We start from the raw sequence: 111,917 nt of genomic DNA on the forward strand, positions 1-111,917 counted from the left end.
GAGACACGTCTGTTCTGTTTTTCTGAGCAAAAGTTAACTCATATAATCACACAAGGTATTGTAGGGATGACTCGAGAGAACGAGAAACAGAAAGCAGCAGCAGTGTGCGACAACTGCGGCACTGCACACGCGGTACGGCTGGGTCCTGACGGCGAAATACGGCCGATCGGGACGGGAAAGGGCCCCGCTTGCACGTGTGAGGAAGGTGACCTTCGGATCATGAGCAACGATTCGGACGTTCTCGAGGACGTGGATATGTGACTGAACTGGCTAGTTGGTGAGGGGGAAGTATTCGGAACGGTCGCTAACTGTGTGTTTCACAGCGAGCGGTCCCCCGTCGTCAAAAGCCGTACACGACGGGATTGATAACGTGTTCTCCGATAGCCCCTCTCTAAATTCTCGACGCGCTCTCTCCTCGTTCAGGAACGCCATTCCTCGAGACAGTAGTCGTCACAGAAATTGCTGTAGGCCGCCTCGCCGTCTTCGAGCGTCGTCACGACTCGTCTGTTCGTACTTTTTGCAATAGCGTCACCGCAGTTGTCACACTGTGGTCCGTCATCGTCGTCCGTCGAATCAGCCATTAGGTGATACGAGGGACGAAACGCACTTTAACCAACCTATGTCGTCGGTATTGGCCGTGACGACTGAAAACCCGAATTAAGGGTACTCATAACGGTAGAACCGGACGCGAGACGCCCCATCTCGATGATGAGATTGAGCGGGAGCGCTCGAGAACGTCACCGACTCGATACTGCATCGATCGGCGCTCACGCCTCGAGTCGAACCGTTTCCTCATTCAGCCGTTCCCTGCGGTAGCCGGTCTCCTGAGACCTGCCCGAATCGTTCTCTTCCGGTTACTCGCCGAGATTTAGACCTGCTCGGGGTCCACGTCGACGCCCTCGAACAGCGGATCGAGCTCGGCGTCGAGTTGGGCTTTGAGGTTCTCGAGTTCCCCCTCGGTGAGCGTCGCGGTCAGCGCGTCGGTCACCCCATCCGCGTACCGCTCGGCGTCGTCCGGCTCGAGATCGGTGTTCTGTAGTCGCTCCCCGACCCGCTGGACGAACGCGTCCCGGTCGTAGCCAGCAGCGTCGTGGTCGGCGTCTTCGATCACACCCGCGAGTTCGTCGGGGAGTTGCACCGCGACGTCTTCGGCTTCGCCGGCGGTGAGCGATTCGCCGAGCGTCTCGAGGACGGCGTCGGTCGCGACCCGCGCTCGATTGACCGTATCGACGTGGCTCGCCTCCTGGACCAGTTCGTAGAATTCGCTGTCTTGCATGGATTCGATTAGCCGAGGGAGTTGTATCGGAGTTGGGCTCTCACGTGCAAGCCGCTCGATTCGAGCGGCCGAAATCGATAGCTCGATCGAAGACGTGTCCGCTATCCGACCGACGAGCTATTTACTATCTCGGAGTCGGTATATTGGTACGTTATGGCACAGCAAGAAGTGCAACAGGAGCTGTCCGTCGATCAGTACACGCTCGGGCTGGTCGGGCCAGATCAGGAGTGGGCCGGAACCGTCGCCGACGGGGGAACGATTCACACGTACACGCCGCCGGGCTGTTGGGGGCCGATGATCACGCCCGATTTCCGAGGCGGCCACGAGGTCACGCGGCCGATCCGCGTCGAGGGAGCCTCGGTCGGCGACGCGATCGCCCTCCGCATTCGGGACGTGGAGGTCACGAGCATGGCGACGAGTACGGGGTCGATGGCCGAACGCGAAGACGCCTTCGGCGACGACCCGTTCGTCGACCACCGCTGTCCCGACTGCGGCACTGAGTGGCCCGAGAGCGTCGTCGAGGGAACCGGCGAGGACGCGATCAAGTGCGTCGAGTGCGGCGCGAACGCCTCTTCGTTCGGTTTCGAGTACGGTTACACCGTCGCGTTCGACGAGGATCACGAGGTCGGCATTACCCTCGACGGGGACGCCGCCCACGAACTCGCCGAAGACGCCGCGGCGGTGATGGACATCCCCGAAAACTCGAGACAACATCCAATCCTGCTGTACGAACCCGACGAGATGCCGGGCACGCTCGGTCGGCTTCGCCCCTTCGTCGGTAACGTCGGGACAACGCCGCCGGTGACGCTCCCCGATTCGCACAACGCGGGCGACTTCGGCCAGTTCCTCGTCGGAGCCGAACACGACTACGGCATCGAAACGCAGGACGACCTCGAGGCCCGAACCGACGGCCACATGGACGTGCCGGAGGTCCGCGCCGGCGCAACGTTGCTCTGTCCGGTCAAGGTCGACGGCGGCGGAGTCTACGTCGGGGACCTCCACGCCAATCAGGGGGACGGCGAACTCTCGCTCCACACCACCGACGTCAGCGGAACCGTGACGATGGACGTCGAGGTGATCGACGGCCTCGAGCTCGGCGGCCCGCTCCTCCTTCCGAACGAGGAAGACCTTCCGTTCATCAGCCGGCCCTACAGCGACGACGAGCGCGAGTCCGGCCGGGAACTCGCCGCCGAGCACGGCGTCGACCTCGAGGAAGACATGGGGCCGATTCAGGTGATCGGGAGCGGCGAGACGGTCAACGACGCGACTCAGAACGCCTTCGACCGGGCGACCGACCTCCTCGAGATGAGCGAGGGAGAAGTCCGTTCGCGCTGTACGTTCACCGGCGGGGTTCAGATCGGCCGGCTTCCCGGCGTCGTCCAGCTTGACTTGCTCGCGCCGATGGACGTGCTAGAAGAGCGCGGTATCGATCATCTCGTCCGCGAGCAGTACGACCTCTAGAACGACAGTTGCTCGTCCTCTCGAGTCTCGCCCAGTGCTGGAGGCGTCCGATCCGAGTAGTACTTTCGACCGATCGCTCGACTGTCGACCATGTTGAAAATCGCCTGTCGGGCTTCGGCGGGTGAATTGTAGGTTTCCGCAGACATCGCGCCCAGAAGCTCCTCGAGCGATTCAGAGCCGTCCGGCAGTTCGAGCGCGTACTCGCCGTACGTGTCGACGAGTTCGTCTTTCGTCGCGGGGTACCCGTGTTCGTCGAGTTTCGCCTCGAGTTCGCCGAATTCCACGCCGAGTTCGCGGGTAGGGCTGTATGAGTTGCTCATCGTATCGACCGCCCGGCCCTACGACGAGGAGGGATAAACAACCGCGGGGTGAGCATGACGGCACCTCGAGCTGGCGGCGCTTGCGCTAGCGATCGCAACGAACGACCGAAAAGCGACGGAGTCGTCTCGAGCCAACGTAATCGGTTCGGCGACGGTTCGATCGCGTCGTTTCGCTACCGGGGCGATCAGTCGGTCGGCTCGGCGGTTTCGGCGGACGCGTTCGATTGTGTGGTCGAATGCTGGTTCGCCGCGCTCGCGCTATCTGGCGTCGGGACGAACGCGAGGTACAGCATGAATCCGACGAACAGCGCCAGCGCGATGCTCGCGGCGGCCGTGATACCGATACTGGCATCGAACGAGACGATAGCTGGTGTCGCAGCAGCGAAACTCTCGAGGGACATAGTGTGGTGCTAGTCGATCGTTTGGAGTCGCGAAATATGAGCGTTACTTTTTCCGATTTCGAGCCGATACAATGTGAGTTGGTAGCATTTAGCAATCTCCGGGCGTTTCCGTCTCGAACGGACAAGAAACCAAATCCGAAGTGACGGAACTCGAGAAACCAGCGGTCCGGCCGAAATCCCGTCGAACAATCGACCCTCAGAGGCGGCTGACCGCACCGATCGCACTCGAGAGCGGCGGCGCGTCGAACAGGTCGAGGCCGGTGTAGGCGTTGGTCCCGGCACAGTAGAGATCCCGTGCGGTTTGGATCACGTCCTCCTCGAGCGGCTCCGGATCTCGCTCGCACAGGGACTTCCAGTCCGCGACGTCGCGGCGCTCGGCTTCGGCCTTCGCGTGTTTGACCGACTCGACCCACTCGGGCTGGGTGCGTTTGTGATACTGCCGAAGCACTTCCTTCGAGAGCTGCGTGCCTTCGTGGCTGAACCGGTTTTCGTCGAACGTGCCGACGACGTCGGCGACGCGAATCTCGCCGTCGAAGGTGAGACACTCGATCTTGCCGTCCTGGTGGGTCAACTCCGCGCTCTCCGCTTGCTCGGTGATGATCCCGTTGACCTCGCGGGCGACGGACTCGAGGTCCGAAATCGAGGTGTCGCCGGCGATATAATCGGCTTCTTCGCGCTCGAGGTACCGATCTCCTTCCTCGTACTTCGTCGAGAACTCGACGATCGGCTCCTCGAGGTCGACCGCTTCGTCGGGCCAGTTCTCGAAGGCCAGCCCGTGATCCGCTGGTTGGGTTCGCCGGCGGAGACTCGAGCCGATCGGGACCGTGTTTCGGAAGACGACCTCGAGGGGGATCAGGTAGTTCGAGCCCGCCTCGGCGTGGTAGGATTCGTAATCGTACTCCCGACCCTCGTTCGGGAGGTCCGGAACCTGCGTCAGATCGATCTCCATCACCCAGGGCGGACGCGAGGCGTCCTCGAGTTTCGTTACATTGCCGTCTTCGCCGACGCCGCGATAGTGCGTCGGGATGCCTTCGTTCTCGAGCAGTTCGAAGTTGAACGCGCCCATCGTACAGAGCGTCGCCCCCTTCTGTGGAATCGGATCGGGCATCTTGCCCCAATCGAACACCGAGTAGTCGTCGGTAAAGACGAACGCCCCGCGACCGAGCGAGTCTGCCGTCGCCTCCTCCTCGATGCGAAACTCCTTGACGCTCGTCATTCGTGACACCTCGCCGAGTGGCCCCCGCAGTTCATACTCGAGTTGCCGTGTCCCCATCGTAAGAAGGTTTCAGTATTATTCGCAGGGCCGGTCGTCGGTTCGCCGCTGAGCCGCGAGCGCCTCGAGGCGAACCCGCTCGTTTCAGCGCAACCGAATCTCCGAGGTAGCGGTGAGTTCGGACGCGTTCCACCACGTTTTTGGCGCTGTAACGGGTTCGTTGCCACGATGGAGCGACCGGTGACCGAGGCAGACCTCGCGTTCGAGCACGTTCCCGAAACCGACCAGTCGTTCGAGAACGCCCTCGAGAAGGCACGGAACGGGAACCGACTCACCGTCGACGACGGCATCGAGCTGTTGACGACGGGGACCGACGCCGAGGGGATCGACCAGCGACGAAAAGAGCGGGTCCTCGAGGCCGCGGATCGACGCCGAGCCGCGGTCGTCGGCGAGGAGGTCACGTTCGTCGCGAACCTGAACAACAATGTGACGACCGCGTGTAACGTCGGCTGTCTGTTCTGTAACTTCAAAGACGCCGCACACACCTTCGAATCCGATGCCGAAATGGAGAGCCAGGGCTTTACCAAGACTCCGGCCGAATCTCGCGAAATCGTCAGCGGTGCGGTCGATCGCGGCATCTACGAGGTCACCTCGGTCTCCGGTCTACACCCCGCGTTCGCGCTTGACGAGGAACACTTAGAGATCCTCGAGGCGACCGAGAACCGCAAGGAGGTCAACTACAAGTCGCCCGAACGGTACGAGACCGACCCCGGCACCTACGCCGAGCAGATGGCGGCGATGAGCGTCGACGACGTGCACGTTCACTCGATGACACCCGAGGAGGCCTACCACGCCCGTCGCGGTACCGATTGGTCCTACGAGGACGTTTACAGCCGTCTGCGAGACGCTGGACTCGACACCGTTCCCGGCACCGCGGCCGAAATCCTCGTCGAGGAGGTCCGGGAGGTGATCTGTCCCGGTAAGATCAGCACCGACGGCTGGCTCGAGGCGATGGAAGCCGCGGCCGAGGCCGGCCTCGGACTCACCTCGACGATCATGTACGGCCACGTCGAGAACGAGGCCCACCGGGTCATGCACTTAAAACGCGTTCGCGACCTCCAGGAGCGCGTCGACGGCGCGATCACCGAGTTCGTTCCCCTCTCCTTTATCCACCAGAACACGCCGCTTTACGAGCACGACGTCGTCGAAGGCGGCGCGAGTCAGGACGAGGACGAACTGATGATCGCCGTCTCGCGGCTCTTTCTCGACAACATCGACCACATTCAGTCCTCGTGGGTCAAGTACGGCGACCAGCAGGGGCTGAAGATGCTCTCCTGTGGCGCGGACGACTTCATGGGGACGATCCTCTCCGAGGAGATCACCAAACGCGCCGGTGGCGAGTACGGCGAGTTCCGCTCGATCGAGGACTACGTCGATCTCATCGCCTCGATCGGACGCGTTCCCGTCGAGCGCTCGACCGATTACGAAAAGCGCCGCGTCATCGACCCCGACGACCCGCCGTTCGGGCCACAACTCGGGCCGAAGGCGGACGGGACGCCACTGCTGGCTCGAGGGGACGAAACCGTTCCGGCCGACGACTGAGCTCGGTCCGCTCGCTCCGGGCTTCGACTTCTTTGGACGACGCCTTCAGTACGTGAAGCTGAGCACGTCGCCTTCTTCGATACCCCGCTCGGCGGTCCACTCGTAGTTGACCTCGAGGACGTACTGGCCGTAGCCCGGATAGCCCTGCTCGGAGCCGTCCTCGTCCGGGCCGGGCTGGGGCGCGTGGTGGATCCCCGTGATGACGCCCTCGCTGTCGGCGTAGACGATGTCGATCCCGAACGACATATCGGGCATGATGAATCGCAACTCCTGTTCCGAACTGTTGATGAAGATCATGCCCCGGTCCTCGGGCAATTCCTCGGTATCGCTGAGCCCGAGCGTTTGCAGCTCCGGCGTGTCGGCGATGGCCGCCGTCACTTCGCCGAGTTCCTCGCCGTCGGGGGTCGTCACGCTGACATCGGTTTCCTCGTAGTCGGCGTGGACCTCCGAGGACTCGTCGTCGCTCGAGTTGTCACTCTCGTCCGAATTGCTCGATCCTTCCCCGTCGTCTCCGTTCGAATCGTCGCCGTTCGGTTCCGAGTCGCCGGTCGGAGAATCGCTCTCGTCGCCGGATTCGGTACAGCCGGCGAGGGTGAGAAACCCGACGCTCGCGGTGAGCCCCGTCAGTACGGCCCGACGATCCGGAGTTGGTGAACGCGGCGGAGTCATTACAGTGTGTCCACGACCACAGACGGATTGATAAATATTCGTCGAGATTCACGAGAAGGTGTACGTTTCCGGTGGAACCTGCGGATTCGACTGGACTCGAGAACCCCGATACTCTCGAAAACCCTCCCCAAACCAGCGGCCGGCCCATCGCGAATCCGTTCTATCGAATACTGAACACTCATCGTTCGCATTCCGCTGTTAGGATTCCGTTTCGAGGTCGAACTCGACGCCGGTCAGCTCTTCGGAGACGTCCCACAGTCGCCGCGCAGCCTCCCGATCGTAGGACTGCTCGGCCGACCGCTGTCGTTCCGGCGTGCCGCGCATATTCATGAGCCCGCCGGGGCCGTAGTACTCTCCGCTTTGGACGTCGGTCGCGGTCGCCGCGTACAGCGTCGGAAGCGCCCCCTTCGCGGCGGACTGGGCGAACACGGCGTTCGAAACGTCCATCAGAACCTTTCGAGCCCACGAGCCGTCCATTTCGGGGCCTCGAGCCTGTAACGCCGTATCTGCGTAGCCCGGATGGACGCCGACGCTTAGCGCGTTCGAGGAAGTCGACTCGAGTCGACGGTCGAGTTCGTAGGCAAAGAACAGGTTCGCGAGTTTCGACTGGGCGTAAGCATCCCATCGGCTGTACTCGTCTTCGCCTTGCAGATCGTCGAAGTCGATCTCGCCCTGTTCGTGGACGCCGCTCGAGACGGTCACGATGCGAGCGTCTCTCGCGAGGCGGTCGAACAAGAGGGCCGTGAGCGCGAAGTGCCCGAGATGGTTGACGCCCAACTGCATCTCGAAGCCCTGGACCGTTTCCCGGCGCGGAATCGCCATTACGCCCGCGTTGTTCACGAGTGCGTCTATTGCATCATCGGACACGTCATCGAACCCTTGTGCGAACGCGCGAACCGACTCGAGGTCCGCGAGGTCCAGTTCCTCGACGACGAGTTCGCCGTCGGCGTCGGACTCGAGGTCGTCCCTGATCTCGTCGGCGGCCGCCTCGCCGCGGTCCACGCTTCGACAGGCCATGACGACCGTCGCGCCGCGGTCGGCGAGCACTCGAGTGGCTTCGAAGCCGATGCCGCTGTTCGCGCCGGTGACGACTACTGTTCGGCCCGACTGGTCGGGAACGTCGGACGCGGTCCAGCTCATACGCGTCGTACGGGCTACGGCCGTTTGATAACTCGGGTGGCGGTGGTCGTCGCCGACAATTCTCGATCGAAATCAACCGCCACCGAGACGGTCCAACCCACCGCAGTCCGCGTCCGTCCTGACGAGTCCCGCATCGAGCTCGTCGTCGAAGATGATGACTTGCAGCGTATTCGAGTTGCAATCGGTGAGATCTCGCCACGAGAGTTCGGCTTCCGACCGCGTTTCGTCGCCGTTCCCCTCGGCCGCGAGCGTGTACGTCCCCGCTCGAGAAAACTCCGCATCGTCGTACTCGGTGCCTTCGAGCGACTCGACGGCTCCGCTCTCGCCGACGTCCACGACGGCGTCGAATACGACTTCGCCGTCCCGGTCGACCCGGAGTGCAATTTGATGGGGCTCGTCGGTTGCGTTTCCGACCGATAGCTCGGCCGGCGTGTCCGCGCCCCGAAGTCGGTGGACCGACTCGGCACACCCCGAGAGCCCGACGAGAGCAGGAATTGTCGCCAGCCCGAGCAACTCGCGGCGATACATATTCAAGTAGCGAGAGCTGTTCGCAAAGTGTTTTGTGGTGAATACGCTCTCCTATCCATCGTCGACCCGGCTTACGCCTTGAGGTGCTTGATGCGTGCGTATCGACCGGCTCGCCAGCCCGCGACGAGCGCGACGATCGTTCCGACGACGGCGGCGAGAGCGAAGCCAACGACGTAGACCTCGAGCGGCGTCCGGAGCAGTTGCTCGAACCCGGCGAACTCGGTGACGATCTGGTTTACCCCCGCCACGAGCACCGGTGTAGAGAGGAGTCCGACGACGCCGCCGAGCAGTCCGATGACGAGTCCCTGTGCCCCGATCGTTCCCGCGAGGATCCACCTCGAGAGGCCGATCGCCCGGAGCGCCGCGAGCTCCTCGCGTTGCTGGGAGGCGACGAGCGCGAACAAGTTCACCGTGAGGATGACCCCGCCGACGATTGCCAACCCGACCAACGTGACGCCGCTGGCGAGAATGAGCGGACGTTCCTCGAGCATCGCTCCGATCTGTTCGTCGCTGGCACGAACGTCGTACTCGGGGTAGGCGTCGTCAAGGTCGGCCGCAACCTCCTGCCGGTCGGCGTCCTCCGCGGCGTCTGCGGTGACGAACGTCGCTCGATCCGTCCCCGTGGTTCCGGCGACGGCTAACAGGTCGGGGAGGGGAACGGCGGTCGATTCCGATCCGAGGTACTGCGAGTAGTACGAGGCCGTTCCGACGACGGTAAACTCGTATTCGGGAGCCGACTCCCTGCTCGTCCCGAGATAGACCGTGTCGCCGGGTTCGGCGTCGAGTCGGTGGGCGGTCTCCGGATCCAAAACCACTTCCTCGGTCGTAGGGTCGCCACTCGCCATCGCCTTTCGTGCGTCATCCGCGTCGGTTTCGTATCCGCCGCCCCGCTGGAAGTCGAACCCGGAGTGGGTTTCCGGAACGCCGACGGCCGACGTCCGCTCGAGATCCCCCGGGTCCGTCCCGATGTAGATCTCGTACATCGCAATCGGTGAGGCGGAACTCACGTCGTCGCGCTCCTCGAGTTCGGCCGTCACGCTATGTGCGCCGACGATCGGGTTTTCGGTGCCGCTGGCGGAGGGATCGACCGGGTCGCTCGAGAGCCAGATGCCCCGATTCGCGTTCTCGAGCCCGTCTTCGCCGACGTCGACGACGCCGACGCCGAGGCTCGCGAGCAAGGTTACCGAGAGAACGACGAGCGCAACGGCGAGGACGGCGAGTGCGGTCCGTCGGGGCGACCGGCGAATCTGAGCGACCGCGATGCCGACGACGGCTCTCGCTCGAGTAGGAACGTGTCGGAGGTTCGCCACCGCTCTCAACGCCGCCCCGAATCGCCGGATCATCGACCCACCTCGTCCAAGACGCTCGTCCTCGAGGCGATCAACAGCGGATACGGGACCGCGAGCAGTCCGGCGACGAGCGCGACGACGAGCGCGTACGGGATGAAGACGGGGTGGGCCATCGCGACGGTTCCCGACGCGACGGTCGCGCCGGCAACCGCGTTGACGGCGAAAATCCCGACGACGCCGAGACCGATTCCGAGAACTGCGCCACAGAGGGTTGCGACCACGGTCGAGGTGGCGACGACGGCCATTCGACCCGATAGCGGGACGCCGATCGTCTGGAGGATGGCGAGGGTTCGTCGATCTTGGTCGACGGCCATCCCCATCGTCGTCGCGACGAACGATGCACAGACCGTCACGCCGATGAGCAGTGCGATCGCGCCCGTCGCGAACGCCAATCCGTCGTCGAACAGCGCCGACGGATCGCCGCCTCGATTCGATTCGACCGTCGCATCCGGATACGCCTCGCCGGCTGCCGTCGCCGCCGCCTCGGAGTCGCCCCACACGAGCACGTTGTCGGCCAGTTTGTCGTCGCTCGCCCCCGAGAACGTCTGTAACTCGCTCAGGTGAACGAGCGCGATCGGCGCGTCGCTATCCTCGTAGGCGTCCGCGGAGTCGTCGATGTCCACAACGGTGAGCGACGGGACCTCCATATCTCCCTGTCCGCTCGAGACGGTCTGTTCGTCGCCTTCCGAGGCCTCGAGTTGGGTCGCCGCGGCGGGAGAAAGCACGAGCTGTCGCTGTGTCAGCCCGTCGTAGGACCCGTCGGCGTAGTGTTCATCACCGGACTCGAGGCTCTCCGTCGAGAGGCCCGCGACGGTTCGAGGTTCCTCGTCGGGGACGACGCCAACGAGCAGGATCGTTTCGGTGTCGCCGTCGCCGGTCTCGAATTTCGTCGGCTCGACGAGAACCGGTGACGCGTGGTCGACGCCCGCTTCCGAGCGGATCGCCGCCGCTCGCTCGTTCGTCTCGCCGAGTCGCGGGCTCTCGACGCCGTCTACGGCCGAGAGGCTTCCACTCCCTTCCGGCGCAATCTGAGCGTCGGCGTCGTTCTCGAGCATCGGACCGCCGTCGGCAAGCGCGAGCGCGATGCCGGTGATGCACAGAAGCAACGCGACGGTGAGCGCGACGACTGCGATCGAGGTCAGGATCCGACTCGAGTTAGTTCGGGTCGGTCGATTCCACAGCCTGGCAACCGAGACGCCCACGATTCCGCGCCAGCGGTGACTGCGCTTCCCTGCGGTGTCTCCCCTCAGGTTTCGTTCACCGATCCCGTTCCGTTCACCACTCTCGTTCCGCATTTCGTCGGAGTCGGCGGTCTCCGTTCGTTCGGCGTCATCGTTCATCCTCGACCACCGTCCCATCCCGGAGCGTCACCACTCGATCGGCGACGGCGAGCGTCGCCGCGTCGTGTGACGCGATGAGTACCGCTCGGTCGCGCCCGACATCGGTCAACAGCTCGAGGACGTCCGCGCCGGTTCCCGTATCGAGTTCGCCCGTCGGTTCGTCCGCGACGAGGATATCGGGATCCGTCGACAGCGCCCTGGCGATCGCGACGCGCTGACGTTCGCCGCCGCTGAGTTCGCCGGGACGGTGCGTGATCCGATCCTCGAGACCGACCTGACTCAACAACGTCGACGCCCGCTCGCGACGCGCCGATTTCGAAAGCCCCGCCTGCACGAGCGGTAAGGCGACATTTGCGCGTGCGGAAAGCGACGGGAGCAGGTGAAACCGCTGGAAGACGATACCGACGTGTCGTCGCCGCGCCTTCGTCCGTCCTCGGTCGGACAGCGACGTGAGGTCGGTTCCGAGCACGGAGACGGTTCCTTCGGTCGGCACGAGCAGTCCAGCGACCGCGTGCAGAATCGTCGACTTGCCGCTCCCGCTCGGTCCTTCGAGTCCGACGATAGTGCCTCGTTCCACGTCGACGGAGACCTCGCGAAGTGCGGTCACCGTTCGGTCCGAACCCGAGCGGAGTCGTCCGCCCGTCGAACCGTACTCGTGGCTGACCGCCTCGAGGCGAACGGCCGGTATCGCGTCGTCTTCGTCTGACGTCTCGGATCCCGCCGAACGCGAACGGTGGTGTGATCGATTGAGAAACCTCACGAAGTGTTCGGGAGAACGGCACGACGGCCCATTGTTTCAGTCCGGCTTCCCGCGGACAGGCGGTGGTTTCGAATCAACCGACCGTCAGAAATCCGCAATCTACTCGAACGCGTCGAGACAGGCTAACGCAGCGGCTCTTTCGACCGTTCCAGTTTTGAAACGGTCTCGATCGTCGTCGATCATCGCCGCGCCGGCATTCGCGGCGGGTTCTCGAGTCGGTGTCGAGCGCTGCGGGTCGTCGTTCGAAATCCTTGCAACGCGAAAGCTGATCGTACAGGTAGGAACCCGCGTCGCCGGCTATCGGTTTTGTGATAACTCCGGCGGTGGATGTATGGGTCGGTTACACGGACGAGGAGAAGCGGCCGGTCGGTTACGATGAGCCAACAGTCCGGACGACTCGAGTGGTCGGATCCGACGACGGAGAGATCCGGCGAACGTTCAGTGCGCGATGATCGTCACGGCGTTCCGGTACGAAGCACCGACCGGTAGCGCTCCCCCGCCTCGTCCGCCGCCTCGAGCGCGTCGCGAATCGGCGACGAGAGCCACGCCCCCTCGTCCGCCCCCTCGGCGAGTACGCCGTCGAATTCCGCCGTCCGAAGTTCCGGCTCGAGGAACCGCTCGTACACCGGGAGCCGCTCGCGGAGTGGAACGTCGGCTTCCGAGGCAATCTCCTCGAGTTCGCGCAGGGCGGGCCAGGCGTAGTCGGGGTTGATGTGGTCGTCCGTGATCGGCGACACCCCGCCCAGATCGTCGACGCCACAATCGATGAGGTCTCGCGCGGGTGCGAGGTTCGGCGGGACTTGCACGGAGATTTCCTCGGGTAACGCGACCCGCGCCATCGCCGTTACCCGCCGCATCGTCTCGAGATCCGGCGTGTTGCCCGACCAGCGTTCGTTGGTGGCGACGGGCTGGACGATCACCTCCTGAACGTGATCGTATCGTTCGTGCATCTCTCGAATGGCGAGCAGGCTTTCGGCTCGGTCTTCCCACGATTCGCCGATTCCGACGAGGATCCCCGTCGTGAACGCCATGTCGAGTTCGCCCGCCGTTTTGATCGTCCGCAGGCGTTGACCCGGGTTCTTCCGGCGCGGCCCCGCGTGGGCGTCGACCTCGGCAGTCGTCTCGAGCATCACGCCCATGCTCGCGTTCACGTCCGCGACCGCTTCCATCTGCTCGCGCGTCTGGTCGCCCGGATTCGAGTGCGGGAGCAGTCCCTCCTCGAGGGCGACCTCGCAGGCGTCTCGAAGGTACGTGTGGATCGAGTCGTGGCCCCACTCCGCGAGCTGGTCGTGAATCTCCGTGTAGCGCTCGTCCGGGTCGTCTCCGAACGTAAACAGCGCTTCCGTACAGCCGGCGTCGGCCCCGGTTTTGCAGATGTCTCGGACTTCCTCGAGCGAGAGGATCGAGGCGTTCCCGGGGCCGTCGAAGTAGGTACAGTACGTACAGGTGTACCGACACGCCGTCGTTAACGGGATAAATACGTTCCGAGCGAAGCTGAGTTCCGGCGCTGGCTCGACGTCTTCGGCGGTCACGGCACACAGTCGATCGATCGCGTCGTCGTCGATCGACAGCGAAATTCCATAGTCGGTCGCGCCGGGGATCATCCTACGTTCGACTGTCTTCGCTCGGCACATAAGGGCTTCACTTCGAGGCAATTCGTCGTGCGCGACTCGTCGTTCGTGGAACCGCTTTATCAGCGTTCGGCGGAGCGAACGACCTCGAGGCGTCCCTCTCGAGAATCGAGTTCGAAGCCGAACTCACGGAGGCACTCGGGCGTGTTCCCCGTTCCGTGAACGAGCACTTCCACCAGATCCGCCGGTTCGTCAACGTCGGTTCCCAGCCGGAACGAATCCACCGTCTCGAGAGTGGCATCGATCTCCTCGGCAATCCGGCGGTGATCGAGGAAGGAACCGCCGTGGTAGTCGACCCGAAACTCTGGGTGACGGACCACCAGCGCGTTCGTCCCGACGCCCCGGCCCGGTGCGATCACGACATCGTCATCGGGTTCGAAGAATTCTTCCAGCGCGGCGGGCGTCGTCAGCGCCAGATCGGCCATGACGACGGCGACGGTCTCACCCTCGCCGGCTCGGTCCGATCCCGTCCGTACCCGTGATTCCAACACCGCGTTGACCGCCTCCGTCAACGGTCGCTCGTCGACGATCACCGACGCGTCGATCTCGAGTGGTTCCGTCGAGAGTACCGTCGGCTCGTGGCCCGCCGCTCGAACCGCCTCGAGCACGTCCTCGAGCATGACTCGAGCGAGCGTCGAGCGTTCCGCCGGAGAAAGAACCGGCTCGAGGCGCGTTTTGGGCGCGTCCGGAGCGTACGGAACGACGACGTGCATCTGTCGATTTTTGGTCGTACCTGCTCAAAAATACGTCGAACCCACTGGAATCCGATTTTGATCAGCACCGACGCGATCACCCTCGATCACGTCGATAGAAAGCGCAGCGTTCGGTTCCGGACGGGCACCGTCCCCCCGGGCGGTACCCGCCGAGATTCACTGGCGGGGCGATTCCGAGCCAGCGTGCCGTCCTCGGCGCGTCGCCACGTCGGCGTGGCGAGTCGCCTAAAACAGCGGCTCGAGTTCGTCCTCGTCGTCTTCGACGAGTTCCTCGAGGTTTTCTTCGCTTTCTTCTTGGATATCGTCCATGTTGTCCTGTGCCTCGATGGCGACCTGCTGGAGGCGCTTGATTCGGGGCACGTTCGTCACGCCCGAGAGCAAGATCGCCGCGGAGACTTCCGGTTCGTTTCGCGGGAAGTCACCGCCGCGAACCTCCATGCTGCCGGTCTCCTCCTCGAGCCACTTCCGCCCGCGTTCGATGCCCTTCCGGTTCAAATACTCCGAGGGACCGGAGAGAACGAGCAACGCGCGCTCGGTTCCTTCGATCTCACAGGGTAGCGTGAGTCGACCGAGCGCCGCTTTTCGAACGAGGCTCGTGATTCGGTTCGTCGTGTTTGCGGCGTCGAGGCCGTCGCCGCCGCCGTCGCCGCCGGTAAATCTCGAGAGCAGGCCGCCGCTCGTGTTGAGTTCGACCTCCTCTGAGGCATAGCCGACGGTCGAGACGCCGCCGCCGGAGAGCGTGTTAATGATCTCCGAGGAGTCGACGACGCTCTCTGCGACTTCTTGGCCGTCGCCGACTTCGCCAGCGCCGAAGAGGACGCCAAAGCGCCTGACGATCTCTTCGTTGATCTGGTCGTATCCGCCTTCGACCGATTCGCCGGTCTGTCGCCACGAGTCGTTATCGAAGACCAGCAGGTTGTCGACTTCGCGAACGAACGTCTGGAACGATCGTGCGGCGTTGAGGGTGTAGATACCCCCTTCGTCCGTTCCCGGTAGCACACCGAGACCGTAGACCGGAATGGTGTAGATCCGTTTGAGGTGTTTCGCCAGGACTGGGGCACCGCCGGAACCGGTTCCGCCGCCCATTCCCGAGACGACCAAGAACGCGTCGACCTCGTGGGTCGGAATTGCATCGATCGCGTTCTGGACCTCGTCGATGTCTTCCTCGGCGATTTCCGCGCCGAGCTCGTTGTCTGCACCCACGCCGTGGCCCTTTACTCGGGCCTGGCCGATGAGTACTCGATTCTCCTCTGGTATTCGGTCCAATCCGATGAGATCCGCTTTCGCAGAGTTAACAGCGATCGCCGCACGGACGATTCCGCTGTTGGTTTGATCGTCGTATTCGAGGAATCGATCGACGATCTTGCCACCGGCCTGTCCGAATCCGATCATCGCCAGCTTCATATTTGGTTAGGGGGCTCCGTGGATTGAAATCAGAGCAATCAGGGATATAAAGCTTGTGTTGGTGTGAGTTTCACGAATTCGAACTATTTCAGAGAATCGCAAGAGGGGAGCAGGGTTCACTGTGGTTATTGCAAAGATAAAACAGTTTCACCACCGCTTCTCCCGAATGTTTATATTAATCTTTGGGCAGCATAGTGTGTTAACAAACCACATGCAGACGTAACGAAATCCGTTCGAACGCGGTTACGAAACTGATGCAGACCGGGTCGTCTCCGCCGGTTCGAGCCCCAAATACGTCGATAGCCTCGAGAGTTCGTCTTCGTCGACCCCGAAGGCCGAAATATCGTTTTCCGAAACGGTGTTGTCGATCTCGAGCGCTCGAGCCTGGTCCGGGCCGAACGGGACGAACGATACGGGACCGATCGCCGATAACCCGACCTTCGCCAGCGCCGTCGGGATCGGGAGCACGGTAACGGATTTGTCGTCGGCTTCGTAGGCGAGTTTCGTCACCTCCTCGAGGGTGAGCACCTCCGGGCCGCCGATTTCGTACAGCTTTCCGACGTGCTGGTCGTCCTCGACGGCGTCGGCCAGCATCGGAACGAGGTCACCGACCCAGATAGGCTGGAACGGCGTCTTCCCGCCGCCGGGTAGCCCGGTCACGTACGGCGTCGTCAGCGTCTTCGTGAATTCGACGAACTCCGCACCGTCGCCGAAGACGACCGAGGGCCGGAAGATGGTCCACTCGAGAGTTGATTCCCGGATGACCTCCTCGGCTCGGCCCTTGGTCCGGAGATAGGCCGTCTCCGCGTGGGGATGGGCGTCGAGCGCGCTCATCTGGACGAACCGGTCGGTATCTCCAACCTCCGCGGCGCGGACGAGGTTTCGCGTGCCCTCGAGGTGGACCTCCTCGTGACTCGTGTCGTCGCCGGGCTGGAACAGCGGCGAGAGGGCAACGAGGTTAACGACAGCGTCGTGTTCGGCGACGGTATCCGCGATCGAATCGGAGGCGCTGACGTCGCCCATCGCGATATCGACCCCTTCGGGGAGCGAGTCGTCGTCCGGTCGCCGCGACAGTGCGGTTACGTCGTGGCCGCGATTCGCGAGTTCTTCGCACAGGTTCGTTCCGATGAAGCCGGTTCCGCCGGCGACGAGGACGTTCATGCGTGATATGTGGGCTCGAATGAATAAATAACTGGGCCCGACGTGGGTCGAAATCGAGCGGTTCTCGACAGATTGTTGTACTCACCGCCGCGAACTCCGGACATGCTCGTCACGCTCGAGGGATTGGACGGAAGCGGGAAATCGACCGTCTGGGAGGCCCTCCACGACGTCTACCCCGACGCGACGTTCACCACGGAGCCGACATCCGGCCCGACGGGGTCGTGGTACGGCGACGCCGTCTACCGCTCGATCGAGGACGAGGACGCGGACTCGCTCGCGGAACTGTTTCTCTACACGGCCGACCACGCGGATCACCTCTCGCGGATCGTCGAACCGGCCCTCGAGAACGGCGAACTCGTGATCTCGGATCGGTACTCGGATTCCCGATACGCCTACCAGGGAGCGACCCTCGAGGGCGAAATCACTCGCCCCCTCGAGTACATCATCGGCATTCACCGCGCGTTTTCGATCGATCCCGACCTGACGATCTATCTGGATATCGATCCCGAAACCGCCGCGGCTCGCGCCGGTTCGACGAACAAGTTCGAGCACGCCGAGTATCTCGAGTCGGTCCGAGAGAACTACGAGCGACTCATCGACCAAAACCCGAACCGGTTCGTCCGAATCGACGCAACCCAGTCGCCGGAAGTGGTTCTCGAACAGGTCGAGAACGTTCTCGAGGAAGCGCTCGAAGGGTAACTCGAGGAACAAGCGGAGTATCGCCACAAAGTGCTATGGCCGAGAGTGGCGAGGTCCGCAGGACCTCGAAGCGGAGCGGCGCAGCCGCGACGCGCGACTCGAGCACTGCGAGAGTCGCACGACCCGGGGAAGGGCAGGCGGCACACACCTTTTAGAGCCGCGAGTGAGCCCGCAGGGCGACCGAGCGGGCTGACGACTGACTCGGAGTGAGTACAACGAACGGAGAGAAAGGAGGAATGCTTTTCATCAAAGTTTTACCGAGTGACGGCACGCTGTGCGGCGACGCCGCCAGCGTGCCAGAACGCAGCGTAAAAGTTTGGTGTGGGAGTTCGTCTCTAATCCATCCCGATGTACGTTTTCGTGTCGGCGACGCCCTCGAGGCTCTGGACGTCCGAGGAGGCCGTCCGTAAGACGTCGTAGACTTCGGGCACGTCGACCTCGACGATGATATCGTAGGCACCGGCGACGATGTGGGCGTCCTCGACTTGCTCTAACCCTCGGATTTGGGTGAGCAGCCCCTCGGATTTTCCGGCGGCCGTCTTCACCATGATGAAGGCGTGGACCATTGGTCGGTGGTGTGGTACTCCCTGGCATGACTAAAGCTTTTGCCCGAATTGGATCAAGCGATTCGCTAACGCAGGGCAAACTTATTCACGGGGGCGAGCGTACCCCAGTCCATGCGGTTCGTGATAATCGGGGCTGGACGGGTCGGCTTGCGTACCGCCCGCGTACTGGGCGAGGAAGGCCACGAGGTGACGCTGATCGAACGAGACGAAGCCACGGCCAGGCGAGCCCGCAATCAGGGATTTACCGTCATCGACGGCGACGGCTCCCAGGAGTCGCTCCTCGAGCAGGCGGGCGTCGAGGACGCCGACGCGGTCGGCGCGCTGACCGGCGACCTGAACGTCAACTTCTCGGCCTGTCTGATCGCCGACCACTACGGCTGTCGCACCATCCTCCGGATCGACGAGGAGTATCGCGAGCGGATCTACCGGAAGTACGCCGACGTCGTCGACGAGGTGATCTACCCCGAACGCCTCGGCGCGATGGGTGCGAAAAACGCCCTCCTGGGCGGGACGATTCGAGCCATCGCCGACATCGCACAGCACCTGCAGGTCGTCGAACTGACCGTCACGAAGGAGTCCCCGATCAACGGTTACACGATCAGCGAACTGCAACTGCCCGCGGACTCGACCGTCCTCGCGTTCGGCAAGACCGACGGCGACCTCGAGATTCCGACGGCCGACGAATCGCTCGAGGTGGGCGATCGGCTGGTCGTGCTCGCGGATTTCGCGGTGCTGAGCGACGTTCGCCAGATCGTCGTCGGCGAGACTCGAGGCCGGTCGGAGGCGGAGCAGGGTGCGGATATCGAGGTTGGAACGACGGTCGAAGACACGGATGCGAACCCCGGAGGTGCCAACTGATGGTTACAGCATTTATCATGGTCAAAGCGAACACGGGCGAGGCGGATCGACTGCGAGATAACATCGAAACGATCGAGGGCGTCGACTCCGCTCACATCGTCGCTGGCGATGTCGATATCATCGCGAAAGCCAGGGTCGAGACACCCGCGGCGGTCAAGGAGATCGCAGCAACCCAGATTCAGGGAATCAACGGCGTCGAGGATACGCAGACGTATATTGCGATGGACTAAGAGACGAACTTCGAACTTTTGCGCTGTCGTTCGAGAGAGCGAAGCTCTCTCGTGATCAAGCGAACCCTTCGGGTTCGCGGACCTCGCGGGATCTTCGATCCCGCTTAGTGACGAAAGACGCACAGGCGTCTTTCGAACCACGGTCTACCGCGTTCCGGCCAGCGATTTGCTGGCCGGAACGCGATGTCCCTCGGCAAAATCCTCAAAAGAGCGCTTGCGCTCTTTTGGACTGGGCGATTCCTCCGGAATCGCTTGCAGTCGGGCGGCAGCGCCGCCCGACGACCTCGCGGGAGCTTCGCTCCCGCTTAGCTTCGATGAAAAGCACCGGAAGACGTTCCAGCTCACTCCGTTCGCGGGCTGCGACTTCCGAGCCTTCGTTCGTTTCACTCACGAAGACACTCCTCCCTCCCCGCCGCTCACTGCGTTCGCTCTCGGTCAGTCGTCGGCCCGCTCGGTCGCAGAGCGACCTCGCGGCACAGTAGGTTGTGAACCGCCTGCCCTTCCCCGCTGAGCGAACGCGACGCGTTCGCGATGTCGTCGGGCGGCAATGCCGTCCGACTGCTCGAGGGACCACCGGTCCCTCGCAGCTCGGAAGAGCGCGCTCTTCCGTAGAGTCGTGCGACTCTCGCAATACTCGAGGCGTGCGTCGCGGCGTCGCCGCTCCGCTTCGAGGTCCGCAGGACCTCGCAACTCCCGGCCACAGCACGTTGCAGTATACTCTCGACTACAGCACTTCACGATAGTGTCCTCGGGAGATGATGAATTACCGCAATTACATCGGCATGCCGCCACTCTCTCCGTTCCCGTCCGCTGCCTGCTGTCCCTGACTCTGTGCGTTCTCGAGCAACGCCGCCGCTTCCCCCTCGTATTCGTAGCCCGGGACGATCCCCTGAGCGTAGGTCCCTTCGACGTACTCGATCAACGTTTTGGCGTCTTCGACACCCTCACCGGCATCCCAGGCGACGTACTCGAGGATCACGCGGACTTCGTCCGAATCGCGCTCGAGCGTCGGCGATTCGTGGGTGCTCGTGTGGGCGAGCGAGAAGGTATCTTGCAGTCTGCGCTCGAGGGTTTCGAACCATCCGTCTTCGACGACCTGGTCGACGGAATGGTCGGCGTCGTCGACGACGGCGGCCGAGAGCGTGGGAACTGAGATCGTGACGTGGAACTCCCCGTCGCGTTTCCCCTTCCCCTCCTCGGCCGTGATGAACGTCTCGAAGACGGTCGTTTCGAGTTCGTACCCGTCTCCATCGTCTCGAGGCGTAAACGCGTCGTGAGACTCGAGTTCGCGCTCGACGGCGGGTGGCTGGTCGGTCATTATCCTGACGAACGGGCGTGGCGAAAAAGGGTGTTACGCTGTGGTGGGTGCTTGGGAACCGCTCCGTGCGTGACAGTGCAACGATCCCGACCGTTTCGGATCGTTTTGAACTGTTTCGGACGAGAAGGGACGGATTTCTCCAACCGAACGCGATCCATAACTACAACCGATGTTGTCATCTGTCGGTGGCATGAGTCTTGATAGATACGAAGCGGAACGTCGTCGATTCGCCCGATTGCTCGGTATCGACGACGAAGTCGGCTCCGGACTGCCGATCGGCTCGAGAGCCGAAACCGAGTCGAAGGATGTCGATACCTCCGTTTCAAAACCGGGATGGAACGCCGATTGAACTAGGAGAGCGCTCGCTCCTCGAGGTACGTTCCGAGCGCGGTCGCGACTTCTTCGAAGTCTTTGACAGTGAGGCCGTCCGTGGTGGCGAGGAATCCCTCCCGCTCGTTGGTCACGCGAATAAGAAACCCGTTGTCGAAGACGCGGATCGTGTAGTTGTAGTCGCCGAGTTCCGACCCCTCGTAGGCGGTTTGGGCGGTCTTGAACCCCCGCCACTCGTGGCCGATAAACGTCGAGAGATCCGCATCCCGCTCGAGGTCCTCGCGAAGGTACAGCTGCTCGAAGTCGTCCTTCGTGAAGTAGGTGACCGAGCGCAAGCTATCGCCGATGGCTGTCCGAGCAGTCGTTACGATCTGGTTCGACGTGTCGGACGTGAGTAGCCCTGTGGCCATATGGAAAGGCTGGTTCTCCGTGACCTTAATGACGGTGGCTTTCCGCGAGCGCTGGGACGTGGGACGTTCCCTCGGATGCATTACGCTGAACGGCTCAGACCTGGTCGATCGCCTGCTCGAGGTCCGCGATCACGTCCTCGACGTCTTCGATCCCGACCGAGAGCCGTACGAGGTCGTCCGTGGTGCCGCTCGCCAGCTTCTCCTCCTCGGAGAGTTGCTGGTGGGTCGTACTCGCCGGGTGGATGATCAACGTCTTCGCGTCGCCGACGTTCGCCAGCAGGCTGGCGAGATCGACCTCGTTGCAGACGGTTTCGGCCGCGTCGTAGCCATCCTCGAGGCCGAAGGTGATCATTCCCCCATAGCCCCCTTCGAGGTATTTGCTGGCGTTTTCGTGCGTCTCGTGGCTCTCGAGTCCCGGATAGTTGACCCACGAAATCTTCTCGTGGTCCTCGAGATACTCGGCGACGACCTGGGCGTTCTCGGAGTGTTTCTCCATGCGAAGCGGCAGCGACTCGAGCTTTTGGAGGGTGACCCAGGCGTCGAACGGCGACTGCTGGTTGCCCAGATCTCGGAGCCCCCGGGTTCTGGCGGCGATCGCGAACGCCTGCTCGCCGAACGTCTCGTGGAAGTTGATCCCGTGGTAGGCCGGATTCGGTTCGGTGAGTTCCGGGTAATCGCCCTCGTCCCAGGGGAAACTGCCGCCGTCGACGAGCACGCCGCCGACCGTCGAGCCGGCTCCGGTGAGCCACTTCGTCGTCGAGTTCCAGACCAGATCCGCGCCGTGCTCGAGGGGACGACAGAGATGCGGCGTCGCGAAGGTGTTGTCGACGAACAGCGGCACGTCGTTCTCGTGGGCGATCTCCGCGACGCGTTCGATATCGGGCGTCACGAGCGCCGGATTGCCGATCGTCTCGAGGTGGACGAACGCGGTGTCGTCGTCGATCGCCTCCTCGTAGGCCTCGTAATCGAGCGTGTCGACAAACTTCGTCTCGATGCCGCGCTTTGCGACCGTGTGCGTGAGATAGGTGTAGGTGCCGCCGTACAGCGCCGACGCGGAGACGATGTTGTCGCCGACCTCGGCGAGGATAAAGGTCGCAAGGTCGAACGATGCCATTCCGGATGCGGTCGCGAGCGCCCCGACGCCGCCCTCGAGAGTCGCGATGCGCTCCTCTAACATCGCGTTCGTCGGGTTCATGATCCGCGAGTAGATGTTGCCGAACTCCTCTAACCCGAACAGGTTTGCGGCGTGTTCGGTGTCGTCGAAGACGTAGGAAGTCGTCTGATAGATCGGCGGCGCTCTGGCCCCGGTCGTCGGGTCTGGCTCCTGCCCTGCGTGAACGCTGTTCGTCGCAAACCGGTGGTCGTTGGTATCTTCTCCCATGTGAGCCAGTTCTCGCAGTAGAAAGGAAAACGTTGCCGTACATTTTGCGAGTCGGGAGATCCGGAGCACGATGAACCTAGTCCCGAGCCGAAACCGGCAATCCGCCCCCGGAGTAATTGCTTCTCGTCTCGCACGACCACCGTCGGTAATCCGCGACGTCGATCAGTCCACGATTACAGTCCGAGGCCCGAGAGCGCGAAAATAGCCGCGAGCGGATCTCTCATTAGTACCAAGAGGACTCCCGCCGCGACGACGACGATCGTCCAGACGATCATAATGTACGTTGTTTCACGGGTAAACGCCTCGTCTTCTTCCGCCATCATCGAATCCTGACTGCTCATACGAAGCGATTTAGACGCTGCTACTATAATATTACGTGTGATTCGTACACCCTGATGAATGTTCCCACGGCCCCTTTTCACGCGGAATCCGTCGATCGGAGCGACTTTCATCGCCCGGTTCCAGCCACTCGAGCATGGAAACGACCCGCCACTTCACGGTGACCGTCTACGTGGTCAACGACGGTGCGACCGCGCTCCACCAGCACGAACGGATCGGGAAGCGGATCCCGCCCGGCGGACACATCGACCGGGACGAACTCCCACACGAGGCCGCGGTCCGGGAATGCCTTGAGGAGACCGGCCTCGAGCCGTCGATCTGTCGAACACAGGACCCGCTCGAGGGCGGCTCGGGCCGAAGCCTTCCACAGCCCCGTCGGCAGATGCTCTACGACGTCAACGTCCACGACGGAACCGTCGGCCACCAGCACATCGATCACGTCTTTTTCGCCAGCGTCTCGAGTCGGGAGATCGAACCGGGACCGAACGAAGCCGACGCCGACGCCTGGGACTGGTACACTCGCAAAGAGCTTCGAGGGAGCGACCTCGAGGAAGACGTTATCGAGATCGGCTGTGCGGCGATCGGTGCGGTGGATACGTCGCGCGAATCGACCCGACGTTAACTCGACCATGGGCTGAATCGACCCGGCGATAACTCGCTGGTTCGAATCGACCGAGAAAACCGCTACCGCCCTACTCGAGTAAGTTCTCGCCGGTCATCTCCGGCGGCTGATCGATTCCGATCAGCTCGAGCATCGTCGGGGCGACATCCGCGAGGGTGCCGCCCTCGCGAACCGTCCGTCCGCCGTCGCTTCCGTCGGGGCCGACGTAGACGAACGGCACGAGATTGTACGTGTGGGCCGTGTGCGGCCGTTCTTCGGTTCCCATATCGTCGGCGTTGCCGTGATCGGCGGTGACGAGAACGTGCGCGCCGTGGTCCTCAAGGGTCTCGACGAGTCGACCGAGTTCGGTGTCGACGGCCTCGACGGCTTCGACGGCGGCACGGTAGTCGCCGGTGTGTCCGACCATGTCGGGATTGGCGTAGTTGAGCACGAGCACGTCGGGGTCCTCGCTCTCGATCGTCTCGATCGCCGTGTCGGTCACTTCCGGCGCGCTCATCTCCGGTTGCAGGTCGTACGTCGGCACGTCCGGACTCTCGACGATCTCTCGGTGCTCGCCGTCGAACTCCACCTCCCGACCGCCGTTTAAGAAGTAGGTGACGTGGGCGTACTTTTCGGATTCGGCCACGCGAAGCTGCGTTTTGTCCGCGTCGGCGAGCACCTCGCCCAGCACCTGTTCGGGCTGGTTCGGCGGAAACGCGATCGGCTGGTCGAACGTCTCGTCGTACTCGGTCATCGTGACCAATTCGATTTCCGGTGGGTTCGTTTCGAACTCCCACTCGGGTCGAACGTCGGCGAGCAGCCGAGTGAGCTGTCGAGCGCGATCGGATCGGAAGTTGAACCAGACGACCGAATCACCGTCCTCGAGCGCCGGCTCGCCGGAAATGAGTGTTGGGTCGACGAACTCGTCCGTTTCGGCCCGGTCGTAGGACGCCTCGACGGCCTCGACCGCCGAGTCGGCCTCGTAGTCGGCTTCCCGGGAAACGATCGCGTCGTAGGCGCGTTTCGTCCGCTCCCAGTTCTGGTCTCGGTCCATCGCGTAATATCGACCGGTGACCGTCGCCACGTCACCCGTTCCCTGAGTGTCGATCACGTCCTCGAGCGCCGCGAGGTACCCTTTCCCGCCGGTCGGGGAGGTGTCGCGGCCGTCGGTGATCGCGTGGGTAACCGCCTCGACGTCTCGATCAGAGGCGAGTTCGATCAGCGAGTGGAGGTGTTCCTGGTCCGAGTGAACTCCGCCGTCGCTGACGAGCCCGAGAAAATGTACGCGTCCGTCATTGTCGCGAGCGTGATCGAAGGCTGCATTGATCGCGTCGTTCTCGCGAAACGAGCCGTCGTCGATGGCGTCGGATATCCGGGTGTACTCCTGGTAGACGACCCGGCCGGCACCGATGTTGAGGTGTCCGACTTCGCTGTTTCCCATCTGGCCGTCGGGTAGCCCGACGCGCCGTCCGGCGACCTCGAGGCTCCCCGTCGCTCCCGTTCTCGAGAGTCGATCGAACACGGGCGTGTGGGCCGCCTCGACTGCGTTTCTCCCGCCGTCGTCATCACCGAGTCCCCAGCCGTCGAGGACGATCAGTGCCGCGTTCATGTGCGAGTGGAACGGGTCCCGCCGTATCTAGCTGTCGTTCACTGCGAAGATGGCGAAAAATCGCCGACACGCCAAATATGTCTGCCTTCTTTTATTCGTGTTCGTACCTCGCTCCGCAGTCACCACAGACGGTCCCCTGCCCGGGCTTGCTCCGCTGAGCGAACACCGCCCCGCAGTCGTCACAGATCATGAAGAGGCGATGCTCGGGTGAAACGCCCGCCTCGAACTCCATGTGGACCCAGGCGTCGGGGTTTTCCTCGTCGCGGATCGTTACTCCGTTTTCGGATTGGTGCCAGTTGATCGCCGGTGACTCCGGATCGGCGTTCCGAATTCCTCGCTTGGACATCGGGTATACGAGTCATCCACGCCCATTCATATACGTTTTCTGATAATTATTTACCCGGTCTCGAGTGAACCGCTCGAGCGGGGCCGAGGTCGTCGAGCGCGTCGGACCGATCGCGGGATTTTTGCGGGTGGGGTCGGTGGGGTCGGTCATGACGCTCGATCCGGTCCACTTCGACGGCATCGCGCGGCTCGCGCGGCGGATCGATCACGGTGCCGACGAGCGGGACCACCGGGAGTTCGCCGAGACCGTCTGGGAATCGTTTCTAGATCCGCTTTCCTTCGACGGCCGAACGATCCTCGAGCCGGTCGACGAGGTTCGCAAGCAACTCGTCGACTGCGAGGACGTGGCACTCCGCGATCGACCGTTTCCGACCCAGCACGGTCTCGACGCGGGGACGATCAACCCGACGACGTTCAAAAACGGGCTCGTCATCGATATCGCACAGGCCGCGATGAGCGCGACGCCCAGTGATCTCGACCTCCACCGCTCTCGGACCGTCGTCGCGACGGTTCACTCCAACGACGAGACCGCTCGAGTCGACGACCGATGGGACAAGTTCGACGGTGGCTACAGCCGCTCTCGAGCGGTGAAGGTGCCGCCGCTTCCCCGGTTTGCAGAGGGGGTCGTCCACGCGCTCGCACTGTATCTCGCCGAGAGCGAACACGCCCGCGAACACGCCCCGACGGTCTCCGATTTGCTCGTCCTCGACGGCCCGCTGTACCCCCGCGGACTGCTTCGCTGGGCCGACCAACACCCCGACCTCGCGGATTTCCTGCTCGAGGATCCCCGTCCGACGACGGTGCTCGAGAACTACGTGCGACTGGTCGAGACCTTCGTCGAGCGCGAGGTTCCGCTGATGGGATTCGTCAAGAATCCCGCGACGCGCGTGATAACGCGGACGCTCAAGCAGAAGAAACGAAAAGAGGGAGATGTTGGACTCGACGTTCCCTGGGCCGACGACTCCGCGATGTTCACCCGGATTCTCGAGCGCGGCGAGTACGTCGACGACGTCGAGGGCGATCGCTGGGAGCGAGACACGACCTCGTTGACCTACACCAACTGGTTCCGTTCTCGAGGCGGCGTCGATCGGCCGTTGTCGGTCGACGGCGACGCGCTCGGCGTCGAGCGCGAACTGCCGCTCGAGAACTACGAGGTGACGTTCTTCGTCCTCTACGATCCGCGGGACGATCTGGTCTATCGCGTCGAAGCTCCCTACGCGTTCACTCGAGATCCGGAGATTCGAGAACGGCTGACGATGCAAGTCCTCCAGGACGTGGCCATCGCTCACGGGCCGCCGACGATCATCGACAAGGCGGACGAACTCGCCAGAATTAGCAACACGGAAAAACAGTCGCTTCGAGAGAGTTTGGAGGATAGTTTCGACACGGTCCAGGATCGGACGTACGACGACCATCGTTGGGGAGAAGACCTCGTTTGAACACTTTCGACTCGAATAACGTTTGCATATATGCACCAATATAGCTCATTCGAGTAGATGATAGTCGAACAGTAGAAACCTATTAGTTGGTGCTTTCGCAGTGTGTGATCATGGCCAGACAGTCACCGAACGGTAATAATCACAAAAAACGGATAGACGGCGTCGATAACGACGGTGTCGTCGATAGCACGCGCCGCCGATTCCTCGGCGCGACCGCAGGGGCCTCCCTCGCCGGGCTCGTTCCGGTCAGTGCGACCACCACCGTCGGAGCCGAGGAAGCCGATGAGACCGTAACGATCGTCCACGACACGCACTTTCACGGCCGGTTTCAGGACGCCGAGGAGGCCGAACTGAACATCGCACGCTACTATACCGTCGTCCAGGATGTTCTCGAGGACGAAGACAACGCGCTGTTTTTCGGAAACGGCGACGATATCGCGCCGTCGATGCTCGGCCTCGAGTACGAGGGCGAACACATGATCGAGGCGCTCAACTACATGGATATCGACGCTAACGGGGTCGGAAACCACGAGTACGACTTCGGCGCGGACGTCGCGACCGACCGGTTCGAGGAGAGCGAGTTCCCCTGGGTCGTCGCGAACTTGCTCGACGAGGAGGGCGACGCCGTCCCGGGGACCGAACGCTGGATCACGATAGAGGAAGGGGACCTGACGATCGGCGTCTTCGGGCTCGTCTCGGAGACCTTCCACTCGCTGACGGACTATCCCGAGGAGTGGGAGGTGTTAGGCTACGTCGAAGGATCGCAGGAAGCGGTCGACGCGCTTCGCGACGAAGGCGCGGACATCGTCGTTCTGGCGTCGCACGTCTCGACGGGGGTCCACTACACGCTCGCGTCCGAAGTCGACGGCCTCGACGCCATCGTCGGCTCACACTCCGGCGTCGTCCTCGAGGAACCCGCTCTCGAGGACGGAACGATCATCAGCGAGTTCGGGGACGAGTTCGACCACGTCGGCTCGATCACGCTCGACGCGGACGGCGACCTCGTCGACTGGCAGCGAACCGACTTGCTTCCCGAGGAGTTCGATCCCGCTCCGGAGGTCGACGAGTACGACGAGATCAGCGCTCGCAACCTCGCGGATATCGCCGAAGACGAGTACCTCGCCGACCTGACCGAGGAATGGACCGAAGATCTCGAAGACGAACTCGGGCAGACGGCCTTCGAGAGCGAGGTCGAACTCAACGCGACGTTCGACAACTACGCGATCGAGACAAACTGGGGGAACCTGATGACCGACGCGATGCGGACCGTCGGCGAAACCGACGATATCGAGGTCGACATCGCCGCCCAGAACGGCGGCGGCATTCGCGGCGATTCCACCTACGGCCCCGGCGAAATTCCGGGGACGGCCGTCATGGATACCCTTCCGTTCCCCAACGCGATCGAAGTTCTCGAGGTAACCGGCCAACAGGTCGTCGACTATCTCGAGGAGGAAATTCGACCGCTACCGGACCAGGACTTCGGCGCACAACCCGCGATTCAGGTTTCGGGCGTCTCCTATGAATGGTCCGGACACGAGGACGACGTCTGGGTGGACAACGTCTTCGTCGGCGGCGAACCTGTCGACGAAGACGAGACGTACCATCTCGCACACAACGATTACACGGTCGGTAACTCGCCGACGCTTTCGGAGGCCGAAGTGCTTCTCGAAACTGGCCAGTTCCAGGGCCCGCACGTGTTAGCGGAACTCGAGGACGAAGACGAGCCGGTCGCCCCCGAGCGGGAGAATCGAATGATCCGCGTCGACGAGGAAGTCGATTCGGCGACCGTCGAGGAGGGCGACGAGGAGATCACGCTCACCGTAGACGTGCCGGACGGGGCCGACGAAATCGACGAGGATTCGTTCCGCGTCGCGATTCGGACGGGTGCGGACGTTGATGCCGAATCTGCGAGCGGTGATGGAGACACGATCGATGTGACGTTCGAGGAAGCCGCGCTGGTCGACCTGCTCGAGGACGTCGACGAGCCGGTTGCCAGACTGTTCGGAAGCTACGAGCCGGACCAGGGCTACTGGGACTACGGCTTCGACGTGCCGAGCTCGGACGGGTACGATCACTTCAAACTCAAAGCGGACGTGAGCGCTTCCGCGGTGCTCGGCGAAGAGCCCGACGACGGCTCGAACGACGATTCCGACGCGGACGACGACGGAACCCCAGGATTCGGCCCGGCCGCTGCGCTGACTGGCGGTGCCGGTGGCGCGTACCTCTACGCTCGAAACCGATCGAACGGCGGCGACGAATCCGGTGACGAGCACGAACTCGAGGGCGAAGCCGACAAGCCGATCGACGGCTAAAATCAGGTGCGACTGACCGGCGGAATCGAGCGACTACCGATACCGCCGGCAACAAGCACACGAACTCGCGGACCCAACGAACGCACATCTCCCGATAGGACATGGTAGACGAACGCACGTTTCTTGATACGACATGGTAGACGAACGCACGTTTCTTGATACGACATGGTAGCAGAATCTGAACGCACTCGAGTTGAACGCGCCGTTCGTGCCCTGATGGCACTGCTGGTCGTCCTCACCGCGGCGGGAGTCGCCGTCGGCGCGGTCGCCGCAGCGGATCAACTCGCGGTCATCACGCCCTCACCGCACAGCGTCGACGCCGAACCCGGCGAGGAGTTCACCGTCGACGTTACCATGGTGACCGACGGCGGCCACGGCGGCGAGGGCGTCGAATCGGTCGATCTGGTCGCCCAGTACCATCCGGAGTACCTCGAGATAACCGATATTGAACCGGGTCCGTGGCTCGAGCAAGACGAGGAAACTGACGTCCACGACGAAGAAACGCTGGCTCATCCGGAGGGAACGGCGATCCTCGAGCAGTGGCGAGAGCCCGCCGCGGGCGGAGCAACCGGTAACGAGAGACTCGCGACGGTCACCGTCGAGGTCGCCGACGACGCGCCGCCCGGCGAGGCGAACGTCAACTTCGAGGAAACAAGCGTAAACCTCGAGCGGTCCTATCCGATGCCGATCCACGACCAGAACGTCTCCGTGATTATCGACGGCGAAGACGAGCCCGTCGAGTCGTTCGATCATCCGGAGCCGGACCCCGACGAACTCGAGGATCACCAAAATGGGGGGCAAGACGAGTCTGGCGAGGACGAGAGCGACACGGCTGAGGGCTCAGGTGACACCGACGATTCCGTGCCGGGCTTCGACGGGGTTACGCTGATCGCAACCGCGATAACTGGTCTCGTTGCCGTCTTCCTACTGGCTCGAGACCGAGGATAGAACGAGTCAGATCTCGGTTTCGGGTTCGCTCTTTTCGACCTCGAGTTCGACGTCGCTCGCGGTAACGCCGATCCGAGCGAACTGCGTTCGGACGTGTTCTTTGGCTGCTTCGACGGCCTGATCTCGGGTGTCGAATCCGCGGGGCATCGGCGACTCGAAGGCGACGTTGACCTCTCGATCGTTGATGAGTTGGGTCGTTCCACCGCTGTCGACCTCGTAGAATTCGTCACAGACCCAAACGTACGCGGCGTCTTCGTTCGGTGCACCGCGGAAGGATGGTGCCTGTTCGCCGCGCTCGTAGAGCGTTCCCGTCAGTTCGGTACCGCCTGCGCGACCGCGTACCATCAACATGAACCGTTCTACGGCACGAAGATGCAAAAAGGCGTGGAGTTGCGGACACTGACGCCGGTGTCTCTCCGACATCACTAACGCCGGTGTCCTCCGATATCACTACGGTCTCAGTTTACTCGCGGTTTCCGACCGAGTAACTGTCCCGTCCGCGCAAGTGCCGTGTAACGTGCCCGCTACGCCTTCGGTACCCGAACTCGTTCCCGAACCAGAGGAACTCTCGAATGCACGCCCCAAATCCTTTTGGAAATGAGCTTATACCGGTTGGACGGGTGTTTCGTTATAATGAGCTCGGACGCCCACTTCGGCGGCGACAGCAGACGAACTTCGTTGTCGAACATTCCGGCGAAGTGTTACGACGTTCTCCGGCACCCACGACGCCTTCGTATCCTCGAAATTCTAGGTGCCACTAACAGAGAGGTGTCGCTTACTGAACTGGCGAACGAGATCCGCGCTCGAGACGGGTCTGACGAACCGAACGAATTGTCCGACAGGCAGCTCCGGACAAGTCTCGCTCACAATCATCTCCCGAAGATGGCAGACCACGGCGTTATCAACTGGGACGGCGAGGTTGCGTCGGTTGGGGAAGACGCACCGATCCCGCCGATAAACGTCGCGGCGCTCCTCGAGACGTGTTCGAGCACGGACGAGAACCTCCTCGAAACGGTCGTTCATCCGGTCCGAATGCCGACCCTACGGTTGCTCGAGCAACAGGGTCGAGCGTGTTCGATCGACGTTCTCGCAGAACAGTTGGCGGCGCTTGAAGTCGGCTCCCTCTCGGATAGCCAGACGGCAAAAATCGCCCTTCACCACTCGCACCTCCCCGCACTGGCAGATATCGACCTCCTCGAATACGAAGACGGATGGGTGAAGACGAACAAGCGGTCGATCCCGACGATGCACTGATACCGGCCCTCGTCCTCGAGTCTGCTTCCAGCGACCTGCTCTCCTGTCATCCCTTATTTTCGATGTCCCGAGTGTCGCCCTCGAAGGCGGCGAGTGTGAGCTGCGGATCCCTCGATCCCTGCCGGTCGGGGAGAGTGACGACCGTCTCGGTATTTCTTTGAAGGATGAATAAGATATCGTGTATATGAGCGATCTGGGCGATTTCACCGAACACACCGTCGACGACGGGGGCGCGGAGTCCGCCGGGACGGCCGATGCAGACGACACCCCCTCGAGCGCCGAGGGATCGGCACAGACGAGTCCCGATGGAACCGACGACGACTTCGAGGTAACGTCCGTCGACCCTCGAGGCGAAGACGTCGGCATCGGAACCGTCTGCGTCTCGCAGGGCCTTCGAATCGCCGAGGACGAAGACGAGACGAGACTGCGGGCGTACATCACCCAGGGGAACCGCTCCGATATCAGGATCGGAACGTACCTGCTCGCGCCCTATCCCGAGGAGGTGGGAGGTGCTCCCGGATCGGCGACGGCCGCGGGTGACGGTCGGGCCGGTGCGAACGCGGCCGAAGAAACGCTGTTCTGTCGTATTACCGGTCTCGAATACGCCCAGCAGTACCACGCCGACGACGCGACGGAGATCCACGCACGACGAGCCATGCGCCGCGACGACATCGACGAAGCCGACTTCAAGTTTATCGCGTCGCTCGAGCCCGTCGCCGTGTTGTACGAGGATGGTGAGGACCTCAAACGGCGGATGACCGATCGCGTGCCGAAACCCCAGACGGTGATCCGGACGGCCGACGATACCGAGGAAATCAAGACGGGACTGAAGATTCCCGAGGACGGCGTCTTCCTGGGGCATCTCTCCGTCGGCGGCGAGAAGGTCCGGACGGCCGCGTCCCCGCCGACCATCGATTACCCGCTCAAGGACGACTACGAGGCGGGCGACCCGCTGGTCTTTCGCCACTCGCTGGTCGCCGGCGGAACTGGTTCCGGGAAGACTCACGCCGCGAAGAACGTCCTCCGGCAGTACCTCGCCGAGGAGCGAACGTATCCGATGGCGGACGGCCGTGAGGTCCAGCCCGCAATCGTCCAGTTCGATCCCCAAGACGAGTACGCTCAGATGCATGACGACAACCCCGATCTCGACGACGACTTCGCGCGGCGACTCGAGCGCGAGGGCGTCGCGTACGGCGGGATCGAGGAGACGACGGCGTTCGTTCCGAAGGTCGGCGATTCCTCGTACGCGGCGGGACACCACCGCGCCGAACAGGTCGAGTTCACGATTCCGTTCTCGATGGTCCACGAGAACCCGTGGCTCGTCGCGGGCAGCGGGCTCAACGACAACCAGTACGGCGCGCTGACGAGTGTCTTGCTCCCGCGGTTCAGGGATCAGTACGGTCCCGACGGAACCTACCGGGAATTCACGACGTTCCTCGACGATCCGGCGCTTCGAGAGGAGTTAGACGAGTCCGGTCGAGTCCACGAGGCGACCTTCGACGCAGTCCGCCGGCGCGTGCTCGGCTTCGGCCACGTCTTCGATCAGGACGCCCGGCCGATCACCGACCTGATCCACGAGTTCGTCCGTCCAGGGGGGCTCTCCGTGGTCCCGACGTACCACATCAGCGACTCAAGGGCGACCGAAGCTATCGTGCTCGCGCTCTCGAGTCTGGTCATCGACCAGAAGCTCTCGAACGATCCGGACTACGAGCGAATCAAGGAGACGCCGCTGATCTTGGGGATGGACGAGGCACACAACTTCCTCACCGACGCCGACAGCGTGCAAGCGGGGAAGGTCATCCGGAAGTTCACCGAAGCGGCGAAGCAGGGTCGAAAGGAGCGTCTGGGGCTCTTTCTCATCACGCAAGATCCACAGGATATCGACGACGCGGTTTTCAAGCAGATCAACACGACCGTCGTCCTCAACTTAGGCGACGAGGACGCCATCAAGAGCGTGAACATCCCGAGCAATCTCGAGTCGAAAGTACCCTACATGGAGAAGGGGCAGATGGTCGTCTACTCGCCCGACAACTCCGAACCCGTGGAGCTAATCGGCCTCTCGAAGTGTCTCACGAGACACGGGCGGGATTGACGGGACACGTGCGGGATTGACGGTGCGCCCGACTGCTCGAGGCGTCCGATCGGAGCGACTGAACGAAAAGATCGACCGAGGGGAAGTTTTCAGCAGAAGTTCTGCGTGGCGAACACCTGATCGTCGTCAGTGATGTGGATGCCGATGCCTTGGTTCTCCCAGTGGTCGGCGAGGAGGTTCTGCTGGTGACCCTGTGAATTCATCCACTGTTCGGCGATACCGTAGCCGAGTTCTTGCTCGTCTTCGTAGTGGACGAGATCCCCGTCACCCGTGTTGACCGGCGTGTCGTACCACGTTTGTGCGATGTTCTCGCCGCCGACGTATCCGTTCACGCTGCACTCGTATCCCGCATCCTCGTACCTGTCGGTGAACGCGTTTCCGTCCGGATCATCGTGGGAGAAGTAGCCGCGCTCGGCCATATCCTCGCTGTGTGCCTGGGCGATATCGCGAAGTTCGGTGTCGAACTCGAGTTCGTCGGCGCCGTCTGCAGTGCGTTCCTCGTTCACCGCTTCGTGAACGGACAGCTCGACGGCCGTTATATTGATTTCGCCGGTTTCGTCGATACTGGTCTCGCTCGCGTCGCTCGTGGTCGTACTCGAGGCGGATACCGCGGCTCCGGCACCGATCAGACTCAGGACGAGCATCGTTGTGACTGCCGTGATAACTACCGATCGTGTGAATCGTTTCATCCACATCGTCCCTTCACGTTGTTCGTAATAATAATAGCGAATACAAATTATAAAAAGATAATCACGAAGTTTGATGAGCGGTGCCGACGGCCGTCGCTCGTCGTACTATCGAGACTCGAACCGCGAAGCGCTGAAAATAGAACCGCTGGCTCGAAACGACGGCACTATCGCGGGGTCAACCAGCGACCGACTAGCTCGGTCCCAGGAGCGTTCGCTCGAAAAATCCCGCAATCTCACTCGCGATTTCGTCGTGTTTTCCGAGAAAGAAGTGATCGCCGGATAGCGCGACGGACTCGTCGCCGCGCTCGTTCGCACACTCGACGATCTGATCCCACTCGACGGTCGTATCTCGCTCACCGTACAGTACCTGAACGGGTAGTTGCGCTCCCTCGAGTCCCTCGAGCGCGTCGAGGTCGTCCGCAAGTTGTGCCGTCGGGGCGAGAACTGCGACGCCGTCGCACTCGGCGTCCGAGGCGGCGATCAACGCCAACGTCGCGCCGAAGCTGTATCCGAAGACGCCGACCCGGTCGTAGCGCTCGTTCGCCCAACGAATCACGTTTCGGACGTCCTCACGCTCGCCGTATCCCTCGTCCCAGGAGCCGTAATCGAACCGAAGGCACGCGATATCGGCCTCGAGCAACACCTCGCTCACCGCGACGAGCCGCTGGTCGCTCCGGGAGCCGCCGTGTTGTGGATGCGGCGGACAGGCCACGACGATCGCGTTCGGTTCGTTTCGGTGCGCTTGCTCACGGCCGACATCGGGTTCCTCGAGAGTGCCCCGAACGTCGCGAGCGCCGGGAATCAGGACGGTCGTCTCGTCGGTCATGGACTCGAGTAGTCGCTCGTCGGTAATCAAACCGCCAGATGGCCGCTTGCGGACCCGGAACCGATCGTGAACGGGACGAGGCTGAACCGCTCTCTACGGCCGAATTCTCGGCCGTCACAACCGGGGGTTCACGGCGGTATCTGCGGGCGGCTGGCTGTTTCGCGCCGCACAGACTGTTATCAAAGTGATGTTTTTAAGGGTGACGAGCGATAGCTAGTGAGTATGGGCATCCTCTCTCGGACCTCTTACGTCATCCGGTCGAAAGTCAACTCGCTCCTCAACCGGGCCGAGGACCCGACGCAGACGCTCGATTACTCCTACGAGCAGATGCGCGACCAGCTCCAGGACGTCAAACGTGGCATCGCCGACCTGACGACACAGAAAAAGCGCCTCGAGATGCAAAAGCGCCGACTCGAGGATAACGTCGAGAAACACAACGAGCAGGCCCGAACCGCGGTCCAGCAGGACCGCGAAGACCTCGCTCGACGCGCCCTCGAGAAGAAGAAGACGAAGATGAACCAGATCGAGGATCTCGAGCGCCAGGTTTCGGAACTCCAGAACCAACAGGATCGTCTCATCGACCAGAAAGACGAACTCCAGAACCGCATCGAGGAGTTCCGAACGAAAAAGGAGACGATGAAAGCCCGTTACGAGGCCGCCGAGGCGAGCTCGACGGTTTCGGAAGCGATGACGGCAACCGGCGACGAGTTCGAGGATGTCGGCCGAGCGATCGAGCGCGCCGAAGAACAAACCGAAGATATGGAGGCTCGGTCCGCCGCGATGGACGAACTCCACGAGTCGGGTGCCTTCGACGACGTGCTTTCGGATAAGGACAACATCGACCGAGAACTCGAGGAGCTCTCGACAGATAGCGGCGTCGAGGCGGAACTCGAGACGCTCAAGTCCGACGTCGGCGGCGGCGAGTCCGAACCCGAACCGGAACCCGACGCGGATCTCGAAGCCGACGTCGACGAGGAAGAGATCGAAGATCTCGAGGCGGAGGTTCCGGACGAGGAAGTCGAAGCCGAGCTCGCGGAGCTTCAGGACGAAGAAAACTAGGCGTCCGGAGCGAGCGAGCTGTTTTCTGTCTCGAGAGACTGTTGATCACGCGTCCGATAGGGAACCCGGTGATAGCACGTAGCCTGTTGTCTAGAACGCGGCGAACGGCGCTGTTATCCTTTTGTCCGCTATTTACCACCCTTGATACCGATATCCGAGCACTCGAGTGAATCGCTTTCCTCAGCATCCAGTTTTCGCGCGTCTCTCTGATCTCGGTAGGTCAACTGACCAATCCGGCCGTATGTTTATCAATGCGATTGGCATATCCTGAGTTGATGAGTCTTCGGGACGACTTAAGCGCGGGAGTCAACGTCGTGTTGCATTTCGTTCTTCTCGGTGGCATGGCCTGGGCGTCGGGACAACCGTTTCTCTTTCCCAGTCTCGGTCCCTCTGCATACCTGCTCGCAACCGGGGAACAGCCTCGAGCGGAGGGTGCCTACCACGTGATCGGCGGCCACGCCGTCGCGGCGGTCTGTGGACTGATCGCGTATCTGTTGCTCGCCGACGGGTTGATCGTCGTCGACGCCTTCGAGCAGGGTGAACCCTTCTCGAGCGAGGTCGGCAGGCTCGCACTCAGCGGGATCATCGCGATGGTGTTGACGACGATCGGGATGCTCTGGACCGATACGAACCATCCGGCCGCCTGCGCGACGACGCTGATCGTCGCTCTCGGACTCATGGCGACGGTTATCGAAGTCGTCGTCATCGTCCTCGCCGTTGCGATCCTCGTCGGATTTCACGATATCGTCGTCGATCGAATCCAGAATATCTACGGCGTCGAACCGGAAGATCCGCGATAGCTTCCTTCGTTTTCAGCGGGGTCGAAACCACTTTTAGCGGAGGCGCAACTGCGACGATTGCGCGTAGTGTATCGACCGTGTCTCTCCTTGGGGCCGATGGAGGCGGACTTGCTGGCCGATCTCCTTCCTTTCGTTCAAAACTCACACTCCCTATTCTCGTCGAGGGACTTGAAAAATGAGATCGACTCTCCAGTTCCAATGATTGCAGTTACGACCGCAGGTTCTGCGAACTCGGGAGTGAGCTCGGTCTCTTCCCACTCTCCCGTGTCGACTCGAACTTTCAACGCGAATGCCCCCTCCGAAGACGGGAGGTCTGAAGCCGTTATTTGTAGGGAGCTGTCCCCTTCTTCGTTGTTTGTAGCGAGTTCGGTTTCTTCTTCGTATCGGACGGCGTCGCCTTCTGTAATACGGATTTGTACTTCGTGGCTCGTCGTTCCCTCGTTGAACACTCTCGCTTCGCAAAACTGGATTTCCTCCTCGGATTCACCGACCGCATCGAAACACCCACTACTCGTACCGAGCGCCCCGACGGCGGACAATTGGAGGATCGATCGTCGAGATCGGCGCGTCACGCTGACACATTTGTATAAATTCACATAAGGTTTCTGTTCGTGCTCTTCTCGCGCGTTCCGATCAACGAAAATACCGCTCTACAGCACCGGGACGGTGTGAGCCGTTCGAAACGATAGCTCGCTCCTCGACTCACGCTGGCGTTCCGAGCGCAACGATGTCGTAGTCTGCGATATCCTCGGGTGACTCGAGGATGACGACCTGAAACTCCCACTCGGAACCGCCGCTGAGGTCGCCGGTGGTGTCGAGATACCGGTCGATCTGGGTGCCGTTTTCGTCGTAAACGCGAACGCGAACTTCCACGAGTTGGATTCGGTCGGTTCCTGTATTTTCGACGGTCCCCTGTACGGTCGAGCCGAGATAGCCGTCCTCGAGGACGAACTCGTGATCGCCGATCGCGATTCCCTCGAGCGGCGTCACCCCTTCCGTGATCTCCTGTTCGGCGACGCTTTCGGCTGCGGTCATCTCTTCGGCGGTCCGGTCTTCCCCGTCGATGTCGCCGACGTCGCCGGCTTCGTAATCCGGTTCGTCACCGATATCGATGCCGTTACAGCCGGCGAGGATCGCGACGGTCGCGGCCCCGCTCGCGGCGAGAACGCGACGCCGACTCGGGAGGGTCGAAGGCATCAGAACGCTGGCCTTCGCCCGTCCGTCGGAGGCGCCTTTCGCTCTTTCCCCGCGCGACGGGTCGCCTTGCGATCCATGACTCGTCGAGCAAACCGGCCGTCTCGCGGGTGCCGTCTGTACACAGTAGTTCCGAAGCACCGAAAGCGATCACCGTAACCGTTCATACCCGGATCGACACCGCGAACGCATTTGAGTGTAAGCCCTGAATGAAACGACCTTCGAAGGGTCTCCGCGTTCTCGAGTCACCTCGCCGCGATATCAGGTAGAAAATCGATCCGTTGGATCCGGATCCGGGAGGGCCCAACACGAGAGACGAGCTGTGGCTCACTCTTAGCGTGGGCTACCTGTTCAGTGGAACGCTCGCTGATATGCAACGCCGACCATTATTGTCGGCCAGAACGACAGTATCTCTATGGGGTCTTCCGAGACGGACGAGACGCTCGAGTCTTACGGGGCCGAAGTCGAGGATCGAGCGAGTTCCGTGACGCGGTTCCAGGAGTGGGTTTTGGTCGAGGGAGACCGACTGTTCATCACGTTCGCGCTTTCGGTCGCCACGTTCATCCTCTTTCTCGTGTTGAACGAGATCGGATTCATCTCGTTCGCGAACGACGACTCGGTGACCCGACTTGCTGGCGGGATGATCGCGGGGACGTTCTCGCTCGTTACGCTGGTCGTGTCGATCAATCAGTTGATCCTCTCCCAGGAGTTCGCGACGGCCGGAGAGGCCCGCGGACAACTCGACGGTGTCATGGATTTTCGCCGCGACGTCGAGGAGCAGACGGGTGTTCCGGCGAGCCCCGCAGCGCCGACGCGGGTGCTCGAGTTGATCGTCGAAGCGATCTATCACCGTGCGGGAGAACTCGCCGAGGCCGTCGACGACCACGAGGATAGCGAGTTCAAAGAGCAGGTCAACCAGTACGTAAACAGCGTTCAGGAGCGGACCGACCGAGTCGACGAGACGCTCGAGTCGACGTCGTTCGGGACGTTCAAAGCGGTTTCCGCGTCGATCCGGTACAACAACGCCTGGCAGGTGTACGTCGCGAGACACCTTCGCGGGAAGTACGCCGAGGAGCTGTCGGACGAGCAACTCGAGGCGTTCGACGACCTAATCGGGACGCTTCAGCTCTTCGACGTCGCACAAGAGCACTTCAAGACGACCTACCTCCAGCGGGAACTCACCAGGTTTTCGCAGTTGACGATCTACTCGGGCGTTCCCGCGATTCTGTCGGCGATCACTATCGGGCTCGTCTACGCCGATTTCGGGGGCGCGAGCGTCAGCATCGTCTATCTCCCGATCGTCGTGAGCGCACTCATCGCGATCGTCGTCTCGCCGCTCGCGCTGCTCGTCTCCTACATCCTCCGCACCGCAACCGTGACGCGCAGGACGGCGTCGGTCGGCCCGATGTTACCGCAGAAGGATCCCAATGCTGGTCCGTTCGAGGTGTCCTACGGAGAGGACGACGAATGATCTACACAGTCCAATGAGTAGCGACGAGGCGATCGACGAGGAGGTGGCCCAAAGCGACCTCGTCCACGAACGGCTTCGCGAATCGCCGGTCAAACGTTGGGTCATCCTCGACGGGAATCGGTACGTACTCACGGCGTTGTTCGCCGCCGTCGTCTTCCTCGTCTGTGCGACCATCGGATTCGCCGGATACATCCCCGTCACTGACCCGGCGACCGCCACGACCCTCGTCGCGGCCATCGTCGGCGGGACGCTCCCGTTCATCACGATCGTCCTCGCGATCAACCAGCTTGTCCTCTCCCAAGAGTTGGGCTGGCCGGGCGACCTCGAGGAGCGCTTCGCCGAGATGGCGTCGTTTCGTCGGGATGTCGAGGAACTGACCGGAACGACGGTCAGCCCGGCCGCGCCGGCGGATTTCCTCCAACTCGTCGTAGAGTCCGTCGTCGATCGTGCACAAACACTGGAATCGACCACAGAGCGCGTCGACGACCCGGAACTCGAGACGCTCCTCGAGGCGTTCGCCGACGCGGTCACCAGCGAAGGAGAGATCGTTATCGACGCGCTCGAGGGTGCCGACTTCGGCACGTTCGATGCCCTTTCCTCGGTCCTCGGCCACTTCAACGGGGCGCACCTCTACGCGGCCCGCACGATCCGAGAGGAACACGGTTCGGACTTCCCCGAGGAGGCCGTCGATACGCTGTCCGTCCTCGTCGAGTTGTTCGGACACCTCGCCGTCGCCAGACAATCGTTCAAGACGCTGTACATGCAACACGAACTCGCGCACCTCTCGAAACTCCTGTTGGTCGTCGGGTTCCCGACGCTTCTCGGCGGCGGCATTTTCATGATGACCTACGGGTCGATCATCGAGGCCGTCGGCGATCCAACCCTCCTCGTTCTTCTCGTTAGCATCGTCGTTACCGTCGTCTTCCTCCCGTTTATCGTCCTGCTGGTCTACACGTTCCGAATCGCCTCGATCGCGAGTCGAACCGCCGACTTCGGCCCGTTCGTCCCGCGCGTCGACTTCGAAGAATAGGTGACGGCTCCGAACTGCCGTCGACTTCCGGCCGCGGTATTTTCCCTCCCGCTCCTGTCGATCCGTTCGATTCGATGGGGGATTCGGATTCGACCGATGACGGTACCGACGGGAACGACCACTACGGGAGACCGAGCGGCGTCCGAATGTACCTGTTGCTCCGTCTGGACCGCCGGCTATTCACAGCGGCCGTGCTGTCGATCGTCTTCCTCGTTCTCGCGATCACGAGTCAGCTCGGCCTGTCGCCGTTGCGCCAGATCGTTTCGAATCAGGACGGCCTCGAGTTCCTTTTTTCGGCGTTTATCGGCGCGATCATCACCGGCACGTCGATCGTCGTCACGATCAACCAGCTCGTGTTATCCCAGGAACTGGGTGCGGTCGGCGACCAGCGCGAGCGGATGGGCAAATCGATCGAGTTCCGCGAAGACGTCGAGGACGCGATCGACGAGCAGGCGAGCCCACCCGATCCGTCCGCGTTTCTGTACGATCTCATGGACGGTACCCAGGAGCGGGCGAACGGGATCGCCTCGGCGGTCGAACGCGACCACGGCGAGGACGTCCGAACGGCGGTCGAGGAATACGTCGACGGAATTACCGAGATCGCGAACGCGACGAAAGACACCCTCGAGAACGCCGAGTTCGGTACGTTCGAAGTGATTTGGTACGCGCTCACGTTCGATTACTCCCGAAAGATATACGAGGGGCGACAGCTCCGGGCCGATTACGAGGACGACCTCTCCTCGGAAGCGAGCGAGGCCATCGACGACACGATCGAGGTGATGAAGTTCTTCGGTCCGGCTCGAGAGCACTTCAAGACGCTGTACTTCCAGTGGGAGCTCATCAACCTCTCGCGGGCGCTGCTGTACATTTCGGTTCCCGCGTTGGCCGTGATGGCGATCATGATCATGTACGTCGACGCGAACGCGCTTCCGGGGACGACCCTTGGCATCGATAATTTGGTCTGGCTAACAAGCGCGGGATTCGTCGTCGGAATCGCTCCCTTCGTCGTCTTCACGGTCTACATTCTTCGGATCGCCTCCGTCGCGAAGCGGACCCTCGCGATGGGGCCGTTCATCCTTCGGGAGTCCGAGCGCAGTGACGACTGATCGCGGTCCGTCGGTGAGACGGACCATCAGGAGCGGTGATCAGTATTTATTTCCACACCGTTGTGTACTACTCGAGTACACCGATGAGCGACGAGGGTTCGCAGCCGGGCGATACGATGGCCGAGCGAAGCGTCGAATCGACGTGGAAACACGAACTCCTGTTGAACGCCAACCGGTGGCTCGTTACCGCCGGTCTCATGGTGTTCGTGTTCGTCGGGCTGCTGGCCGCGAGCCAGATCAGCCCCGTTTCGCTCCGATCTCTACTCGAGACGAAAGAACCCGTCCACACGCTGTTTCAGGGACTCACAACTGCTTTGATTACCGGCGTCACGCTCGTCGTCTCGATCAATTCGCTCGTCCTCTCCCAGGAACTCGGCGCGGTCGAGGACCAGCGCGAGCGGTTAGACGGCGCGATGGAGTTTCGAGAGGACGTCGAGTCGTCGATCGATGCGCCGGTGAGTCCGCCGGAGCCGTCGTCGTTTCTGCAAGCGATCATCGCCGCCTCCGAAGAACGGGCACGGGACTTTCGGAGCGCCGTCTCCGACAGCCGCGACGAGGAGTTCATCGATCGCGTCGACGGCTTCACCGAGAACCTGACGACTCACGCTGACACGATCCGCGACGACCTCGAGAACGCCCAGTTCGGCACCTACTCCGTCGTGAAATCGGCGCTGGATTACAACTACTCGTGGAAGATCTTTCGCGCCCGGCGAATCGAACAGTCCCACGCCGACTCGTTCACCGACGAGGCCCGCGACGCCTACGACGAACTGCTCGAGTCGCTGAAACTGTTCGGACTCGCTCGAGAGCACTTCAAGACGCTTTACTTCCAGTGGGAACTTATCAACCTCTCGCGAGCGATGATGTACGTCGCGGTTCCCGCCCTGATCGTCACGGCCTCGATGATCCTCTTTTTCGACGCGAACGCAGCGACCGGGACTCTCCTCGGTATCGACGCGCTCGTCTGGATCGTCGCCGCCACGACGACCGTCGCGGTCACGCCGTTCTTGATCCTGGTCTCGTTCGTCGTGCGGATCGCAACCATGGCCAAGCGAACGCTCGCGATCGGCCCGTTCATCCTCCGGGAGTCCGGCCGCGGCGAGGATATCGACTGGGAGTGAGTCGCAAGTCGATCTGTGGATCAAATACCGTTTCTTGCAGGAGCAGGGACCAGCTTTAGTTGAATCTTGAGTGTCGTTCGCTACCGTGACTTGTACAACTCGTAACACGACCGGGATCGAGTCCGCGGAACCGAAGCGCGCCGATCACGGCGGGAGATATCGATGAAAGCGCTCGTCTGGCACGACGAAAAGGACGTTCGCGTCGACGAGGTTCCGAAACCCGAAATAGCCAATCCGACCGACGCGATCATCGAGATCACGGCTACCGCAATCTGCGGATCCGACCTTCACCTCTACAACGGGTACATGCCCGGAATGCGCGAAGGCGACGTGCTCGGCCACGAGCCGATGGGCGAAGTCGTCGAGGTTGGAAGCGAGGTCGACCGACTCGAGGTCGGCGACCGCGTGGTCGTCCCCTTCACGATCAGTTGCGGTTCGTGCTGGTTCTGCGGCGAGGACCTGTATTCGCTCTGTGACAACACGAACCCGAACGCCGAGCTGATCAGCAAGACGATGGGCCATTCGCCGGCCGGCCTCCTCGGATTCTCACACATGTTAGGCGGCTACGCGGGTGGACAGGCGGAGTTCCTGCGGGTCCCTCACGCCGACGTCGGTCCGATCAAAGTCGACTCCGATATCCCGGACGAGGAAGTTCTCTTCCTCTCGGATATCTTTCCGACGGGATACATGGCCGCCGAAAACGCCCAGATCGAAGACGGCGACACGGTCGCGGTCTGGGGCTGTGGCCCGGTCGGCCAGTTCGCCATCCAGAGCGCCTGGATGTTCGGCGCGAATCAGGTGATCGCGATCGATCGCATCCCCGAGCGCCTCGAGATGGCGAACAGTCACGGCGATGCGGAGACCCTCAACTTCGAGCACGAAGACGTCTACGACCGGCTGATGGCGATGACCGGCGGCCGAGGACCGGATCGGTGTATCGACGCAGTCGGTTCGGAAGCCCACGGCACGGGATTGGCCGGCGTGACCGATCAGGTCAAGCAGGACATGCACCTCGAGGACGACCGCCCGCACGTCCTGCGCGAGGCGATCAAGTGCTGTCGAAAGGGCGGCACGCTCTCGGTTCCCGGCGTCTACATGGGACAGTCGGACAACGTCCCGTTCGGTCCGCTCATGAACAAGGCGATAACGGTGAAGTCGGGACAGACCCACGTCCAGCGATACCTCGATCCGCTCATGGAGAAGATCGAAGACGGCGAGATCGACCCCTCGTTCGTCATCAGCCATCAGGTCGGCCTCGAGGACGGCCCGGAGATGTACGAGACGTTCAACAACAAGGAAGACGACTGTATCAAGGTGGTTATGACTCCTTGAAGGCCTCTTATCGGACTCTCTGTTACTAATCTAGCCACCCTCGCAACTCGTCGGGCATCACGTCAGGAAGTTCGCTCTCGGGTAAGGCGTCCCACTCGAGACGGTCCTCGCCCGGCTCTGCGTCCGTGCCGAACCCATTTTCTGCCGGCGAATCCCGTTCTCGGTATTCGCCCGGCGGCGCGTCGTGGGCGTAGACCCCCTCGGGGTGGTCGACCGTCCAGACGTGCATCATGCAGGGGGTCTGGCAGGGGAGTCGGAGCGAACGGTCGCTCGAGTCGCCCTCGTAGACCTGCTGGTAGAACCACCACGCGAATCGCCCCGGGAGTCCGGCGTGGTAGTGCCACGGCGAACAGCGGGTTTCGTCGCCCGGGTGGTCGTGGTGGTGATCGTCCTCGCCGTCCTCTTCGCCGTGATCTCCGTGGTCGTGATCGTCTTCGGCATCTCCGTGGTGGTCGTCGGCGTCTCCGTGGCCGTGGTCGTCGTGATCCCCGTGTTCGTGGCCGTCATCTCCGTCGTGGTGATCATCGTGTCGGTCGTAGTCCCCCTGTTCGTAGTCCTCGTCACCATCCTCACCGTCTCCGTCCACCTCGTAGACCGCCGGCGGCGGATCGATCGGTTCGCCGTCGCTGGTCGCGATGAACATCACGCCGATCGATCGCCACGAGTCGTTGTCGACGAGAACGGATTCGGGCCGCTCGGGATCCAAGACGTTATCGTCGCCGATGTACTCCGGACTCAGCCAGTGGGACCAACCGTCGTCGTCGCTCGAGAGCGTGTCGAAGTAGGGCTTGAACCCGGCCTCGAGCAACGCGTTCGCGTCGGGGTATTCGTTCTCGAGCGTTTCTTCGACGGCCTCGCGGAGCGTTTCGGTTTCGGGATGGTCGTCGGCACAGTCCTCCATACTCGCCCCGTCGCAGTGGCCCATGCTCGGTTCGGTCGTCGCGTCGGGACACCGATCCGAGAACCAGTCGGTCGTCGTGTTCTGGGAGGATCTTGCAGCGCCCGTGGTAGAGAGCGCGAGCGCGCTCCCGGTCGCCGTTAACATCGTCCGTCGGAGGATCCTTGAGGTGTCGTCGTCGCGCATGTTATCGTGACAACCACACCGGCGGTTGTAAACCTCAGTTCAGGCGATTTGGACGGTCTGAAAATATGAAAGACGACTAGCGATCGCGGTGCTATCGGCGAACAATGGTCTGGTCTGGCTAAAACCGAATCTGGGACGGGAACGAGGCTCGTGATTACGCTTCCTCGATAACGAGTTCGGCCTCAAGCGGCGCGGTTCGTTCGAAGAGCCGGTCACCACCGAACGTTCGGACCGCGGCGGTCCCCGACCGCAACCGATCGTAGGAGGGGCCGAATTCGTAGGTTTCGGACACCGATTCGGTCGGCTCGAGCGTGGTCGACTTCTCGACCTCGACGACGCCGGGATCGGTTTGCTCGATTGGATAATTACTCACCCCCTCAACTCACACGGGCGTCTCTTCACAGAGGGTTCTTGACGGGTCAATTCCGACTGTGCTTTCTATGGATAGCATGGTCGACAAGGCCCCTACTGAGTATCAGACGGACGGAAAAGATATTACTCCTCACAAGAACTATTTTGTATGGAACAGAACATCATCGAACGGAACTTCGTTGTGAGTTTTCTCCTCGGCTTAGGCGTCATCATGATGATGGCATTTGTCGGAGAACGGCTTGCAATTAGTCTGTTAGAATACGGTGTTCCATACGGAGAATGGATTGGTGTCGGTATCGGAGCAATTGCTGTCTTTATCGCATTTGCAGCGGTGTACACTCGCTTCGATTCAGTCTACGGAAATTGACTGTAACTATCTCTCGTTCGGTTTAGCACCTGTACTGAGAGGTGTGTGCCTCCTAAGACATGGTGAAACGAAACGCGGCGATCTGATCACTACAGGTGCTAGTTGAACGATGTGAATGCTGTCACAGTATATGTGACTGTAGTCACTTCTCGTTCTCGTGAGATGTGAATTCGATGAAAGCCCTCAGCCCGCTCGCGGCCGCTCTGCTGGATATCCTCACTGCGTTCGGATAGTGCCAGCAGAGCGACTCCTCGCCGACGCGAGCCCGCTTCGCCCTTTCAATCCGCCTGAAGACGTTCCTGCTCGCTTCGCTGCGCGGGCTGCGACTTCCGAGCCCACACTCGCTTCGCTCGCGTGGACACCAGGCTCAGCTATTGCCTGCCTTTCCCCGGGTCGCACAGCCCGCACTGAGGCGCGGGCACGAGCTCCCGGCCACCGCGGCGGCGGGTGGGATTGAAAGGGGCTGGTCCGGTCGGGGAGTCTGGGGGCCGCTAGCACCGCAGGTGAGCGAAGCGAACCGAGGAGCGCACGCCGCCAGACGACTCGAGCGGGCCAGGGGCTTTCGAGCTGTTCATCGCAGCACCGTTGTCCCCCATTTACCAATCTCAAGCACATCGAAAATTGACAATTCCTGAAGCCAGACGATACCTGCACAGCCTGTACTTGCCGTTCGTCGAGTAATCGTGGAGAGAGTGTGCGACCTATTTGATTACAACCTTTTCCCCATATGGTGGGAAGTGAGAATTCCCATGGGTAGTCTCACTTCCCACCTGAAAACCACATAGCGATTTTGCTCCCAATCAGCTATCCAGGTCTTCAGCTACGAAGCGACAGTAAATCGTCTTCCAATGGTAGCTGACTACTAATGCGTGGCTGTGTATGAACATCTGAATGGGTATAGCCACCATGGAATAGGCGTCGCCAACGCAATTGATCGCCCTTCAATATGCGTCGAGACTGAAAGCAGTCCTTTGTATACGCGGGGGTAGTTAGATCTGTAGGTGAATATCTAACTAACGCTGCCTCTACTACCTTGCAACCGTGCACGAGATAGGTCTCCTGCGAGTGAACGGCGAGCGGGTTGCACACTACGAATAAGCCAGAGCGCCGAGATATTATACAGTTGTATAGAGTACGTATAGCTATGAGCACCGATAGACACTCTGTGCCGGTATCGCTCCCGACTGAGTTGGTGAAAGAACTCGATTCACTCGTCAAGGACGGCGTGTTTAGTTCACGGTCCGAAGCCCTCCGATATGGTGCCCGCCTCATCGTTCGCGAAGAACGACAAGCACGACTCCACGACCAAACCGACGCTGAGGCGCGTGCGGACGTCAAAGAGCGCTTGGAGCGAAAGCGTGTATCTTGATACCGACCCCGTCCTTGCACTTCTGAAAACCGATGACTGGCTAGCAAGCACGGTCGACCTCGAGGCGATCGACGCACCAAAGACATCGGTCCCAATAGCGATTGAAGTGCAGTACGTGATGGAAGACACCTGGAGCAACGAACAGCTCTCGAATAGCCACAGCAAGATTGCGAACGAAGGAATCGAACTCGTCCCGTTGACCGTCGATATGATGGACGCCGCTGGAGAGTTGCGACGGACTTATGACCGGCTCAATGTCTTCGACGCGGTCCATCTTGGGACTGCCTACACGCTTGAGGAACCGATCGTATCGACCGACACGCTCTATCCTGAGATCGACGAAGTCGGACACGTCGATCCGCGCGACCTCGATTGACATCCCAACCGAAGGTGTCATAGAACGATTTGCAGAGTATTCTTTCATCTCACTTGGACTGAGCTACCCGTTCGAATGGAATGCTATGGATTCTGTCAACTATCTATAAATTTGGCTGAGTCGTGTCGAATACGGAGAGCGAGTCTTGCACGCACGAAAGGGGAGATTCAGCCGCTTTTTATCGAAAGATCTCGCCCATCCCAGCCGTGATAAGTAGGTTACCTAGTCAGCTTTATCCAAGCTTAACGATGATAGTATGGCCTGTAATTGTTCGTCCGACCATTCACTTCTTTCTGGAATCTGCCTTCCAACAAACTTTGTTGGCATATCTATAACCTCAAAATTTTCTCGACACCCCGGTTTCAAATACTCACTCGTACTAATTCTACCCAAATGGGCCTGTGCCCAACCTTCTCCTATTTGCACAGCGTATCCTGACTCATAGACTATAATTTTCCAATCGCTTTCGCTCTCAAGATGGAAGGAGTCATTTGTCCGATAAAGTCCAAAACCTCCTCCTTCGCCACGAGGCCCAAAAATCAGATCGAAATCCAATATCGAGTCCTTGGCTTCGGGATCTACATCTGTAAAATAGACCTTTTGAACACGGATCGGTTGATCTGACTGTGTTCGTTCCTGTGAGGTGCTCTCGCCTATATTTAAGAAATCGAACAATCCCATAGTCAACATATCTGACTCAAGTCTATTAAATCTCAGAGAACGCTGTCTTTACACCGGTACCCTACTCTACTGCATAGAACCTCTATATTCAGCAAGCGACGTTTAACAGATCCCAGATAAACCGATAGACACTCCGGTGACGTCTCGCCCTGTACTCCTCACCAGTTTCACTCTCAGTGTGAAAATAACGGAATTGTCCCCCCTCTCTACTGGTACTGGCGAACCACGTAGCGACGACCTGCAACTCGAGGAATCATCAAACAATCTCGGTACTCGAGCAACCTAATTACTCGAGCAAATCACCCCGAACCTGACAGCCACAGGGGTAGGCGTTGTGGTACTCTGGAACGAGCTGGACGACGGTGGATACCGGACAGCCACAGTGGGGACATTCGGGGTGGGAGAACGGCTCCTCGTCGGTTACCCGAACGCCGAGATTCGTCACGACCAGCGGGACGCCCCGAACCTCGAGGCGGACTTGGACCGAGCGGCCGCCGGAGTCGAGTAGTCGGGCGAGCGCTTCGGGGTCGAACTCGCTTGCGAGCTGGTAGGAATCTCGAGGGATGCCTTCTTTCTCGAGGGTTCGGACGATGTCGACGACCAGATCGTCCGTCGCGACGGTCATCGCTCGTACCTCTTCCGGCGTCTGTGACCTGCTATCTGTGGTTTGGGACCGACGGCTGGCACTAGTTGACTTCGATTCGTCTGTCGGACGGGATGTTTAAGCCCGCGGAGAAGCAATCCAATCATGGCAACCATCCGTTACCGGATTGGAAGCCACGTCTCGGGTGCTATGACCACCCGGGGCATTTCAATACGAACGCCCCCATGTCGCGGAGTGTGTGGCTTCCATTTGACATCACGCCCTGTAGTGTCATATAATTACTGTTTTCGAGAGGGAATACTGTCTCTCGAGGAGGGAACGTACGGATGTATCGACCTTCTGTCACACGGGTCACTGCTGGACTCGAGAATACTTCTGACGCTGGCTCGAGAACACGACCGACACTAGCTTGAGAACGCCACTAATGTTAACTCAGGAATAATACTGACGCTGGCAACAAGGATTTCCACGTCCTCCCCAGCCGATTCGTTCGCTGTCCGCGACGCTCCGCGTCGCGTTTGCTCACTCATCCCTCGCACAAGTTCCACTCGCGGATCGCTAATCGCGACCCGCGAGTGAGCGCGCGCCACCGCATGTGCGTGGCTGGTGGGGTGTGAGACCCCCTCGAGTTGCGCTGAACATTCGTCGGATTGGTATCGCAGAACGACAAAACTATTCAGTTACCCCGTCGCCTCAGTTGTGAACGAATTCACATGTATGGCTGCTCACCTGGATAACTGATCTCGCCTTGCACGGGTGGCGAGGCAGTGATCGAACTCAGTACTCTCTAATCACCAACACGTGGAAGGCAAAGCCCTAATACACTGTCCATAGAATATGTATTAGGATGTCTGCTGACGATCACGTTGCGGCCCCGCCAAACCCTGAAGAACCGTTTAACGACCTCCTCACATACGCAGAGTTACTGAACACGCCTCGGCTCGCTCGGTTGTACATTCACATTCTCCGGAACGGCCCGGTGACGATCGAAGCGATCAAAGACGCTCTCGAGATGGCTCATTCGACGACGTACAAGTACGTCGGGCATCTCGAGGAAATGGAGGTTTTGACGCGACACGACGAGAATCCAACGACGGTGACCGTCGTTCCGATCCGCCTTCGAATCGACACGGACGATGGAGCGGTGACTGCGACACCGGCACTCATCGATGCGATCGGGCGACAGACCGATACTGAAGATATCCGCGTGTTCGTCGAGCGACAGGGGGTCCCAAAACTCGCTGCGGCGTTGCACTACGCGCGTCGAATCGAGGACGGAGAACTCACACAGCGGACTGCATCGAACAAACTCGATGTCCATCCTTCCGAGGGGATGACTGTCTTTACCGCACTTCGGGATGTCGTTGAAGCGGCTGAAACGTACGATCCGTATCTTACGCAACCTGAGTAATATACAGGGCCCGAATGTCGCACGTGGTTATTCGTCTTTAGCTAAGACTCACACCTCGGTTGCGTAGCGGTAGCGAGCGTCTCTTGTAACACTGGGCGTTGCTGGTGGATCTTCTGTGCGTCGTCGATCAGTCGGTCGAGCAGCGGTGGCGGCGAATAGCCGAGATATTCGCCAAGTTCGTGGAGGATGAGCTGGGCGTGCGACCGGAAGGTCGCCGCCCAGCGTTCCGGCGGAAACACGATCTCATCGTCCGCCTGTTCGGTGACCAGATCGAGCAATTCACGACTCACGAGCAGTGACAACAACGCTGCGTACAGCAGAATTTCGACAATATGCTTCTTTGTCGTGTCGAACTCGTCCAGTTCGTACTGCGTCTTCAACTCACGGAATAGCAACTCCACCTCCCACCGACACCGATAGACCGTCCCTAGATCCGACGGCAGGAACTCTTCTCTCGGGAGATTCGTGATGTACAGGTGGTAGTCGTCGGCGTCCTCTTTGCGGACGCCGACGACGCGAAACCGCTTCGTATCGCGTGACTGCGTTCCTCCGTACGGTCTTCGGTCGAACTCGGCTTCGACTTCCACGTCGATGTACTCGCGGTGCAGATCATCCACAACATCGTGGATCTGCTCACCTTCCAAGGGAATGGCGCGGCCGCGCCATTCCCGTAATTCCTCCGTTACGACCGGATTTGCGCTCTCTTTCAGCCGACTCACGAAGTAGCCGTCGTTCTCATCGATCAACGCGAAGCGGCGGTACTTGAAGTAGGCTCGGTCGAACAGAACGAGCCGATCTTCGAGCCACGATCCTGTGTTAAACAACGTGCTGTCGTGCGTTTTCTCGTCAGTCACGTCGAGACGTTCTATCGTCTGCTCAGTGGCATTGTGGAGCAGGTGGAGCTTCGCTCCAGCCTGCTCCTCCTTGCGAGCTTCGTACTCATCGGCAAGGAACTCGTGCAACCGCAGGACGGTTCCATCAGCGATCATCACGTCCCTGAATCGGTCGATATCGGCGTCAACAGTGTCAGGGACAGCGACCTCGTCGAGGCCACGCTCGACGAGGTCGCGGAAGTACTCTGCGAGAGACGGCGTCAACCGGTGATAGAAGCCGCCGGGAGAGATCGTCTCGTCGCCTGTCGAGTTGTAGCTGCGTCTGAAGCCAGCGAGTGTTCGGCTTTCGCCTGCGGCGAAGCCGAACACGAATGCCCAGACGAAGGCGGGAATCTGGAGCTTGCGGTCACGTTCGACCACGCCGAGTTCCTCGGCGTGCTCTTCGAGGAACTCGGAGGGAAACAATGTAGTGAGCCGACGCATAATCCGAGATGAGGAGGCTTCGTTGTGCACACTCGTCGCCTCCTCATTCCTCTCGAAAAGATGCCTCGATAAGCCGCCGCTGTCACGTGGTTTCTCGCTTAGCTAAAGACGGATAGTCGCACGTGGTTCTGGTCGATTTGCGAAGGTGATGATCGGTAAGTACAGTCTGCTCATATAGCGATCCCGTTGAATGAAGACTACGTCTTTTTACAGCTTTCTGTAGCACACCATCTCATGGTAGCGACAAATCAAATCCTCTCCGTTTTCATCATCTTTGCCCTCGCACTCCTCGTGATTCGGATTGGGGCGATTGCACTTCGAATGACTGGTCTCTCACCGGACGTGGCCACATTTCAGGCGGCATCGGCATTTTCGGGAGCGGGGTACACGACCGAAGAGGCGGAGTTTACGGTCTCGGAGCCAAGCAGACGAACAATTGTCATCTGGCTCATCCGACTCGGAAGTATCGGCGTTGTGAGTGCGTTCGCGTCGCTCCTTCTGTCGTTCATCAACGCCGAGGGCGAGAACATTCTTACCCTCCTCTACGTTATTGGTGGCGTTGTCGGGATTATTCTTCTCGCTCGTAGCCAACTATTGAATCGAACATTGACGCCGGTTATCGAATGGGCACTTGACCAGACGACGGATCTCACCATCCAAGATTACACGCAGGTACTCGGTCTTCAGAGTGAATATCGCGTCGCCGAAGTTGAGATCAACGAAGACGAATGGCTGGCAAATGATACAGTCAGAGAATTGAACCTCTCTGACGAAGGGGTGATCCTGCTCGGGATCGAGCGAAATGATGACTATATCGGTGCCCCCGATTCTGATACAGAGATTCAACCGGGAGATACCGTTACCCTCTATGGGAAAGAAGATCGATTACAGGAACTCGCAGACCGAGACGAAGGGGACGTTAAAGCGCACAATGAGGCGCGTAACGAACACGAAAATATCCTCTCTGAACAAGAACGAGTCATCGATCAGTAAGCACGTATAGTGACCGCACCAAGGTTCCAATTGACTGTACTACTGATATACAGTGTCTCGAGTATCGAGATTCAGTACTCGAAGTTCGTTTGTGATCCAATCGATACCACGTCCTCCCCAACCGATTCACTCGCTCGCAAGCTCACTCGCTCATCCCTCACACGGGTTTCACTCGCGGGTCGCGATCAGCGATCCGCGAGTGAGCGCGCGCCACCGCATGTGCTTGGCTGGTGAGGTACGATAACCGAGAGTTGTGCTGACGTTCGTCAGGTAGGTGTAGCGAGGGGACCGAACTGCGCTTTGCTTCCTTCTCTCTCAGTTCCTAACCGCACCGGTTCCCGGCCGCTCGAGCCCCGCCAAATCGATCTCCCCGCCAGGCATCGGGACGCCGTCGTAGGGATCCTCGGCGAGCAGGAGCGAGCCGTCGAGGTCGGCGTAGTCGAGCAGTGGCGCGAGGTGGGCGGCCGCCGCGAGCGAGGCGTTCGATTCGGTCATACAGCCACACATCACCTCGAGGCCCTGGGCTCGAGCGGTGTGAATCACCCGAATCGCCTCGCAGAGCCCGCCACATTTCGCGAGCTTCAGGTTCACGATGTCACAACGGTCGGCGATCTTCGGCACGTCGGAACTGACGAGACAGGATTCGTCGGCGGCGATCGGGAGTCTCGAGCGCTCGGAGACGTACTTCAACCCCTCCGGATTCTCGGCGGGGACGGGCTGTTCGACGAACTCGAGGCCGTAGGGTGCGAGCCGGTCGATCGTCTCGACGGCTTCTTTGGGGGTCCAGGCTTCGTTCGCGTCGACGAACAGCCGCGCCTTCGGGGCCGCCTCGCGGACCGTCCGAACGATCTCCTCGTCACGATCTGTTCCGAGTTTGACTTTCAGCGTGCCGAACCCTCGCTCTCTGGCCGCTTCGGTCTTCTCGCGCATCGTCTGCGTGTCGTCGATCCCGATCGTGTAGGAACTCTCGAGCGTCGCCGTCGGATCGAGTCCCCAGTAGCGATACAGCGGAATCTCGAGACGCTTCGTTACCAGATCGTGGAGCGCGACGCTAACCGCGGTTCTCGCGGAGGGGTTCCCTCGAATGGACTCTCGCATCCGGCGTTCGATTCGCTCGAGTTGATGGGGATCACCGACCTCCTCGACGATCTCGAGAAGGTCCGGAAGGACCGCTTCCACGGTTCCCGCCGTTTCGCCGTAGTGTCTCGTGGGAGCCGCGCCGCCGACGCCGACGGTGCCGTCGCCGTCTTCGATCCGAACGAAGACGACCTCGGTTTCGGTCGCCGTTCCGCGAGCGATCGAAAAGGGCTGCTCGAGGGGAAGCGTTCGGCGCTCGATTTCGGTTTGAAATTCGCTCATAGTATCGCCTCGAGGACCGTCTCCGCGTCGAATCGAAGCACGTCCGTCGCGGGTGCACCGAGCGCGTCCTCGTAGACCTCTAGCTCCCGGCGAGCGTCCTCGTCATCTTCGATTCCGGACGTATCGAGCGCGCCCGCGACGACGGACGCCTCGTTGACGGGTGCCGCGAGGTCCTCGTAGAGGTCGACGTACGTCGAAATCGACGACAGGGAGAACGAGTCGTACCCGTGGATGGCCTCCCGACCGGCGTCGTGACAGAGCACGAGTTCGTCGGGCATCGCGCCGTGAAGGATGCCACAGGTTACGGCGGAGTAGGCGGGGTGAACGATCGATCCCTGGCCTTCGACGAAGAGGTAGTCGTGTTCGTCACCCTTCTCTGTGATCATCTCCTCGACGGCCCCCGCGGTGAAGTCGCTGACGACGCGATCGATGGGATTCCCCCAGCCTTCGATCATGATCCCGGTTTGTCCGGTCGGGATCACGGCGGCGTCGTGTCCCGCCTCGCGGGCGGTGCGTGCGAGTTCCATCGAGACCGTCATCTTGCCGACCGAGCAGTCGGTCCCGACCGTCAGCACGATTTCGGCGTCGACATCGGCCGCGACGCCCTCGCTCACCGTCAGATCGGCGGGCGGCTTGCGAACGTCCCAGATGTCGCAGTCGTTTTCGGCCGCAAGCGCCGCGAACTCCTCGTCGTCCTCGAGGAAGTAGTGCAACCCGGAGATCACGTCACAGCCTCGATCGAGGGCGTTCCGAACGTCGTCGCGCCAGCTTTCGTCGAACTCGCCGCCGATCGGCGAGATGCCGATCACCAGCGCGTCGATCGATTCGTCGATGTCGCCCATCTGCGAGACGATCGGCGCGTCCTGTACGTCCGGAACGAAGTCGGCGACTCGAGCGCCCGCGTTTTCGCGGTCGAGAACCGCCACGGCGTCGTCGTCGCTGTACCGAAGGATGCCGAGCGCGGTTTTCGCTCGTTCGGGGAACTTCTCGTGGGCGAGAATCGCAATGCGCATACGGGGATCATGGCGAAGCGGCCACTTAATCGTGGACCTCGCGGCGAACCAGCCGCCGGAAGCCGTCTCGGAACGCGGTGGTGGAAGTTAGAACACGCCCAGCTCGGTCGTCCAGAACGATCGATGTGCGTCTTCGAGTGCGGATTTTGGCTCGCCGGTCGCGTCGACGGCGGCCGTCGCGTCCGGCTCGAAGTTCCCCTCGTCGGCGAGCGTTTCGACGACGCCGCGTTGCCCGGCGAGATAGAGCCGGTCGGTGTCGAACTCGGCGAGCGCCCGGTGGCAGCGCCCGAGGTGGTCGTCGATCTGATCGTCGCGGATTCGCTCGAATCGAGCCTGCGAGAAGCCGCCTTTCGAGTGGCTCCCTTTCACGTCGCTTTCGAAGCCGCGGTAGTCGACCCGCTCGCCGTCCTCGTAGACGCCGAGAGCGAACAGGTCCGCTCTGACCAGCGCGAGCGCGTAGCTCCCGGTCGGCAGGAACCACTCGCGCTCGAGTTTGAACCGATCGCTCCAGGTCGGTTCGGGGCTCGACTCCGGGATCACGGGGGGCTCGAGTCGAACCGAGACGAGTCCGGCGTCGTCGAAACAGACGAGACACGGATCGGCGTCGGTTAACAGGGATGCTCGCTCGCCGATCACGTCTTCGACGACCTGATAGCGTTCCGCGTCACTCCTGTCGGTTTGCTCGCGTTGTGGGTCGAAAAACACCGTACACGCGCCTTCCGGTCCCGTTCGAACGGACGTGAGCCGGCCGAACACCTCTTCGAGTCGCGCGCCGCGAAGCTGTTCGCGACGCCTGAACTCGAACTCGTCGTCCGTTCCGTCCTCGTCGACGCGCTCGAGTTCGCCCTCCAGTTGGGCGATTCGATCCTCGAGCCGATTCTGACGTTCTTCGGCCTCTTGTTTGGCGGTAACGGCGTCCGCCTTCCGCTCGGATTCGGCCTCGTAGCGCTTTCGTAGTCGCTCGGCTTCCTCCTCGAGTTCTTCGATTCGCTCCTTTAACGACGCGCGGCCGAGCAACTGGTCGATCATCGAGAAAAAGCGCGGACCGGGGCCACTTTTAGGTTCCGGCGTTGGGGTGGTCGTCGGCCGAACCCGTTGGTGACCAGCCACCCGCGTACTCGAGCAGCTGTTGTGCGCGCTCTCTGCGCGCGAGGAACACTTCCCGTAGCGAGGGCGGATTCCTGATCCGGGTCCCCTCGAGGACAGATTCGGGGACCGCGAGCGTGTTTTCGGGCACGCCGTCGTCGCCGTGGACCGCGAAGTGACCCGACTCGAGTTTCATCACGAGCGGCGTATCGAGTCGTTCGATACCCTCTCCGGTTGTGTACACTGCGTCGTTGATTCGTTCGTGCTGGGAGCTTTGCATGAACGCGCGGTCTTCGTTCGTCGGCGTAACGTATAGCCGTCCGAGATAATAGCTCCGCGAGAACACCTCGAACATGGTAGCTAATAACACGGTGTGCGTGCTGATAACAGTTCTGCAGATACAGTTATCCCGAGCGCTTTTGTATCGAACACGGAACCAATCGCTCGATTCGGCCGATCTACTCCGACCAGTTGTTCAGCGTTATACGGAACGAGAGACGCTACTGTGGTCCGAAAAACGTTGTTCGTTTGACTGATTCCCAACGAATTACACACAGCGCATTTTAAACGCTCAAACCGAATCTGAGCGGCGAATGCATTCGACTAAACGGTCAGAACGAAGGTTTACCTTTTTACGAAGTTCGTCCGGAGAATGACTCAATGACTGGCACTCGTGGTGTCGCTATCGTGGTACTGATCGCCGTCGCCGGTCTCGCGATCGCACCGCTTGCAACTGCTGGATTCTCGGATTCGCTCGCCGAATCAGCCGGAGGGGTCGTCATCGATGGGGACGGTGACGCAGGCGAGGACCCTGTCGAGGACGATGCGAACCACGGTGAGAACGAGGACGAGGACGGCTCCGAGTCAGCGGCCGACAACGGTTCCTCACCGGGAACGAACGTTACCGAGTTTATGGAATCAAGTGCGGCGGAGACCGAGACAACCGTCGAAACCGGCTTGTTCAACGCTAGCTACAACAATGCTGACGACGAGTCACGGGAAACTATCGTGACCGACCGCGCCGAGACGATCGAAGACCGAATAGCGGATCTCGAGGACGAAAAGAACGAACTCAAAGCGAACGAGGACGAGATGAGTTCGGCCGCGTACAATGCTCGAATGACGCGGCTCACGGTCCAGATTAGTTCCCTCGAGAACTCGATCGAGGCGGTCGAACACCGTGCGGGTGATCTCGGCTTGAACATGAGCGGTCTCGACAAACTTCGCTCGAGTGCCGACGATCTCACGGGGCCGAGCGTTGTAGAAACCGCGACGAATCTCGTCAGTGTCGACATGCCTTCCAGTTTTTCGGATGGGGTTCGGGACCAGGTCAACGAATCGGTGCCGTCGCCTGATCTTGGGGACGTGAGTTCGCCGAACGTGACCGGCGACTCGGGACTGCCGACCGACGGGCTTTCGACTCCGAATATGACCGACGATACGCTGCCCAATACCACTAGCTCGGAACTCGAACCTGACGACGGCGAAATAGACGAACTCGTCGGGAACAACAGCATCGGTACTGATGAACTCGAGGACGAACGAGTGACACTCGACGAAGCCGGAGACAACGAGAGCGTGATCGATGAAACCGTTCTCGACGAGGCCGGAGATAATGAGAGCGCGATCGATGAAACCGTTCTCGACGAAGCCGGAGACAACGAGAGCGCGATCGATGAAACCGTTCTCGACGAGGATGAAGAGGACGAGAGCGCACTTGACGATAGCGTTCTTACTGAGGGCGAGGACAACGAGAGCGTGATCAACGAGACCGTCTTTGACGTGCATAATGGCAGCTGAAACGCGACGGCAGTACTCAACTAGCGCTGATTGGTGTCGCTACTGTCGAGTTGACACGCCGCGTTGAAACGCTCGGCGAGAGCAGACACGCTTTTCAGCGACCATCGTCTAGGCTCACTCGATGGACTCCGCCGCGTTGCTCGATTTGCTGGGGAACGAAAACCGGAGACGGATCCTTCGGCTCCTGGCCCGCAAACCGTGCTACGTTACCGAGATATCGGATTACCTCGGTGTGAGTCCCAAGGCGGTCATCGACCATCTCCGGAAATTAGAAGAGGCCGGACTGGTCGAGAGCCGGGTTGACGACCAACGCCGGAAATACTTCCATATCGCTCGAAACGTTCGCCTCGAGGTGAACGTCTCGCCGTACGGATTCGCAAGTAAGAGCGCGTATCCGGCGAACAACAGCGTCGATATCACTTCTTGCCGGCATCTCTCGGTCGACGTCTCCTCCGGTGATGGTGACGAACTCGAGGAACTGTTGGGGACGCTCGAACGCCTCGAACGCCTCGAGAACGAGCTCTCGCTCGCCCAGCGCTGGGTGCAGGGTCAACTCTGTGAGACGCTCGACGACATCTCGGAGGTCGTCGGAACGGGCCCCGAGAGCCGGATTTATGCGGACCTCCTTGCAAGTGTCCGCGGCGAGCCAAAGTCGGTTTCGGAGCTTGCGGCGGACATCGACGCACACCGGGAGGTCGTTACGGGGTTACTCGAGAAGATGGCCGACAAGGGAGTCGTTCAGCGTACGGAGCGCGGTTGGAAGCTAACGACCGACGGTCGCTAATCGAAGTCACACAAAGCGAAACGACGACGAACTCGGCGAGTTGCTCCCGATCGACGGATACCTTTCCACTCAGTTGTCTCTGATGGGTTTGTGGGAGGCTGATCCCGATATTCCCCGCCACGCTTTCTTCGGCTCTCTTCGCTCACCTGTAGTGCTATCCGCACGCAGACCTGCCGACCACGACGGTTCCTCTCCATCCCATCCACAGGTCCTCGCCCTCCCCAACCGCGGCGGTTCACTTCGTTCGCGGGTCGTTCCACTCACGGTTCTTTTCAATCACCGTTCGCTGTCGAGACCCGGCTTCGCCGTGTCTCGCTCCCCGCTCACCGTTCGAGGGCTTCACTCTGTTCAGCCCTCGTATTCACCGCCACCCTCACGCGGTTCGGTGCGCCTCCAGCGGCGCACCAGCGCGCGCCACCGCAGATCGCTAGGGCCGGGAGCGCGTGTCCTCGGAGAGGACCGCGCGACCCGGGGAAGGGCAGGCCTGCATTGCGGGTTGCTGTACTGTTGGACCGCCAGCGGGCTGAGGGCCTTCGTCATCAGGAGGTGTCCCCTCGAGTGAGAACGAGAAGGGGTACGTCCGTTCTCGCGGGTACGTCCGCTCTCGCGGGTACGTCCGTTCTCGCGGCCGTCTCCGTTCGGTCAGCAGCTCAATCGACGTCTCGAGCTAGTCCGTTCTTGAGGTCGCGGCCGAAGTAGTAGCCCCCGAGGCAGGCGAGCGCGCCGGTGGTCGTGCCGACGGCGAGCATGTTTCCGGTCGAACCGAGCATCGCGAACAGCGTGAAGTTGAACATCGCGGCGACGATGCCGACGGAGACGCCCGCCGCGGTCATCTCGAGGTAGCGTCGTTTCGACGTGACTAGTCCGATCAAAAACGCCGCGCCGAATATGCCGATCATCCGGCCGGCAAACGGAATAACGGTGTTTCCGGCGAACAGCCCTGCCCCGATGACCATGATGAGAGCGAAGTACGCCTTCGGCGAGAAGTACTGAGTCGGGGAGAGCCGCGGGAGCGAGAACAGCGACGTCACCGACGAAAGGCGAGATCCGTTCGAGTCCGGTGTAGGCTCGGCGCTGGCCTCGGATTCCGCGTCATCCGCGCCGAACGACGGCATCCACGACCTCGAGTCGGACGCCTCGTCCTCAAGTGACGGTTCCGGTTCGAACCCGTCAGCTCCTGCTGACCGCTCGTCGGCGTGAGTGCTCGAGTTTGACGAACCGGACGAGTCCGAAAGGAGGCTTTCGGTCTCTTCTAAGAGTTCGTCGGTGGACTTTGGCTCCCGGCTCGTCGTCACCTCGTCCGAGCGATCGCTCATGGTCGAGTCCAGGCCGGCCGACACCATGGGCCTTTCCCTGCACGTTCGTCGCGATGGGTTGGTTACCGCTGTGTCGCTTTCTCGACCGACTCGAGCGGGCGGAAAATGGTAACGTTGCAATATTAAAACTAGATATAGAAATAATAACTTTACACAATACACTTAATCTGGTTGCCATGGAGCTCACACGACGAACGGCTCTCAAAACCGGTGCCGGTGCACTGATCGTTGCAACGACGGCTGGCTACGCAACTGCCCAAACAGACGAAGGAGAGGCGACGCTCGAGTTGCTCGCCGAAGAGAACGTCGACCACCAGCACGCGTGTCTTCACGGTGACTTCGACGAACGAACGCCGCTCGAGGCCGGCGAGCTAGACGAGGGTTCGCCAACCGTCGACGACACGCACGTCATCTGGGAGGTGGCCTACGAGGGCGATCAGCGGTACGTGGTATTCGACGCGGACGCTCACTTCGCCGACGGCCCGTTCGTCTTTTACACCGCCGACGGTTCGGTGACAGCTATCGAAGGAACCGAACTCGAGCGTGGGCCCGTCGACGACGAAGAGCACTGCGATTCCCTCGAGGAATACGTCGAAATAGAACCCGAAGACGGACGCATCGCACTCGAGCTCGTCGCGGACCTCTCAGAGGAGGACGAGCCGGAAGATGAGGACGAAGCCGACGACGAAGACGAGCCGGAAGATGAGGACGAAGCCGACGACGAAGACGAGCCGGAAGATGAGGACGAAGCCGACGACGAAGACGAGCCGGAAGATGAGGACGAAGCTGACGACGAAGACGAGCCGGACGACGAGGGTGAAGAGGATGACGAAGACGGAGATGACGAGGAGGATGATGAAGACGGAGACGACGCAGATGATGAAGAGGGCGACGAAGATGGAGACGAGACAGACGATGAGGAGGACGCTGAAGACGGCGTAGACGATGACGAAGATGGAGACGACGAAGCGGAGGACGAGCCGGAAGATGAAGACGAATCCGAAGACGAGGACGAAGCCCTCGAGCTTTCGGTTTCCGGACCGAACGAGATTTCGATCGGCGAATCAGCGCAGTTCCACGCGACCGTGAGAAATCGGGGCGGCGCCAGCGCTGAACCCACCGTTACCCTCGAGGTCGGAAGTGCCACCGCCTCGACGACGGTCGACCTCGATGCGGGTGGCTGTCGTGCGGCGTGGCTCTGTGTCGACGGAGCCGACCTTCCTGCGGGGACACACGATTGGTCCGTTACGTCCGGTAGCGAGGTCACGACTGGGATGCTTACCGTCACTGAATCGAGCGAATAACCGAGGCGTCAATCGGGGGCCGAACCGCGTTCTTTGCCAGCCCGCTATTTTTCACGTTCCACGATGTGTACTAACCCGATGGACGTGGACCTGATCGCGCTCGGAATCCTCGCGATCGCAGCCGCCATCGGTGTCGGATACGCCGCTCGATACCTGTATCCGCGTCTCGACGCACCCAGAGAGTCGCTAACGTCGCTTCGATTTCTCACCGCGCTCATCGTCGGCGTCCTTCTCGCACTCGGACTCGGGCTGATCCTCGTGGGCGTGCTGGTCTGATCTCGATTCGGCCCGGCTGAGTATCGTCGCAACCGTGACCGCGCCGGGTCCGAAAGGGTGGCTTCAAGTCCGACCGTCTGCAAGCAACGGATATGAACCCAGGCGATCGCATCCGAGTCGATTCGGACGACCGCACGTACGAAGGCGTGTTGCTCCCCTCGAGCACGGACGACCACCTCGTCGTCAAACTCGAGGGCGGGTACAACGTCGGTATCGACCGCGACGGAACCGAGATCGACGTCCTCGCGCAAGACGTCTACGAGATCGGCGGGACTCAGGACGACGACGGTGAGGAGTCGACGGTCGAGTTCGACGACGACCTGCCGACGATTTCGCTCATCTCGACCGGCGGGACCATCGCCTCGACGGTCGACTACCGAACGGGTGCAGTGACGGCCCAGTTCGACGCCGAGGACGTCCTCCGGGCGGTGCCGGACCTCGCTGGCAGGGCCAACTACCGCGGCCGCGTCGTCGCGAACATCCTCTCGGAAAACATGGAGCCGCCGATCTGGCAGGAACTCGCACAGGCGGTCCACGACGAGATCGAGGCCGGTGCCGACGGCGTCGTCGTCATGCACGGCACCGACACGATGCAGTACTCCGCGTCGGCGCTCTCGTTCATGCTCGAGACGCCCGTCCCGATCGTCTTCACCGGCAGCCAGCGCTCGGCGGACCGGCCGTCCTCGGACAACGTGATGAACGCCGTCTCGGCCGTCGAAGCGGCCAAAAGCGACTGCGCGGAGGTGCTGGTCTGCATGCACGCGAACGAATCGGACACGACCTGCGCGCTGCATCGCGGAACCCGCGTCCGCAAGAACCACACCTCTCGGCGCGACGCGTTCGAAACCGTCGGCGCGGAGCCGCTCGGAACCGTCGACTACGAGAGTGAGGATGTCTCGTTCCACAGGGACTACCAGGAACGCGACGCTGTCGACCTCGAGCTTTCCCCCGAACTCGAGACCGATGTCGAACTGGTGAAGTTCACGCCCGGTATGGACCCCGCCTTCCTCGAGATCGCCGAGGGCTCCGCGGGACTGATCATCGAGGGGACGGGACTGGGCCACGTCCACACCGATCACATCCCGAAGATCGAGGAACTTATCGACGACGGCACGACGGTCGTCATGACCAGCCAGTGTCTCGAGGGGCGGGTCTGTGACCGCGTCTACGATACCGGCCGCGACCTGCTCGAGGCGGGCGTGCTCGAGGGCGAGGACACCCTGCCGGGCACCGCGAAGGTCAAGCTGATGTGGGCGCTCGAGAACAGCGGAGACGTCGAGGAAGCGATGGGAACGTCGCTCGCGGGCGAAATACAGGATCGATCGACCCCCTGGGAGTGAGATTGATGGGTGAATCCTCGAACGACGCGGCCGGAAATGCCAGCGACGAGGTCGAAATCCGTTGCGCGACCCACGACGATTACGACGACGTGGTGGCGTTCACGGGAACGATCTGGGAGGACCGCGGCGGCGACTACATTCCCGAGATCTACCACGACTGGCTCGAGGACGACGACGAGTCGGGCAAAAAGACCTTCCTCGCCGAAATCGACGGCGATGTCGCCGGCATCCTTCAGAGCGTCATGCTCTCTCCCGAGGAGGCCTGGTTCCAGGGCATGCGCGTTAATCCCGACTACCAGCGCCAGGGCGTCAGCCAGCGGTTGAACGAGGCCAGTTTCGAGTGGGCTCGAGAGCAGGGTGCCACCATCGGTCGCGTGATGGTCTTTTCCTGGAACTCGCCGTCGCTCGGTGCGGCCCGAAAGAGCGATTTGGAGCCGATCACGGAGTTCCGCTTTGCCACCCCGGAACCCGACGAGGGCGCCTCCGGCCCGCTCTCGGTCTCGAGCGATCCCGCGGACGCGTGGCGGTTCTGGGTCGGAAGCGACGCGCGCGACCACCTCCGCGGACTAGGGCTGGCGACCGAGGAAAGCTGGGCGTTGCGGGAACTCACGCGCGAGGACTTCTCGACGTTCGCCGACGAAACGGCGTTGTTCGTCGTGGAAGGCGACGGAGCCGACGCCGACTCGACGGCGCGCGAGCGGAGGGGCGCCTGCGGGGCGGCCTACCGAACGCGAACCATAGAGCGGACTGCCGACGACGGCGATGAGACGACAATCGCCGAGTACGGCGTCGGTGCCTGGGCCGATGTCGACGCGGCGCGGTCGCTGTTCGCAGCGATCTCTCGAGACGCCGCTTCGCTCGGGGCCGACGGGACTCGAGTTGTGATCCCCGAAACGGTTGAGTACGTCAGCGACGCCTCCTACGCGGGTGCTGGCGTGGCCGACGAACCGGATTTCGTTCTCGGGATCGACTTGACCGGAACGAACGAGTGAAGAATTTGTCCGTCTCCGATCGATGGTCATTGGTTTGGCCGCGTTCGCGGATGTGACATCCTCAAAACCACCCGCTCAAATCAGTTAAACGAGCGAGCGGAATCGATTCGTTAGACTCCCTCTGGCTCTCCGCTACCCGCCGCTTACGGGCGGAAACAGCGCCAGTTCGTCGTCCGCTTGCACTTCGGTCTCGAGTCCCTCCTCCTGTGTCAGGACGTTCGTTCCGTTCCGCAGGATGTTGATCTGCGAGCGCAACTCGCCGCCTTCGATCACTCGATCCTCGAGCGCCGGCCGGTCCTCGAGGAGGGCCTCGAGAGCGTCCTCGACCGTCGCGTCGTCCTCGACGTCGACGGATACGTGTTTGTCTCCCGCCAGTTCGGCGAGGTCGGCGAACAGCTTCCAATTCATGGTCGGGCGTATCAGCGCCTCGGGCAAGTAGCTACCGCTCTCCGAGTACATCGTTGACGAGTGGTCTTCCTCGAGCCGCCGGTCGTCGGTGGCGACTGGGTTCCACGCCGAACACAGAGGCTTGTTTGACGGCGATCGAACGAAGAGGCTTATTTGACGGCGCTCGAACGAAGAGGCTTATTTGACAGCGCACCCGACCGGCTGTATGGTCGGCCAGCGCCTGCTTGAGCGGCTCCCGAACAACTGGAAGCGGCTGGTGACGACGCGGGTAGCCGTCGGACTGGCGCTGGTGGTGGCGTTGCTGTCGGTCGTCACCGGCGTTGCGGCGATCAGTCAGGAGACCGTCTCCGAGGGACCACTCGTCGGTATCGTCCCGGTAGTCGTCCAGGAGACGGTCGGCTTTACGGGTGCGCTTACGGGCTTTCTGATGGTCGGTAGCGCACTTGCCCTTCGCCGCGGACTGCGAGCTGGCTGGTACGCGACGGTGATCCTCCTCCCCGTGACAGCGATTCAGGGATTGCTCCAAGTAAGCGAATACTCCTATCCGCTCGTCGCCCTCTCCGTTATTACGATGCCGTTCTTGCTCGCCAGCCGCAAGCGCTTCGATAAGAAACTCTCGTTGAACACGACGCAGTTGGCCGCCGGTGGCGCACTCGTCGGCGTGCAGGCCTACGGAACGTTCGGCGCCTACGCGCTGCGGGAGAGCTTCGACGGAATCGACGATCTCCTCGACGCCTTCTACTTCACGCTGATCACCTCGAGCACCGTCGGATACGGCGATATCGGGCCGGAAACCCAACAGGCAATCTTGTTTACGATGTCCGTCGTCGTCCTCGGCGTGGCTAGCTTCGGTATCGCGATCGGTGCCCTCGTGGGCCCGGCGATCCAGTCTCGAATCTCGAAAACACTCGGAAAAATGACCGACTCACAGATCGAACTCATCGACCAGCACGTGCTCGTGCTCGGCTACGGCGAACTGACCGAACCGATCGTCGACGAACTCTCGACCAGCAATCAATCGTTCGCCGTCGTCACGGCAAACACCGACGCGGCCGAACAGCTCTCCAGTCGCGAGATTCCGGTCATCGTCGACGACCCCAGCGACGAAGAACCCCTCGAACAGGCCCACATCGAACGGGCGCGGGCTATCGTCGTCGCGACGAATACGGACGCCGAGGACGCCCTGACGATCCTCACGGCGCGACAACTCGCACCCGAAACGCCGATCATCTCCGCCGCGACGGACCGGGAAAACATCCCGAAACTCGAGCGAGCCGGCGCGGACACGGTCATCAGCCCCGCTTTGCTGGGCGGGCACCTCCTCGTTAGGTCCGCACTGGGCAGCGACGATTCGGAACTGATCGAGCAGATCGTCGGCGACGAATAGCTCCTCCGGTAGGTAGACGACGATCCATTCGTTCTCGGGAGGTTATCTTCCACGACGGATCGATATCTTGGGACCGCTCGAGTGAATCCGCTCAGTCGTTTGTTCTCTCTCAGACGACGAGCAGTTCGTCGACGACGACTAACAGCACAAACCCGACGATGAACGCGCTCGTCGCGGCGTCGGCGTAGCCGTGGCCGTGCGAGGAGGGAATCATCTCGCGGAAGACGACCGCCATCATCGCGCCGGCCGCGAAACCGGCCGCAACGGGAAAGACGCCCGTCGCTATCACGACGAGAACGTATCCAAAAATAGCGGCCCCGACCTGCGGAACGAGCCCCGATAGCGTCGTGTACAGGAACACTCGCGCGTTCGAGACGTTCGTCTCCCCGAACGGTACTGCGAAGGCGAACCCGTCCGGAATGTTCTGGAGTCCGATAACGACTGCGAGCAAGGATGCGACGTCTTGAAGCCCGGATGCGAATGCGACGCCGATCGCCAGCCCCTCCGGCGCGTTGTGAAGAACGATCGCGGCCCCGATCAACAGCGGCCGTCGAACGCTAGAATCCGGATCCGCTGGTGCGGCGCCTCCCTCCTGGTGCCACCCCATATACCGCGCGTGAAGGTGTGGAATGATCCGGTTCCCGGCTAACAGTACCAACCCGCCAAGAACCACGCCGGCTACGACCGCTCCGAGTCCACCCTCGTCCATCCCGGGGATGATCAACCCGAACACGCTCGCGCCGATCATAATTCCCGCGGCGAGACCGAGAGCGGCGTCGTACACTCGGTGGGTGACCGTCGTACGGAAGAATACCGGAAGTGCCCCGAGCCCGGTCACCGCGCCGGCGATACTCGTTACGACGAGCATCGTCACGAACTCGTTCATACAGTTTACAGCCAACCACCGTCCCTGAATAGCTATGTCTAGATGGCGTATTGCTATGCTCGAACTGTTCGCTGTTCCAGAGGTGCCCTCTCGTCCCTACTCGTCCCTAACCCTCTCGCCCCTATTCGGAGGGACCCTCTCGTCCTATTCTGGAGCATCCTCGAGGATTTCGACGCCGCTCGAGGCGCCGATTCGTTCGGCACCGACCTCGATCATGGCCATCGCGTCGTCGTAACTTCCGATGCCGCCGCTGGCTTTGACGGGCAGGTACTCGCTCATGAGTTCGACGTCGCCGACCGTCGCGCCGCCGCTCACGGTTTCACCGTTCGCACGTTGTTTCTCCGAAACAACGCTTTCTGCGAAACCGGTCGACGTCTTGACCATCGCGGCGTCCGCATCCGCGGCCGCCTGACAGGCCTCGTGTTTCTGCTCGTCGCTCAACAGCGCCGTCTCGATGATCACCTTCACGGGAATCGGGACGGCAGCGACGAGTTCCTCGAGTTCGCTCGTGACGGCCTCGAACTCGCCGGATTTGAGCCGACCGATATTGATCACGACGTCGAGTTCGTCCGCGCCGGCCTTCCACGCCAGGACGCCTTCCCGCCGTTTCGTGTCGTGATCGTTCTGCCCGTGGGGAAAGCCGATGACGGTCGCGAGGGTGACGTCGGGTGCGTATTCGGTCGCCTCCTCGAGATAGTACGGCGGGATACAGGCGTTCATGCCGTGAGCCGAAGCGTCGTCGAGGACGGCTTCGATATCCGCGGGGGTCGTCTCGGGGCCGAGAACGGTGTGGTCGATCAAGGGTGCGAGTTCGTGACGGTCCATACTGGGGTCGAACGACCGAGAGGTGAAAAACCCGCCCGGTTCCGTTCATCGCTCGAAGAAGTCGCCTAATGAGTTGAGCGCAAGTCGACGGATCGAACCCGTCTCCTCGAGGATCGGAAACGGTTAGTCGCTGGCACGTACCAGTTGCCGTATATGGTGTTCCCAGAGGGATTCGCCGTTCCGCCGCTGGAATTTCTGGTGCCGCTCTTGCTCGCCCTCGGCGGCGTCCTCGCGCTTTTGTGGGTGAACAGTCCGGCCGTAACCGACCGGACGGTGATCGCGTTCGCACCGTGGATGGTGCTCGGCTCGACGCTGCACGTGCTCTATCAGGTCGAGGCGATCCCCGAACCGATCGACGTCCTCTTCGGCGCACCGACCGTCTACGTTACGACGGCCACTCTCGCAGGGTTCGTGTGGGTTGGTTCGATATACCTCCAGCAGGCCGACATGCAACAGTCGGTCGAGACGCCACTCGGTGTCGTCGGCGCGATCCTCTTCCTCGCCGCCGCAAGCTACGCGATCAACACGGGTTTGGAAGCCGGGACGATCGACGCGTTCTGGCCCGCGGTCTCGGTTGTCCTCTCGGTCGTTCTGACCGCACTCGCCTGGATCGGACTCGAGCGCTGGGCGAGCGAGACCGCCACGGTAACGAGCCTGACCGGCGTCCTCGTCGTCTTCGGCCACGCGCTCGACGGCGTCTCGACCGCCATCGGCTACGACCTCCTCGGTGCGAGCGAGGAGGTTCCCGCCTCACAGTTAATTCTTCACGCTGGCGAAGCGCTTCCGACGTACGATATTCTCGGCGCTGGCTGGCTGTTCGTCGTCGTGAAGGTCGCGCTCGCGATGGCCGTTGTCGGCCTGTTCAAAGAGTACGTCCGCGATGCGCCGCGGCAGGCTCGGCTCCTGCTCGCTTTCATCGCCGCCGTCGGACTCGGCCCCGGCGTTCACAACGTGTTGCTCTTTACGATCGCGTAGCTGATTCGCGACGAGTTCTCCTTGCAGTCGCTCTCGAGGTCCCCTCACCGCTCCTCAAGTTCCCGCTCTCGCCGAACCCGCAGAACGGAATCGTTTTTCTCTCCCCGGTCCGTTTGCCGAGTCGTGAATGGTCAGGGTGCTCACCGCCGGTCACGTCAACTGGGACGTGACCCTCCGCGTCGATAGATTTCCCGAACCCGACGGCGAGGCGTCGATCCGATCCCAACGGCAGTCGGGCGGTGGAAGTGCGGCCAACGTCGCGACCGCGTTGGCCGAACTCGAGGTCGAAACGGGCCTCATCGGGAGCGTCGGCGACGACGAGAACGGGTTGTTAGCCAAACGCGACCTCGAGAACGCGGGCGTCTCACTCGACGGACTCCGAATCGTCGAGGACGCCAAGACGTCCGTCAAGTACCTTCTCGTCACCGAATCGGGGGCGGTATCGGTGCTCGGAAACGACGGGATCAACGAAGCCGTCGGTCCGGACGACATCGATCCTGACCGAATTGGATCGACGGATCACGTCCACCTCACAGGGCAACGACCCGAGACGGCCGCCGAGATCGCACGAGTTGCAACGCGTTCGGGATCGACCGTGAGCTTCGACCCGGGCCGTCGTCTCGGCGACCGGGAGTACGCCGAAACCCTCGCCCTCGCCGATATTATCTTCGCCAACGACCGGGAGATCGATGCGATGGTCGACGCCGACATCACGGACTTTACCGAAGGAACGATCGTCGCTAAGCACGGCGAAAACGGCGGCGAGGTCCACACGCCGTCGGAATCGTTCGTTCACGACGGGTTCGAGATCGATTCCGTCGATACGAGCGGGGCGGGTGACGCGTTCGCCGCCGGCTTCATCTCCTCGAGCCTTCGGGAGGACAACGCCGAAGTCGCACTCGAGTACGCGAACGCCTGCGGAGCGCTCGCTGCGAGCCACAAAGGGCCGCGAAGCGTTCCGACTATCGACGCAGTCGACGCCTTTCTCGAATCGCGAAGGTGACCAATACGGATATATAAATAGTCGTGAAAGATTCGGATCCAGCACCTGCTGAAGTTCTCATCCGGTGTTGTCTGACGGTAGCTATATACCCAACGCCGTTGCCCGTTTGAATAGGAAGTCACGATCCCGTGACTGAGAGACATGATGAAAGGTACCCCCTGGACGTCTGCACCCGGTGACAACCGCACGCACGTCCAATACGACCGACGCGAAGATGAGCCGCCAAGCGTCGCCGTTGCAACAGCACTCGCATCGTTTCACGGCGAGGATGTAACCGCTGGTAGCACACAACTGTACCAGTATATCGACCCCGATGCGCTCGATGCCCTCTTCGGAAACACCGTTAGCGGGACCGATCGAGCGGGCGGAAACGTGCGTTTCGAGGTCGACAGCGCGACCGTCGTCGTCCGACCCGAACGGATCCACGTCTACGCCGAAAACTGATCCCCGAACCACCTCGAGACCGCTCGAGGTTCCGGCCGTCCAGGCGGCGTTTGTCGTTGCCACCGGCGTTTGTCGTTGCCATCGACTTACCGTTGCACCTCTGCATCTATCGACATTCCCTCTACCAGGACACGTCGATCTCTCTCTTTTTCGACGTTCATCGCTCGCACGTATCCGCTCCATCCTTCCTCGAGGCGAACTGGAGAAGGTTTTTCTCGCCGCCCGCGGAACCGGTGCGTATGGCGACACAACCGCATCTACTGGTTGATGAAGGAGATCTCACGGACATCGCATTGATCCCCGGCGATCCGGGTCGCGTCGATCGAATCGCGAGCCACTGCGACGAGTCCGAGACCATCGCACAGAACCGCGAGTACAAGGTCGTCAACGCGACCTATAACGGCAGAGAGCTGACGATCTGTTCGACCGGGATCGGCTGCCCCTCCGCCGCCATCGCCGTCGAGGAACTGGCGAACGTCGGCGTCGAAACGTTCGTCCGCGTCGGAACGACCGGGGCGCTCCAGTCCGATATCGAGATCGGCGACATGATCGTCGCGACCGGCGCGGCGAAAAACGAAGGAACGAGCAAACGGTACGAGGCCGTCGAGTACCCCGCCGTTCCGGACTACGACGTGCTCTCGGGACTCGTCGACGCCGCCGAGGCGAACGACGAAGACGTTCACGTCGGTCCGATCGCGAGCGACGACGCCTACTACGCCGAGACCGACGAGCACGTCGCCGACTGGGAGGATGCGGGACTCCTCTCGGTCGAGATGGAAGCCGCCGCAGTCTTCTCGCTGGCCCGCCGCAAGGGACTGCGCGCGGGCGCTATCTGTACCGTCGACGGCAACCTCGTCGAGGGAACGCAGAAAGGAACCGACACCGAGGACGACGAACTGCCCGAGAAAGCGAAGAACAACGTCGGCCGAGCGATCGACATCACGCTCGAGGCCGCGACTGAACTCTAAGTTACCCGGCCCTCTTATCGAATGTAACCCACGCCTCGCCGGTCCAATCGATTGGTCTGCGGTGGCGCGCGCTGCGTCGCGGCGAACGGAGCGAGGCGTGAACGGAGAAGGCCTCGAGAAGCGAACGGTGACTATCAGGAATCGTGAGCCGCTGCGAGCCGCGGCGCGATGATGCGCGAGGTCTTCGGTCACTCCGTGACCGAACGGCTTGGAAGTCGTGAAGCGGCTTCCAGTGGATGAGCGAGGGGAGCGCGACGCTACGCGTCGCGAAACAGCGAACGGGGAAGTCGTTCGAAACGGCCCGTTTCGTGACTGAGCGAATCTTCGATTCGCGATGTCCGCGAACGGGACGCGTTCGCTTGACGACGAGAGACCGACGGTTTCTCGAACCACCGTGAGCTGAGAACGAGCGAATCGGTTGGGGAGGATATGGTCCTCATCGTGGCTCGTGCGAGCAGGACCGCTCGCAGCGACGATCAAAACGCCCGGCTCTGTTGAAAACTTTCAAACCTGACAATAACGGTGTGCTGAATACAAAGCGCGAATGTAGCAAACGGCAACTCCCGCCCGTTGACACGGGAACCGTCCATCCTATCGAGTGACCATCAGCAAATCGGTATCGTCTATTTTTCGCCTCGCCCGTAGTGTTCGCTGAAAATAGTTAGGGATGTTACTCTCCTGGTGGCTCGATGGCACCGAGTTGCATCAGGAGGCCCATCACGTCGTTTTGGGCCCACGACTCGACGAACTGCCCGTCCTCGATTCGGTGGATGTGGTGGCCTTCTACCACGGCCTCCCCCGTCGCTTCGACCCCCATGAATCCGCCTTCGTGGGTCCCGGTAGCCCGGTCTCGTCTGACCACCATGTCGCCCTCGGCGATCAGATCCTCGACCCCACAATTGATATCCGGAACTGCGGATCGAAGCGTCATGACGTATTCCTTGACCTCCTCCGGGCCCTGAATCGGCTCGGGGAGGGAAGAATTGTACTCAACATAATCATCTGCAAAGAGTTCATCAATGAGGTCTAGGTTCCCCTCGCTAATGACCTCTTGTGCGAAGGTGCGGGCCATCTCCTTGTTTTCGGCTTCCGTTGTCGACGGGCTTCCAGGCGGGTCGATGGCACCGACCTGCAGGAACGCCCCGAACAGGTCAGGGAGGCCGGTCACTTCGACCAATTCTCCGTCGTCGAACCGGTAGCTTCCGAACCATCTTACCTCGACCGAGGTTCCGGTGGGTTCGATCCCCATCAGTTCGCCTTTGTGGGTGCCCCCGAACGTGCAATTCGCCATCACCGTGTCGCTTTCGGCGACGACATCGTGGGCTTCGAAGGACAAGTCCGGAAATCCCGCTCGGATCATCCGGAGATTGTCCTTGTACGCCTCCCGCCCGTGGACGGTCCCGACCGGCTCGGGACCATGGAATACAACGTCCTCGGCGATGGTGCCGTCAAGTACATCAATGTTGCCACCGTCCCAAACGTCGTAGACCTGGTGTGCGGCTCGTTTATTCGCTTCTCGTTGGTCTTGTGTCTGTGACATGTATTGGCTCCTCGAGGGCTGAAGATTGACCGGGTTACCAAGTGCTCGCTCAGTGAACCCTCGGTTATCGCGGACCTGGTTGGGGTCAGCTTGGGTCTCCATACCCCTCATTGTCAATCCTCAACTACCATTCGACGGACTCCGGAATAAATGTTATTTGAATGATGTTTCAATCGGATTTTCGATAGAACGAATCTTCAATAAGATATACTACGTGTTGGGGTATGGGCTGACGATCTACTGGGGTCCACACCCGAACTCAACACGGCACTTGATCGTAGTGACGGACGGTGGGGTTTTTGACCCGTGCTAGTCAATAACACATATGGGAGAATCGCCCCGCAAAGATGCGAGCCAACCGGAAACAGCCGCCACAACCGAGGCCTTCAAACTGCTATCCGACGAAACCCGGCTCGAATTGTTGGAGGCCCTCTGGGAGGGCGACGATCCGACGGATTCGTCACCGATGCGGTTCGTCGATCTCCGGGAGCGGGTCACCGTCGACGATCCCGGTCAAATCCACTATCACCTCGATAAACTCACAGCCCATTTCGTCCGTCACTCCGAGGAGGGCTATGAACTCAGGGAATCGGGCAAACGGATCGTCCGCATGCTCCTCTCCGGTATCGCCCTTGAGCATCCAGAGATCGAACCGGCCGAAATCGACGTCTTGTGTCCGTATTGTGGCGGACAGACGCTGTGCAGCTATCGGGATGGATGGCGCTACCTAGAATGCACCGACTGTGACGTACGGTGTGTCCCGAGCTTCCCCCCAGGCGTCATCAGCATGAGCGAGTTCCCGCCGTCGGGACTGCGGAACCGGACCCCGAACGAAATTGGTCACGCTGATTGGATCTGGACTGCTCACCGTCGGGTATCGGTTATTGATGGTGTGTGTCCGGAGTGTGCGGGTGACATGCCTATCACCTCGATCTTTATCTGTGATGACCACCAGCCCGATTGGGAGGAGTACCAGTTCTGTGAGCATTGCGAGTCAATTTTCTGGATACTCGTGACTCACGTCTGTGAGCAGTGTGAGTACCGCTGGTCGATGCCGATATCAAATTATCTGACGAGAGAACCAGCAGTAGCTGCATTTTACTACGATCACGGGATTGAATTCGACTTTTCGACGCCCGAACAATTCAGCCTCCTCCTTGATGTAGAGAAAGAACTTCTCTCGGAGGACCCCCTTTGTATCCGGATGACAGTCCACCTGGAGGATGAAGAACTCAACCTCACGTACGATGACAAGTTGGACGTCGTTTCCACGGAACGAAGCGGGTGAGCACCATATAAATTTCCGATACGAGTTCACGAAAAGAACGGATTGGGAAGTTATCCGATGTGTCGTCATGGTCTCTGGCTATATCCTAACCAGAGTTATTCCATGAAAATCTCACGTAGGTCGTGAGCCAAAAGGGCTGAATGTTACATTTGAAAATTCCAGAACGCTCGCAGCGACGAGAACACGGCGAACCTCCTTTCGATCTCAGCCGCGCCATCTAGATGGACTGTCACCGCTCGAGAGACGAGAGATACGTTTGATACGAACTCGAGTTACACCAACTCGTCGTAAATGTCCGCCAACTGCTCGAGCGAGTGCTCCACCGAGAGCATCGCCCGCCGTCGTCGACAGAGGTCCGACAGCCGGTCGTTCTCCGCGAGCGTGCGCCTGATCGCCCACCGAAGATCGTCGATATCTCCCTCCTCGTATCGATAGCCGGTCTCTCCCTGAATCACGGAGTCGGTGAGCGCTCCGGCGTCGACGGCGACGACCGGCGTTCCACAGGCCGTCGCCTCGAGCGCGACCAACCCCTGCGTTTCGACGGGACTCGGGAAGACGAACGCCTCGAGCGCCGAGTAAAAGGCCGGTAGCTCCTCGCGCTCGAGAAATCCCAGAAAGCGAACGTCCGCATCGGCTTCCGCCGCGTGGGCTTCGATCGATTCGCGGGCGGGTCCGTCCCCGCCGATGACGAGCGTGAGGCCCGTTCCCGCCACGCCGTCGATAGCCTCCTCGAGGTTCTTTTCGGGACCGTGTCGGCCCGTGTAGCCGACGAGCGGCCCTTCGAGTCCCTCGAGGTCGTATCTTCTGCGAAACGCCGTCGGATCGACCGGTCGAAAGAACTCCGTATCGATGCCGTTCGACACGATACTCACGTCGACGTCGGCCTCGACGTGTTCGAGAAGGTTCCGCCGGGCGAAGGCCGTGGGGGCGGTGACGTGGTCGACGTGCTCGAATACGGACCGTTCGTAGGACCGCGCGATCCGCTCGAGGCTCCCGACGAACGGATCCGGCACGTGCTGGTCCGCTCGATCCTCGAGCAGGGTGTGATAGGAGGCGACGACGGGAACGTCGCGTTTGCGGGCGAACCGAATGCCGGCGATCCCGATCGTAAACGGGGTGTGAACGTGGACGATATCGGGCGTCTCGAGCCCCTCCGGGACCCTCGGTATGCCGAGCCGGTATCTGGGGTACAACGGGGCCGGAACGCTCGGCAGCGTGTACTCTCCCCGCTCCGGTTCGTAGTCGTCCATCTGCGGGAACACGATCGACATCGAGTCACGAAACCGCGGCCAGCGCTCTCGCCAGAGCGAGACGGTGTAGGTGACGCCGTTGACCGTCGGATAATAGAGGTCGGTAAACGCAGCGACGCGTTCAGCGTTCGCCATCGGCTGTGTCTCCACTGGTTGTTCGTATAACTATTCCGTCTATACTGCTCTGTGCCGGTTCAACTGCTGGTCGCTGAATTCACTCGATTCGGAACGAGACGCCGTGATTCTGCAATAGTGACCGCATTCGCTCGACCCCGGAGACTTTGTCCCAGCCTTCCCCTGTGTAGTGTTTGTACGGATGTCGTAACCAGGAGTACTCGCGGTGGGCGAACACCTCGAGCGATTCGCCGCCGGCCTGAAACAGCGCGATGTGGAGTTGCCACGTCGAAAGCGCTGACTCCCGTCTGACCCAGCTCCCCGCCGATCGGCGGCCGTCGTCGTGGATCTTCAGGGATGCGATCGGTTCCGGTGCAAACTCCATCGCCTCGAGGTCGGTTCGGAACTCCCCCAGTCCGCGCTGGACGGTTCCGACGTACTCCGCGGGGTGTTGGGTACACTGTGCGAACCCGCCGAGGGGCTTTTTGACTCGGTGAAGCGTCGGGAGAATCCGCCGCCGAACTCGCGTCGTCAAGTCGAGGGCCTCTCTGCGGGCGGACGGTTCGTCAGTGCTCGTCACGATCCATTCTATCCGGTCTGAGCGCAAAGCCTTTCTGGATACTGTTGTGCTCGAGACCAGTCTAGCTCACATATCGCTGAGTCGTATCCCGTCCTCGAGGAGTCGCGCGTTTCGCTCGCGGTCGAGATGTTCGCCCAGGTCGTCGTGCTCGTACAGTTGGGCGATCACGTCGGCGTAGAGGGTTCGCCACGCGATGGCGTAGATCGGCGACTGGCCCCACGCTCGAAGCTCCGGGACGAACTCGTCATAGGTCTCGAGGCGGTCTTCGAACCGGTCGATCACCTCGAGCACGCTCGCAGCCGCCTCGCGTTCGTCTTCGGCTTCGTCGATCGCTCGATTGAGGCGGTCTTCCCAGCCCGCGACGGCCTGTTGCATATCCATCGCGGTGTCGTCGCCGTCTTCGGGCAGCTGTTCGAGTACCGGTTCCGGAACGCCGAGTGAGATGTCGTCCATACTCGAGAGAGGGTCGGGTCCGCCAAGAAACCTGCAGTCGGTCTCGGTCGGAACGTCGAACCCGCCGATGATTCACTCGAGCCACGTTGCCAACAGAACCTCGTCGACGAACGAGTCTTCGAGACAGTACTGTCCCTCGCGCTCGCCCTCCCGTTGCCATCCGTGCTCCTCGAGAAAGTCGATCGCCCGTTCGTTCGTCGCTGGCAGGCTCTGGGTGATCTTCTGATAGCCCGCATCTTCGGCCCATTCGAGGCCGTACTCGAGCAGACTCGAGCCGATCCCCTCTCTACGAGCGTCGGGGCGAACGCCGACGGTCACTTCGGCGGTGTGTCGAAGCGACGGGAGTTCGGGCGCGTCGAGGTGGAGCCAGCCGACGAGTTCGCCCGCTCGCCTCGAGTTCTCCTCGTCGGATCCGGCCGGCGACTCGTCGTCCGGTTCGAACTCGGCGACGAAGAACACGCGAGATTGATCTTCGTTTGCTCGAACGAGCGCGGACTCGCGCTCGAGGCGTTCGGCGACGTTCTCGGCGACGACGTACTGGCCCTCGGTTGCGACCTCGCACATGGCGTCGACGAGTTCGTCGCGATCGGATTCTCGTGCCGGACGGATCCGAGCGATCCCGTCCTCAAGTTCGTGTTTCGTCTCCGGTGCCGTCACTCCGACGCGGAGGCGACCGTTTGTCTCGAGCAAATACCCGGCCGTTTTCAACTCGTCGACCGCCTCCTGTAGCCGGTCGGTCGACGGTCGAACCTGTTTCCGGTAGACGCCCGATCGAGCCGGCTTCGAGTGCGAGCCATCCGTTTCGATCCGGATCGCTCGAGCGAGTTCGGACTGCGAGGCGTCTCCGTTTTGTTCGACGTACTCGTACACTCGCCGTTGAACGGGGTCGTCGAACGAAAACGTCGGGTGGGTGCTCATGGAGCCGAATCCGGCGACGGCGGGCATAATTATGGGCTCCGTACTGGCGGTTCGGCTCGGCGGATCGGTGGGGAATGACGGATTATCGGCTTCTACGCGCGATTTCGAGCGCGCGATTCGCCGTTATCGCCCGTCAGGCCCCCATCGCCGGCCGTTTCGGATCGAGTTCGTTACCCGACCGCTGCTGTGCCCGCACGGCGATTTAATATCTCACTATGTGGTTTATGGCGGGAATATCGGCCGCACAACGACGATTATTCGGGCGTCTCCGGCGGATCGAAGGCTCGAGAAACGCAGTTTCGGGACCAGGTATCTCGGCGTGTAGTGATCCTGTCGACGACACGGAGTCACCGAGCGAATGCAATCGTCCCAGAGTGAGCCTCGATCCCCCGGCTGAACTGTCGTAACGATATCCAGCAACTGCCGTCGAAGCACCGGAATACGATAGAACGACATACTTCTCGATCGTTCAAAGGGCAGACATCTGACGGCGAGCGTTCTCCTGGTGCTCCGCAGATGAGTGGGCGGCCATCGTTTCGAGGCCGCCGCGTGTCAGATAGCCGTCGCAGAACGGCTCCGACGTCTCGATTACATTCCGTTCGTTCCTTCGCAGTGTCCCCGGCGTTGCTTGCTCGAGCGGTTACGGCGATTGGTGTCGGGCGGCTGGCATCGATCGGGGGGGCGATTGGTGCAATCTCGCGTGCGCATGGTCAATCAGCCGGTTCGAGTATCTCGATCAGTTCACTGTATTCCGGTCCGTTCGAGTAATTACTTTCTGGAACGGCCCTACTATCGATCCCTCGAGCGCCGTGTCTGAACCCGGACGACCGGCGAGAGACGTCTCGTTTCGTCTCCGGATGTCCCGTCGATGGGATCTGCAGTCGGGATTCGAGACCGTTCGTCCGGGTTCGAGGAGTCAGTTCGGTATCCCTCTCGATGCGGTGATTCTAACAGGTGTTGGATTTGACCCCGTCTCTTCCGTCGGCTCCAGTTCGTACGCCGAGTCCTTCACCCATCTCTCGAACGAGATTTCTCCCGCCATCTCACTCGAACTTGTTTCGGAAGCGGTCTGGCGCGACGCTCGAGCAGTTCTCCCTCTGATTAAATCGTATAGTGCGATATAGAAGGTCGTCCTCCGGCCAACCAGAGATTCGGCATTTGGAAACCTACAAATGAAATCACCAAGAGCATAATCGAAATATAAGATCGTGGTCTTCAGCCCTTCTTGAAGCGGTTTATGTGATTAGTATCGAAAATTTATCATTCAGAGCGGCTTGCTCCGAGGTTGGAATACGCGTTACCCACCACAGAAAACATTACCCTCAGGCCCGGAAGAATAGACAAAAACTGCAATATACTCAGAAGGTATCTTTGAAGTAGTCAGACTGAATTCTGTAGTGTAATGCCGCCGCGGAAACGCCAGCATTACGTTCCACAGTTCTATATGAGAGGGTTCAGCACCGATGAGCGGGTGCCCTCGTATCAATTAGATCGCCGTGAAGAGTTTCCGCCGACACCCATTCGGAATCTATGCTATGAGAATTATTTCTATGATGAGGATGGTGAGACAGAGGAGACACTAGGGGAGTTAGAAGGAGAATTTGCTCGTGTTCTCAGGAAAGTCTGTGAAGCCGAATCCATATCTGTTCTTGAAGATGGCCCTGAGCTCAATCTCTTCCTTGTTTTCATCACGTATACCCACTCCCGGACGAAGGCAGCGAAGAAAGAATCGAACGAGTTTGCGACAGATCTGCTAACGCTGATGCTTGAAGTTGAGGTTGCTGGTGAAGGCGACGAGGAGATGCGAGAAAATGCGCTTCAAGCATTACGTGATGGTGACGCACGTATCGCGGAAAGTCCTGTTTTTCCACAACAGGAAGTCTCAGCGCTGTTAGGACAGATTCTCATCGCAGATCTCGAAGCAGTCTTGTTGAAAGATGTGACTGGTCGTGAATTCATTTTTGCCGATCACCCTGTTGTTCTCGATAATCCACGCTTCAAACATGTTCTTGATATCGGGACAATAGGTTGGCAGACACGCGGCCTACAAGTGTTCTGTCCCCTGTCCAGTGAATTAGCTTTGCTTCTGTACGACCCGTACGCGTATGCGCTTCCTGATGGGGTTGGAGAAGTGATTGAGGTGGGAAGCGATATTGTTGAAGAATTGAATAAGCTTCAATTAGTCCACGCGTTAGATGCTGTGTTTTACGAAACACGTGGAAGAGGAGCAGAGTTGCGAATATTGCATGAAGAGGTTGAGGATCAGCGGATTGATGAACATTCGATAGTGGAGCAATTCGATGGTGACGATGAGCGATTTCCTACGAATAATGAAGTAGTACAGTTCACTCGGCCAGCACCGGAATTTTCACCGACACTTCCATTTATAGATGATTTGGAGTGCGGGTTTGCTATAACCCGGTCGCCACAATTAGCTGAACTACACGAGAGTCTGGTGGACGATGCTTTGAGCAGAGCTCGCCAACAGTATGAAGCAGAAACAGATGAGGGATGAGAGTGCGTCGTTACTGGTAGGGGGATGAGTCCTCTGAATTCGAGAGATGCGGTGAACCGTTCGAGCGACCTGCTTGATACCATATGCGGTCAAGTACGGGCTGGAGTTGCTCTAACTCGAAGTTCGCCGGGTCAAGTTGTTGAAGTTCGGCAAGCGGCGTGGTAAACCGGTCCGGGAAATTCCCTGACTCAAAATGGAGGAACTCACCAGTGTCAATCACATACTGGTCCACATCAAGCAAGCTGACTGAAACGAACACTGGAGGTTTTATCCCAAGTTCTTCGAAGCAGTACAGTGTGCCTCTGATCGTTGCGCCAATCGCAGGATCGATCTCGGTATCAATGAATCCACCAGGCCCTGCTGCGTTCGGGCGGAAATACTCAGTCGTAACTGCTTCGATCCAGCCTGCTTCATTGATGAACACGTAGTCTGGGTGTTTTTGACGGAAGCGGCAATTGTACGCAACAATGCCGTTACCGACTGGTTTTCCACCTTGGATAACGCGTTTTGGATTTCCGAAAAATGGTGGTGTTGGAAGGTCGCTAGGATGTGTATCCAGACCAGTGCTGAGTACGTTGTTTGGAATGAGGTGAACAGCTAGAGCCGGGCCCTCTGGAAGTTCGTTAGGAAGGTTGTTGCGCCCCTCAATTCGATCCAGTCTCTTATCACGTAGTTCGAGAAGTTTGTCTCGATGATTATCGAAATTGACTCCGGGATCGACGCGGAGATGCTCCTGCGCGAGAGCTTGATGGTCCGTCATAAGCGCGTTCCGGAGTTGTTCACGCGCCCATATATTGGTCTTCCAGCCGTACTGTTCGTGGATTTCGCTTTCGAGTCGGCGTCGAAGTGCACCAGATGGATCTGCGGTGGTTATGAACACGAAGAAATCATACGAACGTTCATGTTTAGCGAGTTTATCGGCGTCAGAAATCATCTTCTGGCGGAGTCGGTCACTTCGTGTCCGGCTAACGTGGAGTGCACCAATTTGGTTACCATCTTGGAGAAGTGCATCCAGGCCGCCGTCTGCACCACTAGTACCCGTAGGATCAACACTGTAGCCACGCTCACTTAGAAGATCAACAGCGAGTTTTTCGAGATCTTGAGGGTACGCATTTGCGAGTGCGTTTTCGAGTTCAGTCTGCGGCACTACCGAGAGACTGTAGCTAAAACTGTATAAATGATACTACTGATGTGTTCACGAGGTAGATTGCAATAGTATCTTGATTTCTTTAATTACTCACGGGAATCCTTTATGCCCCGGCTCCTACATTTTCTCCACGACGGTAATCCTCGTAGTTCTCGATAGCGTCCTCGACAATACTGAGTCGATACCGAGAGAGATCCCAGTCACTCGCGGTCCTCAGCAGGTTTCGTGTTTCGGAAGCGGTCTTGGTCTCACCAGCATGTTTCCGGAGTTCGTCAGATGATTCGACATCAAAATCTTGTTTCCACTCCTCGATTTGCTCCTGCATCCCCGCCTTTAGCTGAATGAGGCCATCCTGATCGTGAGCCTCTAAGAGATCGCGGAGCGTCTTCATCCGGACGTGGAGTGGGTCAGGCGCGTACAGCGTGGTGCCTTCGTGGTCGGTCTCCAGAAGAATGTACAGATCTACGAGTCGGTTGAGATGGTCTCGTGCCGTATTCTCAGCTACCCGTGCTTCATCAGCGATATATGGTGCAGAGCGAGGTCTGTCAACGGTTGTTGCGATGGATCGAACCCTGTCAAATGCAGTTGTGTTTTCCTTCCACGCTTCAACTCCCGGGGTATCACTAACCATACCCACCTATTTCTCTTTGAAACTCAATAAATATGCGTTCAGGTAGAATAGTTGAACTTCGAATAGAGGTTCTGCTCAGATATAGGTCAAAGCAACACTCCATTTGTGATCTTTAACTCTGTAGCCGTGGAACTCAATCTTATGAGGGAGGTGAAATCCACTACCATGCATAAATTTGGAGACGGATTACTCGTCGAAATTGTAGGATTAGATAAATCTGGAGAGGTTTCTACTGAAACTATTGAACTTGAGGTTGTAGACCCGCATCAAGGAAGAGTTAAACCTCGTGGAGAGATTCCCACAGAATATGAAGAACAAGTTCATGGTACGCTTTCAGAAAACGGATATTCGATATTCAAAAAATAAACACATGGGCCAATATCATGTTTGATCCACCAACTCGGTGTCCGAATTGTGGCACTGTTGCTTCTTTCAAGGCAATATTCACCACAGTTCTCTGAGCAGGTTTGCGAGCGTTATGAGCAAAATTCGCTCCCACCTGCTCGTCCTTCAATTTCTCATCTAGACAGCGCCACAGAGCCAAAAATACCTATTCAGGTGACTTCCACAATCGTATCAATCGCTACAATTGACCTACTTGTTGTATTGGCATTTTGAGCCACCTATATGGTACCGAATGATTTCCGGTTCACAGCCTTTCAGATACGCTTATACATTATGCTCTATAGGAAACACCGTTTATTCATGTACTGATGTTCTACCGGTCATAATGTTCTGGATGTGTGGCATCCTCTGAAGGAGATGAAGAGCGGGTAGTACGGCTATTTAAGGGTTCTGATTCATCGTAATGAAGATAGCTGAGTTCGCGTTGTGGGAAGGGGATCGTTATACCCTCGTCGTTAAATCGCACGTGGACCTCACGTATGAGGGCGTCAATTGTCCGTCCCCGATGAACTGGGTTTCGGATATGACACATGTACTCTAACTCGATTGCAGAATCTCCGAAAGCACGATATCTAACAACAGGTTCTGGATCGTCGAGAACATATTTGACATCGTCTGAGATCTTGAATAAGACTGCTTCTGCATGGTCGAGATCAGTGTCATAGGAAACACCGATTGGGAGACGAATCCTCCGTTGTCGCCGAGGCGCCGACTCGTTGACAACTCGCTCCTCATTCAACGCCGAATTCGGTATCGTGATCGTAATGTTATCACGGGTGGTGAGGGTCGTACTGCGTATACTGACGTCACTCACAACCCCTCGTTCGCCCGAGCTAAGATTGATAACATCACCAACTTTGTATGTTCTGTCGATATTCAGTGATATTCCGGCAAAAAGATTCGCAATCGTGCCCTGTGCAGCCACACCGACAACGATTCCGATAATTCCTGCGGATGCCAGCACCGGCGTTATGTCTATTTCCCATATAGACAGAACAAAAAAGAACCCGACGATAAATATGCATAATTTCCATATGATTACCAAGACTGGTGTGAAGTCATTCGCCCGTTCCCCATTATTCATGAGCTCGAATACACGACTGCCGAGCGTGACAGCAGCCCAACTCCACAAAATAACAATACCCGAAGCGGTCGCGGATGTGAGTAAGAAAACAAGCCAAGGTGTGTTCAGCAATTGGGCACTTGCGAAGATGCCTAGAAACACGACCGATCGATAGAGTGGCGCATACAGTTCCTCCAGTAGGATCCGGCCAAACGTCGTTTCCGTCATTTCCTCAGATCGATCTATAAGACGTGCACCTCCAACCTTGATTCCCTCTGCGATAATCAATGAGATCACAATGATAAGGATAATCTGGTGCCACCATTGAAACGTCAAAGCAATATCTGAAAACCCCCAGACCATTATCCAGGGTTGTCTCTAACTCATTATAGTGTTTCTGTCTCTGTAGTCTCGTCAATTTTGTTAGAATCCGCGTTCATTCGATGGTTTCGAGTTCTGCATTGAGTCTATCTGAGGTGGTGATCAACAGATGTTGATTATGAGCGCGTCACACAATGGTTCTCAACAGTGATCATTCACGGTCTCGAACTCGACAAGGCCGGACCAGTATGTTATGAGTTTCAGTCATTTGTTGGTAAATACGATTTGATTGGCTTCGGCTCAGAGCGATTCGCTCCTTTCAATAGCTGCTTGTGCCTGTGTGAAGTATAGTGTGCATATGAGATCGGATACGTCCCCAGTATCTAACTCGATAGAGACGTTAGTTTTGACAATCTCTAATGAGGATCCTCGTCTATTGCTGTCAGTCGCAGTGGTCCTCGTTGTATTTTTCTCGCTGTTTCTGCTTTCACGGAGCGCATTGTATCGATTTACTATCATTAACCGACAAAACCAATCAAAATGGCAGCAGGCCGCTAGTGACTACCTTCCCCTGAGATCGATAACCCATTATATAACAAGAACAAGTCAGCTTATCGTTTTGAGTGGAGGATTTATAATCTTACTCTATGTCTGGGGATACGAGTTTGCAGTCTGGTATCTCGTCGATGCAGCTGTAGCAACTTGGCCGATCATTTCGAGAACTATTGGAACAGGGTTGCTACTTCTTGCGGCGTATGCAGGACTCATTTCCGTCGATTCCTGGATCAGTTCTCTCACACCCAATACTCGTCGGATAGGTCCTCACGACAAAGAGATTATCAAGAGGGTGTTGCAGATGATGATTCTGCTCATCGCGGTTCTGTTCATCCTCACCCTCTGGGAGTTTGATCTCTCGGGATTGCTGCTTGGTGCTGGTGCTATTGGAGTTATCCTGGGGTTTGCCGCAAGAGAAACATTGGGATCGGTCATTGCGGGATTTGTCTTGATGTTCTCTCGACCGTTCGAAATCGGGGACTGGATCGTTGTCGGTGATGATCGTGGGATCGTCACCGATATCACGATAGCACATACGCGAATTCGCGGTCCAAACGGCGAACATGTGATTATCCCGAACGAAGTGATTGGGAATCAAACGGTTCGAAACCGAAGCCAGGAAAACCGGTTGCGCTTCTCTGTCACTGTCGGCGTAGATTACAATGCTGATATCGAAGCAGCGAGGCAGGTGGCCCAGAAGGCTGTAGAGTCCGTAGATATCGTCGAGGAAACACCGTTTCCGTCAGTACGAGTAGAGCAGCTAGACGATTCCTCAGTTCTACTTCGAGTGCGATTCTGGGTGGAAAAGCCGAACACGGAGAAGATGTGGAAAGCAGAAGACGACGTACTTGAGGCAGTGAAGAAAGCGCTCGAAGACGCAGAAATCAACATCCCGTATCCACATCGGCGACACGTAACAGAAGAAAAGTGAAGCAATTGGGTCTGTAATCAACGCCAGTCGATAGGGAGACCGCGTCGGATGCGTGAGGTAAGCCGTGCCAGTCGAGAAGGGAGATTTCGGTGCGCTTTAACCATCAGCACTGAACTTGACGATCGGCGTCCAACTTGTTCTGGGAGCGATCCGATAACGGAACGACGGAAGCGATCTTCAGAAGTCGCTCCGAGAACGACGAGATCGACGTCTTTCGATTGCTTCACGATGGTTTCACTCACAGAGTCACTCTCGATGATTTCCTGCGTGATCACTGGAACGCCGGTAAATCCCGAAATCACGCTCGATAAGATCGATTCTTTCTCGTTACGTGTCGTTCTCGTCTCGTCCGGCACATTAACGACGATAACATGAATCTCTGCATCATGGACACGTGCCAGAGAACCTGCCACCCTTGCAGCCAATTCGGTGTTTGGACCACCAGCGATGGGAAGGAGAATTCGTTGTAGCTCCCCCTCGTCGTCCATTCGTTTGACGAGAACGTCACACGGTGACTTTCGAAGCACCTGATCGAGATGTGACCCCAAGATGACCTCTCGGCGACGTGGACGTCTTCGCCACCCCATGAGGATTGTTTCTACATCTCGTTCCTTCGCTACGGTAAGGATTCCACTCGCTATCGAGCGAGCAAATCGAATGCAGCTCGTGACTTCGATAGTCTGATCATTGACAACCCCGGCGGCATAGCTGAGGATCTCCCGTTCATTATCAACGAGTCGCTCGCCTTCGGAAAGTGGGAGTTGGTCGGGAACGGTAACCACGGTCAGTAGTTCAAGTGGACGCCCTGTATCTATCGCAATATCCTCAGCTGTCGAGACCAATTGCTTTGCTGTCTCTGGATTCGCTATTGGGACAAGAATCGTACCCTGCGATGGCGAGATACTCATAACGTCTTGAATGTTCGACAGTGGATATAGGGTTTCGGCCCAAACAATACACGCAAGTGGAGTGGTTTGGTGGAGGTAGTTGGAGCCAAGCTAATCTGACCGTCGTAACAAGACTGTTGTAGGGAGTCCACATGCGACGAAATGACCATTCAATTGGATTATGGGGATCCGATTGAGTGGTTCAGTAGTAGGTATTGACACTCACTATCCCTTGAATCTGATCTGAATAGTAAAGATCGAATGACGAACGAAAACATACTCAACCACAGATTTTTGCCCGCTCTTTTCGATTGCTAAATTAGAATGGAGGAGACGGCGTGGCACGCAGCCACCATAGACGAGACACTCGACGAAGTAGGGTCGAGTCAGAATGGGCTGAGCAGTGAAGAAGCAACGCGTCGTCTCGATCGATACGGACCGAACACCATCGGGGAAGGCGAGGCAATCAGTCTCGTACGAATCTTTCTCCATCAGTTCACGAGTCCACTCATCTACATCCTGCTCGTTGCCTTCGGGATCACGATTGCCATCGACCATTATGCGGATGCGATCGTCATTGCTCTCGTTCTCGCCATCAATGCCGTTATCGGGTTCGTTCAAGAATATCGGGCTGAAAATGCGATGGCGGCACTGGCGTCGCTCGTCACGCCAAAGGCTCAGGTTCGCAGGGATGGCGACGTGTCCGAGGTAGACAGTACAGATCTGGTTCCAGGTGATATCGTTCTGTTAGAGTCTGGTGATATCGTCCCGGCGGACCTCCGATTACTACGGACGACCGAGTTGCAACTCAATACGGCGATTTTAACCGGAGAGTCGGTTCCCGTACCTCGTTCGACAGAACCCGTCGAACCAGAACATACGGTCGTTGATCGACGGAATATGGCTTACATGGGGACGTCGGTATCCTCGGGCCGGGGAGTCGGTGTCGTGGTTGGCACTGGCGAAGAGAGCCAGATCGGGACGATCGCCGGGCAGGTTCGGGAGACAGAACGCGCTACAACGCCGCTCCAAACGCGGATGCACCGGTTTGGAAACCTGATCAGCGTCGCTATTCTCGCAATCGCGGTCGCCATATTCGCTATCGGGCTTTGGCAAGCGATTCCGCTCGCGGACGTTTTCTTGCTCGCAGTCGCTACAGCGGTTTCTGCAATTCCAGAGGGGTTGCCAGTCGTGATGACGGTAGCGTTGGCAGTCAGCGTTCGCCGGATGGCCGGACGCAATGCCATTATCCGACGGCTTCCCGCCGTTGAAACGCTCGGTTCCTGTAGTGTCATCGTCTCGGATAAAACCGGTACCATTACTGAGAATCGCATGACTGTCCAGCGGCTGTGGACCGCCGGTGGCTTCATCGACGTGACTGACCAGGGAAATCCGGGAACAAGCGATTTTCGTCGGCGAGAGGGGAGCAGTCTGGTCGAGGAAGGGACGCCATTGTACGAGACATTGCTCGCTGCGACGTTGGCAAACGAAGCCTCTCTCGGCGAAAAAGATGACGGTACACTCAGCCCAAGGGGAGATCCCACGGAAACGGCATTACTCGTCGCTGGTAGAAAAGCGGGTCTCGATCAGCGCGAACTGACCCAGGCGTATCCACAGATCGGGCATCTGCCGTTCGAATCAGATCGCCGCTATGCCGCATCGGCGCATCTGATAGATGGTCGCTCCGTCACCTACATCAAAGGTGCTCCCGAGCGCGTCGTCGAAATGTGCGACACGATGGCGGCACCGAGGGGGCAAACCTCACTCGACTCCGAGGAGGTGCTCACGAAAGCCGATGAACTCGCGGGAGATGGGCTTCGAGTCATTGGAATGGCCCGAGGCGACGGAGATCTGACTGATACCGATGAACCGGCTGGGTTGACCTTTCTCGGCTTCACAGGTATGATCGACCCACCTCGATCGGGCGTGCCCGAGGCAATTGATGCGTGCCACCGCGCTGGCATACAGGTCAAGATGGTCACTGGTGACCACGCAGTAACTGCCAAAGCCATCTCGAAACAGGTTGGAATCGAATCCGACAGGGTGCTCACAGGTGAGGAAGTAGCCGACCTCTCGGACGAGGTGCTGACCGAGCGTCTCAGGGATACCGCCATCTTCGCTCGCATCAGTCCCGCGCAGAAACACCGGATCGTCACGTTATTGCAGGCTGACGATGAGATCGTCGCTGTTACTGGAGATGGAGTGAAAGACGCACCGGCGTTGAAGGCGGCACACATCGGTGCGGCGATGGGAATCACTGGAACGGACGTCGCAAAGGAGGCCAGTGAGATGGTTCTCACCGACGACAACTTCGCCACCATCTACGCCGCAGTTGAAGAAGGACGCACCGTCTTCTCGAACATCCGCAAGGCGACGATGTTCCTCCTCGCAACTGGAGTCGCCCTCGTTTTGGCGATCCTCGCAGCATTTTTCCTCGCTATCGTGGGCGTGCTTCCGCGCGACGAATCAGGTCTCTTTCCACTGCTCCTGTTACCTGCACAGGCGCTATGGTTGAACGTCGTCAATAACGGTATTCAGGATATTGCGATGGCGTTCGAGCCCGGCGAGCGGGAACAGTTTGAACGCCCTCCTCACCGACCTGACACGGGGTTGCTTTCGCGCGAACTTCTTGAGCGAACGGTTGCAGTCGGCATCTGGCTCGCAGTTCTCGCACTCATCATCTTCTGGTACGAGTTCACGAGGGGAGCGACGCTCGGATATGCCCAGACAGCTACCCTCACGATGATGGTCGTTTCGATGGCGCTGTTCCTCGGCACGGCTCGATCCGAGACACGCTCCGTGTTCGGGAAGAGTCCCTTCTCAAATCCGTACCTCCTTGGCGGGACGCTCACGGCACTGGTGGTGCATCTGATCGCTATCCATGCTGGCCCAACGCAACTGCTGCTCGGGGTCGAACCGATTGGGGTAGAAACGTGGGTTCGCATCCTCCTGATTGCACCGACAGTATTGATCGTCGCAGAAGCGCACAAATACTGGAGGAGGAGTGAAACAAGTAAAAGCATTGTAAGTTGATTATTGTAGCTGTGATTTCCGGTAGCCTTCTGACAGTTATACTAACGGCCAAACCTACAACTCCCGGAGGATTTAACACCATCTCTCCAGCTAACATGTCCGGAGAATTATTGCCTGCGCTCTGAACACTCGAAGATTGGGGAAATAATCAGTCCACTGATTCACTGACCTGCTCTGTCGGATAGTCTAATTACGTTTCCTGTCTGTTTGGCTTGGTCGATGTTCAGTCAGTGAGTCGGCTTCGTTATCAAGTAAGCTAAGCTCTTGCTGAGGAAATGGAACGCCGATTTCTGACATGTTAAAATTATCATATATGCGCCGGTTAATTCGATCAATTGCCCGCCGTTCATCGAAGGGATCAGCAACAAACGCTTGAAGTTCGAAAATATGTGTGGAATCTCCGAACTCACGAAAAATTACACGTGGTGCAGGAGAATCGAGGACCAGCGCCACCTCGTCACACACTTTGAGGAGGATTCGTTCAACGTCCTGATAGTCCGTTCCATACGCTGTTGTAATCGGGATACGGATACGCTTGCGACATTTCGGGGTCGATTCGTTCACTACGGAAGCAGAATTTAAGACGGAGTTCGGGACTGTAACGCGGATGTTATCGGGCGTGAGTATGGTTGTGCTTCGAATCTCAATGTCAGTAACCGTGCCTCGCTGTCCATCTTCGAGAAGAATTACGTCTCCAACATCGTACGTTTGGTCGAAATAGAGAGTTACCCCGCCAATCAAGTTCCCAATCTCATCCCTAGCAGCGAACCCCAGAACAATTCCAAAAATACCCACAGCGGCGAGGAACGGAGTTATATTGACCCCCCAGATGGACAACAACAAGATTCCTGTCCCAGTAACGACAAAGATCGTCCAGAGGTTCTTAAAGACCGAGGAGAATCCGTACTTGTTTTCGCCACCATTCCCGAGTTCAATCCACTGGTTTCCTAATCGGACGATAGCCCGTACCCACAAGATGGCGATGATGAGGAAGGTGAGGAACAAGCCAATGAGAGAATTGCTGGACTCTACGATATCGAGTACGGGTAGGCTAAGGTAGACACCCGAGATCGCAAAAGTGCCGTACAGGGGTGGGTGTATCTCTTCGAACAACACACGGTTGAATGACTCATCTGGTCCGTGGCCTGCGCGATCCAAGAAGAGGTGACCACCCCACTTCACGACGTGTGAGAGAAAGTATGCTCCAATGAGAACCCCACTAACTATAATCCACGGCTGATCACTCAACGTGACACCAAATACCGAGAGCAGATGGGAAATTAAAATTTGTAACGTCTCAGTCATCGAGATGGCTGTTTTATAATCATCTGAAGTATATAAATGTGGGCAGTTCCTGTTCACATTGATCGTCGATCGCGTATTTTCTGATTGATTATCGTAGCTAATGCCCTTAACGAAAACCCTTGTGGACAGTGTCTTAGAACAACTCCTAGATCGCCTCTGTATCAATTCAATACGCGAAAAATTGGTTTTGAGTGAACCGATGGTGGATAACAGTTACTTTCAAAACGTCACTCATAATCTGCCGCAGTTGTGCGATTCTTCGCTCGGCTAAAGAGAGATGCCCAGCAGCGTGTAGCGAACTGCCGCCTTCACAGTCTCTATGTCCTTGTCAAAATACGCATCTTGGTGAAGGACAACGCATATAAACTTTCACAACCGTTCGTAATTCGATGCCGACGATCCTCGTACCTGTTCGATACCCTCCAAACGAACAATCCTTCAATACTATTGAGCAAGGACTCGACCAGATTTCTGGTGACCAATCTGGGTCACTTATCATCTTACATGTTCGACTCCTTCAAGGGGCAAAGAACGTCTCCCGGGCAGAGTTGCGCACAGAAATTGAACAACAGCTGGGTAAAATTCCTGCCCATTATGTCGTTCGGTCAGAATATCTCCTTGAACGTGCAATTATAGACGAAGCGTACAGACAGAACGTTGACCGAGTAATTATCGGAACGTCGTATCCGCTCTCACTAAGACGGAAAGTTGCCAGACGTCTTGGACTGGAACCAGATCTCGAAGTCGAACTTGAACATGGCTTGCACACAGAATTCGAAGTTGCTAGTTAAACACTACAATGCTGTTCTTCGATGTAGTCGTGATGGCATAACTATTTAACTTTTCGTTCACTTCAATCTTCGTGTTTTCTGGGCGCCTTTTCGTCTGAAACGGGAATCGAAATCCCGTCCGCCATAGCTTTCGATGACCGGTCGCTGTCTCCAAATCCTGCGCTAATTATTCGAGTCAGTGCTTCCTCAACGGTTTCATCAATTTCTACGATGTCTTCTGATTCAACCTCGACGAGAAACCCTGAAGTGATATTTGGGGACGTCGGTATAAAGAGGTACTCTCGCCCATCGGGAGTTGTTATCCCTGTTTTGAACCCCGTCATTCGGAGCCCGGCCCACGTTTCAACCTTTACTGGTGTTTGTAAGGACTCGAAGTCTCCAAGTGCGGTTTCAGCAGCAGTTTTGGAAGCGTTATAAACGAGTCGTAGTCCCGGTATCTGATTGATTATCGAGTCTACAAATCTTTCGAATGCTGTTCCAATTGTCGTTCGCATGGAATACCCAACGGCCAAAATCAATCCGCTTAGTATTATGAGGAAAATCACCACTCGAAATAAGCCCGCGATCCGTTCGCGTGCTTGTTCTCCGATACCACTCAGGAGTGGTTCGAGCGTCTCTGCATTGAGGAGAATTCCCGGTGTGTATCCCGCGAGAATTCCATAGAGGACATAAACGACGTAGAGGGTCGCAAGAATTGGCCCGAGAACGATGAGTCCGCTCGCAAAGTCACGTTTCCACGTACTCATCAGTATCACTCTACCTGATCAGTATGATCGAGTCGCTCCGGATAATGCTTAGCGATTTCATGTTTATTCATTTGCAGAAAATGACTACAATGCGTACATGAGAAGTCGATAGATGATCCCTATGATAAATATTCCATACAATAGGGCTGTAGTGAGTATCACAACTGGAGGAATTTGCTTTTCTTCGAATTCAAAGAGAAGCCGTCTCATGAGACATCTTCTGTCCCCCCTAATAGTAGTCCTTTTGTTCTTCTACCGTGTAGGTGCCGACATAAAAATTCGGTAGACTCGAACGTACCTAAGCTTTCACGGATTAGGAATGTTCACTGATTATGGTTGATAGCCCGAGCAGAGGAGCAGTGAGGGAACTTATTGAATATAATATTAACAGATACGTCGTACTATTATTGGTCATGGCGTCGATATTTTGGGGGGTAGGTTACTCTGAGTATGCAATTATCGTGCTTTTGACTCTTTTGCTCATCATCGTTCTCCAGAATCTTTGGTTGGCATATACAGGCTTATATGAATAATATTTTTACTGGGACACAGTATTGGAGAAGGGTATTGTGTGATGCACTATTGGAACATGCTCCTCGGCTGAGACTCAGCTTCTTGTTCCTCGGCGACCTGTTTGTATTGCTGAGCAATCTGGTCCATCTGGTTGCGGATCTCCTCGGCGTGTTCTTCCAGTTCAGTAGTATCGATTTCGAACTCGACAAGTGGTTCAAGGGCCGTTTCGATAACAGCTTTGGCCGCACCTGGATCCGGTAGCCGTGGGTGAGCCCGTACGATCAACAGGGTAGCCGGAATGTCGAGTTGGTAACACTCCCTGACGAGCGCTCCGGTGATTCCTCCGACAACGCCATGGTCTTCAGCAATCGGTACATTGGCATCTCGCAATTTTTCACGCAGCTCTTCAGTCGTTGCGACTCCCTGGACGGTACCAATATTCTCTTCGGACGCTGCGGGTGCCCCAGCGATGAAGATTGCTCGTTGGTACTCAGTCGCCATCTCGGAGAGCACACATTTGCTCACCGGTTCTAAGGCGCTCGATGGAAGGGCGAGATCGCTCTGTAAAGTTATTACTGGAGGCTCCTCACCGGTATAGACCCGGACGAGATCTTGGACTAAGCCGTCTTCGAAAGTTACGACGGGCGGAAATTTCGAAGACTGGATGCTTGCGTGATGGGTCAACCCGAGCTGTTTGGTGACTTGGTCAACTGCGATTGATGCTACAAGACCGTGTCCCGGGAGCCCCTCGATCAACGTTGGTTCGTCCGGCCTCTTATCATCAATCCAAACACAGTTAGTGCTATCGTCGTTCTGACCCATACGCTCCATCTCGGACTCTGTTGAGAAAAAACCAACGTCACACCCCGGTAGAGATGCATCTGTGTTCGGTTAAGGGCCGTGAGCGTCGAATCGCCCCGTCCTGGACTCTGACTGAACACGCCCAAACGACCGAAAACGGTATCTCAACAACTCGGGTCAAGGTAGCTTCCGCCTCGGAAATATTACTGACAGTGTTAACCGAACACCAATGCTCGGTAGAGGTGTGTAACCAGCCGAGAGCGGTAGCATCTACTGCCAAAGCAAAAACTCCGTATGCACGGAGCGACCAACTACCAGTGAGATACTTGCAGATCTAGCGGAATTCAATGTAGTCAAATTGCGCCAACGTCGATTAACACCATTGTTGGTTCTGATCCGTCGATGGATGCGCCCGGGAAAGATGAGACATTCCGACTGGAAAACACCGAACTTTGTGAAACCCCACCGACAATTGGGGACTCGCTTTCAGAGGGTTTCTTTTTCACCTCCATTTATCACACGGACATACCGATGGGCACTATCCAGATTTATCTCACTCTCCATGCTGACACTCTATACTAGCCACAGAAAGTCAATGCACATTCGATTGCACGAAGACTGTGCGACCGGTGTGTAAATCGTTTCAATTGTTACTATAGGCCTAATTTGGAGGATGGAAACTGCGTTATTTCAGGCATTTCCGTCTTCTGTGAGAGTTGCTCCCAGACAACCGATGACCCGACACAAGCCGATGATACCCAGAAGGCTTGTTAAATAGAAGGGTCAAGGCTCGCAGCGGTCAGGCCTCTGGCGGTGGATTGTCTGAGGGAGACGTACTTCTGAAGAGCGTACAATCCATCATGCCTTCTACAGGTCATCTCACCAATATGATTTTCATCCGGTATTTATTATCAGAGATACTTTTGGAACTATAGTGGTGTGGTTGAGTATCCGCTATCATTTCAGGGTTACCGTTTTACACCTGTGGACTGGCAGTTTACCTATGTACGATACAATTCTTGTTCCGACTGACGGCAGTGCTAATGCAGAGCGTGCATATACAAAGGCTGCTGAGCTGGCAGACCAGTATAATGCTGATATACACGCCCTGTACGTAATGGAGAAAACACGTGACAATCCCACGCTAAAGAGTCCTGGGGAAAAATATGCTGAGGAGAAGCGAAATGGGAATAAAGCAGTTAAGGCTATAAAAGATTATGCAGAAAATCGTGGAATCACTGTTGAAACAACGCTTGAACGTGGGGTTCCCAGAACAACAATTGAAACTCACGTGCGTGAGAATGATATTGATTTGGTTATTCTTGGATCAACGGGTGCTAACTCAGTGAAGGAAAAACTCCTCGGTAGCGTTTCAAAATATGTCGTAAATGAAGTACCAGCCGATGTCTTAGTCGTTCGGCCCACTCCTGTTCCATAACATAATTATTCCCTTGAATTCCAAATTATTTGACCACCATAACGGGAGTGTCCGACAACTTAATAATTCGATCTGAGACACTTCCCAACAATAGTCGTTGGACATTCGATTTCCCTGTGCGGCCCATAACCACCAAATCAACAGGATTGTTGTGTATATATTCACCGATGGCTCTCTGGGGCGTTTCTAGTACAACAAATTTTTTCGTCTCAACCGGAGGAACATCCATTGTATCAAGAAGATCTTGAATTACTGAATGTCCCTTTTTTCTGAGCTTGTCAAAGTGGCGTCCCTCTTCGAGAATTTGTCTGTCAAAATCTGCGGCCTCACTTTTATCCACCGCTATTAATATATGAACTTGCGCCCGACTCATTTCAGCAATCGATAGTCCGTGCTCCAACGCCCTTTTGCTTGCTTCACTTCCATCTACCGGCACTAATATTGTCCCATACATAATCGGATAATGGAACGCCTCCCAAATATACGTTCCTCAGGGTGTTGTTTCTAACGACTTAGCCTGAGAAGGTGAGCAGAGAAACATTCCCTGTTCAAATTACAGATGATCGACGATATACTCTGGATTATACTACTGGTCAGTCACTTACACGGTGCCCACGTATGATCGGTTCCGCCTCTTCAAGTGCAGTTCTTCCCTGGATTCGAATCTCCTCTTTATCGATGTTCGAACTCATCAGATCACGTAATAGTTCCGACAAACGCTCCGAAGCGAGATGGTCTGGAATCGCAACGTACGTGGCTCCCGCTTCAAACAACTCCAGTGCTTCCTGTCTCCCATCGGCCCTAACGATGACATCTGATGAAGTATCCCTTGAAAGAAGGTACTCAGAAAGCCGTCTGTCCGATGTCGTCGAATACACGAGTTGACTCTCCGTGATTCTCGCTTGTTCGAGCGAGTAATCGACCATAGCATCACCGAACACGTACTGCTCCTGCTCAGCTTGTACCTTCTCGAATTGATCCGGGTCATGCTCAATCACAACCACATCAACGTCCAGATCATCGCAAACGGCTGCAATTCGGGCTCCAAGGATCCCGTACCCGATGATAATTACGTGGTTCGAAATGTCCGGATTGACGTCACTTCGAGCGAGTGACTGCTCGTGGCTCGACGCAAACCACTTCGATTTCGAGAAGAAGCGAGACAACTGCTCATCGTATTCTTTCGTTATGGTTGACGTGATCATCGTTACAGCAGAAGCGAGGATGATCGCTTGGAACACCGGCTCCGAAATCCGTTCGAGCAACAGCGCTTGAATAGCGATGATGAGTGCAAACTCGCTCACCTGATCCAGTGTAAAACTCGTGAGACACGCTGTGCGCGTCTCATACCCTCTGCGGATCAGCAAAAAGATCGTCACTACTGGCTTTACGATAACCACGAACAGAATCAGGATCCCAGCGAGTGTAAGCACCTCGACGGCTTCTCCAAGAGCACTAGGGAAGGTAACGAGGCTTCCGAGCGTCACGAAGAATATCGCACTGAAAAACGAGTTCAGCGAATCCAGACCGGAAAGCAGTGCTAAGTTGTTTGAGAAATCTCGCGTCACGGCGAGTCCTGCGGCAAAGGCTCCGACCGCAATAGAGATCTCCATCGCTACTGATCCCGCCATGAACGCGATCAGCAACCCGATACCGGTGAGAATAACGAGCTCGTCGTTATCACCTGCCAGTTTTGCAAGCAGATCGAACAGGTAGATTCGGATGAGTATCGCGGTTGTAAGAAGAACGACGCCATATCCGAGATTGAGCGCTATTCCGTCGAATGTGAATACCGCTGCACTGAGGACGAGAATGAGCAGAATGGCGAACAGGTCCTGGATAAAGTGAATCGACTGAACAAGCCGCCCGTGTACGAGATTGAGATAGATCTCGCGCTTGAACAACTCCTGGCCAACTAGTGAGGAACTGAGCCCAGCAGCGATAGCAAGGTACGTTGCGTCAAGGATATCGAGTCCGAATCCAAGCGAGACAAGGAACGCTATCCCACTGACGATGAGGAACTGAGCAGCTGCGACGTGTTCACTATCACTGGCGACGCTTCGAAGGCGACCTGGTTCGACGTTCACCCCGAAAATGAATACGAGGAACGCGATGCCCCATTGAGCGAGTTCCAGCGTCAAGTCCTCTCCGACTAGGGGAGGTAACAGCAGTCCGACAACGATGTATACTGGGATCGCTGGAATAGAGAGTCTATTTGCGATGACGAGGAATCCAGCAGCGAGTATGAATATCGTTGCCAGTGAAAAGAGAAGGTCACTCATCGGTGTTCACCCACTGTAGGCGCCCGTACTCACGGTCTCTAAGCCTTTCGAACTCTTCTCGATCCCTGAGATAGATTCGAAGTTGCTCGTCTATCGTATCCCGCGCAAGGAATGAGCTGTGAATCACGAAGTCAGCACCGAGGTCGTAGAGTTCATACGCGTCTTCAATTAAGTCAACCTCAGCAAACACAAGCGTCTCCTCACCGACTTCATCTAGCAATGTTTTGTTGACGTCTAACTCGACTGATGTGCTGAGGGCAACGGCAGCCCGTTCGAGTTTTGCCTCCGAACGAAGTTCACTATGTTTAAAATCTCCGTGAATTACGTCGTACTCATCGGGGTCAAGATATTCTGCGTCCTCGGGGTTGCGGTCAATGATGACAACCTCTCCGAAGTGTTCACGGAGTAGTGGCAGAAGATCGCGCGTTATCTCATCGTGTCCGATGACAACCGCATGGTTCTGTCGAGTAGTAACCCCGTCATCATCCTCTCCTTCTCGTTTAAACCGCTGTAGGTGCGGTTCTGCTCGTTCGTAGAGCGTGTAGTTGTAGTTCAGAAGGTACGTCGATGCACTCATGGTGATGATGGCGAGAAGGCTCAAAAATCCGAGTACGCCCTCGCTGATGAATTGCTGTGTCAACGCCAAAGTCCCGAGTACGAGCGAGAATTCACTCACTTGGACCATGTTGAGCGAGCCCACAAACGAGGTTTCGAGGGCAAACCCCTCTCGGTAGATCAGTGCAGCCATCACAACGAAATTCGCAGCCATAAGAAGAACGGACGCGATTATTGCTTCTCTCCAGTAAGCCAACAGATGCTCGGCAGTCAGCTGAAGTCCAATGCTCGTGAAAAAGACCAACATAAAGAAGTCTGTGATCGGTCGAATCTCTTCGGATAGTTGTGCACTTTGAGGGACCTGTGCAAGACTCAGCCCAGCAATAAACGCCCCCATCTCAATAGAGAGTTCCAAATAATCGGACGCGCCAATAAACAGGAATGCCCAAGCAATCCCAACGATGAATAGCGCTTCCCTATTTCCCGACACTTCAGCAAAGAGTCGTGGGAGAAGATACTGTGCTGCAACATAAGAGAATGCCGCGATGAGTGCCATGAAGAAGAGAACGAATGCGACACTTGAGAGGATTTCAACCGGACTTGCGAGTGATTCGGAGCTGAGAATTGCGAGGAGAACAACGAGGTAAATGTTTTGGAGCATCAACACACCGATATCGATTCGGCCTGGTAACGTTTCGAGTTGGTCGTTTTCTTGGAGGACTTTAACGATAACCGGTGTCGCACCAAAGACAGCTGCGAGTCCGACTATAACGAGTTCACTTCCTTGAAAGCCAAGAACCCACGCGACAGCTAACGCTAACCCCGTCTGAGCGATAGTTCCCAGCACAGTTAGCGAGACAATCGGACGGAAGATCTCTCTAATATCTTCGAACCGCAGTTGTAACCCCACTAAGAAGAGCAGAAAGCCGAGACCGAGTTCGGCCATCGTGTCGATAAGCTCCGTTTCCGTGACGAGACCGAACACTGCCGGGCCGATCAGGAGGCCCGTGAAGAGATACCCAACGAGGATGGGTTGGCCCGTCAATCGTGCACCGTACCCGAGGCCGATGGCGACGAGGATTATCAGGGCAAATTCCGCAGCAAGTGCAACCGTCTCTGGCATTCGATGTATGAGGGGATGGTCCCTCCGCTTCAAAGAGTCTATTCATTCCAATCTTCAAGCGACCATTGGATCTGAGGCCTAATTCGGACCCTCGTTCTCCCTAATCGCCCTCAAAATAAGCGATGTATTCGGAAATTCGGAAATGACACACTTCCACTTATTACTGACAAAGACTGTGTCGACACATCCATGATCACGGACGCTCGGGTTCTCCAACCCGAATTCATCCCGACCGAGGTCAAGCACCGCGACGCAGAACTCAACACACTTTCAGCTGCGCTCAACCCGATAACACACAGAGACAATGCTGATACAGCGTTCTTATTCGGCCCATCCGGTGTAGGGAAAACTTGTCTCGCCAAATTTCTCGTAGAGCAACTCCGCGAGAGTGTCGTTGACTTGAACTACCAGTACGTCAACTGCTGGGAAGACTACAGTCGTTTCAAAACTTTGTACCGCATTCTCGATGGCATCAACCACACGTTTGATGTTCATCGTCAGTCCACCCCGAATGATGTCCTTTTGGAACGGCTTCGAGACTACGAAGGTCCGCCATACGTGGTGATCCTCGATGAGGTTGATCAACTCGAAGACAAACAGTTGTTGTACGATTTGTACCGGGTTCGTGGACTCACCATGATTCTGATCGCCAACAGCGAACAGGAACTCTTCGCATCGTTAGATAACCGATTGAATAGTCGCTTCCAAATCTGTACACGAGTCAGATTCAATCCATATGGGAATGACGCTCTTATCGCTATCCTCCGTGATCGTGTTCGCTGGGGTCTCAAACCCGAAGTCGTTAACCCCGGTCAACTGGGACTCATCGCGGATATGGCAGCCGGTGACGCTCGCGCAGCAATCGGGATTCTTCGAAAAGCAGTACAGAAAGCCAACCAGGCCGGTTACAATGAGGTTTCGTCAGAGGTAATTCGAGGTGTGGTTCCGGAAGCGAAAGCAGAGATAGAACAACGGTCACTCGATAAGCTGACCGATCACCAGCGTGTGCTGTACGATACGATTCTGGACTACGGTGAGATCGCCCCCAGTACGCTGTTTGAGATTTACAGTGAGGCGGTCGAGAACCCGAAAACGCAGCGGATGGTGCGGAATTACCTCGCAAAGTTAGAGCACTACAATTTGATTATCTCAAAGGGCAGCACGAAGGGGCGAACATATCGTCCGTATTCTCCGTGATTATCTCTATCTGTCTATGATTTCGGAAATCACACGCGCTTGCCCATTACGATAGCGATTATTCATCAGTACGTTATGGGCGATGAACCAGATCCTGACTCATCTCTCGGAGTTATTGTGTCATCAGTGATCGAACGAGGACCTGAAGACCTCGTTCGGAAGCACTTGGTTGACGCGATCTCGAATCAAAATTTCAACGAGTGGTATCAAGAGCAACAGTTTACGCAGAACATCTTGGAGGGGCGACCGTACTTCAACGGTGCGTCGCCACCGCCTGACCCCGAGCGGCATTCCCCGAGTAAACTTCTTCAGTGCCATCGGAAGGTTAGTTACTACAAGGAGAACGCTCCTAAGGAGGGTGACTCGCCGCAGGGTTTGTTCTGGGTTGGGACGCGATTCGAGGAAGATATCGTCGTTCCGTACTTGCTTGAGTCGGCTACGACCGATGACACGTACGTGCAGAATTCAATGTGGATTGACACTACAATCGAAACTGAGGAGGACTCCGTCCAGGTGAGAGGGGTTACTGACCCGGTGATCGTTGATGCTGAAGGAGAGCCGCTTCTGGTGACGGAGATTAAAACGACGTCATCGCTGGAGTACCTGTCTGGACCGAAACCGCACCACAAAGCCCAGTTGCACGCGTACCTGTACGCGTTGAACGAAGAATATGAGCATTCGATCCGGGATGGGTTGCTGCTCTACGGTGCTCGGGATACGCTCGATATCAAAGCGTATCACGTCCCGTTCGATGCGACGTTCTGGAATGAAAGCGTCGTAACATGGATGCGTGCGCAAACCGCGTACCGTGAGAGTGGTGAGCTCCCACCAGCTAATCCGGTGTTCGACTGGGAGTGCAGCACCTGCCCGTTCCAAGGACGATGCGGGGAAGGCGACGCCCCGTATCAAGACGTTGGATATACTGGGCTGCTTCCTGGGTTTGCGGAGTATCGAAAACAACAGTTGACCGAGTACTTCGATGCCTTCCCTTCCGCGAAGCTCACTCCGACGCTTGCCCGTGAGTACCCCTCCCTGGTTGATGAGCAAGGCGTCTACGAATGGCGGTGTACAGCTTGCGGGTCAACATACGCGTGGGACGAACTCGAAGAAAAAGCCGATCCTTCAGAACTCCCTCTCTGTACTGGTTGCGCCGAAATCGGCGAGTTGACCACGCTCACAGTTCCGTCCCCAGAAAACCAATCCATTGGGCCTCAGTAGCCCCTTTGAGAGTGTTGACTACTTCACTACTGAGGGAATATACCGGAGGTAATCTCTTCGTTCAATACGCGGAGTAAGCGTGATGGGAGTAGATTTATATCGGTGAATCCCTTATCCCTCAGTATGTCAACTGAATCCGTCCGCGAACCTACCCGGTGTGAGGAGGACGGTGACCCACGTGTGCCGGTAGAGGTCCTTGATGCAATTGACAACCTTGCGGAAGGGGATACTGCTAGCAAGGACGAAATTCAATCGGTTCTGAAGTTTTAAGCCCTGCTGCTTCTTTTGTTGATTTGTGGCGTATATCCCTTTAGGCGGTTCGGAAGAAACACACATTATATTTGAGGGTAATTTCCCCGAGCACCTTGCTCGTCTTGATGCCTCTGAACAACGGGATCTACTGGTGAAGCTCAGGAATATTGCATTGGAAGATGCGCCCCCTGACAGTTATGTTTACGAACAAATTGGAAACTTAGATATACTGAAGTTCAGTGAGAAAAGGCGCGTATATGCGAAAGTGATTACGTACATTCCAGAAGGCAACACGCAGTATCACGTTATTTACGTTTTGTATGTCGATGAGGACCACGAGTACAACCAAGGAAAATTGGGGAAGTTTAGCCAAGAAGCTCAGCAGAAATTGGATGCGATTACTGATTTAGAAGCCGTGGCTGACGTAGAGGGGTATCTTGAGGCCCATAATTCGTTGACAGTTGATGACCTGAATAGTCTCCTCAACGACTGAAGGTCATTCTCCAGAGTGCGAAAACCTACTATTCACAGCAAACGGCTGCTCACTCCTTCTCCATAAAGTCCGAATAGTCCCCTTCTACCTCAGCGGGTTCCGTCACGTCTTCACCGTATTTGTCACGCGTTGAATGCTCGTCTTCTGCTCGGGCGATCTCGTCTTCGTAATCCTCGATCCATACGCGGAGGTTTTCTCGCCCCTCACTAAGTTTCTGTTCAGCTTCCCGGAGTTGTTTGTACGCGTACGTGACTTCGAATTCGTCCATCTTCTCCAGGATGAGCTCACCGCGGTCGGTGATCATGTACTCGTGATGGATTGAGCGCTGATCGAGGTCGTACTCGTCTTCCCCGATTCGGGTTGTGATGAGCCCGAGGTCGCGCCCTTCGTTTAATCGAGTGGTGAGTGTTGAGGGGCTGACGCCGACTAGGTCTTTCAGTTCGTTAAATCGTCTGCTTTCATATTTGAGGTGAACCAGCAGTCCGATTGCGCCACTCATCTCTAAGTACCCGCTGATTTGCTTGACCATCTATTCGAGTTGTGGGAAGCTCACTACAAATAGTTGTACTGCGGTATTGTTTGGATTGAACTTCGTAGTGTAGTACTGTACGTACTACAATTTAATGCAGTAGTTTAATCTCTGTAATTTATATGTGTCTGCGGTTCTAACAGCCTTACTGGTGTGCTTCGAACCGATTTCGGAAATCACACCCACGAACCCAAGACGAAAATCGAAGTAAATCAGATACAGATGAAACCGACAACTCACTCAAACCTCGACCGGAACACCATTCAGCGTGTAGTTGAACTGACCTGCGACCGGATTTTCAGCGAGAACACTGAACGACAGACTCCGAACGTAGAAACACTTCGTGAAAAACTCGCGTCCAAGAAGTCAGCATCTAACACCGACTCCACCGAGTCATTCCCAGAAAAAGTCGAAGGGCGGCGTTATTCGACTGCTGACCAACTCACCTCCTCCGTTGATACCCTCGTTGATTCACTGCACGCGTACGACACGTACGCGGAATCAATCATAGTCGCAATCGACGTCACCCGCCTCGATTCTGATTACTGGCTCGAAGCCGCTACCGCGCCAGGAGACGTGAGCGAGGTGGAACTCACGCCGACTCCCACACCGCGCTTCGCTACGATCACCACTGTCAACACGCCTGTCTCAGTTGTCCTTGCCGTCGAACCGCTGAGCAAGCCAGGTGACGAAACTCAATCTGAGCCGCGAACGTACGCGGAGATCGCCCGGACGCTCATTGAGCAAGCCAAGGAACACGTTGAGATCGACACGCTCCTGGCATCCCGAGCGTTTCACGCTGGAAACGTCATCGCAGAATTCGAGCGACAACACGTTGCGTACATCATCTTTTCACGACTTACCACGCGAGACCGTGAACGAATCTCAACGGTCAAAACCCGTGGTGATGCTACGCATGCTGTTGAACACGATGTCGATGTGTTCGTGGACGGCACGCCGACATGCACCACGAACCTGGTGTACGTCCCTGAAGACTCGGCACCTGATGGGTACGTTGGATTCGTAACGAATATCGACGTGTCGAAGTCGGATCTGGAGTCGGATACGGTTCCAGAAACGTATAAAAAACGGTGGATCGCCAACGTTCACAACCGCCTCCTCCGGACAAGACTCCACACGAAAGGTGTGTCTCAACTGGAGTTGACACGCGCTGATTACGAGCGTGTAGCAACTGAGGTGAACGCGTACTCGCTGGCGAACCACCTCCTGAGAGATTCTACCGGGCATACGAGCGAGAAGTTCCCGCTACCGTTCGACCAGTTCCTTCACTTACTCCACCAGAAGCGATGGGGGGTCACCAGCAGCACATCCCCAACTCGAAATCACGAGTCGAGGTAACCCGGCCAGTCACACCCATTTCCGTACCCTGACGCCCATGACGCGCACTCGACTCCAGCTGGCGACCTTCACTCGCTCCCCGCTCCAGCTGTGCAACCACCTCGTCCACCCCGCGTTCGGTGATTTTTATGGTGCGTGACGATCCCGCAGTTGCTGAAGCCATCGTCGTGCACGCAGAGACGCTTTGCGAGCGCGAAGACCACCTGTGGGACGTCATCAACAAACTTTCAATACCAGTAGACCTCCTCACCGATCACCGCGACCAGGGTAAGGTCGATTTCGGCACCGAAGAGATGGTTCGAGCACACCTGTACCGTCTTATTCGCGGGTATTCTCAAAGCGATTTCGCAGACCAGTTGAGTGAGCGCTCCAGTTTGGTGAAAGCTGCCGGGTTTCAAATCAAGAAGCTAGAAAACGCGCCGTCACAGCAGGACCTTTCATACGCGAAATGCAACTTCAGCGACCCGACATGGAACATCATTGAAGCCGCTGCCAACGGTATCAGGCGAGAAGTCGTTGAACACGGCATTATCTCAGAAGCACTCGTCCCAACTCCCGCCCCAGACGAGGAAGACGAGGAAGACACTGAGAAAACGAAACGCGAGTACAAACGCGAGAAAACGCATAAATCGGTGAAGTTAGCCAGGAAACACGCGCTCCCAGAGTTCAAGACAGGTCGTGCGTCGAACCGTCAATACGAAGACATCGAGCTCTTAGACCAAGTTGCACGCATCTGCGCGAATAACGGGAGTGCGCATTCTGAAGGCGAGATTGGCTACCTACTCAACGATGAGTTGACGTGCGACGGTTCAACGCTCCTCCGCGCGCTCAAATTAATCGCCACGCCTGACGATGATGACTCGATGCAGCTCACCTTGGACTCGGTGTTCGAGGAAAACCGTATGCCGAAGATTGATGCGATCCGTGACGAGGTCATGAAGGCGTTCGACGGGGCGACGGACAACGTGATCAACTCGATCCGTGGTGATGACCCGTTCGATGACCGGAAAACCATTGCTGCAATCGATATCACCGATGACCCGTTCACCGTGAGTCCCTGGGAAGACAGAGACAAGAAGATCCCGAAGCCGAACTACCCGCGGATGGTCAACGGGTACGTCGATGACGATCCGAAGAAACAAGGGTACAAGTACGCCACCATCACGCTCGTCGGTGACAACGTCCCGATCATACTCGGTGTTGAACCGTACAAGCAGAATTCAAAGTGGGAAGAGGAAGACGCTCCGTCGTATCCGAAAGCCGATCTCGTCGAGCGGTTGTTAGATCGAGCACAGGAATTTGTGGATCTCGATGAGGTGTTGCTTGATCGTGGGTTCTACAGCGAAGATGTGTACGCAGCTATCGAAGATCGCGGGTTGTTGTACACCACACCCGTTCCGAGGTACACGGACGATTATGAAAACATCGAGAAGATCAAAGCGCACCCCGAGGCGGACATGGCGGTTGAACCTGACGTTGAATTCTGGAAAGACGGGGAACTCCACCACACGGCACACTTCCTCTATGTGCCAGTTCGGGATGATGATGCTGACGGGAACTACGCGGTGTTTGTGACGAACCGTGACAGCGTCGATACTCCTGGTGAGATCAGACACGTTGTGAATCAGTATCGACGGCGATGGGATATTGAGAACCAGTACAAGACTATCGTGGAGTACCTACCGCGGACGTCTTCAACCGATTACCGAGTTCGACTCACGAATTTCGTTCTGGCAGCGCTGATCTACAACCTCTGGCGGTTGACTGACTACCTCATCAAGATCGCCATCGACATGGATGTTCGAGCTCCACCTGTGCTGACCGCGAAGACGTTCGCTACGGTGCTCGGCCAGTTCCTGTTGCGGGTGGGGTAGCGGTCAGCCGTAGTTTTCGGGTTCGAAATTCCTGAGCGGTAGCTGTTTTTCGCCTGCTTTTATTTCGCGTTCAATTACCAGATCTATATCACACCTTGTGCTTGGTTTGACTGCTTGTTTTCTTACAATCCAAATTAGTGGATTGTAATTCTCGACCGACTCTCACTCATTTGTAGCCGATCCATATACGAAAAGTCTGGGCCAACACCGTGATCGGCCGTGGATCATACTGGCCTGATCGGCGTGAGCCGTTCGCGATCTTCGATGGCTCTCGATATCCTCACGAGCGCCACGCCGCTGGGATCGTTCAACGTCCCGGTTTCGGGCACACGAGATCGGTTCCGTCGGAGCCCCCCTCGAGTCGTGATTTTACACTCCGGACGGAATCGTCTCAAAAATAGCCGCGATCGTCAGGAGCGCCGTGTGACCAGGACGCCCGCGATCACTGCGATCGCCGCGAGTGCGGTTCCGGCCGCGAAGCCGGGAACCGTATCCTCGTCGTCGGACTCGGCTCCTTCGGATTCGTTCCCGGACGCTGATTCGGACGGCCCGTCGCCGACGGTGAGCGTTCCGGCCTCGAGCGACGGATCGACGCGGTCGCCTCCATCGGCGTCCACCTGTGCGTCCGTGACGCGCAGTTCCGCCTCGCCGTGATCGACGCCGTCCACGTCGATCCGCGCCAGCGTGACGTCCGTCCCACCGGGCGTGATCTCGTCGGCGAGATCGACGGCTTCCACGGTGACCGTGCGGTCGTCGGCGCTCACGACGGGATCGGTCGTCAGCCCGAAACGATCCGGATAGCTGGCGTTCGCGACGGTCGCAACGTCGTCGCCTTCGAGCGCGAGCGTCAGCTTGAACCCCGCGAGCCCGTCCGGCACCTCGGTCAGCGAGATGCGGTGTGTCGCGGTGGCCCGAGGATCGGCCGTCTCGTCGGAGACGACGAGTGTGGAATCGTTTGTCACACTCGAGACGTCACCGGCCGGTCCGCCCGTGGCGGCCGTCGGTTCGGCGATACCGGCGGTGACCGGTCCGATCGCGGCCCCACCGAGTGCGACCCCGATCGCGAGCGCGAGGAGGAGCGCACGAGCCGACCGTCGACGGGGCGGTATAGGTACTTCTCGACCGGGGTCGGAAGTCGTCGACTCGGAATCGGATCGACGAATCGGGCTCACAGGCCGTCGTACAGTGCGACCACGTCGTTGTAATCGATTCGGCCGTTGTCGTTGAAGTCGAACGCGCCGTCGTTCAACCGGACGGAATCGTCCTCGATGTGATCGAACAGGAGAACCACGTCGTCGTAGTCGAGCCGACCGTTACCGTTGACGTCGTCGAACGTGCCGTCGCCGTTGGTGTCGGTCGGGGGCCTCCCGCCGGGACCGCCGCCCACCGGCGGCGGGCCGGTGACGACGATGCCGGGACGGGGCTGGGGCTCGATGGGCGTCCCCGAATCGTCGTCCAGCGCGTGGATATCCAGCGTGATGTCGGTCGTCCCCGCGTCGATTCCCTCGAGTTCGACGGTGGCCAGCGTGACGTTTCGCTCGCCGGATTCGATCGCGTCCTCGAGGTCGGCGAACCGGAACTCGATCGACGAACCGTCGCCGCTGACGGTCGGATCGGCCGTGAGTTCGATCCCGTCGTGGTAGCTCGCGCCCGCGATCTCCGCGACGTCGGTGTGCTCGACGGAGACGGTGACGCGTCCGCCGGCGAGGCCGTCCGGAACGGACGAGAGCGTGAGATCGACCTCGCCGGTCGCCTCCTGACTAACCCCGACGGAGTCGACGTGGAGCGTCGCCGGCGGCTCGTAGACCCACATGGCGTCGTTGGGATAGGACCGACCGAAGTTCCCTTTGTCCTCACAGAGGAGTACGCGGCCGTCGTCCATGACCATGACGTTGTCGACGTTGATGAGCGAGACGTCCTTCAGGGATTCGGGGTCGCTCGCGTTCGGGCCGACGATGACCGGCTCGAGCTGGGAGACGTCGTAATTCTCCTCGAGTTCGCCACGGTAGAGAATCCCGCTGTCGACCTCGTCGAACCGGAGTTCGCCCTCGTCGTCGGTCATGTATCCGCCGAGCGAGGAGATGCCGAAGTAGATGAAGTCGCCGGGCTCGGCCTCGTCGTGGGAGTCGATCCCCTCGGCCTTGTTGAACTCGACGCTGGCACCGATCTCCTTGGCGGCCGCGCGGGTCTCGAGGAAGGGGACGCGACGAAGCTCCTCGTCGACGCCGTCGGGGCCGTACTCCTCGTACTGTTCGGCCCATTCGACGATTTCCGCGTCGGTGATGTAGTCCTGGTTGCCGTTGATCGCGACCTCTTCGTCGGCCTCTCGCAGCGCTTGCTCGAGGTCCTCCGTCCAGTCGGCGTCGTCGGCGTGGGTCTCGAGGTAGTCGACCTGGGTGACGTCGTCGTACTCGCCGATCCAAGATTCGGCCTCGGCGTTGCTCGCGGTGCCCATCGGCAGCCACTCGATGTCGAGGTCGGTTTCGGCGACGGGGCCGTCGCCGATCTCGGTCGCCTTCAGGGCGTAGAGCGTGCCGCGGACGTCCATCCGGTCGTCGTAGCTCGGCATCGACTCCTCGGCGACGAACTTGTAGATGCCCTTCGCGCCGCCGTCGGAGGCGAGGTAGACGGTCTGTTCGTCGGGTAGTACCTCGGGACACTCCCACGCGGCGCGGCCGAGGACGTGATGTTTGATCGGCGTCGGTTCGTCGGCGGTGGGGTCGGCGATCTCGACGATATGCCCGTAGCGATAGCGGTTCGGGAAGGCGTCGTCGATGGGATCCAGCGTGTCGTTCCCGTCTTCGTCGTAGACTTCCTCCGAACCGAGGTAGTAGGCGAGTTGCTCGACGCCGCTGTTCGACCAGAGGCCCATCGGCGACCAGCTGTCCTCGCCGAAGATTTCGTCGAGCGAGTCGCCCGCCTCCGTGATGTTGGGCCGGTTGAAGAACTCGCTGCCGCCCCGCAGGCCGACGCCGCTGCCTTCTTCGACGATGTCGCTGACTTTCGAGATCCCGTTGACGCGCGGATGGCCGTAATCTTCCTCCGCGGAAAGAGGCGTCTCCCACGGACTCAGGTCGCCGTAACAGTTGATCTTCGTGCCCCCGAGCTCGCGGAACGCCTCGTGATTCTCGATCTCGTCGGCGTTCTCGAGGTCCGCCTCCCAGCTGCCGTCCTCGCTTCGGCCGATCGGCGTTCGGACGATGGCACCCGGCGTTGTCTCGTTGTTCGTAAAGAGGTAACCCTCGGTCCCCGCCTCGTTCGTCGAGACGAAGAAGTTCATGTCCATCACGTCGCCGACCGAGATATTCTCCCCGTCGGGCGTCTGGGGCTTTCCCCACTGCTCCGTTCCGCCGTTGATCTCGTCACCGTACTGTGCGAGGAACGTGTACTCGCCTGCCGCCGAGAGCACTTTCCCCTGCTCGCTCTCGGTCCGTGGCGCCTCGAGCTCGTCGAACTCGTCGTTCTTCCCGTTGAAGGTAAAATCGAATCCTTCGAAGAAACCGACCCCGCCGAGGTTGAAAGGCTCGGGGTTGCCGTCGTCCGGTGCCTGCAGGCTGTAGAGCAGTTCGCCCGTGTCGAAGACGAACGGTCCCGTCACTTCGGCACCGAACGCCGTCGTCGAGAACCGTTTCATGCTCCCCTTGATGTACGGTGCCGGCAACGTGTCGTGTTCATCCGGCCGATCCTGTGCGCCTGCGACGCCGACCATTCCGGCGCCGATTGTCGCCGCGGCTGACGATGCCATCAGCTTCCGCCTAGTAAATTCGACCATGCAATCGGAACAATAACCAATTAATTAAAGATATTTTATAATATTACAACGTAGAAGATAATAGCTAACAGTTCGGTTTAGTGGGGGGAAATAGTGGACTGATATATCTAAGCGCTATTGAGCCCTCCACAGGAGATGGGAGTACGCCACTCACAAGTAGACACCTCGGGTCGGTGGTAGTGTCTTCAGAATCACATCCTCTCCGCCTGAAGGACGTGGTATTGCGCCTGTTCAGCGTATAAGGCCGACCGCGGCGAGTGTACGCAGGAACGGTACGGAACGGCGGTCGGTCACGTCGAACTCGCTACTCCTATCCTCGTCGAAAAGAACGCTGTCTGATCGCGATGGCCTACTCGAGGCCCTGTGCCACCGCGTCGGATCGGATCCCGGCCGCACGCTTTCGCACCCACGAGAGGTAGCGCTCGATCTCGGTCGGCGTCGCGCCGTAGAACGACGCGACCCATTTGACATCGGACCACGGACAGGTCACGAGGTAGGCGGCGAGCGTATCCTTGCCGGCCTGGACGACCTCCGGCGGGACGCCGCGCTCGCCGGTTCCCTCCTCGACGAAGCCGTTGACGTCGAAGTAGACGTCGGCGTAGAGGCGGGCGTCTTCGAGGTCGTCGAAGGCGATATCCGCGTGGTCGGGCGCTTCGAATCGATAGCCGGCGTCGGCATCGTCGGCTTCGACGATGCGAACGCCCAAGATGTACTCCTCGACCGTCGAGTCGTCGATAGCGCGAACGGTATTGGACGTGGTCATGAACGGTCTCCCTGAAAGCAGGCGCGTCGGTAGAACCATTAAGAATTTATATGAGTTCTATAGTGTCCTCGCGACCGAAACGTATCACCACGGACCGCCCTATATTCTCGAGGTGCATTTCCCGAACGGATCGCGAGCTATCCGACTCGCGGAATTCACATCGAACGCACGGCTCACCCCCTCTACTCCAACGCAGCGACCACACACCTTACGCTTCGGCGGACCGACCGGTTCGATTTCGGAACTATCGGAACCGCTGCACCGTCGCTTAAGAGACTGGAACGAAAACCGGGAGGTGTGATCGTCGACGACCGCGTCCTTCGCGAGGAGTTCGTCCCGAGCGAGGTGGTCCACCGCCACGAGGAGGTCACCCACCTCTCGGAAACCCTCGAGCCGTTGCTCTTCGATACCCGGCCCGAGCCCGCGTTTCTGTTCGGGCCGACCGGCGTCGGCAAGACTTGTATCGCCCGATACACCGTCGACCAGCTCCGCGAGCAACTGCCGAGCGCGCGGGTCGCCTACGTCAACTGCTGGCAGGAGTACACCCGATTCCGCGTTCTCTACAGCCTTCTCGAGGCCGTCGACCGAGCGTTCGACGTCCACCGATCGACGCCGAAAGACGAGTTGTTCCAGCGGCTCTCGGACGCGGACGACGAACCCATCGTCGCGATTTTAGACGAAGTCGATCAGCTCGAGGAGACCGAGGCGTTGTACGACCTCCATCGACTGCCCCACGTCTCGCTCGTGTTGATCGCCAATCGCGAGGAGGAGTTGTTCGCGAGCTTCGACGACCGCGTTCGGTCTCGGTTGCGCGCCGGAACCCGAGTGCAGTTCGACCGCTACGGCGCGGACGAACTCGTCGCGATTCTCGAGGAGCGCGCGGTTCAGGGGCTCGAACCCGGCGCAGTCGACGAGTCTCATCTACGGGCGATCGCCGACGCCGCGGCCGGCGACGCCCGCGTCGGTATCGGGATCCTCCGCTCGGCGGTCAACCGCGCGAATCGACGGGGGCTCGAGTCGGTTACCGACGACGTACTCGAGGAGTCGATTCCGGACGCGCGGACGGAGATCCGTCGTAAGACCGTCGAACAGTTGATCGAACACCAGCGCGTCCTCTACGACATTATCGCGGATGCGGGCGAGATCGAACCCGGGGAACTCTACGCGACCTACGAGACGAAGGTCGAGGATCCGAAGACGAACCGGACGCTGCGAAACTACCTCACGAAGATGGTCCACTACGACCTGATCGAGGCCGTCGGCGAACGACGCGGCCGGACGTATCGGCTGGTCGAAGGCGGCGAGAACGCGGGCGAGTGATCGTACTGTCCGTTATCTGCGTTGTTCTTCGAGAAATCACGTGAGCCGTCGGCGACCGCCGGGAAAAGATTCCCGTGGCTGGCCGATTAATACCGACTATGAGCATTATCGTGGAGTTCACGATCCCGGCGTCCGAGTTCGTCTTCGGGGACGTGTTCACGGACGCTCCGGACGCCACGATCGAACTGGAACGGATCGTCCCCGCGAGCGATTCGTTGATGCCGTACTTTTGGGTGACGTGTGAAGATCACGAAACGGTCGAACGAGCCATCCGAAATCATCCGGCGGCACGCAGCGTAGCGCGGCTCGATTCCGTAGACGACCAAACGCTGTACCGCACCGTGTGGGAGGACGACGTTCACGACCTTATCTACGGGATCGGTCAGACCGAAGGCGTGATCCTCGAGGCCTCCGGCGACGAACGTTGGTTTTTTCGATTGCGCTTTCCGAGCCACGACGCGCTCGCGCGGTTTTACAACTTCTGTACCGAACACGAGATTTCGCTTCACATCGAGCGCGTTTACACGCTGACCGAACACGTCGAGGAGGGGCGACAGCTGGGGTTAACGGCCGATCAGCGCGAGGCGCTCGTTCTCGGGCTTGACCGCGGGTACTTCGACTCGCCGAGCGAGGCGTCGCTGTCCGATCTCGGGGACGAACTCGATATCTCTCAACAGGCGATGTCGAAACGAATGCGGGGCGGGATGAAACGAGTTCTGACGAAGGTTCTGCTCGACTCGACCGATCGGCTGCCGAGAGAATAACACTCATCTCGCGACTTATATACCCGTTGTCCGAACAACTCCCGTTCTTATTCCGGTTTGTACTTAATAACGGGTCAAAGATGAACGCCGCTATCCGTTCTACTAGTTTTCGCTCCGAACCGCCG

Annotated in this window: 111 protein-coding genes; 50 read left to right on the forward strand and 61 right to left on the reverse strand. The window is 58.7% G+C overall.

The features are described 5' to 3' along the window. Positions 1-66 precede the first annotated feature (66 nt). Positions 67-261, forward strand: coding sequence for a hypothetical protein (locus ACZ5C7_RS10685; RefSeq protein ID WP_464376292.1), 195 nt, complete (start codon positions 67-69; stop codon positions 259-261). A gap of 158 nt (positions 262-419) precedes the next feature. Here ACZ5C7_RS10685 and ACZ5C7_RS10690 read toward each other — a convergent pair whose 3' ends face one another. Together ACZ5C7_RS10690 and ACZ5C7_RS10695 are read right to left on the reverse strand one after the other, a co-directional pair. Then, complete coding sequence (locus tag ACZ5C7_RS10690; RefSeq protein WP_464376293.1) at positions 420-581, reverse strand: DUF7576 family protein; 162 nt, start codon at positions 579-581, stop codon at positions 420-422. Between the two features lie 287 nt (positions 582-868). Next, a complete protein-coding gene (locus ACZ5C7_RS10695) occupies positions 869-1,276 on the reverse strand; it encodes a DUF2267 domain-containing protein (RefSeq protein ID WP_464376294.1) in 408 nt (135 codons plus the stop codon). Positions 1,277-1,429: 153 nt separating this feature from the next. Between ACZ5C7_RS10695 and ACZ5C7_RS10700 the strand changes: the two genes are divergently transcribed. Beyond that, a complete protein-coding gene (locus tag ACZ5C7_RS10700) occupies positions 1,430-2,737 on the forward strand; it encodes an acetamidase/formamidase family protein (protein ID WP_464376295.1) in 1,308 nt (435 codons plus the stop codon). Here the strand turns inward: ACZ5C7_RS10700 and ACZ5C7_RS10705 are convergent. The 3 genes from ACZ5C7_RS10705 to ACZ5C7_RS10715 form a co-directional block, all read right to left on the reverse strand. Then, complete coding sequence (locus ACZ5C7_RS10705; RefSeq protein ID WP_464376296.1) at positions 2,734-3,057, reverse strand: DUF5789 family protein; 324 nt, start codon at positions 3,055-3,057, stop codon at positions 2,734-2,736. The genes ACZ5C7_RS10700 and ACZ5C7_RS10705 overlap by 4 nt on opposite strands. A 185-nt stretch (positions 3,058-3,242) precedes the next feature. Then, positions 3,243-3,458: a hypothetical protein gene (locus ACZ5C7_RS10710; RefSeq protein ID WP_464376297.1), complete on the reverse strand. Its 216-nt coding sequence runs from the start codon at positions 3,456-3,458 to the stop codon at positions 3,243-3,245. A 196-nt stretch (positions 3,459-3,654) separates the two neighbouring features. After that, a complete protein-coding gene (locus tag ACZ5C7_RS10715) occupies positions 3,655-4,674 on the reverse strand; it encodes a phosphoribosylaminoimidazolesuccinocarboxamide synthase (protein ID WP_464376298.1) in 1,020 nt (339 codons plus the stop codon). Positions 4,675-4,899: 225 nt separating this feature from the next. Here ACZ5C7_RS10715 and cofH point away from each other — a divergent pair, with 225 nt between their 5' ends. Continuing rightward, a complete protein-coding gene (gene cofH, locus ACZ5C7_RS10720) occupies positions 4,900-6,273 on the forward strand; it encodes a 7,8-didemethyl-8-hydroxy-5-deazariboflavin synthase subunit CofH (protein WP_464376299.1) in 1,374 nt (457 codons plus the stop codon). Between the two features lie 45 nt (positions 6,274-6,318). On the opposite strand, the gene ACZ5C7_RS10725 is transcribed toward cofH, so the two are convergent. From ACZ5C7_RS10725 to ACZ5C7_RS10770, 10 genes are all read right to left on the reverse strand, one after another. Continuing rightward, positions 6,319-6,942 (reverse strand): DUF192 domain-containing protein, encoded by a 624-nt coding sequence (locus tag ACZ5C7_RS10725; protein ID WP_464376300.1) that lies wholly within the window; start codon positions 6,940-6,942, stop codon positions 6,319-6,321. A gap of 198 nt (positions 6,943-7,140) precedes the next feature. Continuing rightward, the gene (locus ACZ5C7_RS10730; RefSeq protein WP_464376301.1) at positions 7,141-8,082 is read right to left on the reverse strand and encodes an oxidoreductase; all 942 of its coding nucleotides are present in this window, start codon (positions 8,080-8,082) and stop codon (positions 7,141-7,143) included. Between the two features lie 72 nt (positions 8,083-8,154). Continuing rightward, positions 8,155-8,610: a hypothetical protein gene (locus tag ACZ5C7_RS10735; protein ID WP_464376302.1), complete on the reverse strand. Its 456-nt coding sequence runs from the start codon at positions 8,608-8,610 to the stop codon at positions 8,155-8,157. A gap of 71 nt (positions 8,611-8,681) precedes the next feature. Continuing rightward, on the reverse strand, positions 8,682-9,953 hold the full coding sequence (locus ACZ5C7_RS10740) for an ABC transporter permease (protein WP_464376303.1): 1,272 nt from the start codon (positions 9,951-9,953) through the stop codon (positions 8,682-8,684). Further along, positions 9,950-11,254 (reverse strand): ABC transporter permease, encoded by a 1,305-nt coding sequence (locus ACZ5C7_RS10745; protein ID WP_464378433.1) that lies wholly within the window; start codon positions 11,252-11,254, stop codon positions 9,950-9,952. Before ACZ5C7_RS10745 ends, ACZ5C7_RS10740 begins: the two co-directional genes overlap by 4 nt. A gap of 34 nt (positions 11,255-11,288) precedes the next feature. Continuing rightward, positions 11,289-11,987, reverse strand: a complete 699-nt coding sequence (locus ACZ5C7_RS10750; RefSeq protein ID WP_464378434.1) for an ABC transporter ATP-binding protein — start codon at positions 11,985-11,987, stop codon at positions 11,289-11,291. Between the two features lie 527 nt (positions 11,988-12,514). After that, a complete protein-coding gene (gene cofG, locus ACZ5C7_RS10755) occupies positions 12,515-13,663 on the reverse strand; it encodes a 7,8-didemethyl-8-hydroxy-5-deazariboflavin synthase subunit CofG (RefSeq protein WP_464376304.1) in 1,149 nt (382 codons plus the stop codon). A gap of 89 nt (positions 13,664-13,752) precedes the next feature. Further along, positions 13,753-14,403 carry a 2-phospho-L-lactate guanylyltransferase gene (gene cofC / locus ACZ5C7_RS10760; RefSeq protein WP_464376305.1) on the reverse strand — a complete coding sequence of 217 codons (651 nt, stop codon included), beginning with the start codon at positions 14,401-14,403 and terminating at the stop codon, positions 13,753-13,755. A 225-nt stretch (positions 14,404-14,628) separates the two neighbouring features. Continuing rightward, a complete protein-coding gene (locus ACZ5C7_RS10765; protein ID WP_283834742.1) occupies positions 14,629-15,807 on the reverse strand; it encodes a tubulin/FtsZ family protein in 1,179 nt (392 codons plus the stop codon). Between the two features lie 243 nt (positions 15,808-16,050). Beyond that, complete coding sequence (locus ACZ5C7_RS10770) at positions 16,051-16,968, reverse strand: complex I NDUFA9 subunit family protein (protein ID WP_464376306.1); 918 nt, start codon at positions 16,966-16,968, stop codon at positions 16,051-16,053. 102 nt (positions 16,969-17,070) lie between these two features. Here ACZ5C7_RS10770 and tmk point away from each other — a divergent pair, with 102 nt between their 5' ends. Further along, positions 17,071-17,667: a dTMP kinase gene (gene tmk / locus ACZ5C7_RS10775; protein ID WP_464376307.1), complete on the forward strand. Its 597-nt coding sequence runs from the start codon at positions 17,071-17,073 to the stop codon at positions 17,665-17,667. A gap of 335 nt (positions 17,668-18,002) precedes the next feature. On the opposite strand, the gene ACZ5C7_RS10780 is transcribed toward tmk, so the two are convergent. After that, the gene (locus ACZ5C7_RS10780) at positions 18,003-18,233 is read right to left on the reverse strand and encodes an Lrp/AsnC ligand binding domain-containing protein (RefSeq protein WP_464376308.1); all 231 of its coding nucleotides are present in this window, start codon (positions 18,231-18,233) and stop codon (positions 18,003-18,005) included. Between the two features lie 111 nt (positions 18,234-18,344). Here ACZ5C7_RS10780 and ACZ5C7_RS10785 point away from each other — a divergent pair, with 111 nt between their 5' ends. Both ACZ5C7_RS10785 and ACZ5C7_RS10790 read left to right on the forward strand, forming a co-directional pair. Further along, entirely contained in the window at positions 18,345-19,091 is a 747-nt protein-coding gene (locus ACZ5C7_RS10785) for a potassium channel family protein (RefSeq protein WP_464376309.1), read from the forward strand. Further along, positions 19,091-19,321: an Lrp/AsnC family transcriptional regulator gene (locus ACZ5C7_RS10790; RefSeq protein WP_464376310.1), complete on the forward strand. Its 231-nt coding sequence runs from the start codon at positions 19,091-19,093 to the stop codon at positions 19,319-19,321. The genes ACZ5C7_RS10785 and ACZ5C7_RS10790 overlap by 1 nt, the downstream gene beginning before the upstream one ends. A 202-nt stretch (positions 19,322-19,523) precedes the next feature. Here ACZ5C7_RS10790 and ACZ5C7_RS10795 read toward each other — a convergent pair whose 3' ends face one another. The 3 genes from ACZ5C7_RS10795 to ACZ5C7_RS10805 form a co-directional block, all read right to left on the reverse strand. Beyond that, on the reverse strand, positions 19,524-19,712 hold the full coding sequence (locus ACZ5C7_RS10795) for a hypothetical protein (protein ID WP_464376311.1): 189 nt from the start codon (positions 19,710-19,712) through the stop codon (positions 19,524-19,526). 25 nt (positions 19,713-19,737) lie between these two features. Beyond that, complete coding sequence (locus ACZ5C7_RS10800) at positions 19,738-20,022, reverse strand: hypothetical protein (RefSeq protein WP_464376312.1); 285 nt, start codon at positions 20,020-20,022, stop codon at positions 19,738-19,740. A 71-nt stretch (positions 20,023-20,093) separates the two neighbouring features. Next, entirely contained in the window at positions 20,094-20,639 is a 546-nt protein-coding gene (locus ACZ5C7_RS10805) for a DUF5813 family protein (RefSeq protein ID WP_464376313.1), read from the reverse strand. A 190-nt stretch (positions 20,640-20,829) separates the two neighbouring features. Between ACZ5C7_RS10805 and ACZ5C7_RS10810 the strand changes: the two genes are divergently transcribed. Further along, positions 20,830-20,988, forward strand: a complete 159-nt coding sequence (locus ACZ5C7_RS10810) for a hypothetical protein (protein WP_464376314.1) — start codon at positions 20,830-20,832, stop codon at positions 20,986-20,988. Position 20,989: 1 nt separating this feature from the next. Here the strand turns inward: ACZ5C7_RS10810 and ACZ5C7_RS10815 are convergent, their stop codons facing one another. From ACZ5C7_RS10815 to ACZ5C7_RS10825, 3 genes are all read right to left on the reverse strand, one after another. Further along, positions 20,990-21,379 carry a DUF7522 family protein gene (locus ACZ5C7_RS10815; protein ID WP_464376315.1) on the reverse strand — a complete coding sequence of 130 codons (390 nt, stop codon included), beginning with the start codon at positions 21,377-21,379 and terminating at the stop codon, positions 20,990-20,992. A gap of 94 nt (positions 21,380-21,473) precedes the next feature. Then, entirely contained in the window at positions 21,474-22,760 is a 1,287-nt protein-coding gene (locus ACZ5C7_RS10820; RefSeq protein WP_464376316.1) for an O-acetylhomoserine aminocarboxypropyltransferase/cysteine synthase family protein, read from the reverse strand. Between the two features lie 173 nt (positions 22,761-22,933). Next, positions 22,934-23,101, reverse strand: coding sequence for a hypothetical protein (locus ACZ5C7_RS10825; RefSeq protein WP_464376317.1), 168 nt, complete (start codon positions 23,099-23,101; stop codon positions 22,934-22,936). 134 nt (positions 23,102-23,235) lie between these two features. Here ACZ5C7_RS10825 and ACZ5C7_RS10830 point away from each other — a divergent pair, with 134 nt between their 5' ends. Then, a complete protein-coding gene (locus ACZ5C7_RS10830) occupies positions 23,236-23,721 on the forward strand; it encodes an NUDIX domain-containing protein (RefSeq protein ID WP_464376318.1) in 486 nt (161 codons plus the stop codon). 70 nt (positions 23,722-23,791) lie between these two features. On the opposite strand, the gene gpmI is transcribed toward ACZ5C7_RS10830, so the two are convergent. After that, positions 23,792-25,309, reverse strand: coding sequence for a 2,3-bisphosphoglycerate-independent phosphoglycerate mutase (gene gpmI, locus ACZ5C7_RS10835; RefSeq protein ID WP_464376319.1), 1,518 nt, complete (start codon positions 25,307-25,309; stop codon positions 23,792-23,794). A gap of 91 nt (positions 25,310-25,400) precedes the next feature. Next, positions 25,401-25,655 carry a hypothetical protein gene (locus ACZ5C7_RS10840; protein WP_464376320.1) on the reverse strand — a complete coding sequence of 85 codons (255 nt, stop codon included), beginning with the start codon at positions 25,653-25,655 and terminating at the stop codon, positions 25,401-25,403. Between the two features lie 148 nt (positions 25,656-25,803). Between ACZ5C7_RS10840 and ACZ5C7_RS10845 the strand changes: the two genes are divergently transcribed. The 3 genes from ACZ5C7_RS10845 (at position 25,804) to ACZ5C7_RS10855 (ending at position 30,353) form a co-directional block, all read left to right on the forward strand. Then, positions 25,804-27,093 carry a DNA double-strand break repair nuclease NurA gene (locus ACZ5C7_RS10845; protein ID WP_464378435.1) on the forward strand — a complete coding sequence of 430 codons (1,290 nt, stop codon included), beginning with the start codon at positions 25,804-25,806 and terminating at the stop codon, positions 27,091-27,093. 110 nt (positions 27,094-27,203) lie between these two features. Next, a complete protein-coding gene (locus ACZ5C7_RS10850; RefSeq protein ID WP_464376321.1) occupies positions 27,204-29,405 on the forward strand; it encodes a bifunctional metallophosphatase/5'-nucleotidase in 2,202 nt (733 codons plus the stop codon). 165 nt (positions 29,406-29,570) lie between these two features. Next, complete coding sequence (locus ACZ5C7_RS10855; protein WP_464376322.1) at positions 29,571-30,353, forward strand: cohesin domain-containing protein; 783 nt, start codon at positions 29,571-29,573, stop codon at positions 30,351-30,353. Between the two features lie 6 nt (positions 30,354-30,359). Here ACZ5C7_RS10855 and ACZ5C7_RS10860 read toward each other — a convergent pair whose 3' ends face one another. Then, entirely contained in the window at positions 30,360-30,704 is a 345-nt protein-coding gene (locus ACZ5C7_RS10860) for a DUF7113 family protein (RefSeq protein WP_464378436.1), read from the reverse strand. 282 nt (positions 30,705-30,986) lie between these two features. Between ACZ5C7_RS10860 and ACZ5C7_RS10865 the strand changes: the two genes are divergently transcribed. Next, the gene (locus ACZ5C7_RS10865) at positions 30,987-31,607 is read left to right on the forward strand and encodes a DUF7344 domain-containing protein (protein ID WP_464376323.1); all 621 of its coding nucleotides are present in this window, start codon (positions 30,987-30,989) and stop codon (positions 31,605-31,607) included. Between the two features lie 184 nt (positions 31,608-31,791). Further along, positions 31,792-33,699, forward strand: a complete 1,908-nt coding sequence (locus tag ACZ5C7_RS10870; RefSeq protein WP_464376324.1) for an ATP-binding protein — start codon at positions 31,792-31,794, stop codon at positions 33,697-33,699. An 89-nt stretch (positions 33,700-33,788) separates the two neighbouring features. Here ACZ5C7_RS10870 and ACZ5C7_RS10875 read toward each other — a convergent pair whose 3' ends face one another. Then, a complete protein-coding gene (locus ACZ5C7_RS10875; protein ID WP_464376325.1) occupies positions 33,789-34,388 on the reverse strand; it encodes a CAP domain-containing protein in 600 nt (199 codons plus the stop codon). Positions 34,389-34,578: 190 nt separating this feature from the next. Beyond that, positions 34,579-35,214: an alpha/beta hydrolase gene (locus tag ACZ5C7_RS10880; protein ID WP_464376326.1), complete on the reverse strand. Its 636-nt coding sequence runs from the start codon at positions 35,212-35,214 to the stop codon at positions 34,579-34,581. A gap of 222 nt (positions 35,215-35,436) precedes the next feature. Between ACZ5C7_RS10880 and ACZ5C7_RS10885 the strand changes: the two genes are divergently transcribed. Next, on the forward strand, positions 35,437-36,273 hold the full coding sequence (locus ACZ5C7_RS10885) for a PspA/IM30 family protein (protein WP_464376327.1): 837 nt from the start codon (positions 35,437-35,439) through the stop codon (positions 36,271-36,273). A 275-nt stretch (positions 36,274-36,548) separates the two neighbouring features. After that, on the forward strand, positions 36,549-37,073 hold the full coding sequence (locus ACZ5C7_RS10890; RefSeq protein ID WP_464376328.1) for an HPP family protein: 525 nt from the start codon (positions 36,549-36,551) through the stop codon (positions 37,071-37,073). A 134-nt stretch (positions 37,074-37,207) separates the two neighbouring features. Here the strand turns inward: ACZ5C7_RS10890 and ACZ5C7_RS10895 are convergent, their stop codons facing one another. Next, entirely contained in the window at positions 37,208-37,645 is a 438-nt protein-coding gene (locus ACZ5C7_RS10895; protein WP_464376329.1) for a hypothetical protein, read from the reverse strand. 130 nt (positions 37,646-37,775) lie between these two features. Continuing rightward, entirely contained in the window at positions 37,776-38,270 is a 495-nt protein-coding gene (locus tag ACZ5C7_RS10900; protein WP_464376330.1) for an FxLYD domain-containing protein, read from the reverse strand. Positions 38,271-38,682: 412 nt separating this feature from the next. On the opposite strand from ACZ5C7_RS10900, the gene ACZ5C7_RS10905 reads away from it, so the two are divergent. The 5 genes from ACZ5C7_RS10905 to ACZ5C7_RS10925 all read left to right on the forward strand — a co-directional run bounded on the left by ACZ5C7_RS10905 (position 38,683) and on the right by ACZ5C7_RS10925 (position 44,327). Continuing rightward, positions 38,683-39,738, forward strand: a complete 1,056-nt coding sequence (locus ACZ5C7_RS10905) for a DUF7972 family membrane protein (protein WP_464376331.1) — start codon at positions 38,683-38,685, stop codon at positions 39,736-39,738. Between the two features lie 13 nt (positions 39,739-39,751). Beyond that, entirely contained in the window at positions 39,752-40,768 is a 1,017-nt protein-coding gene (locus ACZ5C7_RS10910) for a DUF7972 family membrane protein (protein ID WP_464376332.1), read from the forward strand. 74 nt (positions 40,769-40,842) lie between these two features. After that, complete coding sequence (locus tag ACZ5C7_RS10915) at positions 40,843-41,874, forward strand: DUF7972 family membrane protein (RefSeq protein ID WP_464376333.1); 1,032 nt, start codon at positions 40,843-40,845, stop codon at positions 41,872-41,874. Between the two features lie 83 nt (positions 41,875-41,957). After that, positions 41,958-42,995 carry a DUF7972 family membrane protein gene (locus ACZ5C7_RS10920; protein ID WP_464376334.1) on the forward strand — a complete coding sequence of 346 codons (1,038 nt, stop codon included), beginning with the start codon at positions 41,958-41,960 and terminating at the stop codon, positions 42,993-42,995. 162 nt (positions 42,996-43,157) lie between these two features. Further along, complete coding sequence (locus ACZ5C7_RS10925) at positions 43,158-44,327, forward strand: zinc-dependent alcohol dehydrogenase (RefSeq protein ID WP_464376335.1); 1,170 nt, start codon at positions 43,158-43,160, stop codon at positions 44,325-44,327. A 25-nt stretch (positions 44,328-44,352) separates the two neighbouring features. Here ACZ5C7_RS10925 and ACZ5C7_RS10930 read toward each other — a convergent pair whose 3' ends face one another. Both ACZ5C7_RS10930 and ACZ5C7_RS10935 read right to left on the reverse strand, forming a co-directional pair. Beyond that, a complete protein-coding gene (locus tag ACZ5C7_RS10930; protein ID WP_464376336.1) occupies positions 44,353-45,411 on the reverse strand; it encodes a hypothetical protein in 1,059 nt (352 codons plus the stop codon). Positions 45,412-45,565: 154 nt separating this feature from the next. After that, positions 45,566-45,784 (reverse strand): hypothetical protein, encoded by a 219-nt coding sequence (locus ACZ5C7_RS10935; RefSeq protein ID WP_464376337.1) that lies wholly within the window; start codon positions 45,782-45,784, stop codon positions 45,566-45,568. A 147-nt stretch (positions 45,785-45,931) separates the two neighbouring features. Here ACZ5C7_RS10935 and ACZ5C7_RS10940 point away from each other — a divergent pair, with 147 nt between their 5' ends. The 3 genes from ACZ5C7_RS10940 to ACZ5C7_RS10950 all read left to right on the forward strand — a co-directional run bounded on the left by ACZ5C7_RS10940 (position 45,932) and on the right by ACZ5C7_RS10950 (position 47,895). Continuing rightward, entirely contained in the window at positions 45,932-46,150 is a 219-nt protein-coding gene (locus tag ACZ5C7_RS10940; protein ID WP_464376338.1) for a hypothetical protein, read from the forward strand. A gap of 1,144 nt (positions 46,151-47,294) precedes the next feature. Further along, complete coding sequence (locus ACZ5C7_RS10945; RefSeq protein ID WP_464376339.1) at positions 47,295-47,519, forward strand: ribbon-helix-helix domain-containing protein; 225 nt, start codon at positions 47,295-47,297, stop codon at positions 47,517-47,519. Then, positions 47,509-47,895 (forward strand): PIN domain-containing protein, encoded by a 387-nt coding sequence (locus ACZ5C7_RS10950; RefSeq protein ID WP_464376340.1) that lies wholly within the window; start codon positions 47,509-47,511, stop codon positions 47,893-47,895. The genes ACZ5C7_RS10945 and ACZ5C7_RS10950 overlap by 11 nt, the downstream gene beginning before the upstream one ends. Positions 47,896-48,117: 222 nt before the next feature. Here the strand turns inward: ACZ5C7_RS10950 and ACZ5C7_RS10955 are convergent, their stop codons facing one another. Together ACZ5C7_RS10955 and ACZ5C7_RS10960 are read right to left on the reverse strand one after the other, a co-directional pair. Then, on the reverse strand, positions 48,118-48,576 hold the full coding sequence (locus tag ACZ5C7_RS10955; protein ID WP_464376341.1) for a hypothetical protein: 459 nt from the start codon (positions 48,574-48,576) through the stop codon (positions 48,118-48,120). A gap of 286 nt (positions 48,577-48,862) precedes the next feature. Next, a complete protein-coding gene (locus tag ACZ5C7_RS10960) occupies positions 48,863-49,201 on the reverse strand; it encodes a hypothetical protein (RefSeq protein ID WP_464376342.1) in 339 nt (112 codons plus the stop codon). A gap of 826 nt (positions 49,202-50,027) precedes the next feature. Here ACZ5C7_RS10960 and ACZ5C7_RS10965 point away from each other — a divergent pair. Continuing rightward, a complete protein-coding gene (locus ACZ5C7_RS10965) occupies positions 50,028-50,591 on the forward strand; it encodes a DUF7437 domain-containing protein (RefSeq protein WP_464376343.1) in 564 nt (187 codons plus the stop codon). A gap of 41 nt (positions 50,592-50,632) precedes the next feature. Here ACZ5C7_RS10965 and ACZ5C7_RS10970 read toward each other — a convergent pair whose 3' ends face one another. Next, entirely contained in the window at positions 50,633-51,907 is a 1,275-nt protein-coding gene (locus ACZ5C7_RS10970; protein ID WP_464374780.1) for an IS4 family transposase, read from the reverse strand. A gap of 234 nt (positions 51,908-52,141) precedes the next feature. On the opposite strand from ACZ5C7_RS10970, the gene ACZ5C7_RS10975 reads away from it, so the two are divergent. Beyond that, positions 52,142-52,900 carry a TrkA C-terminal domain-containing protein gene (locus tag ACZ5C7_RS10975; RefSeq protein ID WP_464376344.1) on the forward strand — a complete coding sequence of 253 codons (759 nt, stop codon included), beginning with the start codon at positions 52,142-52,144 and terminating at the stop codon, positions 52,898-52,900. 315 nt (positions 52,901-53,215) lie between these two features. Here the strand turns inward: ACZ5C7_RS10975 and ACZ5C7_RS10980 are convergent, their stop codons facing one another. The 4 genes from ACZ5C7_RS10980 to ACZ5C7_RS10995 all read right to left on the reverse strand — a co-directional run bounded on the left by ACZ5C7_RS10980 (position 53,216) and on the right by ACZ5C7_RS10995 (position 56,713). Then, complete coding sequence (locus ACZ5C7_RS10980; RefSeq protein ID WP_464376345.1) at positions 53,216-54,259, reverse strand: dipeptide epimerase; 1,044 nt, start codon at positions 54,257-54,259, stop codon at positions 53,216-53,218. After that, complete coding sequence (locus tag ACZ5C7_RS10985) at positions 54,256-55,272, reverse strand: DUF1611 domain-containing protein (RefSeq protein WP_464376346.1); 1,017 nt, start codon at positions 55,270-55,272, stop codon at positions 54,256-54,258. The genes ACZ5C7_RS10980 and ACZ5C7_RS10985 overlap by 4 nt, the downstream gene beginning before the upstream one ends. An 87-nt stretch (positions 55,273-55,359) precedes the next feature. Further along, positions 55,360-56,301 carry a Vms1/Ankzf1 family peptidyl-tRNA hydrolase gene (locus ACZ5C7_RS10990; protein ID WP_464376347.1) on the reverse strand — a complete coding sequence of 314 codons (942 nt, stop codon included), beginning with the start codon at positions 56,299-56,301 and terminating at the stop codon, positions 55,360-55,362. Positions 56,302-56,329: 28 nt separating this feature from the next. After that, positions 56,330-56,713, reverse strand: a complete 384-nt coding sequence (locus ACZ5C7_RS10995) for a DUF5802 family protein (RefSeq protein ID WP_464376348.1) — start codon at positions 56,711-56,713, stop codon at positions 56,330-56,332. 305 nt (positions 56,714-57,018) lie between these two features. On the opposite strand from ACZ5C7_RS10995, the gene ACZ5C7_RS11000 reads away from it, so the two are divergent. Beyond that, complete coding sequence (locus ACZ5C7_RS11000; protein ID WP_464376349.1) at positions 57,019-58,158, forward strand: ABC transporter C-terminal domain-containing protein; 1,140 nt, start codon at positions 57,019-57,021, stop codon at positions 58,156-58,158. Positions 58,159-58,279: 121 nt separating this feature from the next. After that, a complete protein-coding gene (locus ACZ5C7_RS11005) occupies positions 58,280-58,942 on the forward strand; it encodes a metalloregulator ArsR/SmtB family transcription factor (protein ID WP_464376350.1) in 663 nt (220 codons plus the stop codon). A 650-nt stretch (positions 58,943-59,592) separates the two neighbouring features. Here ACZ5C7_RS11005 and ACZ5C7_RS11010 read toward each other — a convergent pair. Then, positions 59,593-60,258, reverse strand: coding sequence for a DUF456 domain-containing protein (locus ACZ5C7_RS11010; RefSeq protein WP_464376351.1), 666 nt, complete (start codon positions 60,256-60,258; stop codon positions 59,593-59,595). Positions 60,259-60,434: 176 nt separating this feature from the next. On the opposite strand from ACZ5C7_RS11010, the gene ACZ5C7_RS11015 reads away from it, so the two are divergent. From ACZ5C7_RS11015 to ACZ5C7_RS11030, 4 genes are all read left to right on the forward strand, one after another. Further along, the gene (locus ACZ5C7_RS11015; RefSeq protein ID WP_464376352.1) at positions 60,435-61,562 is read left to right on the forward strand and encodes an Ig-like domain-containing protein; all 1,128 of its coding nucleotides are present in this window, start codon (positions 60,435-60,437) and stop codon (positions 61,560-61,562) included. A 78-nt stretch (positions 61,563-61,640) separates the two neighbouring features. Then, positions 61,641-61,838, forward strand: a complete 198-nt coding sequence (locus ACZ5C7_RS11020) for a hypothetical protein (protein ID WP_464376353.1) — start codon at positions 61,641-61,643, stop codon at positions 61,836-61,838. 92 nt (positions 61,839-61,930) lie between these two features. Further along, positions 61,931-63,178 (forward strand): Glu-tRNA(Gln) amidotransferase subunit GatD, encoded by a 1,248-nt coding sequence (gene gatD, locus ACZ5C7_RS11025; RefSeq protein WP_464376354.1) that lies wholly within the window; start codon positions 61,931-61,933, stop codon positions 63,176-63,178. Between the two features lie 5 nt (positions 63,179-63,183). After that, positions 63,184-64,170, forward strand: coding sequence for an N-acetyltransferase family protein (locus tag ACZ5C7_RS11030; protein WP_464376355.1), 987 nt, complete (start codon positions 63,184-63,186; stop codon positions 64,168-64,170). Between the two features lie 132 nt (positions 64,171-64,302). Here the strand turns inward: ACZ5C7_RS11030 and ACZ5C7_RS11035 are convergent, their stop codons facing one another. Further along, complete coding sequence (locus ACZ5C7_RS11035) at positions 64,303-64,578, reverse strand: ubiquitin-like small modifier protein 1 (protein WP_464376356.1); 276 nt, start codon at positions 64,576-64,578, stop codon at positions 64,303-64,305. 205 nt (positions 64,579-64,783) lie between these two features. Here ACZ5C7_RS11035 and ACZ5C7_RS11040 point away from each other — a divergent pair, with 205 nt between their 5' ends. Then, positions 64,784-65,965, forward strand: coding sequence for an NAD-binding protein (locus tag ACZ5C7_RS11040; protein ID WP_464376357.1), 1,182 nt, complete (start codon positions 64,784-64,786; stop codon positions 65,963-65,965). Positions 65,966-66,074: 109 nt separating this feature from the next. Here the strand turns inward: ACZ5C7_RS11040 and ACZ5C7_RS11045 are convergent, their stop codons facing one another. Together ACZ5C7_RS11045 and deoC are read right to left on the reverse strand one after the other, a co-directional pair. Next, positions 66,075-66,851: a ZIP family metal transporter gene (locus tag ACZ5C7_RS11045; protein WP_464376358.1), complete on the reverse strand. Its 777-nt coding sequence runs from the start codon at positions 66,849-66,851 to the stop codon at positions 66,075-66,077. Positions 66,852-66,995: 144 nt separating this feature from the next. After that, on the reverse strand, positions 66,996-67,676 hold the full coding sequence (deoC, locus tag ACZ5C7_RS11050; protein WP_464376359.1) for a deoxyribose-phosphate aldolase: 681 nt from the start codon (positions 67,674-67,676) through the stop codon (positions 66,996-66,998). Between the two features lie 153 nt (positions 67,677-67,829). Here deoC and ACZ5C7_RS11055 point away from each other — a divergent pair, with 153 nt between their 5' ends. From ACZ5C7_RS11055 to ACZ5C7_RS11070, 4 genes are all read left to right on the forward strand, one after another. After that, positions 67,830-68,651: a DUF63 family protein gene (locus ACZ5C7_RS11055; protein ID WP_464376360.1), complete on the forward strand. Its 822-nt coding sequence runs from the start codon at positions 67,830-67,832 to the stop codon at positions 68,649-68,651. Positions 68,652-68,778: 127 nt separating this feature from the next. After that, positions 68,779-69,654: a carbohydrate kinase family protein gene (locus tag ACZ5C7_RS11060; protein WP_464376361.1), complete on the forward strand. Its 876-nt coding sequence runs from the start codon at positions 68,779-68,781 to the stop codon at positions 69,652-69,654. A 141-nt stretch (positions 69,655-69,795) separates the two neighbouring features. Further along, positions 69,796-70,098: a HalOD1 output domain-containing protein gene (locus ACZ5C7_RS11065; RefSeq protein ID WP_464376362.1), complete on the forward strand. Its 303-nt coding sequence runs from the start codon at positions 69,796-69,798 to the stop codon at positions 70,096-70,098. 239 nt (positions 70,099-70,337) lie between these two features. After that, a complete protein-coding gene (locus ACZ5C7_RS11070) occupies positions 70,338-71,066 on the forward strand; it encodes a nucleoside phosphorylase (RefSeq protein ID WP_464376363.1) in 729 nt (242 codons plus the stop codon). Between the two features lie 670 nt (positions 71,067-71,736). Here the strand turns inward: ACZ5C7_RS11070 and ACZ5C7_RS11075 are convergent. Further along, entirely contained in the window at positions 71,737-72,606 is an 870-nt protein-coding gene (locus ACZ5C7_RS11075) for an ester cyclase (RefSeq protein ID WP_464376364.1), read from the reverse strand. Between the two features lie 325 nt (positions 72,607-72,931). Here ACZ5C7_RS11075 and ACZ5C7_RS11080 point away from each other — a divergent pair, with 325 nt between their 5' ends. Then, positions 72,932-73,894: a winged helix-turn-helix domain-containing protein gene (locus tag ACZ5C7_RS11080; RefSeq protein ID WP_464376365.1), complete on the forward strand. Its 963-nt coding sequence runs from the start codon at positions 72,932-72,934 to the stop codon at positions 73,892-73,894. A 272-nt stretch (positions 73,895-74,166) separates the two neighbouring features. On the opposite strand, the gene ACZ5C7_RS11085 is transcribed toward ACZ5C7_RS11080, so the two are convergent. The 4 genes from ACZ5C7_RS11085 to ACZ5C7_RS11100 form a co-directional block, all read right to left on the reverse strand. Further along, positions 74,167-75,279, reverse strand: coding sequence for a glycosyltransferase (locus tag ACZ5C7_RS11085; protein ID WP_464376366.1), 1,113 nt, complete (start codon positions 75,277-75,279; stop codon positions 74,167-74,169). 79 nt (positions 75,280-75,358) lie between these two features. Next, a complete protein-coding gene (locus tag ACZ5C7_RS11090; protein ID WP_464376367.1) occupies positions 75,359-75,838 on the reverse strand; it encodes a hypothetical protein in 480 nt (159 codons plus the stop codon). Between the two features lie 66 nt (positions 75,839-75,904). Next, entirely contained in the window at positions 75,905-76,291 is a 387-nt protein-coding gene (locus ACZ5C7_RS11095) for a hypothetical protein (RefSeq protein ID WP_464376368.1), read from the reverse strand. 72 nt (positions 76,292-76,363) lie between these two features. After that, positions 76,364-77,209, reverse strand: a complete 846-nt coding sequence (locus ACZ5C7_RS11100; RefSeq protein ID WP_464376369.1) for an N-acetyltransferase family protein — start codon at positions 77,207-77,209, stop codon at positions 76,364-76,366. 1,402 nt (positions 77,210-78,611) lie between these two features. Between ACZ5C7_RS11100 and ACZ5C7_RS11105 the strand changes: the two genes are divergently transcribed. Next, positions 78,612-79,724 carry a DUF4238 domain-containing protein gene (locus ACZ5C7_RS11105; protein WP_464376370.1) on the forward strand — a complete coding sequence of 371 codons (1,113 nt, stop codon included), beginning with the start codon at positions 78,612-78,614 and terminating at the stop codon, positions 79,722-79,724. Positions 79,725-79,734: 10 nt separating this feature from the next. On the opposite strand, the gene ACZ5C7_RS11110 is transcribed toward ACZ5C7_RS11105, so the two are convergent. Beyond that, entirely contained in the window at positions 79,735-80,871 is a 1,137-nt protein-coding gene (locus ACZ5C7_RS11110; RefSeq protein ID WP_464376371.1) for a restriction endonuclease, read from the reverse strand. A gap of 103 nt (positions 80,872-80,974) precedes the next feature. After that, positions 80,975-81,502, reverse strand: a complete 528-nt coding sequence (locus ACZ5C7_RS11115; RefSeq protein ID WP_464376372.1) for a DUF7342 family protein — start codon at positions 81,500-81,502, stop codon at positions 80,975-80,977. Between the two features lie 141 nt (positions 81,503-81,643). On the opposite strand from ACZ5C7_RS11115, the gene ACZ5C7_RS11120 reads away from it, so the two are divergent. Continuing rightward, positions 81,644-81,868: a hypothetical protein gene (locus ACZ5C7_RS11120; protein WP_464376373.1), complete on the forward strand. Its 225-nt coding sequence runs from the start codon at positions 81,644-81,646 to the stop codon at positions 81,866-81,868. A 352-nt stretch (positions 81,869-82,220) separates the two neighbouring features. Here the strand turns inward: ACZ5C7_RS11120 and ACZ5C7_RS11125 are convergent, their stop codons facing one another. After that, on the reverse strand, positions 82,221-83,333 hold the full coding sequence (locus ACZ5C7_RS11125) for a mechanosensitive ion channel family protein (RefSeq protein WP_464376374.1): 1,113 nt from the start codon (positions 83,331-83,333) through the stop codon (positions 82,221-82,223). Positions 83,334-83,910: 577 nt separating this feature from the next. On the opposite strand from ACZ5C7_RS11125, the gene ACZ5C7_RS11130 reads away from it, so the two are divergent. Further along, positions 83,911-84,777, forward strand: coding sequence for a mechanosensitive ion channel family protein (locus ACZ5C7_RS11130; RefSeq protein ID WP_464376375.1), 867 nt, complete (start codon positions 83,911-83,913; stop codon positions 84,775-84,777). 17 nt (positions 84,778-84,794) lie between these two features. Here the strand turns inward: ACZ5C7_RS11130 and ACZ5C7_RS11135 are convergent, their stop codons facing one another. Then, positions 84,795-85,685, reverse strand: a complete 891-nt coding sequence (locus tag ACZ5C7_RS11135; protein WP_464376376.1) for a universal stress protein — start codon at positions 85,683-85,685, stop codon at positions 84,795-84,797. Positions 85,686-85,988: 303 nt separating this feature from the next. Here ACZ5C7_RS11135 and ACZ5C7_RS11140 point away from each other — a divergent pair, with 303 nt between their 5' ends. After that, positions 85,989-88,697 (forward strand): cation-translocating P-type ATPase, encoded by a 2,709-nt coding sequence (locus tag ACZ5C7_RS11140; protein ID WP_464376377.1) that lies wholly within the window; start codon positions 85,989-85,991, stop codon positions 88,695-88,697. 186 nt (positions 88,698-88,883) lie between these two features. On the opposite strand, the gene ACZ5C7_RS11145 is transcribed toward ACZ5C7_RS11140, so the two are convergent. The 3 genes from ACZ5C7_RS11145 to ACZ5C7_RS11155 all read right to left on the reverse strand — a co-directional run bounded on the left by ACZ5C7_RS11145 (position 88,884) and on the right by ACZ5C7_RS11155 (position 92,874). After that, the gene (locus ACZ5C7_RS11145; RefSeq protein WP_464376378.1) at positions 88,884-90,002 is read right to left on the reverse strand and encodes a mechanosensitive ion channel family protein; all 1,119 of its coding nucleotides are present in this window, start codon (positions 90,000-90,002) and stop codon (positions 88,884-88,886) included. An 853-nt stretch (positions 90,003-90,855) separates the two neighbouring features. After that, complete coding sequence (locus ACZ5C7_RS11150) at positions 90,856-91,539, reverse strand: DUF502 domain-containing protein (protein WP_464376379.1); 684 nt, start codon at positions 91,537-91,539, stop codon at positions 90,856-90,858. Between the two features lie 579 nt (positions 91,540-92,118). After that, on the reverse strand, positions 92,119-92,874 hold the full coding sequence (locus tag ACZ5C7_RS11155; RefSeq protein ID WP_464376380.1) for a proteasome assembly chaperone family protein: 756 nt from the start codon (positions 92,872-92,874) through the stop codon (positions 92,119-92,121). Between the two features lie 982 nt (positions 92,875-93,856). On the opposite strand from ACZ5C7_RS11155, the gene ACZ5C7_RS11160 reads away from it, so the two are divergent. Next, positions 93,857-94,291: a universal stress protein gene (locus tag ACZ5C7_RS11160; RefSeq protein WP_464376381.1), complete on the forward strand. Its 435-nt coding sequence runs from the start codon at positions 93,857-93,859 to the stop codon at positions 94,289-94,291. Between the two features lie 25 nt (positions 94,292-94,316). Here ACZ5C7_RS11160 and ACZ5C7_RS11165 read toward each other — a convergent pair whose 3' ends face one another. The 3 genes from ACZ5C7_RS11165 to ACZ5C7_RS11175 form a co-directional block, all read right to left on the reverse strand. After that, positions 94,317-94,745: a universal stress protein gene (locus ACZ5C7_RS11165; protein WP_464376382.1), complete on the reverse strand. Its 429-nt coding sequence runs from the start codon at positions 94,743-94,745 to the stop codon at positions 94,317-94,319. A gap of 139 nt (positions 94,746-94,884) precedes the next feature. Next, a complete protein-coding gene (locus ACZ5C7_RS11170; protein ID WP_464376383.1) occupies positions 94,885-96,573 on the reverse strand; it encodes a cation:proton antiporter domain-containing protein in 1,689 nt (562 codons plus the stop codon). After that, positions 96,566-98,251 (reverse strand): cation:proton antiporter domain-containing protein, encoded by a 1,686-nt coding sequence (locus tag ACZ5C7_RS11175; protein ID WP_464376384.1) that lies wholly within the window; start codon positions 98,249-98,251, stop codon positions 96,566-96,568. Before ACZ5C7_RS11175 ends, ACZ5C7_RS11170 begins: the two co-directional genes overlap by 8 nt. Before the next feature lie 189 nt (positions 98,252-98,440). On the opposite strand from ACZ5C7_RS11175, the gene ACZ5C7_RS11180 reads away from it, so the two are divergent. The 4 genes from ACZ5C7_RS11180 to ACZ5C7_RS11195 all read left to right on the forward strand — a co-directional run bounded on the left by ACZ5C7_RS11180 (position 98,441) and on the right by ACZ5C7_RS11195 (position 101,411). Further along, positions 98,441-99,448, forward strand: a complete 1,008-nt coding sequence (locus ACZ5C7_RS11180) for a Cdc6/Cdc18 family protein (RefSeq protein ID WP_464376385.1) — start codon at positions 98,441-98,443, stop codon at positions 99,446-99,448. A gap of 75 nt (positions 99,449-99,523) precedes the next feature. Further along, the gene (locus tag ACZ5C7_RS11185) at positions 99,524-100,666 is read left to right on the forward strand and encodes a CRISPR-associated protein Cas4 (protein WP_464376386.1); all 1,143 of its coding nucleotides are present in this window, start codon (positions 99,524-99,526) and stop codon (positions 100,664-100,666) included. A gap of 123 nt (positions 100,667-100,789) precedes the next feature. Then, complete coding sequence (locus ACZ5C7_RS11190) at positions 100,790-100,936, forward strand: hypothetical protein (RefSeq protein ID WP_464376387.1); 147 nt, start codon at positions 100,790-100,792, stop codon at positions 100,934-100,936. Positions 100,937-100,961: 25 nt separating this feature from the next. Continuing rightward, complete coding sequence (locus tag ACZ5C7_RS11195; protein WP_464376388.1) at positions 100,962-101,411, forward strand: hypothetical protein; 450 nt, start codon at positions 100,962-100,964, stop codon at positions 101,409-101,411. Between the two features lie 49 nt (positions 101,412-101,460). On the opposite strand, the gene ACZ5C7_RS11200 is transcribed toward ACZ5C7_RS11195, so the two are convergent. Further along, complete coding sequence (locus ACZ5C7_RS11200) at positions 101,461-101,940, reverse strand: winged helix-turn-helix transcriptional regulator (RefSeq protein WP_464376389.1); 480 nt, start codon at positions 101,938-101,940, stop codon at positions 101,461-101,463. Positions 101,941-102,162: 222 nt separating this feature from the next. Here ACZ5C7_RS11200 and ACZ5C7_RS11205 point away from each other — a divergent pair, with 222 nt between their 5' ends. Both ACZ5C7_RS11205 and ACZ5C7_RS11210 read left to right on the forward strand, forming a co-directional pair. Continuing rightward, a complete protein-coding gene (locus ACZ5C7_RS11205) occupies positions 102,163-103,299 on the forward strand; it encodes a hypothetical protein (protein WP_464376390.1) in 1,137 nt (378 codons plus the stop codon). 128 nt (positions 103,300-103,427) lie between these two features. Beyond that, on the forward strand, positions 103,428-105,173 hold the full coding sequence (locus ACZ5C7_RS11210) for a transposase (RefSeq protein WP_464376391.1): 1,746 nt from the start codon (positions 103,428-103,430) through the stop codon (positions 105,171-105,173). A gap of 410 nt (positions 105,174-105,583) precedes the next feature. Here the strand turns inward: ACZ5C7_RS11210 and ACZ5C7_RS11215 are convergent, their stop codons facing one another. The 3 genes from ACZ5C7_RS11215 to ACZ5C7_RS11225 all read right to left on the reverse strand — a co-directional run bounded on the left by ACZ5C7_RS11215 (position 105,584) and on the right by ACZ5C7_RS11225 (position 109,708). Continuing rightward, complete coding sequence (locus ACZ5C7_RS11215; RefSeq protein WP_464376392.1) at positions 105,584-106,345, reverse strand: hypothetical protein; 762 nt, start codon at positions 106,343-106,345, stop codon at positions 105,584-105,586. Next, entirely contained in the window at positions 106,342-108,945 is a 2,604-nt protein-coding gene (locus tag ACZ5C7_RS11220; RefSeq protein ID WP_464376393.1) for an alkaline phosphatase PhoX, read from the reverse strand. The genes ACZ5C7_RS11215 and ACZ5C7_RS11220 overlap by 4 nt, the downstream gene beginning before the upstream one ends. 349 nt (positions 108,946-109,294) lie before the next feature. Beyond that, positions 109,295-109,708, reverse strand: coding sequence for a hypothetical protein (locus ACZ5C7_RS11225; RefSeq protein ID WP_464376394.1), 414 nt, complete (start codon positions 109,706-109,708; stop codon positions 109,295-109,297). A 297-nt stretch (positions 109,709-110,005) separates the two neighbouring features. Here ACZ5C7_RS11225 and ACZ5C7_RS11230 point away from each other — a divergent pair, with 297 nt between their 5' ends. Further along, on the forward strand, positions 110,006-111,028 hold the full coding sequence (locus ACZ5C7_RS11230; RefSeq protein ID WP_464376395.1) for a Cdc6/Cdc18 family protein: 1,023 nt from the start codon (positions 110,006-110,008) through the stop codon (positions 111,026-111,028). 98 nt (positions 111,029-111,126) lie between these two features. Further along, on the forward strand, positions 111,127-111,792 hold the full coding sequence (locus ACZ5C7_RS11235) for a bacterio-opsin activator domain-containing protein (RefSeq protein ID WP_464376396.1): 666 nt from the start codon (positions 111,127-111,129) through the stop codon (positions 111,790-111,792). The last annotated feature ends 125 nt before the right edge of the window (positions 111,793-111,917 follow it).

It is taken from the genome of Halostagnicola alkaliphila, assembly GCF_055379965.1.

What these genes read in the sequence shown, in the direction of transcription:
- ACZ5C7_RS10970 (WP_464374780.1), bottom strand. Translation starts at nt 51,907, where the DNA reads ATGCGTCGGCTCACTACATTGTTTCCCTCCGAGTTCCTCGAAGAGCAC.
- tmk (WP_464376307.1), top strand. Translation starts at nt 17,071, where the DNA reads ATGCTCGTCACGCTCGAGGGATTGGACGGAAGCGGGAAATCGACCGTC.
- ACZ5C7_RS10905 (WP_464376331.1), top strand. Translation starts at nt 38,683, where the DNA reads ATGGGGTCTTCCGAGACGGACGAGACGCTCGAGTCTTACGGGGCCGAA.
- ACZ5C7_RS11010 (WP_464376351.1), bottom strand. Translation starts at nt 60,258, where the DNA reads ATGAGCGATCGCTCGGACGAGGTGACGACGAGCCGGGAGCCAAAGTCC.
- ACZ5C7_RS10785 (WP_464376309.1), top strand. Translation starts at nt 18,345, where the DNA reads ATGCGGTTCGTGATAATCGGGGCTGGACGGGTCGGCTTGCGTACCGCC.
- ACZ5C7_RS10780 (WP_464376308.1), bottom strand. Translation starts at nt 18,233, where the DNA reads ATGGTCCACGCCTTCATCATGGTGAAGACGGCCGCCGGAAAATCCGAG.
- ACZ5C7_RS11015 (WP_464376352.1), top strand. Translation starts at nt 60,435, where the DNA reads ATGGAGCTCACACGACGAACGGCTCTCAAAACCGGTGCCGGTGCACTG.
- ACZ5C7_RS10925 (WP_464376335.1), top strand. Translation starts at nt 43,158, where the DNA reads ATGAAAGCGCTCGTCTGGCACGACGAAAAGGACGTTCGCGTCGACGAG.
- cofC (WP_464376305.1), bottom strand. Translation starts at nt 14,403, where the DNA reads ATGCACGTCGTCGTTCCGTACGCTCCGGACGCGCCCAAAACGCGCCTC.
- ACZ5C7_RS10910 (WP_464376332.1), top strand. Translation starts at nt 39,752, where the DNA reads ATGAGTAGCGACGAGGCGATCGACGAGGAGGTGGCCCAAAGCGACCTC.
- ACZ5C7_RS11115 (WP_464376372.1), bottom strand. Translation starts at nt 81,502, where the DNA reads ATGGTTAGTGATACCCCGGGAGTTGAAGCGTGGAAGGAAAACACAACT.
- ACZ5C7_RS11085 (WP_464376366.1), bottom strand. Translation starts at nt 75,279, where the DNA reads ATGGCGAACGCTGAACGCGTCGCTGCGTTTACCGACCTCTATTATCCG.
- ACZ5C7_RS10870 (WP_464376324.1), top strand. Translation starts at nt 31,792, where the DNA reads ATGAGCGATCTGGGCGATTTCACCGAACACACCGTCGACGACGGGGGC.
- ACZ5C7_RS10890 (WP_464376328.1), top strand. Translation starts at nt 36,549, where the DNA reads ATGAGTCTTCGGGACGACTTAAGCGCGGGAGTCAACGTCGTGTTGCAT.
- ACZ5C7_RS11145 (WP_464376378.1), bottom strand. Translation starts at nt 90,002, where the DNA reads ATGACTGAGACGTTACAAATTTTAATTTCCCATCTGCTCTCGGTATTT.
- ACZ5C7_RS11095 (WP_464376368.1), bottom strand. Translation starts at nt 76,291, where the DNA reads ATGGACGACATCTCACTCGGCGTTCCGGAACCGGTACTCGAACAGCTG.
- ACZ5C7_RS10815 (WP_464376315.1), bottom strand. Translation starts at nt 21,379, where the DNA reads ATGGCCACAGGGCTACTCACGTCCGACACGTCGAACCAGATCGTAACG.
- ACZ5C7_RS10725 (WP_464376300.1), bottom strand. Translation starts at nt 6,942, where the DNA reads ATGACTCCGCCGCGTTCACCAACTCCGGATCGTCGGGCCGTACTGACG.
- ACZ5C7_RS11200 (WP_464376389.1), bottom strand. Translation starts at nt 101,940, where the DNA reads ATGGTCAAGCAAATCAGCGGGTACTTAGAGATGAGTGGCGCAATCGGA.
- ACZ5C7_RS11040 (WP_464376357.1), top strand. Translation starts at nt 64,784, where the DNA reads ATGGTCGGCCAGCGCCTGCTTGAGCGGCTCCCGAACAACTGGAAGCGG.
- ACZ5C7_RS11210 (WP_464376391.1), top strand. Translation starts at nt 103,428, where the DNA reads ATGGTGCGTGACGATCCCGCAGTTGCTGAAGCCATCGTCGTGCACGCA.
- ACZ5C7_RS11070 (WP_464376363.1), top strand. Translation starts at nt 70,338, where the DNA reads ATGGCGACACAACCGCATCTACTGGTTGATGAAGGAGATCTCACGGAC.
- ACZ5C7_RS10745 (WP_464378433.1), bottom strand. Translation starts at nt 11,254, where the DNA reads ATGCGGAACGAGAGTGGTGAACGGAACGGGATCGGTGAACGAAACCTG.
- ACZ5C7_RS11180 (WP_464376385.1), top strand. Translation starts at nt 98,441, where the DNA reads ATGATCACGGACGCTCGGGTTCTCCAACCCGAATTCATCCCGACCGAG.
- ACZ5C7_RS11120 (WP_464376373.1), top strand. Translation starts at nt 81,644, where the DNA reads ATGAGGGAGGTGAAATCCACTACCATGCATAAATTTGGAGACGGATTA.
- gpmI (WP_464376319.1), bottom strand. Translation starts at nt 25,309, where the DNA reads ATGAACGCGGCACTGATCGTCCTCGACGGCTGGGGACTCGGTGATGAC.
- ACZ5C7_RS10975 (WP_464376344.1), top strand. Translation starts at nt 52,142, where the DNA reads ATGGTAGCGACAAATCAAATCCTCTCCGTTTTCATCATCTTTGCCCTC.
- ACZ5C7_RS10860 (WP_464378436.1), bottom strand. Translation starts at nt 30,704, where the DNA reads ATGTTGATGGTACGCGGTCGCGCAGGCGGTACCGAACTGACGGGAACG.
- ACZ5C7_RS11065 (WP_464376362.1), top strand. Translation starts at nt 69,796, where the DNA reads ATGATGAAAGGTACCCCCTGGACGTCTGCACCCGGTGACAACCGCACG.
- ACZ5C7_RS11150 (WP_464376379.1), bottom strand. Translation starts at nt 91,539, where the DNA reads ATGAGTACGTGGAAACGTGACTTTGCGAGCGGACTCATCGTTCTCGGG.
- ACZ5C7_RS11000 (WP_464376349.1), top strand. Translation starts at nt 57,019, where the DNA reads ATGACTGGCACTCGTGGTGTCGCTATCGTGGTACTGATCGCCGTCGCC.
- cofG (WP_464376304.1), bottom strand. Translation starts at nt 13,663, where the DNA reads ATGATCCCCGGCGCGACCGACTATGGAATTTCGCTGTCGATCGACGAC.
- ACZ5C7_RS11135 (WP_464376376.1), bottom strand. Translation starts at nt 85,685, where the DNA reads ATGAGTATCTCGCCATCGCAGGGTACGATTCTTGTCCCAATAGCGAAT.
- ACZ5C7_RS11045 (WP_464376358.1), bottom strand. Translation starts at nt 66,851, where the DNA reads ATGAACGAGTTCGTGACGATGCTCGTCGTAACGAGTATCGCCGGCGCG.
- ACZ5C7_RS10990 (WP_464376347.1), bottom strand. Translation starts at nt 56,301, where the DNA reads ATGATCGACCAGTTGCTCGGCCGCGCGTCGTTAAAGGAGCGAATCGAA.
- ACZ5C7_RS10695 (WP_464376294.1), bottom strand. Translation starts at nt 1,276, where the DNA reads ATGCAAGACAGCGAATTCTACGAACTGGTCCAGGAGGCGAGCCACGTC.
- ACZ5C7_RS11100 (WP_464376369.1), bottom strand. Translation starts at nt 77,209, where the DNA reads ATGAGCACCCACCCGACGTTTTCGTTCGACGACCCCGTTCAACGGCGA.
- ACZ5C7_RS10690 (WP_464376293.1), bottom strand. Translation starts at nt 581, where the DNA reads ATGGCTGATTCGACGGACGACGATGACGGACCACAGTGTGACAACTGC.
- ACZ5C7_RS11075 (WP_464376364.1), bottom strand. Translation starts at nt 72,606, where the DNA reads ATGTCACAGACACAAGACCAACGAGAAGCGAATAAACGAGCCGCACAC.
- ACZ5C7_RS10920 (WP_464376334.1), top strand. Translation starts at nt 41,958, where the DNA reads ATGAGCGACGAGGGTTCGCAGCCGGGCGATACGATGGCCGAGCGAAGC.
- ACZ5C7_RS10700 (WP_464376295.1), top strand. Translation starts at nt 1,430, where the DNA reads ATGGCACAGCAAGAAGTGCAACAGGAGCTGTCCGTCGATCAGTACACG.
- ACZ5C7_RS10865 (WP_464376323.1), top strand. Translation starts at nt 30,987, where the DNA reads ATGAGCTCGGACGCCCACTTCGGCGGCGACAGCAGACGAACTTCGTTG.
- ACZ5C7_RS10840 (WP_464376320.1), bottom strand. Translation starts at nt 25,655, where the DNA reads ATGTCCAAGCGAGGAATTCGGAACGCCGATCCGGAGTCACCGGCGATC.
- ACZ5C7_RS11125 (WP_464376374.1), bottom strand. Translation starts at nt 83,333, where the DNA reads ATGGTCTGGGGGTTTTCAGATATTGCTTTGACGTTTCAATGGTGGCAC.
- ACZ5C7_RS11005 (WP_464376350.1), top strand. Translation starts at nt 58,280, where the DNA reads ATGGACTCCGCCGCGTTGCTCGATTTGCTGGGGAACGAAAACCGGAGA.
- ACZ5C7_RS10825 (WP_464376317.1), bottom strand. Translation starts at nt 23,101, where the DNA reads ATGAGCAGTCAGGATTCGATGATGGCGGAAGAAGACGAGGCGTTTACC.
- cofH (WP_464376299.1), top strand. Translation starts at nt 4,900, where the DNA reads ATGGAGCGACCGGTGACCGAGGCAGACCTCGCGTTCGAGCACGTTCCC.
- ACZ5C7_RS10735 (WP_464376302.1), bottom strand. Translation starts at nt 8,610, where the DNA reads ATGTATCGCCGCGAGTTGCTCGGGCTGGCGACAATTCCTGCTCTCGTC.
- ACZ5C7_RS11105 (WP_464376370.1), top strand. Translation starts at nt 78,612, where the DNA reads ATGCCGCCGCGGAAACGCCAGCATTACGTTCCACAGTTCTATATGAGA.
- ACZ5C7_RS11175 (WP_464376384.1), bottom strand. Translation starts at nt 98,251, where the DNA reads ATGCCAGAGACGGTTGCACTTGCTGCGGAATTTGCCCTGATAATCCTC.
- ACZ5C7_RS10715 (WP_464376298.1), bottom strand. Translation starts at nt 4,674, where the DNA reads ATGACGAGCGTCAAGGAGTTTCGCATCGAGGAGGAGGCGACGGCAGAC.
- ACZ5C7_RS10850 (WP_464376321.1), top strand. Translation starts at nt 27,204, where the DNA reads ATGGCCAGACAGTCACCGAACGGTAATAATCACAAAAAACGGATAGAC.
- ACZ5C7_RS10955 (WP_464376341.1), bottom strand. Translation starts at nt 48,576, where the DNA reads ATGGGATTGTTCGATTTCTTAAATATAGGCGAGAGCACCTCACAGGAA.
- ACZ5C7_RS10930 (WP_464376336.1), bottom strand. Translation starts at nt 45,411, where the DNA reads ATGCGCGACGACGACACCTCAAGGATCCTCCGACGGACGATGTTAACG.
- ACZ5C7_RS11235 (WP_464376396.1), top strand. Translation starts at nt 111,127, where the DNA reads ATGAGCATTATCGTGGAGTTCACGATCCCGGCGTCCGAGTTCGTCTTC.
- ACZ5C7_RS11155 (WP_464376380.1), bottom strand. Translation starts at nt 92,874, where the DNA reads ATGGGTCAGAACGACGATAGCACTAACTGTGTTTGGATTGATGATAAG.
- ACZ5C7_RS10875 (WP_464376325.1), bottom strand. Translation starts at nt 34,388, where the DNA reads ATGAAACGATTCACACGATCGGTAGTTATCACGGCAGTCACAACGATG.
- ACZ5C7_RS10985 (WP_464376346.1), bottom strand. Translation starts at nt 55,272, where the DNA reads ATGCGCATTGCGATTCTCGCCCACGAGAAGTTCCCCGAACGAGCGAAA.
- ACZ5C7_RS10740 (WP_464376303.1), bottom strand. Translation starts at nt 9,953, where the DNA reads ATGATCCGGCGATTCGGGGCGGCGTTGAGAGCGGTGGCGAACCTCCGA.
- ACZ5C7_RS11060 (WP_464376361.1), top strand. Translation starts at nt 68,779, where the DNA reads ATGGTCAGGGTGCTCACCGCCGGTCACGTCAACTGGGACGTGACCCTC.
- ACZ5C7_RS10730 (WP_464376301.1), bottom strand. Translation starts at nt 8,082, where the DNA reads ATGAGCTGGACCGCGTCCGACGTTCCCGACCAGTCGGGCCGAACAGTA.
- ACZ5C7_RS10960 (WP_464376342.1), bottom strand. Translation starts at nt 49,201, where the DNA reads ATGACCGTCGCGACGGACGATCTGGTCGTCGACATCGTCCGAACCCTC.
- ACZ5C7_RS10885 (WP_464376327.1), top strand. Translation starts at nt 35,437, where the DNA reads ATGGGCATCCTCTCTCGGACCTCTTACGTCATCCGGTCGAAAGTCAAC.
- ACZ5C7_RS10945 (WP_464376339.1), top strand. Translation starts at nt 47,295, where the DNA reads ATGAGCACCGATAGACACTCTGTGCCGGTATCGCTCCCGACTGAGTTG.
- ACZ5C7_RS11170 (WP_464376383.1), bottom strand. Translation starts at nt 96,573, where the DNA reads ATGAGTGACCTTCTCTTTTCACTGGCAACGATATTCATACTCGCTGCT.
- ACZ5C7_RS10810 (WP_464376314.1), top strand. Translation starts at nt 20,830, where the DNA reads ATGAGTCTTGATAGATACGAAGCGGAACGTCGTCGATTCGCCCGATTG.
- ACZ5C7_RS11020 (WP_464376353.1), top strand. Translation starts at nt 61,641, where the DNA reads ATGGACGTGGACCTGATCGCGCTCGGAATCCTCGCGATCGCAGCCGCC.
- ACZ5C7_RS11190 (WP_464376387.1), top strand. Translation starts at nt 100,790, where the DNA reads ATGTCAACTGAATCCGTCCGCGAACCTACCCGGTGTGAGGAGGACGGT.
- ACZ5C7_RS10805 (WP_464376313.1), bottom strand. Translation starts at nt 20,639, where the DNA reads ATGACCGACCAGCCACCCGCCGTCGAGCGCGAACTCGAGTCTCACGAC.
- ACZ5C7_RS11220 (WP_464376393.1), bottom strand. Translation starts at nt 108,945, where the DNA reads ATGGTCGAATTTACTAGGCGGAAGCTGATGGCATCGTCAGCCGCGGCG.
- ACZ5C7_RS10845 (WP_464378435.1), top strand. Translation starts at nt 25,804, where the DNA reads ATGACGCTCGATCCGGTCCACTTCGACGGCATCGCGCGGCTCGCGCGG.
- ACZ5C7_RS10685 (WP_464376292.1), top strand. Translation starts at nt 67, where the DNA reads ATGACTCGAGAGAACGAGAAACAGAAAGCAGCAGCAGTGTGCGACAAC.
- ACZ5C7_RS10820 (WP_464376316.1), bottom strand. Translation starts at nt 22,760, where the DNA reads ATGGGAGAAGATACCAACGACCACCGGTTTGCGACGAACAGCGTTCAC.
- ACZ5C7_RS10765 (WP_283834742.1), bottom strand. Translation starts at nt 15,807, where the DNA reads ATGAAGCTGGCGATGATCGGATTCGGACAGGCCGGTGGCAAGATCGTC.
- ACZ5C7_RS10900 (WP_464376330.1), bottom strand. Translation starts at nt 38,270, where the DNA reads ATGCCTTCGACCCTCCCGAGTCGGCGTCGCGTTCTCGCCGCGAGCGGG.
- gatD (WP_464376354.1), top strand. Translation starts at nt 61,931, where the DNA reads ATGAACCCAGGCGATCGCATCCGAGTCGATTCGGACGACCGCACGTAC.
- ACZ5C7_RS10940 (WP_464376338.1), top strand. Translation starts at nt 45,932, where the DNA reads ATGGAACAGAACATCATCGAACGGAACTTCGTTGTGAGTTTTCTCCTC.
- ACZ5C7_RS10710 (WP_464376297.1), bottom strand. Translation starts at nt 3,458, where the DNA reads ATGTCCCTCGAGAGTTTCGCTGCTGCGACACCAGCTATCGTCTCGTTC.
- deoC (WP_464376359.1), bottom strand. Translation starts at nt 67,676, where the DNA reads ATGGACCGTCACGAACTCGCACCCTTGATCGACCACACCGTTCTCGGC.
- ACZ5C7_RS11205 (WP_464376390.1), top strand. Translation starts at nt 102,163, where the DNA reads ATGAAACCGACAACTCACTCAAACCTCGACCGGAACACCATTCAGCGT.
- ACZ5C7_RS10705 (WP_464376296.1), bottom strand. Translation starts at nt 3,057, where the DNA reads ATGAGCAACTCATACAGCCCTACCCGCGAACTCGGCGTGGAATTCGGC.
- ACZ5C7_RS11160 (WP_464376381.1), top strand. Translation starts at nt 93,857, where the DNA reads ATGTACGATACAATTCTTGTTCCGACTGACGGCAGTGCTAATGCAGAG.
- ACZ5C7_RS10770 (WP_464376306.1), bottom strand. Translation starts at nt 16,968, where the DNA reads ATGAACGTCCTCGTCGCCGGCGGAACCGGCTTCATCGGAACGAACCTG.
- ACZ5C7_RS11140 (WP_464376377.1), top strand. Translation starts at nt 85,989, where the DNA reads ATGGAGGAGACGGCGTGGCACGCAGCCACCATAGACGAGACACTCGAC.
- ACZ5C7_RS10790 (WP_464376310.1), top strand. Translation starts at nt 19,091, where the DNA reads ATGGTTACAGCATTTATCATGGTCAAAGCGAACACGGGCGAGGCGGAT.
- ACZ5C7_RS10855 (WP_464376322.1), top strand. Translation starts at nt 29,571, where the DNA reads ATGGTAGCAGAATCTGAACGCACTCGAGTTGAACGCGCCGTTCGTGCC.
- ACZ5C7_RS11185 (WP_464376386.1), top strand. Translation starts at nt 99,524, where the DNA reads ATGGGCGATGAACCAGATCCTGACTCATCTCTCGGAGTTATTGTGTCA.
- ACZ5C7_RS10830 (WP_464376318.1), top strand. Translation starts at nt 23,236, where the DNA reads ATGGAAACGACCCGCCACTTCACGGTGACCGTCTACGTGGTCAACGAC.
- ACZ5C7_RS11055 (WP_464376360.1), top strand. Translation starts at nt 67,830, where the DNA reads ATGGTGTTCCCAGAGGGATTCGCCGTTCCGCCGCTGGAATTTCTGGTG.
- ACZ5C7_RS10995 (WP_464376348.1), bottom strand. Translation starts at nt 56,713, where the DNA reads ATGTTCGAGGTGTTCTCGCGGAGCTATTATCTCGGACGGCTATACGTT.
- ACZ5C7_RS11225 (WP_464376394.1), bottom strand. Translation starts at nt 109,708, where the DNA reads ATGACCACGTCCAATACCGTTCGCGCTATCGACGACTCGACGGTCGAG.
- ACZ5C7_RS10915 (WP_464376333.1), top strand. Translation starts at nt 40,843, where the DNA reads ATGGGGGATTCGGATTCGACCGATGACGGTACCGACGGGAACGACCAC.
- ACZ5C7_RS10965 (WP_464376343.1), top strand. Translation starts at nt 50,028, where the DNA reads ATGTCTGCTGACGATCACGTTGCGGCCCCGCCAAACCCTGAAGAACCG.
- ACZ5C7_RS11035 (WP_464376356.1), bottom strand. Translation starts at nt 64,578, where the DNA reads ATGAATTGGAAGCTGTTCGCCGACCTCGCCGAACTGGCGGGAGACAAA.
- ACZ5C7_RS11030 (WP_464376355.1), top strand. Translation starts at nt 63,184, where the DNA reads ATGGGTGAATCCTCGAACGACGCGGCCGGAAATGCCAGCGACGAGGTC.
- ACZ5C7_RS10980 (WP_464376345.1), bottom strand. Translation starts at nt 54,259, where the DNA reads ATGAGCGAATTTCAAACCGAAATCGAGCGCCGAACGCTTCCCCTCGAG.
- ACZ5C7_RS11080 (WP_464376365.1), top strand. Translation starts at nt 72,932, where the DNA reads ATGGGAGAATCGCCCCGCAAAGATGCGAGCCAACCGGAAACAGCCGCC.
- ACZ5C7_RS10880 (WP_464376326.1), bottom strand. Translation starts at nt 35,214, where the DNA reads ATGACCGACGAGACGACCGTCCTGATTCCCGGCGCTCGCGACGTTCGG.
- ACZ5C7_RS11165 (WP_464376382.1), bottom strand. Translation starts at nt 94,745, where the DNA reads ATGTATGGGACAATATTAGTGCCGGTAGATGGAAGTGAAGCAAGCAAA.